At 71.9% G+C, this 115343-nt stretch carries 102 protein-coding genes and 7 tRNA genes (2 of these 109 cut by a window edge); 23 read left to right on the top strand and 86 right to left on the bottom strand.

The window, feature by feature from the left end; genetic code table 11:
• Window positions 1-1116, bottom strand: the 5' portion of a protein-coding gene (locus tag OHT52_RS27040; RefSeq protein WP_328722782.1) for a GuaB1 family IMP dehydrogenase-related protein. It extends 351 nt beyond the left edge of the window; the window shows 1116 of its 1467 coding nt (coding positions 1-1116); its start codon is at window positions 1114-1116; its stop codon lies off the left edge, out of view.
• A 331-nt stretch (window positions 1117-1447) separates the two neighbouring features.
• On the opposite strand from OHT52_RS27040, the gene OHT52_RS27035 reads away from it, so the two are divergent.
• Complete coding sequence (locus tag OHT52_RS27035; protein WP_328722781.1) at window positions 1448-2491, top strand: terpene synthase family protein; 1044 nt, start codon at window positions 1448-1450, stop codon at window positions 2489-2491.
• A gap of 80 nt (window positions 2492-2571) precedes the next feature.
• Here OHT52_RS27035 and OHT52_RS27030 read toward each other — a convergent pair whose 3' ends face one another.
• From OHT52_RS27030 to OHT52_RS27010, 5 genes are all read right to left on the bottom strand, one after another.
• On the bottom strand, window positions 2572-3567 hold the full coding sequence (locus OHT52_RS27030; RefSeq protein ID WP_328723912.1) for a sugar-binding transcriptional regulator: 996 nt from the start codon (window positions 3565-3567) through the stop codon (window positions 2572-2574).
• A gap of 132 nt (window positions 3568-3699) precedes the next feature.
• Window positions 3700-4383, bottom strand: coding sequence for a ribulose-phosphate 3-epimerase (gene rpe / locus OHT52_RS27025; RefSeq protein WP_328722780.1), 684 nt, complete (start codon window positions 4381-4383; stop codon window positions 3700-3702).
• A 185-nt stretch (window positions 4384-4568) separates the two neighbouring features.
• The gene (locus OHT52_RS27020; protein ID WP_328722779.1) at window positions 4569-6002 is read right to left on the bottom strand and encodes an RsmB/NOP family class I SAM-dependent RNA methyltransferase; all 1434 of its coding nucleotides are present in this window, start codon (window positions 6000-6002) and stop codon (window positions 4569-4571) included.
• Window positions 6003-6335: 333 nt separating this feature from the next.
• On the bottom strand, window positions 6336-7268 hold the full coding sequence (gene fmt, locus OHT52_RS27015; RefSeq protein ID WP_328722778.1) for a methionyl-tRNA formyltransferase: 933 nt from the start codon (window positions 7266-7268) through the stop codon (window positions 6336-6338).
• A gap of 73 nt (window positions 7269-7341) precedes the next feature.
• Window positions 7342-8640, bottom strand: coding sequence for an IS4 family transposase (locus OHT52_RS27010; RefSeq protein ID WP_328723911.1), 1299 nt, complete (start codon window positions 8638-8640; stop codon window positions 7342-7344).
• 646 nt (window positions 8641-9286) lie between these two features.
• Here OHT52_RS27010 and OHT52_RS27005 point away from each other — a divergent pair.
• The gene (locus OHT52_RS27005; protein ID WP_328722777.1) at window positions 9287-9838 is read left to right on the top strand and encodes a hypothetical protein; all 552 of its coding nucleotides are present in this window, start codon (window positions 9287-9289) and stop codon (window positions 9836-9838) included.
• A gap of 113 nt (window positions 9839-9951) precedes the next feature.
• Here the strand turns inward: OHT52_RS27005 and OHT52_RS27000 are convergent, their stop codons facing one another.
• From OHT52_RS27000 to pyrR, 14 genes are all read right to left on the bottom strand, one after another.
• Window positions 9952-12096 carry a primosomal protein N' gene (locus OHT52_RS27000; RefSeq protein WP_328722776.1) on the bottom strand — a complete coding sequence of 715 codons (2145 nt, stop codon included), beginning with the start codon at window positions 12094-12096 and terminating at the stop codon, window positions 9952-9954.
• 132 nt (window positions 12097-12228) lie between these two features.
• Window positions 12229-13449, bottom strand: coding sequence for a methionine adenosyltransferase (gene metK, locus OHT52_RS26995; RefSeq protein WP_327174679.1), 1221 nt, complete (start codon window positions 13447-13449; stop codon window positions 12229-12231).
• A 239-nt stretch (window positions 13450-13688) separates the two neighbouring features.
• Window positions 13689-14894, bottom strand: coding sequence for a bifunctional phosphopantothenoylcysteine decarboxylase/phosphopantothenate--cysteine ligase CoaBC (gene coaBC / locus OHT52_RS26990; protein ID WP_328722775.1), 1206 nt, complete (start codon window positions 14892-14894; stop codon window positions 13689-13691).
• 156 nt (window positions 14895-15050) lie between these two features.
• Window positions 15051-15323: a DNA-directed RNA polymerase subunit omega gene (gene rpoZ / locus OHT52_RS26985; RefSeq protein ID WP_003970369.1), complete on the bottom strand. Its 273-nt coding sequence runs from the start codon at window positions 15321-15323 to the stop codon at window positions 15051-15053.
• A 123-nt stretch (window positions 15324-15446) separates the two neighbouring features.
• A complete protein-coding gene (gene gmk / locus OHT52_RS26980) occupies window positions 15447-16064 on the bottom strand; it encodes a guanylate kinase (RefSeq protein ID WP_328722774.1) in 618 nt (205 codons plus the stop codon).
• A 38-nt stretch (window positions 16065-16102) separates the two neighbouring features.
• The gene (locus OHT52_RS26975) at window positions 16103-16426 is read right to left on the bottom strand and encodes an integration host factor (RefSeq protein ID WP_266702292.1); all 324 of its coding nucleotides are present in this window, start codon (window positions 16424-16426) and stop codon (window positions 16103-16105) included.
• Between the two features lie 249 nt (window positions 16427-16675).
• Window positions 16676-17521, bottom strand: coding sequence for an orotidine-5'-phosphate decarboxylase (gene pyrF, locus OHT52_RS26970; protein ID WP_328722773.1), 846 nt, complete (start codon window positions 17519-17521; stop codon window positions 16676-16678).
• The gene (locus OHT52_RS26965) at window positions 17518-18627 is read right to left on the bottom strand and encodes a quinone-dependent dihydroorotate dehydrogenase (RefSeq protein ID WP_328722772.1); all 1110 of its coding nucleotides are present in this window, start codon (window positions 18625-18627) and stop codon (window positions 17518-17520) included. The genes pyrF and OHT52_RS26965 overlap by 4 nt, the downstream gene beginning before the upstream one ends.
• 105 nt (window positions 18628-18732) lie before the next feature.
• Window positions 18733-22041 carry a carbamoyl-phosphate synthase large subunit gene (gene carB, locus OHT52_RS26960; protein WP_328722771.1) on the bottom strand — a complete coding sequence of 1103 codons (3309 nt, stop codon included), beginning with the start codon at window positions 22039-22041 and terminating at the stop codon, window positions 18733-18735.
• A complete protein-coding gene (gene carA, locus OHT52_RS26955) occupies window positions 22034-23176 on the bottom strand; it encodes a glutamine-hydrolyzing carbamoyl-phosphate synthase small subunit (protein ID WP_328722770.1) in 1143 nt (380 codons plus the stop codon). The genes carB and carA overlap by 8 nt, the downstream gene beginning before the upstream one ends.
• Window positions 23173-23751, bottom strand: a complete 579-nt coding sequence (locus OHT52_RS26950) for a PH-like domain-containing protein (RefSeq protein ID WP_328722769.1) — start codon at window positions 23749-23751, stop codon at window positions 23173-23175. The genes carA and OHT52_RS26950 overlap by 4 nt, the downstream gene beginning before the upstream one ends.
• Window positions 23748-25034, bottom strand: a complete 1287-nt coding sequence (locus OHT52_RS26945) for a dihydroorotase (RefSeq protein WP_328722768.1) — start codon at window positions 25032-25034, stop codon at window positions 23748-23750. Before OHT52_RS26945 ends, OHT52_RS26950 begins: the two co-directional genes overlap by 4 nt.
• Window positions 25035-25036: 2 nt before the next feature.
• On the bottom strand, window positions 25037-26014 hold the full coding sequence (locus OHT52_RS26940) for an aspartate carbamoyltransferase catalytic subunit (RefSeq protein WP_328722767.1): 978 nt from the start codon (window positions 26012-26014) through the stop codon (window positions 25037-25039).
• Window positions 26015-26124: 110 nt separating this feature from the next.
• A complete protein-coding gene (gene pyrR / locus OHT52_RS26935) occupies window positions 26125-26709 on the bottom strand; it encodes a bifunctional pyr operon transcriptional regulator/uracil phosphoribosyltransferase PyrR (protein ID WP_328722766.1) in 585 nt (194 codons plus the stop codon).
• Window positions 26710-26932: 223 nt separating this feature from the next.
• On the opposite strand from pyrR, the gene bldD reads away from it, so the two are divergent.
• Entirely contained in the window at window positions 26933-27433 is a 501-nt protein-coding gene (gene bldD / locus OHT52_RS26930; RefSeq protein ID WP_328722765.1) for a transcriptional regulator BldD, read from the top strand.
• A gap of 225 nt (window positions 27434-27658) precedes the next feature.
• Here bldD and nusB read toward each other — a convergent pair whose 3' ends face one another.
• The 13 genes from nusB to OHT52_RS26865 all read right to left on the bottom strand — a co-directional run bounded on the left by nusB (window position 27659) and on the right by OHT52_RS26865 (window position 41362).
• On the bottom strand, window positions 27659-28090 hold the full coding sequence (gene nusB, locus OHT52_RS26925) for a transcription antitermination factor NusB (RefSeq protein ID WP_266702312.1): 432 nt from the start codon (window positions 28088-28090) through the stop codon (window positions 27659-27661).
• A 2-nt stretch (window positions 28091-28092) separates the two neighbouring features.
• Window positions 28093-28659, bottom strand: coding sequence for an elongation factor P (gene efp / locus OHT52_RS26920; protein ID WP_275495204.1), 567 nt, complete (start codon window positions 28657-28659; stop codon window positions 28093-28095).
• 49 nt (window positions 28660-28708) lie between these two features.
• A complete protein-coding gene (locus OHT52_RS26915; RefSeq protein WP_328722764.1) occupies window positions 28709-29815 on the bottom strand; it encodes a M24 family metallopeptidase in 1107 nt (368 codons plus the stop codon).
• Window positions 29816-29900: 85 nt separating this feature from the next.
• Entirely contained in the window at window positions 29901-30746 is an 846-nt protein-coding gene (locus OHT52_RS26910) for a Pro-rich N-terminal domain-containing protein (protein WP_328722763.1), read from the bottom strand.
• Between the two features lie 166 nt (window positions 30747-30912).
• Window positions 30913-31353, bottom strand: a complete 441-nt coding sequence (aroQ, locus tag OHT52_RS26905; protein WP_328722762.1) for a type II 3-dehydroquinate dehydratase — start codon at window positions 31351-31353, stop codon at window positions 30913-30915.
• Complete coding sequence (gene aroB, locus OHT52_RS26900; protein WP_328722761.1) at window positions 31350-32987, bottom strand: 3-dehydroquinate synthase; 1638 nt, start codon at window positions 32985-32987, stop codon at window positions 31350-31352. Before aroB ends, aroQ begins: the two co-directional genes overlap by 4 nt.
• Window positions 32984-34168 (bottom strand): chorismate synthase, encoded by a 1185-nt coding sequence (gene aroC, locus OHT52_RS26895; protein ID WP_328722760.1) that lies wholly within the window; start codon window positions 34166-34168, stop codon window positions 32984-32986. Before aroC ends, aroB begins: the two co-directional genes overlap by 4 nt.
• A gap of 410 nt (window positions 34169-34578) precedes the next feature.
• Complete coding sequence (locus tag OHT52_RS26890) at window positions 34579-35415, bottom strand: shikimate dehydrogenase (protein WP_328722759.1); 837 nt, start codon at window positions 35413-35415, stop codon at window positions 34579-34581.
• Window positions 35402-37300 carry an endolytic transglycosylase MltG gene (gene mltG, locus OHT52_RS26885; protein ID WP_328722758.1) on the bottom strand — a complete coding sequence of 633 codons (1899 nt, stop codon included), beginning with the start codon at window positions 37298-37300 and terminating at the stop codon, window positions 35402-35404. Before mltG ends, OHT52_RS26890 begins: the two co-directional genes overlap by 14 nt.
• A gap of 100 nt (window positions 37301-37400) precedes the next feature.
• Complete coding sequence (gene ruvX / locus OHT52_RS26880) at window positions 37401-37886, bottom strand: Holliday junction resolvase RuvX (RefSeq protein WP_328722757.1); 486 nt, start codon at window positions 37884-37886, stop codon at window positions 37401-37403.
• Entirely contained in the window at window positions 37883-40552 is a 2670-nt protein-coding gene (alaS, locus tag OHT52_RS26875; RefSeq protein ID WP_328722756.1) for an alanine--tRNA ligase, read from the bottom strand. Before alaS ends, ruvX begins: the two co-directional genes overlap by 4 nt.
• Complete coding sequence (locus OHT52_RS26870; RefSeq protein ID WP_328722755.1) at window positions 40552-40908, bottom strand: DUF6167 family protein; 357 nt, start codon at window positions 40906-40908, stop codon at window positions 40552-40554. The genes alaS and OHT52_RS26870 overlap by 1 nt, the downstream gene beginning before the upstream one ends.
• A 7-nt stretch (window positions 40909-40915) precedes the next feature.
• Window positions 40916-41362, bottom strand: a complete 447-nt coding sequence (locus tag OHT52_RS26865; RefSeq protein ID WP_328723910.1) for a DUF948 domain-containing protein — start codon at window positions 41360-41362, stop codon at window positions 40916-40918.
• 231 nt (window positions 41363-41593) lie between these two features.
• Here OHT52_RS26865 and OHT52_RS26860 point away from each other — a divergent pair, with 231 nt between their 5' ends.
• Window positions 41594-43810 carry an ATP-binding protein gene (locus tag OHT52_RS26860; protein WP_328722754.1) on the top strand — a complete coding sequence of 739 codons (2217 nt, stop codon included), beginning with the start codon at window positions 41594-41596 and terminating at the stop codon, window positions 43808-43810.
• A 19-nt stretch (window positions 43811-43829) separates the two neighbouring features.
• Here OHT52_RS26860 and rpsD read toward each other — a convergent pair whose 3' ends face one another.
• From rpsD to OHT52_RS26835, 5 genes are all read right to left on the bottom strand, one after another.
• The gene (rpsD, locus tag OHT52_RS26855; RefSeq protein WP_018524225.1) at window positions 43830-44444 is read right to left on the bottom strand and encodes a 30S ribosomal protein S4; all 615 of its coding nucleotides are present in this window, start codon (window positions 44442-44444) and stop codon (window positions 43830-43832) included.
• Window positions 44445-44755: 311 nt separating this feature from the next.
• Entirely contained in the window at window positions 44756-46132 is a 1377-nt protein-coding gene (locus OHT52_RS26850; RefSeq protein ID WP_328722753.1) for a replication-associated recombination protein A, read from the bottom strand.
• 106 nt (window positions 46133-46238) lie between these two features.
• Window positions 46239-46874, bottom strand: a complete 636-nt coding sequence (locus OHT52_RS26845; protein WP_328722752.1) for a vitamin K epoxide reductase family protein — start codon at window positions 46872-46874, stop codon at window positions 46239-46241.
• A gap of 335 nt (window positions 46875-47209) precedes the next feature.
• Window positions 47210-48472 (bottom strand): histidine--tRNA ligase, encoded by a 1263-nt coding sequence (gene hisS, locus OHT52_RS26840; protein ID WP_328722751.1) that lies wholly within the window; start codon window positions 48470-48472, stop codon window positions 47210-47212.
• Window positions 48473-48488: 16 nt separating this feature from the next.
• Entirely contained in the window at window positions 48489-49175 is a 687-nt protein-coding gene (locus tag OHT52_RS26835) for an MBL fold metallo-hydrolase (RefSeq protein WP_328722750.1), read from the bottom strand.
• A gap of 150 nt (window positions 49176-49325) precedes the next feature.
• On the opposite strand from OHT52_RS26835, the gene OHT52_RS26830 reads away from it, so the two are divergent.
• Both OHT52_RS26830 and OHT52_RS26825 read left to right on the top strand, forming a co-directional pair.
• Window positions 49326-50123, top strand: coding sequence for a peptidylprolyl isomerase (locus OHT52_RS26830; protein ID WP_328722749.1), 798 nt, complete (start codon window positions 49326-49328; stop codon window positions 50121-50123).
• Window positions 50124-50381: 258 nt separating this feature from the next.
• Window positions 50382-51611: a DUF349 domain-containing protein gene (locus OHT52_RS26825; protein ID WP_328722748.1), complete on the top strand. Its 1230-nt coding sequence runs from the start codon at window positions 50382-50384 to the stop codon at window positions 51609-51611.
• Window positions 51612-51689: 78 nt separating this feature from the next.
• Here the strand turns inward: OHT52_RS26825 and OHT52_RS26820 are convergent, their stop codons facing one another.
• The 15 genes from OHT52_RS26820 to pgsA all read right to left on the bottom strand — a co-directional run bounded on the left by OHT52_RS26820 (window position 51690) and on the right by pgsA (window position 67101).
• On the bottom strand, window positions 51690-54227 hold the full coding sequence (locus tag OHT52_RS26820) for a RelA/SpoT family protein (protein WP_328722747.1): 2538 nt from the start codon (window positions 54225-54227) through the stop codon (window positions 51690-51692).
• Window positions 54228-54385: 158 nt separating this feature from the next.
• Window positions 54386-54934 (bottom strand): adenine phosphoribosyltransferase, encoded by a 549-nt coding sequence (locus tag OHT52_RS26815; protein ID WP_328722746.1) that lies wholly within the window; start codon window positions 54932-54934, stop codon window positions 54386-54388.
• On the bottom strand, window positions 54931-56037 hold the full coding sequence (gene secF / locus OHT52_RS26810) for a protein translocase subunit SecF (RefSeq protein WP_328722745.1): 1107 nt from the start codon (window positions 56035-56037) through the stop codon (window positions 54931-54933). The genes OHT52_RS26815 and secF overlap by 4 nt, the downstream gene beginning before the upstream one ends.
• A gap of 1 nt (window position 56038) precedes the next feature.
• Window positions 56039-57856, bottom strand: a complete 1818-nt coding sequence (gene secD / locus OHT52_RS26805; protein WP_328722744.1) for a protein translocase subunit SecD — start codon at window positions 57854-57856, stop codon at window positions 56039-56041.
• 148 nt (window positions 57857-58004) lie between these two features.
• On the bottom strand, window positions 58005-58475 hold the full coding sequence (yajC, locus tag OHT52_RS26800; RefSeq protein WP_328722743.1) for a preprotein translocase subunit YajC: 471 nt from the start codon (window positions 58473-58475) through the stop codon (window positions 58005-58007).
• 166 nt (window positions 58476-58641) lie between these two features.
• Entirely contained in the window at window positions 58642-59736 is a 1095-nt protein-coding gene (ruvB, locus tag OHT52_RS26795) for a Holliday junction branch migration DNA helicase RuvB (protein WP_328722742.1), read from the bottom strand.
• Window positions 59737-59768: 32 nt separating this feature from the next.
• Complete coding sequence (gene ruvA, locus OHT52_RS26790; RefSeq protein WP_328722741.1) at window positions 59769-60395, bottom strand: Holliday junction branch migration protein RuvA; 627 nt, start codon at window positions 60393-60395, stop codon at window positions 59769-59771.
• A complete protein-coding gene (ruvC, locus tag OHT52_RS26785; protein WP_328722740.1) occupies window positions 60392-60925 on the bottom strand; it encodes a crossover junction endodeoxyribonuclease RuvC in 534 nt (177 codons plus the stop codon). Before ruvC ends, ruvA begins: the two co-directional genes overlap by 4 nt.
• Before the next feature lie 130 nt (window positions 60926-61055).
• Window positions 61056-61811, bottom strand: coding sequence for a YebC/PmpR family DNA-binding transcriptional regulator (locus OHT52_RS26780; RefSeq protein WP_266702367.1), 756 nt, complete (start codon window positions 61809-61811; stop codon window positions 61056-61058).
• Window positions 61812-61871: 60 nt separating this feature from the next.
• Window positions 61872-62474: a pyridoxal 5'-phosphate synthase glutaminase subunit PdxT gene (gene pdxT, locus OHT52_RS26775; RefSeq protein ID WP_328722739.1), complete on the bottom strand. Its 603-nt coding sequence runs from the start codon at window positions 62472-62474 to the stop codon at window positions 61872-61874.
• Between the two features lie 6 nt (window positions 62475-62480).
• Complete coding sequence (gene pdxS, locus OHT52_RS26770) at window positions 62481-63410, bottom strand: pyridoxal 5'-phosphate synthase lyase subunit PdxS (protein ID WP_328722738.1); 930 nt, start codon at window positions 63408-63410, stop codon at window positions 62481-62483.
• A gap of 197 nt (window positions 63411-63607) precedes the next feature.
• On the bottom strand, window positions 63608-64153 hold the full coding sequence (locus tag OHT52_RS26765) for a hypothetical protein (RefSeq protein WP_266702373.1): 546 nt from the start codon (window positions 64151-64153) through the stop codon (window positions 63608-63610).
• Window positions 64154-64256: 103 nt separating this feature from the next.
• The gene (locus OHT52_RS26760) at window positions 64257-65480 is read right to left on the bottom strand and encodes a glycosyltransferase family 4 protein (RefSeq protein ID WP_328722737.1); all 1224 of its coding nucleotides are present in this window, start codon (window positions 65478-65480) and stop codon (window positions 64257-64259) included.
• Window positions 65477-66415, bottom strand: a complete 939-nt coding sequence (locus OHT52_RS26755; RefSeq protein WP_328722736.1) for a phosphatidylinositol mannoside acyltransferase — start codon at window positions 66413-66415, stop codon at window positions 65477-65479. The genes OHT52_RS26760 and OHT52_RS26755 overlap by 4 nt, the downstream gene beginning before the upstream one ends.
• Window positions 66412-67101 carry a phosphatidylinositol phosphate synthase gene (gene pgsA / locus OHT52_RS26750; protein ID WP_328723909.1) on the bottom strand — a complete coding sequence of 230 codons (690 nt, stop codon included), beginning with the start codon at window positions 67099-67101 and terminating at the stop codon, window positions 66412-66414. Before pgsA ends, OHT52_RS26755 begins: the two co-directional genes overlap by 4 nt.
• Window positions 67102-67386: 285 nt before the next feature.
• On the opposite strand from pgsA, the gene OHT52_RS26745 reads away from it, so the two are divergent.
• Window positions 67387-69057, top strand: coding sequence for a hypothetical protein (locus OHT52_RS26745; protein ID WP_328722735.1), 1671 nt, complete (start codon window positions 67387-67389; stop codon window positions 69055-69057).
• Between the two features lie 64 nt (window positions 69058-69121).
• Here OHT52_RS26745 and OHT52_RS26740 read toward each other — a convergent pair whose 3' ends face one another.
• Window positions 69122-69682, bottom strand: a complete 561-nt coding sequence (locus tag OHT52_RS26740; RefSeq protein ID WP_328722734.1) for an HIT family protein — start codon at window positions 69680-69682, stop codon at window positions 69122-69124.
• Between the two features lie 67 nt (window positions 69683-69749).
• Here OHT52_RS26740 and OHT52_RS26735 point away from each other — a divergent pair, with 67 nt between their 5' ends.
• Window positions 69750-70448 carry a potassium channel family protein gene (locus tag OHT52_RS26735; RefSeq protein ID WP_328722733.1) on the top strand — a complete coding sequence of 233 codons (699 nt, stop codon included), beginning with the start codon at window positions 69750-69752 and terminating at the stop codon, window positions 70446-70448.
• A gap of 36 nt (window positions 70449-70484) precedes the next feature.
• Here OHT52_RS26735 and thrS read toward each other — a convergent pair whose 3' ends face one another.
• The 3 genes from thrS to OHT52_RS26720 form a co-directional block, all read right to left on the bottom strand.
• Complete coding sequence (thrS, locus tag OHT52_RS26730) at window positions 70485-72461, bottom strand: threonine--tRNA ligase (protein ID WP_328722732.1); 1977 nt, start codon at window positions 72459-72461, stop codon at window positions 70485-70487.
• Between the two features lie 144 nt (window positions 72462-72605).
• Window positions 72606-73913 carry a hypothetical protein gene (locus tag OHT52_RS26725; protein WP_328722731.1) on the bottom strand — a complete coding sequence of 436 codons (1308 nt, stop codon included), beginning with the start codon at window positions 73911-73913 and terminating at the stop codon, window positions 72606-72608.
• Window positions 73913-74509: a DUF4365 domain-containing protein gene (locus OHT52_RS26720; RefSeq protein ID WP_328722730.1), complete on the bottom strand. Its 597-nt coding sequence runs from the start codon at window positions 74507-74509 to the stop codon at window positions 73913-73915. Before OHT52_RS26720 ends, OHT52_RS26725 begins: the two co-directional genes overlap by 1 nt.
• Before the next feature lie 214 nt (window positions 74510-74723).
• Between OHT52_RS26720 and OHT52_RS26715 the strand changes: the two genes are divergently transcribed.
• Window positions 74724-75455, top strand: coding sequence for a 3'-5' exonuclease (locus OHT52_RS26715; RefSeq protein WP_328722729.1), 732 nt, complete (start codon window positions 74724-74726; stop codon window positions 75453-75455).
• Between the two features lie 102 nt (window positions 75456-75557).
• Here the strand turns inward: OHT52_RS26715 and OHT52_RS26710 are convergent.
• Both OHT52_RS26710 and OHT52_RS26705 read right to left on the bottom strand, forming a co-directional pair.
• A tRNA-Val gene (locus OHT52_RS26710) sits at window positions 75558-75629 on the bottom strand.
• Window positions 75630-75668: 39 nt separating this feature from the next.
• Window positions 75669-76115, bottom strand: a complete 447-nt coding sequence (locus OHT52_RS26705; RefSeq protein WP_328722728.1) for an SRPBCC family protein — start codon at window positions 76113-76115, stop codon at window positions 75669-75671.
• Between the two features lie 106 nt (window positions 76116-76221).
• Here OHT52_RS26705 and OHT52_RS26700 point away from each other — a divergent pair, with 106 nt between their 5' ends.
• Window positions 76222-78708: an SCO7613 C-terminal domain-containing membrane protein gene (locus OHT52_RS26700; protein WP_328722727.1), complete on the top strand. Its 2487-nt coding sequence runs from the start codon at window positions 76222-76224 to the stop codon at window positions 78706-78708.
• A 68-nt stretch (window positions 78709-78776) separates the two neighbouring features.
• On the opposite strand, the gene OHT52_RS26695 is transcribed toward OHT52_RS26700, so the two are convergent.
• The 7 genes from OHT52_RS26695 to OHT52_RS26665 all read right to left on the bottom strand — a co-directional run bounded on the left by OHT52_RS26695 (window position 78777) and on the right by OHT52_RS26665 (window position 86283).
• Window positions 78777-81527: an exo-rhamnogalacturonan lyase family protein gene (locus tag OHT52_RS26695; protein ID WP_328722726.1), complete on the bottom strand. Its 2751-nt coding sequence runs from the start codon at window positions 81525-81527 to the stop codon at window positions 78777-78779.
• 114 nt (window positions 81528-81641) lie between these two features.
• Window positions 81642-82256, bottom strand: coding sequence for a hypothetical protein (locus tag OHT52_RS26690; protein WP_328722725.1), 615 nt, complete (start codon window positions 82254-82256; stop codon window positions 81642-81644).
• A gap of 7 nt (window positions 82257-82263) precedes the next feature.
• Entirely contained in the window at window positions 82264-83124 is an 861-nt protein-coding gene (locus OHT52_RS26685; protein WP_328722724.1) for a carbohydrate ABC transporter permease, read from the bottom strand.
• Window positions 83121-84092: a carbohydrate ABC transporter permease gene (locus OHT52_RS26680; protein ID WP_328722723.1), complete on the bottom strand. Its 972-nt coding sequence runs from the start codon at window positions 84090-84092 to the stop codon at window positions 83121-83123. The genes OHT52_RS26685 and OHT52_RS26680 overlap by 4 nt, the downstream gene beginning before the upstream one ends.
• Before the next feature lie 11 nt (window positions 84093-84103).
• Window positions 84104-85372 carry an ABC transporter substrate-binding protein gene (locus tag OHT52_RS26675; protein WP_328722722.1) on the bottom strand — a complete coding sequence of 423 codons (1269 nt, stop codon included), beginning with the start codon at window positions 85370-85372 and terminating at the stop codon, window positions 84104-84106.
• Between the two features lie 329 nt (window positions 85373-85701).
• A tRNA-Val gene (locus OHT52_RS26670) sits at window positions 85702-85773 on the bottom strand.
• 54 nt (window positions 85774-85827) lie between these two features.
• The gene (locus OHT52_RS26665) at window positions 85828-86283 is read right to left on the bottom strand and encodes a TIGR02611 family protein (RefSeq protein WP_328722721.1); all 456 of its coding nucleotides are present in this window, start codon (window positions 86281-86283) and stop codon (window positions 85828-85830) included.
• Window positions 86284-86473: 190 nt separating this feature from the next.
• On the opposite strand from OHT52_RS26665, the gene OHT52_RS26660 reads away from it, so the two are divergent.
• Both OHT52_RS26660 and OHT52_RS26655 read left to right on the top strand, forming a co-directional pair.
• Entirely contained in the window at window positions 86474-86887 is a 414-nt protein-coding gene (locus tag OHT52_RS26660) for an SsgA family sporulation/cell division regulator (RefSeq protein ID WP_003959770.1), read from the top strand.
• A 391-nt stretch (window positions 86888-87278) separates the two neighbouring features.
• A complete protein-coding gene (locus OHT52_RS26655) occupies window positions 87279-87851 on the top strand; it encodes a CGNR zinc finger domain-containing protein (protein WP_328722720.1) in 573 nt (190 codons plus the stop codon).
• 162 nt (window positions 87852-88013) lie between these two features.
• Here OHT52_RS26655 and OHT52_RS26650 read toward each other — a convergent pair whose 3' ends face one another.
• From OHT52_RS26650 to OHT52_RS26640, 3 genes are all read right to left on the bottom strand, one after another.
• Complete coding sequence (locus tag OHT52_RS26650) at window positions 88014-88169, bottom strand: hypothetical protein (RefSeq protein WP_266702407.1); 156 nt, start codon at window positions 88167-88169, stop codon at window positions 88014-88016.
• Between the two features lie 162 nt (window positions 88170-88331).
• Window positions 88332-89351 (bottom strand): LacI family DNA-binding transcriptional regulator, encoded by a 1020-nt coding sequence (locus tag OHT52_RS26645; protein ID WP_328722719.1) that lies wholly within the window; start codon window positions 89349-89351, stop codon window positions 88332-88334.
• A gap of 309 nt (window positions 89352-89660) precedes the next feature.
• On the bottom strand, window positions 89661-90119 hold the full coding sequence (locus OHT52_RS26640; protein ID WP_328722718.1) for a hypothetical protein: 459 nt from the start codon (window positions 90117-90119) through the stop codon (window positions 89661-89663).
• A 221-nt stretch (window positions 90120-90340) separates the two neighbouring features.
• Between OHT52_RS26640 and OHT52_RS26635 the strand changes: the two genes are divergently transcribed.
• Window positions 90341-90856, top strand: a complete 516-nt coding sequence (locus OHT52_RS26635; RefSeq protein ID WP_328722717.1) for a DsbA family protein — start codon at window positions 90341-90343, stop codon at window positions 90854-90856.
• A 95-nt stretch (window positions 90857-90951) separates the two neighbouring features.
• Here OHT52_RS26635 and OHT52_RS26630 read toward each other — a convergent pair whose 3' ends face one another.
• Window positions 90952-91794, bottom strand: a complete 843-nt coding sequence (locus OHT52_RS26630; protein WP_328722716.1) for a GNAT family N-acetyltransferase — start codon at window positions 91792-91794, stop codon at window positions 90952-90954.
• A gap of 73 nt (window positions 91795-91867) precedes the next feature.
• Window positions 91868-92890, bottom strand: a complete 1023-nt coding sequence (locus OHT52_RS26625) for a chorismate-binding protein (protein ID WP_328723908.1) — start codon at window positions 92888-92890, stop codon at window positions 91868-91870.
• Window positions 92891-93054: 164 nt separating this feature from the next.
• Between OHT52_RS26625 and OHT52_RS26620 the strand changes: the two genes are divergently transcribed.
• The 5 genes from OHT52_RS26620 to OHT52_RS26600 all read left to right on the top strand — a co-directional run bounded on the left by OHT52_RS26620 (window position 93055) and on the right by OHT52_RS26600 (window position 93504).
• A tRNA-Gly gene (locus OHT52_RS26620) sits at window positions 93055-93127 on the top strand.
• Between the two features lie 39 nt (window positions 93128-93166).
• Window positions 93167-93240, top strand: a tRNA-Cys gene (locus OHT52_RS26615).
• Between the two features lies 1 nt (window position 93241).
• Window positions 93242-93313, top strand: a tRNA-Val gene (locus OHT52_RS26610).
• Window positions 93314-93334: 21 nt separating this feature from the next.
• Window positions 93335-93406 (top strand) — tRNA-Val (locus OHT52_RS26605).
• Between the two features lie 23 nt (window positions 93407-93429).
• Window positions 93430-93504: transfer RNA gene (locus OHT52_RS26600), tRNA-Val, on the top strand.
• Window positions 93505-93625: 121 nt separating this feature from the next.
• Here OHT52_RS26600 and OHT52_RS26595 read toward each other — a convergent pair.
• The 3 genes from OHT52_RS26595 to OHT52_RS26585 form a co-directional block, all read right to left on the bottom strand.
• On the bottom strand, window positions 93626-93913 hold the full coding sequence (locus tag OHT52_RS26595; protein WP_328722715.1) for a TFIIB-type zinc ribbon-containing protein: 288 nt from the start codon (window positions 93911-93913) through the stop codon (window positions 93626-93628).
• 66 nt (window positions 93914-93979) lie between these two features.
• On the bottom strand, window positions 93980-94942 hold the full coding sequence (locus OHT52_RS26590; RefSeq protein ID WP_328722714.1) for a phosphotransferase enzyme family protein: 963 nt from the start codon (window positions 94940-94942) through the stop codon (window positions 93980-93982).
• Window positions 94943-95228: 286 nt separating this feature from the next.
• The gene (locus OHT52_RS26585; RefSeq protein WP_328722713.1) at window positions 95229-95435 is read right to left on the bottom strand and encodes a hypothetical protein; all 207 of its coding nucleotides are present in this window, start codon (window positions 95433-95435) and stop codon (window positions 95229-95231) included.
• A 607-nt stretch (window positions 95436-96042) separates the two neighbouring features.
• On the opposite strand from OHT52_RS26585, the gene OHT52_RS26580 reads away from it, so the two are divergent.
• A complete protein-coding gene (locus OHT52_RS26580) occupies window positions 96043-97440 on the top strand; it encodes a serine/threonine-protein kinase (protein WP_328722712.1) in 1398 nt (465 codons plus the stop codon).
• Here OHT52_RS26580 and OHT52_RS26575 read toward each other — a convergent pair.
• The 8 genes from OHT52_RS26575 to OHT52_RS26540 all read right to left on the bottom strand — a co-directional run bounded on the left by OHT52_RS26575 (window position 97431) and on the right by OHT52_RS26540 (window position 108732).
• On the bottom strand, window positions 97431-98243 hold the full coding sequence (locus OHT52_RS26575; RefSeq protein WP_328722711.1) for a TrmH family RNA methyltransferase: 813 nt from the start codon (window positions 98241-98243) through the stop codon (window positions 97431-97433). The genes OHT52_RS26580 and OHT52_RS26575 overlap by 10 nt on opposite strands.
• 133 nt (window positions 98244-98376) lie before the next feature.
• Window positions 98377-99630 (bottom strand): uroporphyrinogen-III C-methyltransferase, encoded by a 1254-nt coding sequence (gene cobA / locus OHT52_RS26570; protein ID WP_328722710.1) that lies wholly within the window; start codon window positions 99628-99630, stop codon window positions 98377-98379.
• Window positions 99631-99916: 286 nt separating this feature from the next.
• On the bottom strand, window positions 99917-103333 hold the full coding sequence (cobT, locus tag OHT52_RS26565; RefSeq protein ID WP_328722709.1) for a nicotinate-nucleotide--dimethylbenzimidazole phosphoribosyltransferase: 3417 nt from the start codon (window positions 103331-103333) through the stop codon (window positions 99917-99919).
• A gap of 335 nt (window positions 103334-103668) precedes the next feature.
• Window positions 103669-104940 (bottom strand): precorrin-6y C5,15-methyltransferase (decarboxylating) subunit CbiE, encoded by a 1272-nt coding sequence (gene cbiE, locus OHT52_RS26560; protein ID WP_328722708.1) that lies wholly within the window; start codon window positions 104938-104940, stop codon window positions 103669-103671.
• Between the two features lie 135 nt (window positions 104941-105075).
• Complete coding sequence (locus tag OHT52_RS26555) at window positions 105076-105714, bottom strand: GNAT family N-acetyltransferase (RefSeq protein ID WP_328722707.1); 639 nt, start codon at window positions 105712-105714, stop codon at window positions 105076-105078.
• 136 nt (window positions 105715-105850) lie between these two features.
• Window positions 105851-106714: a MetQ/NlpA family ABC transporter substrate-binding protein gene (locus tag OHT52_RS26550; RefSeq protein ID WP_328722706.1), complete on the bottom strand. Its 864-nt coding sequence runs from the start codon at window positions 106712-106714 to the stop codon at window positions 105851-105853.
• A gap of 288 nt (window positions 106715-107002) precedes the next feature.
• Window positions 107003-107671, bottom strand: a complete 669-nt coding sequence (locus tag OHT52_RS26545) for a methionine ABC transporter permease (protein ID WP_328722704.1) — start codon at window positions 107669-107671, stop codon at window positions 107003-107005.
• A complete protein-coding gene (locus tag OHT52_RS26540) occupies window positions 107668-108732 on the bottom strand; it encodes a methionine ABC transporter ATP-binding protein (RefSeq protein ID WP_328722703.1) in 1065 nt (354 codons plus the stop codon). The genes OHT52_RS26545 and OHT52_RS26540 overlap by 4 nt, the downstream gene beginning before the upstream one ends.
• Before the next feature lie 618 nt (window positions 108733-109350).
• Between OHT52_RS26540 and OHT52_RS26535 the strand changes: the two genes are divergently transcribed.
• Window positions 109351-109710, top strand: a complete 360-nt coding sequence (locus tag OHT52_RS26535) for a hypothetical protein (RefSeq protein ID WP_328722702.1) — start codon at window positions 109351-109353, stop codon at window positions 109708-109710.
• Window position 109711: 1 nt separating this feature from the next.
• Window positions 109712-110161, top strand: coding sequence for a hypothetical protein (locus OHT52_RS26530; RefSeq protein WP_328722701.1), 450 nt, complete (start codon window positions 109712-109714; stop codon window positions 110159-110161).
• A 131-nt stretch (window positions 110162-110292) separates the two neighbouring features.
• On the opposite strand, the gene OHT52_RS26525 is transcribed toward OHT52_RS26530, so the two are convergent.
• The 3 genes from OHT52_RS26525 to OHT52_RS26515 form a co-directional block, all read right to left on the bottom strand.
• Window positions 110293-110799 (bottom strand): GNAT family N-acetyltransferase, encoded by a 507-nt coding sequence (locus tag OHT52_RS26525; protein ID WP_328722700.1) that lies wholly within the window; start codon window positions 110797-110799, stop codon window positions 110293-110295.
• Between the two features lie 37 nt (window positions 110800-110836).
• Complete coding sequence (locus OHT52_RS26520; RefSeq protein WP_328723907.1) at window positions 110837-111346, bottom strand: sigma-70 family RNA polymerase sigma factor; 510 nt, start codon at window positions 111344-111346, stop codon at window positions 110837-110839.
• 210 nt (window positions 111347-111556) lie between these two features.
• The gene (locus OHT52_RS26515) at window positions 111557-112735 is read right to left on the bottom strand and encodes a glycerophosphodiester phosphodiesterase (RefSeq protein ID WP_328722699.1); all 1179 of its coding nucleotides are present in this window, start codon (window positions 112733-112735) and stop codon (window positions 111557-111559) included.
• Between the two features lie 240 nt (window positions 112736-112975).
• Between OHT52_RS26515 and OHT52_RS26510 the strand changes: the two genes are divergently transcribed.
• The gene (locus OHT52_RS26510; RefSeq protein WP_328722698.1) at window positions 112976-113647 is read left to right on the top strand and encodes a lysophospholipid acyltransferase family protein; all 672 of its coding nucleotides are present in this window, start codon (window positions 112976-112978) and stop codon (window positions 113645-113647) included.
• 127 nt (window positions 113648-113774) lie between these two features.
• Window positions 113775-114515, top strand: a complete 741-nt coding sequence (locus tag OHT52_RS26505; RefSeq protein WP_328722697.1) for a class I SAM-dependent DNA methyltransferase — start codon at window positions 113775-113777, stop codon at window positions 114513-114515.
• Window positions 114516-114530: 15 nt separating this feature from the next.
• Here OHT52_RS26505 and OHT52_RS26500 read toward each other — a convergent pair whose 3' ends face one another.
• A protein-coding gene (locus OHT52_RS26500; RefSeq protein WP_328722696.1) for an MFS transporter crosses the window boundary here: on the bottom strand, window positions 114531-115343 show its 3' portion. Its footprint extends 729 nt past the window's final position; the window shows 813 of its 1542 coding nt (coding positions 730-1542); its start codon lies beyond the right edge, outside the window; its stop codon occupies window positions 114531-114533.

The following is a 115343-nucleotide window of genomic DNA, read 5'->3' as shown; positions in this document are numbered from 1 at the left end:
ACCGGCGAACCAGGAGCCGATCATCACGTTGGACGCACCGGCCGCGAGGGCCATGGCCACGTCGCGCGGGTGGCGGACGCCGCCGTCCGCCCAGACGTGCTTGCCGTACTTCTTCGCCTCGGCGGCGCACTCCAGGACCGCGGAGAACTGCGGCCGGCCCACTCCGGTCATCATCCGGGTGGTGCACATGGCACCGGGGCCGACACCGACCTTGATGATGTCGGCGCCCGCCTCGATGAGGTCGCGCACGCCTTCGGCGGCGACGATGTTGCCCGCGACGATCGGGACCTTCGGGTCGAGGGCACGGACCGCGCGGACCGCGCTGATCATCGATTCCTGGTGGCCGTGGGCGGTGTCCACCACGAGGGTGTCCACGCCGGCGTCCAGGAGCTGCTTGGCCTTGCCCGCGACGTCTCCGTTGATGCCGACGGCGGCGGCGACACGCAGCCGGCCCTCGGCGTCGGTGGCGGGGGTGTACAGGGTGGCGCGGAGAGCGGCCTTGCGCGTGAGGATGCCGACCAGCCGCCCCTGAGCGTCGACGGCGGGAGCGAGCTTGCGGTGGGCCGTGTCGAGCCGGTTGAAGGCCTCGCGGGGGTCGATGTCCGCGTCCAGCACGACCAGATCCCTGGACATGACCTCGGAGAGCTGCGTGAAGCGGTCCACACCGGTCAGGTCGTGGTCGGTGACGACGCCGACCGGCTTCCCGTCCTCGTCCACCACGACACCCGCGCCGTGCGCGCGCTTGGGCAGCAGCGAGAGGGCGTCCGCGACGGTCTGGCCGGGAGCCAGCACGATCGGGGTGTCGAGGACGAGGTGGCGCGTCTTGACCCAGGAGACGACCTCGGTGACGACCTCGATCGGGATGTCCTGCGGGATGACGACGAGACCGCCGCGACGGGCGACGGTTTCGGCCATCCGCCGACCGGCGATGGCGGTCATGTTGGCGACCACCAGCGGGATGGTCGTCCCCGTGCCGTCGGGCGCGGAAAGATCCACTCCTTGGCGCGATCCGACCGCCGAACGCCCCGGAACCATGAAGACGTCGTCGTACGTGAGGTCGTACGGGACGGACGGGGTGTCTGAGTAACGGCCGGTGCCAGGTTCGAGAAAACGCATGACACCCATGGTTCCACGGGAATCGCCGCAGGTCGTCCCGGAAAAGGCACAGCAATGGCCACCATCGCTCGTAGGTTCCTACAGGAGCGCACGGCGGCGGACCGCCGGACCACATCCCGACCGGCGGAACCTACCCCGATCCGATGGCGCGTACACACCACCTCCAGACAATCGAACAAGATTCGAATGCGTGGCGGTCTTCCTTGCTGGACCAGGTGACAAGCAGTCAGGTAGTTTCACCATCCGCAGGTCTTGGAGGCACCCCGGGGCACCGATGGAACGTCCCCGGCCGCCCGTCACGCGAATGACCGGAGAGGACCCGGATCCGCCCGTGGAAAGTGAACTGCCGGACATTTACTGCCCGTTCCCTCAGCGCACGAATCCGCACGTCGGGCACACCCGAGAGCACCTCGACAGCTGGACGCGCAGCACCGGGCTGGTGCACCGCGAGTCCGCGCGCGAGCGGTTCGAACAAGCCGACTTCGCGGCGTTCGTCGGCATGGTCCACCCCACGGCGGATCCCGGTCAGCTGGACCTGGTGGCCGACTGGTTCGTCTGGCTGTTCCTCGTCGACGACCAGCTCGACGACGGCCATCTCGGCCGCGACCCCGAGCGGGTGCGGCACGTCGTCGCCCGGATGCGTGCCGTGGTGGACGGCACCGCCCCGGACCCGGAGCCCGGCGAGGACCTGCCCAGAGCCGTCGTGGCTCTGACCGATCTGTGGGAACGCACGGTTCCGGACGTGCCTCCGCACTGGCGGACCCGGTTCGCCTTCCACCTGGTGGCCTACCTCACCACGGCCACGACCTGGGAGGCGGGGAACCGCGCGGACGGCGTCGTCCCGTCCGAGGAGACCTACATCGCCAAGCGCCGTCACACCGGCGCGATACACGTCTGCATGGACCTCATAGAGATCGTCGCCGGGATCGAGGCCCCCGCGTCGATCCACAACGACCCCCGGTTCATCACCGCGCTCGAAGCCGCGTGCAACGTGGTGTGCTGGGCGAACGACGTCTACTCCTACGAGAAGGAGCAGGTCCTCGGCGAGATCCACAACCTCGTCCACCTGGTCCGCCACCACCGCGGGCTCGGCGAACAGGAGGCGCTGGACCTGGTCGCGGAGCGGATAGCCACGGAGACGGAGCGGTTCCTGACCGCGGAGGACGAACTCCTGGAGCTGTACCCCCAGCTCTCCGGCCTGCTGGTGCCCTATCTGGACGGCATGCGCAGCTGGATGCGCGGCAACCTCGACTGGTCCATGCGGACGCCCCGGTACAACCCCGCCGACGTCAGCCAGTACGAGGAGCCCGGGCAGTACCTGGAGGAAGCGGTGCTCGGCATCGCGGCCGACCGAGCCGGCCACGCGCGGGGCTGAGAGCCCCGTCCGGAACGGCGAAGAGGCCGGCACCCCGTCGCGGGGTGCCGGCCTCTTCGCTTCTCGGGTACGGAGATCCGTCAGTGGCCGTCCGGGTCGGCCCGCTCCAGGGCCGGCCTGATTCCGGCGGCCGACTCGGTCAGCAGGTAGTCGGCGGCGGCGGTGTCCGTCACCAGGCTGGTCACCAGGCCGGAGCGGAGCACCGCTCCGATCGCCGCGGCCTTGCGCTGGCCGCCCGCGATGGCCACGACCTCGGGGATGCGGCGGAGCCGGTCGGCCTCCACGGTGATGCAGCGCTCGCCGAGATCCCGGCCGACCCGGCGCCCGTCGGCGTCGAAGAGGTGGGCGGACATCTCGGCCGCCACGCCGAGGGAGGCGTAGTGGGCGCGCTCTTCGTCCGACAGCATGTCGTGGACGGTGGAGATGCCCGGCTCCCAGGAGCCGATGGAGACCGCCGCGACGGTGACCTTGTCGAAGTAGTCGAAGGCGCGCGCGATCCCCGTCTGATTGCGGAGCGCGGCGGCGGTGGCCGGGTCCGGGAGCAGCATCGGGGCGTAGATGGGGTGTGCCTCGCCGCCGGAGACCTGGGCGGCCCTGCGGACCGCTTCCACCGATCCGCGCTCGGCCGTGCCCGCGTCGTACACGCCGGTCAGCTGGACCACCGTGCACGGCGGGAGCTGGTCGAGCGCCGCCGCCATGTGGATGGTGGACCGTCCCCACGCCAGTCCGAGGACATCGCCCTCGGTCACCAGTTCGCCGAGCAGATCGGCCGCGACCTCGCCCAGGTTCTCCGGGTCGGGGGCGTCGTCCTGCTCGTCCGCCGGGGACTCCACGACGACCGCGTGGCGCAGCCCGTACCGGGACCGCAGCGCGTCGGAGCGCTCCGCGTCCAGCTCGGCCGGCACCCGGATCTCGATGCGCACGAGATCACGTTCGAGGGCCGTCTCCAGGACCCGGGCCACCTTGAAGCGGCTGACGCCGAACTCCTCGGCGATCTGGATCTTGGACTTCCCCTCCAGATAGAACCGCCGAGCCATGGCCGCCGCCTGCACGAGCTCCGCGGGGCCCATCCGCATGGCTGACCGACCCGCCGAGATGCCAGACACCGCGATCTCCTCACTGCTGTTCACACGCCCGTTACGCCGTTCATCCTGTCAGATCCGGCGAACTTGATCGGCCTCGTCGGGCCGCGTTCATCTGCCCTTGGCTCAGTGGCCGCATGCCCAGGGCGCGGCGGCCGTCGCCGCCTGTGCCTTGGCCCGCAGCGCGCGCACCGCCTCGGCCGGGTCCGACGCCCCGTACACCGCCGAACCCGCGACGAACACGTCGGCGCCCGCCTCGGCACAGCGCTCGATGGTCTCCGCGGAGACCCCGCCGTCGATCTGCAGCCACAGGTCGAGGCCGTGCTGGGAGATCAGGTCCCGGGTACGGCGGATCTTCGGCAGCATGATGTCGAGGAACGCCTGCCCGCCGAAGCCCGGCTCCACGGTCATGATCAGCAGCATGTCGAGCTCGGGGAGCAGGTCCTCGTACGGCTCGATGGGCGTCGCCGGCTTGAGCGCCATCGACGCCCGGGCGCCCTTGGCGCGGATCTCCCGTGCGAGCCGGACCGGGGCCGCCGCCGCCTCCACGTGGAAGGTGACGGAGCCGGCGCCGACCTCGACGTACTGCGGCGCCCAGCGGTCCGGGTCCTCGATCATGAGGTGGCAGTCGAGCGGGGTGTCGGTGGCCCGGCTCAGCGACTCCACGATGGGCACACCGAGAGTCAGGTTGGGCACGAAGTGGTTGTCCATCACGTCGACGTGGAGCCAGTCGGCACCCTGCACCGCCTTCGCCTCATCGGCGAGACGGGCGAAGTCGGCGGAGAGAATGCTGGGGTTGATCTGGGCCATGCCCCAAGCCTGCCATGCTCCGGACCGCTTCCCCGCCACAGGGAGCCCCAAAGCCTCACGGGGTGGTCACGGTTCGGGCAACGCACGCCGTACGTGCTCCCGTACGCCGGGAGGAAGGGGCTCGGACGGATCGCGTCCGGCCGCGGACGCGCCCCGCCGCCCGGGACGCGTCCGCGGCCGGACGGTCAGCCCGTGCGCCGCAGCAGCGCGAGGTACATCGCGTCGGTGCCGTGCAGGTGGGGCCAGAGCTGGACGTCGGGGCCGTCGCCCAGGGCGGGGACACCCGGCATCAGGGGGCGGGCGTCCACCCACTCGGCTTCGACCGGGTCGCCGCCACGCCCCTTCAGGACGTCCTCCACCACGGTCCGGGTCTCGGCGAGGTGGGGCGAGCAGGTCGCGTAGCCGACGACCCCGCCGACCCGTACCGCCTTGAGTGCCTCGCGCAGCAGTCCGCGCTGGAGCGGGGCGAAACCCTCCAGGTCCTCGGGGCGGCGACGCCAGCGCGCTTCGGGGCGGCGGCGCAGCGCACCCAGACCGGAGCACGGCACGTCCATCAGGATGCGGTCGAAGCTGCCGGGCAGCCACGGCGGGCGGGTGCCGTCGGCGGTGATCACCTGGTACGGGCCCGGGTTGCCGGCCAGTGCCCGCTCCACGAGCCGCGCACGGTGCGGCTGCTTCTCGGCGGCGAGCAGAGCGGCGCCCCGCCCGGCGGCGAGCGCGGCCAGCAGGGCGGCCTTTCCGCCGGGACCGGCGCAGCCGTCGAGCCAGCGGGTGTCGTCGCCCTCCAGCGGGGCGTTGGCGAGGGCGGCGGCGACGAGCTGGCTGCCCTCGTCCTGCACACCGGCGCTGCCGTCCCGTACGGCGGCCAGCGCGCCGGGCTCGCCGCCCTCGGCCATGCGTACGGCATAGGGCGACCAGCGGCCGGGGAGCGACTGCTCCTCCCCCAGGGCGTCCGCGAGTTCAGCGGTGGTGGACCGGCCGGGGCGGGCGACCAGGGTGACCTCGGGGCGCTCGTTGTCGGCTTCGAGGAGGTCCTCGATCCCGGCCCGGCCGCCGCCGAGGGAGTCCCACAGGGCGGATACCACCCAGCGCGGATGCGAATGGACCACGGCGAGGTGGGCTTCGGCGTCCTCGTCGAAGGGCGGCGCGACCTGGTCGAGCCAGGCGTCCAGGTCCTTCGCGGTGACCTTGCGCAGCACCGCGTTGACGAACTTGGCCCGCCCCTCCCCCAGCACCACGCGCGCCAGCTCGACGCTGGCGGAGACGGCGGCATGGGTGGGGATGCGGGTGCCCAGCAGCTGGTGCACGCCCATGTTGAGTACGTCGAGCACCGGCGGGTCGACCTCGCGCAGCGGCCGGTCGATGCAGGCCGCGACGATCGCGTCGTACGTGCCCTGCCGGCGCAGCGTCCCGTAGACCAGCTCCGTCGCCAGCGCCGCGTCGCGGCTGTCGAAGTCACCCTTGGCGCGGGCCTTCTTCAGCAGCGGGGGAAGCACGAGGTTGGCGTAGGCGTCGCGCTCGTCGACCGCCCGCAGTGCCTCGAAGGCCAGGAACCGCACCGGGTCCTTCTTCGGGCGGCGGTGGGGCTGGGCGGGACGGCGACGCGGCTGGTCGTTCACGTGAAAGGTGCTCCGCTGATGGTGAGGGGGCGAACCCACCCAGCCTACGTCGCCGCCGCGCGGGCCGCGGAACCAGTGCCGGGCGCGGACGCCGGTGCCGCACCCGGCAAGCTCCGCTCCGTCCCGGCGCTGGAGTCCGAGTCGCGGCGCTGGAGTCCGAGTCGCGGCCCTAAGGGCTGTCCCGCAATTCGTGGTGGATCAGTGCGCGGCGTCAGATGCGGTGCATCGCAAGGCGGAGGGGCGTCCGCATACTGGATGTATGTGGACGTTCCGACAACGCGGCGAGGTGCCGTAGCTGTCGTCGCGCACCCGCCAGGAATTGCGGGACAGCCCTTAGAGTCCGAGCAGCTCGCCGGGGGCGAGGCGGACACCGCGCGCCCAGTCGGCGGCCTGCATGGGCTTCTTGCCCTGCGGCTGCACCCAGAGCAGCTCGACGGCGTGCGAGCCGGTGCCCACGTACACGTTCTTCTTGGTGGCCGAGATCTCGCCCGGGGCCAGGTCGTGGCGGTCGATCACGGGAGTGGCCTGGACGAGCTTGAGCCGCTCGCCGCGGAAGAGCGTCCAGGCGCCGGGGGCGGGGGTGCAGCCGCGCACGATCCGGTCGACCCGCAGGGCGGGCGCCGACCACCGCACCTGGGCGTCCTCGACGGTGATCTTCGGGGCGAGGGTGACTCCGTCGGCCGGCTGGGGGACGGCGTGCAGGGTGCCGTCCTCGATGCCGTCCATCGTCGCGGCGAGCAGCCCCGACCCGGCGAAGGCGAGCCGGGTCAGCAGGTCACCGCTGGTGTCGGTGGGACGGACCTCCTCGGTCAGGACTCCGTAGACGGGCCCGGAGTCGAGCCCCTCCTCGATCAGGAAGGTCGAGGCTCCGGTGACCTCGTCCCCCGCCATCACGGAGTGCTGCACGGGGGCGGCGCCGCGCCAGGCGGGAAGCAGCGAGAAGTGCAGGTTGACCCAGCCCCGGGCGGGGATCTCCAGAGCCGCCTTCGGCAGCAGCGCGCCGTAGGCGACGACCGGGCAGCAGTCCGGGGCGATCTCCCGGAGCCGCGCCAGGAAGCCCTCGTCGCGCGGCCGGACCGGCTTGAGGACCTCGATCCCGGCCTCCTCGGCGCGCTCGGCGACCGGGCTGGCGACCAGCCGCCGCCCCCGGCCCGCCGGTGCGTCGGGACGCGTGACGACGGCGGCCACCTCGTGGCGGCCGGAGGCGATGAGTGCGTCCAGGGCGGGGACTGCGACCTCGGGGGTGCCTGCGAAGACGAGCTTCATGGGTGGCTGACTGCCTCTCGGGCGGGCGTACGGTGACGAGCGACGCACCAGTCTAAAGCGCAAGGCCGTGAAGTTAAGACGTGGGCGTTGGCGTCAAGATCTTGATGTTGAGGGTGGCTGTGTGGGTGTGCCGGTCGACTCTGAGGCTTTTGTATGCGTATCGGGATAGGGGTCGTTTCACCGCTCGGGGGCTGACGCGGAGGCGGCGGGCGGGCATGAGCTGGTCCAGGACGGCTCGGCCGATCGTTCCGACGAGGTCGATCGCGGTGTCGGCGATGATGCCTGCGGCTCGGACGATCTGATCGCGGGCGCATCGTAGTGCGACGCTGAAACTTCCCCGGTCGGGGTCGGCTCCGGGTGTGGTCCCGGTGGCGTCGGCGATCGCGATCCGCAGGGCCTGGTAGGCGCTCAGGAGGGCGTAGACCTCCTGGGAGATGCCTGCACAGGTCTGGGAGCGCAGGACTCGTCGGCCCAGCATCGACTTCTTGATCGCGAAGTAGGCAGACTCCACTTCCCATCGCTCGTGATAGAGGCTGACCAGGTCGGATGCCGGGTATCGGTGGTGGTCGAGGAGGCTGGTGGCCATTCGGTAGAGGCCGGTCGTGCGGCCCTGGCTGGTGATGATGGTGATCTCGCATTCGATGATGCGGACTTCGAGGCCGCCGAAGCGGGAGAGGTGGGAGCCGTCCTCGAAACGCTCCAGGACCGGAGGTCTGCGGGCGGCCGAGATACGGGCCAGGAAGGCGGCCTCGGTGCCGGCGACGGCGGTCAGGAACGGATTGCCGGAGAAGCCCCGGTCGAGAAGGACGATCATTCCCGCGTGCAGGGAACGGGTCAGTCGTGTGCCGTAGACGGTTTCGCCGCTGGTGCGGGGGCCGAAGGCGGCGTCCAGGACCGCGCGGGTGCCGCAGGCCACCAGCGCGGTCAGGCAGATCTGCGGGTAGCCGGAGGTCCCGTACTGGTTGGTGATCCCGCCCAGACGGGCCCGGTGCAGCGGGCTGTCGGGGACGTCGAGGCAGGTACCGTCGATCGCGACGGTCAGCAGGCCCTTGAAATGGGCGCCGGCGGTACGGATCGCCGTGGCCGGCCCGCGCAACAGGTCGAACAGGGCCTGCATGGGACGCGCCCCCAGGCGTGTCCGGGCGTGCCAGAGCGCCGTGCCGGTCACGTTCGCGACCGGTATCGCCTCCAGTGAGGCAGTGAGCTTGCGCCAGACCGCCAGGTAGCCGCAGTCGTCGAAAAGGGCCGCGGCCAGCAGCAGGTAGACCACCACCCGGGCAGGGATCTTCCGCAGCCGCTGCTGGACCGCACCTGTTTCGGCAAGGGCCGCGTCGACCATCTCGAACGGGACGATCCGGGTGAGTTCCCCCAGATGCCCGGGAGCGAACAGGCCCTTGGCTACCGTGATTTCACTCGTGATGACACACTGATCGGACAGCGGAGCCTCCGGTGCTGTGAACGGCTGTCTTGGTCGACTGCCAGTTCTACCGGGGCTCCGCTTCTCACGTCCCGGATCGCACCAGATCAACCCACACGCCAACCCGTCCCCCGAGCCGTAACTTCACGGCCTTGGTCTAAAGCGTGTCGCGAAAGTAGCGCCGTCCGCCCGGAGGGCGGGTCCGGCGGCGCCTGGCACGCATGAGCGTGCCGCGCCGGCCGTGGACGCCCTCCGGGGAGCGGTCTCCGGTACGTGCGGCCGCGAGGCGGACCGAGGTCCTCCCTGCCCCGCCGCGGTGTTCGGAGAGCCCCTAGCTAGCCCTGGCAGCTCCGCCGCGCGTGCCGCCGGGAACACCGGTGCGCCCGCCGCGCCAGGCGCCGCCGCCGCCCCGGCCTGAAGGGACATCGGTGCGGCGCCGACCAGGGGGCGCACACGCGGCGTACGCCCGGCGCACATGCGGAAACGGCCGGAGAGCGTGACCACAAGGGCGGTCGGGCGTTGGTCAAAGGAGATTGACCGAAGCGAGTCGCCGCGCTGCGGCGGCCCGATCCCTTTCAACGCCGGTTCGAGAGGCTTCTTCATGGCCGACCACGCAACGCACGACGCCCAAGCGCGGGCCAGTCTGCATCTCCTGGTGCGGGACATCGAGCGGGTCAGGCGGCAGGTGGACGCGCTGCGCACCCTCACCGCGCAGCTGGGCAACGTCTACCGTCCGCGCCGCTCGGGCCCCTCCGCGGGCTTCGTGGTCTACGGGCGGGCCCCCGCCCCCACGGTCCGTCTGGCCCAGGAGCTGCGGGACAGCGTCGAGACGCTCGTCACCGCGGCGGTCGACTTCGACCGTTCGCTGGGCTTCTCCTGGGACGCGGTGGGTTCGGCCCTGGGCGTCACCAAGCAGGCGGTCCACCGCCGTTACGGCGCGCGCCGTAACGCGTCGCAGCCCGCCGGGGAGGGCACCGAGGCCGCCGCCGGGCGTTCCGGACCCGCCACCACCGAACCGGGACCCCCGCACGGCACGGGTACGCCGATGCCGTCGGTGCCCGCGGCCCGGTCGATGCCTCCGCAGCCCGCGCCGGGCGCTCCGCTCCGCGGGGACGTGCGGCCGGGCGCCTTCCCCGGCCCGCGCAACGGCTGAGGCCACGGCTGACGCGACGGCTGAGGCACCACGGGCCACCGCTCGCGGGCCGGCCGGCCACCGACGGGCCTGTCGGCCATCGGACCCCGTGATCCGCCCGGGAGCATCCGGCGTCAGCCGATGTCGGGCGGATCGATCCTGATGTGTACGGGCTCCGCTCCGCCCTTGGCCGTCCGCGCGGCCTGAGCCGTCTTCAGCGCGGCGGCGAGCGCGGCACCGCGCCCGGGGACCACCCGGATCAGCAGCCGCTCCCAGGTCTCGCCCTGCGGCGCGTCCCCGGTCCGGCGCGGTCGCCCCGGTCCGGCCGAGGGCACTGGTACGGGCCCCAGGATCTCCGCCTCCGGCGGCAGGCTCGCGCTCTGGAGGAACGCGGTGAGCGCCCCGGGCGAGCCCGTCACCGAGGCCATCCGGGATACGGGCGGGAAGCCGAGCTCGGCACGCTCGGCCAGCTCCCGGCGGGCGAACCCGGCGGGGTCCCACCGCACCAGGGCCTGGACGGGGCCGAGCGTCGGTTCGGCGACGACGACCACCGCGCCGCCCTCCTCCTGGCCCCGGACCAGCGAGGCGGCGGCGATCCAGCGCCGCAGCGCCTCCTCGCCCGCCCGGAGGTCGGGCCGGCCGAGCATGGCCCAGCCGTCGAGCAGCAGGGCCGCCGCGTATCCGCCCTCGGCGACGGGTTCGGCGCCGGGGGTGCTCACCACGAGGGCGGGCTCGCCCGGCACCACGTCCAGGACGTGGTCGCGGCCCGAGGTGCGGACCGGCACCTTGGGGAAGGCGCGGCCGAGCTCGTCCGCCGTCCGCCGTGCCCCGACGATCCGCGCACGCAGCCGGGTGGCTCCGCACTCGGCGCAGTGCCAGGCGTGTTCGGGCCGCCCGCACCAGGCGCAGTCGAGTTCCCGCTGGTCCTGGGCCTGGAGCGGTCCGGCACAGTGCCGGCAGCGGGCCGGGGTGCGGCAGCGGTCGCAGGCGAGCCGGGGGGCGTATCCCCGGCGCGGGACCTGTACCAGAACCGGGCCGTCGCGCAGCCCGTCGCGCGCGGTCTGCCAGGCCAGGCTGGGCAGCCGGGCGGTACGCGCGGCGCTGTCCCGGGCCAGCTGCTCGTCGCCGATCGTGCGGATCAGGGGGGCGGCGCGCCGTACGTGGTCGCGGGGGGCGGTCAGCGGCAGGGCCCAGCCGGTCTCGACCAGCTGGGCGGCCTCCACCGTGCAGCCGGTGGCGCCGAGGAGGAACCCGCACCGCCCGTGGGCGGCCCGGAGCTCCAGTACCTCCCGGACGTGGGGGAAGGGGGCGTTGTCGTCACTGTGGCTGGAGTCCCCGTCGTCCCAGACCACCACGAGCCCCAGGTCCGCGACGGGCGCGAACATCGCCGCCCGGGTCCCGACCACCGCCCGCACCGAGCCGCGCCGGACGGCGAGCCACTGGCGGTACCGCTTCTCCGGACCGGACTCCGCGGTGAGCAGGGCGTGCAGGCCGGGGCCGAGCAGAGCGGTCAGAGCCGCGTCGACCCGCCCGGCCGCCCGGCCGTCCGGGACCACGACGAGGGCGCCGCGTCCCGAGGCGAGGGTGGCCGCGACGGCGCGGGCGATCTCGTGCGGCCAGTGCGGGCCGGGCAGGGCGGTCCACACGGCCCGGGGTGCGCCGCCCTCGGCGAGCGCGCGCAGGAAGCCGGCCCCCTGGGCGTACCGCTCCCAGGTGCCGGGCGCGGGGGGCGGGGGCGGGGGCAGCGGCCGGGGGGAGGGACTGCTCTCGGCGCGGCTGTTGCGCGGTGGCACCGCCAGCTGGAGCACGTCGGCGAGGCTGCCGGCGTACCGGTCGGCGACCGCGCGCGCGAGGCCCAGCAGCTCGGGCCCGAGGACCGGCTCCGGCGAGACGACGTAGGCGAGCGCGGCCAGGGTGCCCTGGTAGTCGGACTCGGCCCGCCGCTCGATCAGAAAGCCGTCGATCAGCCCGCCGCCCTCGCGCCGGCCGCCCCGGACCTGGCGTCCGCCGGCGCCGAAGCGGACCCGCACCCGGACGCCGGGCTGCGCCTCGGCGTCGAGCTCCTCGGGCACCGCGTAGTCGAAGTACTGGTCGAGGTGGAGCACGCCCTTGTTCACCAGGACCCGGGCGACGGGCAGTTCGGCGGCGAGCGGCGCTCCGCGCCAGGTACGCGGTTTGGCGCGCGGCACCTTCGCCCGGCGCACGGTCTCCCGGATGAGCGCAAGCTGCTCCGGCATGCCGTCCCCGGGCTCGTCCGCCCGCTCGTCCTCGCTGCTCACAGCCACATTCCTACCAGAGAGGACCGACAGCGCACGGTGCGCGGGGAAAGGCCGGGGCCCGGACACCGTCATGGTGTCCGGGCCCCGGCCCTCGTCACGTGTGCGGGTCCGCCGCCGGCGGACCGGCCGTGGTCAGAGACCGGCGGCCGCGCGCAGCGCGTCGACCCGGTCGGTGCGCTCCCAGGTGAAGTCGGGGAGCTCACGGCCGAAGTGGCCGTACGCCGCCGTCTGGGCGTAGATCGGGCGGAGCAGGTCCAGGTCGCGGATGATCGCGGCCGGACGGAGGTCGAAGACCTCGCCGATGGCGTGCTCGATCTTGTCGGTGTCGACCGCGGCGGTGCCGAAGGTCTCGACGAACAGACCGACCGGCTCGGCCTTGCCGATCGCGTAGGCGACCTGGACCTCGCAGCGGGCGGCGAGGCCGGCCGCGACGACGTTCTTGGCCACCCAGCGCATGGCGTACGCGGCCGAACGGTCCACCTTCGACGGGTCCTTGCCCGAGAAGGCGCCGCCGCCGTGGCGGGCCATGCCGCCGTAGGTGTCGATGATGATCTTGCGACCGGTGAGGCCGGCGTCGCCCATCGGGCCACCGATCTCGAAACGGCCGGTCGGGTTGACCAGGAGGCGGTAGCCCTCGGTGTCGAGCTTGATGCCGTCCTCGATGAGCTGCGCCAGGACGTGCTCCACGACGAACTCGCGGATGTCGGGGGCGAGCAGCGAGTCGAGGTCGATGTCCGAGGCGTGCTGCGAGGACACCACGACCGTGTCGAGGCGCACGGCCTTGTCGCCGTCGTACTCGATGGTGACCTGCGTCTTGCCGTCGGGGCGCAGGTAGGGGATGGTGCCGTTCTTGCGGACGTCGGAGAGCCGGCGGGAGAGCCGGTGCGCCACGTAGATCGGGAGCGGCATCAGCTCGGGCGTCTCGTCGCAGGCGTAACCGAACATCAGGCCCTGGTCGCCGGCGCCCTGCTTGTCGAGCTCGTCGTCCTCGACGGCCGCCGCACCCAGCACCCGCTTCTCGTAAGCGGTGTCGACACCCTGGGCGATGTCCGGCGACTGCGCTCCGATGGACACCGAGACGCCGCAGGAGGCGCCGTCGAAGCCCTTCTTGGAGGAGTCGTAGCCGATCTCCAGGATCTTGTTGCGCACGAGGTTGGGGATGTCGGCGTAGGCCTTGGTCGTGACCTCACCCGCGACATGCACCAGACCAGTGGTGATCAAGGTCTCGACGGCGACGCGCGAGGTGGGGTCCTCGCGCAGGAGCGCGTCGAGAATCGTGTCGCTGATCTGGTCAGCGATCTTGTCGGGGTGACCCTCGGTGACGGATTCCGAGGTGAAGAGGCGGCGGGACACATCGCTCCCTGGGGTTGCAGCGGCTGCTGGCTGATCATGGGTGGAACGACCGGGAGCTGCGCCCGGCACGTTCCGCGACCAGTTTATCGGTCGCTTCCGGCGGTTGGACCACACGTCTCGCCCCTTGGGAGCGCTGTGACGTGCGGCACTGGCGAATTCGGGGGTCCGGCCCGCCCGCGGAAGCACTGTGGAGACCTATTTTCTCCCGAGTCGCCCACGCGGGTGCGGCGGGGGTGAATCTACCCCGGGAAGCGGGCGGCTACCAGGCCCCACAAGGTGTCGGCGAGGCCCTCCTTGGGCCCGTACGGCACGGCCGTCTCGCCGCCGTCCGCGGCCAGGACCACCGCTTCGTTCTCCTCGGAGCCGAAGGTCTTGCGCTCCCCCACCTCGTTCACGACGAGAAGGTCACACCCCTTGCGGCGGAGCTTCTCGCGCCCGTTGGCGAGTACGTCGTCGGTCTCCGCGGCGAAGCCCACGACCACCTGACCGGGTGCGGCCCGTTCGGTGGAGAGCTCGGCGAGGATGTCCGGATTACGTACGAGTTCAATGACCGGATCCGCCCGGTCGTCGCGCTTCTTGATCTTGCCGGTGGCGTACGCGGCGGGCCGGAAGTCGGCGACGGCGGCGGCCATCACCACCGCGTCCGCGCCGGCCGCCGCCTTCAGCACGGCCTCCCGCAGCTGGATCGCGGTTCCCACGTGGACCACGTCGGCGCCGGCCGGGTCCGGCAGTCCGGTGTTCGCCTCGATCAGGGTGACCCGGGCACCCCGGGCGACGGCCGTGCGCGCGAGTGCGTACCCCTGCTTGCCGGAGGACCGGTTGCCCAGGTAGCGGACCGGGTCGAGCGGCTCGCGGGTGCCTCCGGCGCTGATCACGACGTGACGGCCCGCGAGGTCGGGTGCCGTGACGCCCCGGGACAGCACCCGGCGGCAGACCTCGAAGATCTCGGCGGGGTCGGGGAGCCGTCCCTTGCCGGTGTCGACCCCGGTGAGCCGGCCGACGGCCGGCTCGATGACCACGGCGCCCCGGCGGCGCAGAGTGGCGACGTTCTCCTGGGTGGCCGGGTGCTCCCACATCTCGGTGTGCATGGCGGGCGCGAACACGACCGGACAGCGGGCCGTGAGCAGGGTGTTGGTGAGCAGGTCGTCGGCGAGCCCGTGGGCGGCCTTCGCGAGCATGTCGGCGGTGGCCGGGGCGACCACGACGAGGTCGGCTGCCTGCCCGGTGCGCACGTGGGGTACCTCGTGGACGTCGTTCCAGACCTCGGTGGAGACCGGATGCCCGGAGAGCGCGGACCAGGTGGCGGCGCCGACGAAGTGCAGTGAGGCCGCGGTGGGCACCACGGTCACGTCGTGCCCGGACTCGGTCAGCCGGCGCAGCAGTTCGCACGCCTTGTACGCGGCGATGCCTCCGCTGACCCCCAGAACGACCTTCGGCTTCTCCACTGCGTCTCCCCGCACTCGGCTCGGTGTCCTTCCATGCTGCCCCACCCCCGCCGCCCGTCGTCCGGCGGCCCCGGACACACCCCGGGCCCGGCGGATGATCCGCCGGGCCCGGGGTGAAGGTGCGTTCTTCCCGCCCGCGGCGGGAGATGAGGCTGCTTACTGCGCGGGGCCCTCGATGGCCTCGGAGGTCAGCAGGCCGGCGTTGATCTCGCGGAGCGCGATCGACAGCGGCTTCTCGTGGACGTGGGTGTCGACGAGCGGACCGACGTACTCGAGGAGGCCTTCACCGAGCTGCGAGTAGTACGCGTTGATCTGGCGCGCGCGCTTGGCGGCGTAGATCACGAGGCTGTACTTCGAGTCGGTGGCCTCGAGGAGCTCATCAATCGGCGGGTTGATGATGCCCTCGGGCGTGGTGATGGAAGAGGACACTCTCTGCCTTCCGAAGGGGGTGTAGATCAAAGAGATCTTTGATGCTGCGGCTGCCGGCCGGCGGTGATCCGTGGGGTGCGGCTGACACTCGGCGTCGGCCGTGAGGCCGTTCGCGTCGGTTCGTCAGTCGCTCGTGGCACGGTGGTCGGAAGCCTGAAGCATCAAGGCTAGCAGCTCGCGTGCCACGTCCTCGACGGAGGTGTTGACGAGAGTGGTGTCGAACTCGGCCTCGGCGGCCAGTTCGACCTTGGCGGCGGCGAGCCTGCGCTCGATCACCTCGGGCGGTTCGGTGCCCCGGCCGGTGAGCCGGCGGACCAGCTCGTCCCAGCTCGGCGGGGCCAGGAAGACGAGCCGCGCGTCGGACATCGACTCGCGGACCAGCCGGGCGCCCTGGAGGTCGATCTCCAGCAGCACCGGCTCGCCGTTCTCCAGCCGGTCGAGGACGGCCCTGCGGGGGGTGCCGTAGCGGTTGCCCGCGAACTCCGCCCATTCGAGCAGCTCGCCGTTGGCGATCAGCTTGTCGAACTCCTGGTCGTCCACGAAGAAGTAGTGGACGCCGTTGCTCTCACCGGGGCGGGGCTTGCGGGTCGTCGCCGACACCGAGAGCCATACCTCGGGGTGGACCTTGCGCATATGCGCGACGACCGTGCTCTTGCCGACCCCTGAGGGGCCGGAGAGCACGGTCAGCCGCGGACGTACGTCCGGGGGTACGGGGGACGTCCCCCGGGATGTTGCAGCCATGCAGCGATTATCCAGGTTCTCAGGGGTGCCTGAGAACGTCAGGCGGCTGAGCCGCCGAACTCTCGCTCCAAGGATGCGATCTGGTTGGAGCCGAGACCCCGGACTCTGCGGCTCTCGGAGATCCCGAGACGCTCCATGATCTGCTTGGCGCGGACCTTGCCCACGCCCGGCAGGGACTCAAGGAGTGCGGAGACCTTCATCTTGCCGATGACGTCGTTCTCCCGACCCTGCTTGATGACCTCGTGGAGCGAGGCGCCGGAGTGCTTGAGTCGATTCTTTACCTCGGCCCGCTCCCGGCGAGCCGCGGCGGCCTTTTCGAGCGCGGCTGCGCGCTGTTCAGGGGTAAGGGGCGGAAGAGCCACGCCTACGTCACCTCGGATGTCGATCTGTCGGATACGGACCGGTGAGGACCCTTTCGCCCCACACCTGGCGAGCCACGAACAACAACCTGTGCTCGTTGGCTCTCGACGGAGACTAGCGGCCAACCGCTCCGGAGTCAGCGAGAACGAACGAAAAGTCCTGGTCAGCCTTGGCCGACCAGGACATTTACCGCATAAAGCCCGGTATTTTGCTCAGGAATTCGTCAACGCGCTGTTATGTGTCGCATTCAACTATCCGTGAACGGCCGTACGGACCTCGTCGGCGAAGCGTGTCGCGGCCTCGCGCAGACCCGCGACGTCCGGACCGTGACGCAGAACACCCCGGCTCACGCTCGGCACCACATTGCCCACCGATTCGCCGAACACGGCCGGCAGATCGGCCGGGGTGGCGCCCTGGGCACCGATCCCGGGAGCGAGCAGCGGACCGTTGATCGCCAGATTCACCCCGGCGTCCCCGAGCGTCGCGCCGACCACCGCGCCGACCGAACCCAGCGGCTCGGCTCCGGCGTTCTCGGCGGCCATGTGGTCGAGCATCAGCTGGGCGAGCGAGCGGCCGTCGGCCGCGGTCGAGCGCTGCACCTCGGCGCCCTCCGGGTTGGAGGTGAGCGCCAGCACGAAGACGCCCGCGCCGGAGACCGCGGCGGCGTCGAGCGCCGGGCGCAGCGAGCCGAAGCCGAGGTACGGCGAGACGGTGACCGCGTCCGAGAACAGCGGCGAGTCCTTGTCCAGGTAGGTGGCCGCGTAGGCGCCCATGGTGGAGCCGATGTCGCCGCGCTTGGCGTCCATCAGCACGAGCGCGCCGGCCGAGCGGGCCTCGGCGACGGCGGTCTCCAGAACGGCGACGCCGCGCGAGCCGAAGCGCTCGAAGAACGCGGACTGCGGCTTGAGGACGGCGACCCGGTCGGCGAGCGCCTCGACGACCGTACGGGTGAAGCGCTCCAGGCCCGCGATGTCGTCGGACAGGCCCCATGAGGCGAGCAGCGAGGCGTGCGGGTCGATGCCGACGCAGAGCGGTCCGCGGGTGTCCATGGCGTGGCGCAGCCGGGCGCCGAACGGTTCGGGGGTCTGGGGGGTCACTGTGCGGCCTTCCGGGTGGCGGCGCCGACGGCTTCGGCGAGGGTGGCGTACGGGGATGCGGCAAGCCGGGCGGCGAGCCCCTTGTGGATCGCGCGGGCGTAGAACGGGCCCTCGTAGATGAAGGCGCTGTAGCCCTGGACGAGCGTGGCACCGGCCAGGATGCGCTGCCAGGCGTCCTCGGCGTTCTCGATGCCGCCGACGCCCACCAGGGTGATCCGGTCGCCCACGCGCGCGTAGAGCCTCGTGAGGACCTCCAGGGAGCGTGCCTTGAGCGGGGCGCCGGAGAGCCCGCCGGTCTCCCCGGTGAGGGAAGCGGGCGAGCGCAGGCCGAGGCCTTCGCGGGCGATGGTGGTGTTGGTGGCGATGATGCCGTCGAGGCCGAGCTCCACGGCGAGGTCGGCGACGGCGTCGACGTCCTCGTCCGCGAGGTCGGGGGCGATCTTGACCAGCAGCGGGACGCGGCGCTCGGTCGCGGTGCGGTCGGCGGCCTCGCGCACGGCGGTCAGCAGCGGGCGCAGCGCCTCGGTGGCCTGGAGGTTGCGCAGGCCGGGGGTGTTGGGCGAGGAGACGTTGACCACGAGGTAGTCGGCGTGCGCGGCGAGGCGCTCGGTGGACTTCACGTAGTCGGCGGCGGCGTCGGCCTCCTCCACCACCTTGGTCTTGCCGATGTTGACGCCGACGGTGGTGCGGAAGACGGGCTCGCGGGCGCCGAGGCGGGCGGCGACGGCCGCGGAGCCCTCGTTGTTGAAGCCCATGCGGTTGATCAGGGCACGGTCGGCGACGAGGCGGAAGAGCCGCTTCTTGGGGTTGCCGGGCTGCGGCTCTCCGGTCACGGTGCCGATCTCGACGTGGTCGAAGCCGAGCATCGCCATGCCGTCGATCGCGACGGCGTTCTTGTCGAAGCCTGCGGCGAGACCGAAGGGGCCGTGCATCCGCAGGCCGAACGCCTCGGTGCGCAGGCTCTCGTACCGGGGTGCCAGGACGGCCGCCACGTACGTCCGCAGGACGGGGGTGCGGGCGGCGAGACGGATCCACCGGAAGGCCAGGTAGTGGGCCTGCTCGGGGTCCATCCGCTTGAAGACCAGCTGGAAGAAGAACTTGTACATCGAAGGTGTCCTCACGAAGAGGGGGACACCGCAGACCGGTGTCCCCCTTGCCTGACCGGCCCGGGACCGCGTGGTCCCGGGCCGGCCCGATTGCCGGTGCCGCGACTAGTCGCGGGCCGCCGTCAGGTGCTCGGCGTGCTCCTGGAGGGACCGTACGCCGACGTCCCCGTGCTTGAGCGCGTCGATGCCCTGGACCGCGGCGGCGAGCGCCTGGACGGTCGTGAGGCACGGCACCGAGCGGGCCACCGCGGCGGTCCGGATCTCGTAGCCGTCGAGCCGGCCGCCGGTGCCGTACGGCGTGTTGACGATGAGGTCGACCTGGCCGTCGTGGATGAGCTGGACGATGGTCTTCTCGCCGTTCGGGCCTTCGCCCTCGGACTGCTTGCGCACGACGGTGGCGTTGATGCCGTTGCGCTTGAGGACCTCGGCGGTGCCGGAGGTCGCCATCAGCTCGAAGCCGTGGGCGACGAGTTCCCGGGCGGGGAAGATCATCGAGCGCTTGTCGCGGTTGGCCACCGAGATGAACGCGCGGCCCTCGACGGGCAGCGGGCCGTAGGCGCCGGCCTGGGACTTGGCGTAGGCCGTCCCGAAGGCCGAGTCGATGCCCATGACCTCACCCGTCGAACGCATCTCCGGACCGAGGACGGTGTCCACGCCGCGGCCGTGGATGTCGCGGAAGCGCGACCACGGCATGACGGCCTCCTTGACGGAGATCGGCGCGTCGAGCGGCAGGGTGCCGCCGTCGCCGTGGGCCGGCAGCAGGCCCTCGGCGCGCAGCTCGGCGATGGTGGCGCCGAGTGAGATCCGGGCGGCGGCCTTGGCGAGCGGGACGGCGGTCGCCTTCGAGGTGAAGGGGACGGTCCGGGAGGCGCGGGGGTTGGCCTCCAGGACGTAGAGGATGTCCCCGGAGAGCGCGAACTGGATGTTGATCAGTCCGCGGACGCCGACGCCCTTGGCGATGCCCTCGGTGGAGACCCGCAGGCGCTTGATGTCGTGGCCGCCGAGGGTGATCGGGGGCAGCGCGCAGGCGGAGTCGCCGGAGTGGATGCCGGCCTCCTCGATGTGCTCCATGACGCCGCCGAGGTAGAGCTCGGTGCCGTCGTAGAGCGCGTCGACGTCGATCTCGATCGCGTCGTCGAGGAAGCGGTCGACCAGGACCGGCCGGGTGGGGCTGATCTCGGTGGACTCGGCGATGTACGAGGACAGGCGGGTCTCGTCGTAGACGATCTCCATGCCGCGTCCGCCGAGGACGTACGACGGGCGGACGAGGACCGGGTAGCCGATCTCGTCGGCGATGGCCTTGGCCTCGTCGAAGGTGGTGGCGGTGCCGTGCTTGGGCGCGGGGAGACCGGCCTCGGCGAGCACCCGGCCGAAGGCGCCGCGGTCCTCGGCGGCGTGGATCGCCTCGGGGGACGTGCCGACGACGGGCACGCCGTTGTCCTTGAGCGCCTGCGACAGGCCCAGCGGGGTCTGTCCGCCGAGCTGGACGATGACGCCCGCGACGGGACCGGCCAGCGTCTCCGCGTGGACGATCTCCAGGACGTCCTCCAGGGTGAGCGGCTCGAAGTAGAGCCGGTCGGAGGTGTCGTAGTCGGTGGAGACGGTCTCCGGGTTGCAGTTGACCATCACGGTCTCGTAGCCCGCGTCGCTGAGCGCGAAGGAGGCGTGGACGCAGGAGTAGTCGAACTCGATGCCCTGGCCGATGCGGTTGGGACCCGAGCCGAGGATGATCACCGCCGGCTTGGTGCGGGGCGCGACCTCGCTCTCCTCGTCGTACGAGGAGTAGAAGTACGGCGTCTTCGCGGCGAACTCGGCGGCGCAGGTGTCGACCGTCTTGTAGACCGGACGGATGCCGAGCGCGTGGCGGACCTCACGGACGACGTCCTCGCCCAGACCGCGGATCTCGGCGATCTGCGCGTCGGAGAAGCCGTGGCGCTTGGCCTCGGCGATCACGCCGGCGTCGAGGCGCTCGGCCGAGGCCAGCTCGTCGGCGATCTCCTTGATCAGGAAGAGCTGGTCCACGAACCACGGGTCGATCTTCGTCGCGTCGAAGACCTCCTCGGGGGTGGCGCCGGCCCGGATCGCCTGCATGACGGTGTTGATGCGGCCGTCGGTGGGGCGGACCGCGTCGGCGAGCAGGGCGGTCTTGTCGCCGGGCTCTCCGGTGAAGGAGAACTGCGAGCCCTTCTTCTCCAGCGAGCGGAGCGCCTTCTGCAGCGCCTCGGCGAAGTTGCGGCCGATCGCCATGGCCTCGCCCACCGACTTCATGGTGGTGGTGAGGGTGGAGTCGGCGGAGGGGAACTTCTCGAAGGCGAAGCGCGGGGCCTTGACCACGACGTAGTCGAGCGAGGGCTCGAAGGACGCCGGGGTCTTCTCCGTGATGTCGTTCGGGATCTCGTCCAGCGTGTAGCCGATGGCCAGCTTGGCGGCGATCTTGGCGATCGGGAAGCCGGTGGCCTTGGAGGCCAGCGCCGAGGACCGGGAGACGCGCGGGTTCATCTCGATGACGATGATCCGGCCGTCGGTGGGGTCGATGGCGAACTGGATGTTGCAGCCGCCGGTGTCGACGCCGACCTCGCGGATGATCGCGATGCCGAGGTCGCGCAGCCGCTGGTACTCGCGGTCGGTGAGCGTCATCGACGGGGCGACGGTGATGGAGTCGCCGGTGTGGACGCCCATCGGGTCGAAGTTCTCGATGGAGCAGACGACCACGACGTTGTCGTTCCTGTCGCGCATCAGCTCCAGCTCGTACTCCTTCCAGCCGAGGATGGACTCCTCCAGGAGCACCTCGGTGGTCGGCGAGAGGGTGAGGCCCTGTCCGGCGATGCGGCGCAGCTCCTCCTCGTCGTGGGCGAAGCCGGAGCCGGCGCCGCCCATGGTGAAGGAGGGGCGGACGACCACGGGGTAGCCGCCGAGGGTGTCGACCCCCTGGATGACGTCGTCCATCGAGTGGCAGATGACCGAGCGGGCGGACTCGCCGTGGCCGATCTTCTCGCGGACGGCTTCGACGACGCCCTTGAAGAGGTCGCGGTCCTCGCCCTTGTTGATCGCCTCGACGTTGGCGCCGATCAGCTCGACGCCGTACTTCTCCAGCACGCCGTTGTCGTGCATGGAGATGGCGGTGTTGAGCGCGGTCTGGCCGCCCAGCGTCGGCAGGAGGGCGTCGGGGCGCTCCTTGGCGATGATCTTCTCGACGAACTCGGGGGTGATCGGCTCGACGTAGGTGGCGTCGGCGATCTCCGGGTCGGTCATGATCGTGGCCGGGTTGGAGTTGACCAGGATGACGCGCAGGCCCTCGGCCTTGAGCACGCGGCACGCCTGGGTACCGGAGTAGTCGAACTCGGCGGCCTGGCCGATGACGATCGGGCCGGAGCCGATGACCAGGACGGACTGGATATCGGAGCGCTTAGGCACGCTGGCCCTCCATCAGGGTGACGAAACGGTCGAAGAGGTACGCGGCGTCGTGCGGGCCGGCGGCTGCTTCGGGGTGGTACTGGACACTGAACGCGGGCTGGTCGAGGAGGTGGAGCCCTTCGACGACCTGGTCGTTCAGGCAGACGTGGGAGACCTCGGCGCGGCCGAACTCGGTGTCCGAGATCTTGTCCAGGGGCGCGTCGACGGCGAAGCCGTGGTTGTGCGCGGTGACCTCGACCTTGCCGGTCGTGCGGTCCTGGACGGGCTGGTTGATGCCCCGGTGGCCGTACTTCAGCTTGTACGTGCCGAAGCCGAGGGCGCGGCCGAGGATCTGGTTGCCGAAGCAGATGCCGAAGAGCGGCGTCTTGCGCTCCAGCACGGCGCGCATCAGCGCGACCGGGCCGTCGGCGGTGGCGGGGTCACCGGGCCCGTTGGAGAAGAACACCCCGTCGGGGGCGACGGCGTAGACGTCCTCGACGGTCGCGGTCGCGGGGAGCACGTGCACCTCGATGCCACGCTCGGCCATCCGGCGCGGGGTCATGCCCTTGATGCCGAGGTCGATCGCGGCGACGGTGAACTTCTTCTCGCCGATCGCCGCGACGGTGTAGGCCTCCTTGGTGGCGACCTCCTCGTACAGGCTGGCGCCCTTCATCTGCGGCTGGGCCCGGACGCGGGCGAGGAGCTCGGCGTCGGGGGCGAGTACCTCGCCGGAGAAGACGCCGGAGCGCATCGCGCCGCGCTCGCGCAGGTGGCGGGTGAGCGCGCGGGTGTCGATGCCGCTGATGCCGACGACGCCCTGCTTGCTCAGCTCCTCGTCCAGGGAGCGGCGCGAGCGCCAGTTGGACGGGATGCGGGCGGGGTCGCGGACGACGTAGCCCGAGACCCAGATGCGGGCGGACTCGTCGTCCTCGTCGTTCCAGCCGGTGTTGCCGATCTGCGGCGCGGTGGCGACGACGATCTGGCGGTCGTAGGAGGGGTCGGTCAGCGTCTCCTGGTAGCCGGTCATGCCGGTGGAGAAAACGGCCTCGCCGAAGGTCTCCCCCACGGCCCCGTAGGCGCGGCCGCGGAAGATGCGGCCGTCCTCCAGGACGAGTACGGCGGGAGCTTGTGCGGCTCCCCGGGTGGAGATCGTCATCGTGCGGTGCCTTCCGTAGTGCTGGTGAGAGGGGTGAGGGTGTCGATCCAGGTCTGGTGCTCGTCCGCCCGGTCGGAGCGGAACCCGGAGTCGATCAGCTTGTCGCCGTGGGCCCAGGTGATGACCAGCAGGCCGCCCTCGGGGAGGACCTTGCCCGCGATGGCCCGTTCGTGCCGGGCCTCGCGCAGCGCCTCGGCCGGTACGAAGAACCCGGTCGCTCCGGGACGTACGACGTCCAGGCCCTGGTCCGTGAGGATGAGCTCGACCCGGCTGCGGGTGCCGAGGCCGTGGGCGACGATGCGGTCGAGCCACTGCCCCGCGGTGGTCGAGCCGTGGTACCGGCCGGTGAGCGTCAGGATCGGGGGCTCGTCCCCGAATCCCGCGGGGGTGGCGGGGAGCTCCGGCAGGTCGGACTGGAGGCTGCCGCGCCATTTCCATCCCTGGCGCATCAGCCAGTAGACGAAGGCGACGAAGACCAGTATTGCGACGACCCAGCTGATCCGGGCGGACCAGTCGGTCACGTCGGCCGACTTCTGCTCGGCGGCCAACTGGTACAGGGGGATCAGATTTGTCACGTGAGCTTCCCGTCGACGACCGTGGCACGGCCCCGCAGGAAGGTGTGGGTGACCCGTCCCGGCAGCTCGCGGCCCTCGTAGGGGGTGTTGCGGCTGCGGGACGCGAAGCCCGCGGGGTCCACGACACCACGGTATGCCGGATCGACCAGCACGAGGTTGGCGGGCTCACCGGCCGAGACGGGCCTGCCGTGTCCGTCGAGGCGTCCGATCGCCGCCGGGCGGAAGGACATGCGGTCGGCGACGCCCGCCCAGTCGAGCAGACCGGTCTCGACCATCGTCTGCTGGACGACGGAGAGCGCGGTCTCCAGGCCCACCATGCCCATCGCCGCCGCGGCCCACTCGCAGTCCTTGTCCTCGTGCGGGTGCGGGGCGTGGTCGGTGGCGACGCAGTCGATCGTGCCGTCGGCGAGGGCCTCGCGCAGGGCCATGACGTCGGCCTCGGTGCGCAGCGGCGGGTTCACCTTGTAGACGGGGTTGTACGAGCGCACCAGCTCGTCGGTGAGGAGCAGGTGGTGCGGGGTGACCTCGGCGGTGACCTTCCAGCCCTTGGACTTGGCCCAGCGGACGATCTCGACCGAGCCGGCGGTCGACAGGTGGCAGATGTGCACCCGGGAGTCGACGTGGGCGGCGAGCAGCACGTCGCGCGCGATGATCGACTCCTCGGCGACGGCGGGCCAGCCGCCGAGGCCCAGCTCGGAGGAGACGATGCCCTCGTTCATCTGGGCGCCCTCGGTGAGGCGGGGCTCCTGGGCGTGCTGGGCGACGACTCCGTCGAAGGCCTTCACGTACTCCAGGGCGCGGCGCATGATCACGGCGTCGTCCACGCACTTGCCGTCGTCGGAGAAGACCCTCACTCCGGCGGCCGAGTCGTGCATGGCGCCGAGTTCGGCGAGCTGCTTGCCCTCCAGGCCGACGGTGACGGCGCCGATCGGCTGGACGTCGCAGTAGCCGGACTCCTTGCCGAGCCGCCAGACCTGCTCGACCACGCCGGCGGTGTCGGCGACGGGGAAGGTGTTGGCCATGGCGTGCACGGCGGTGAAGCCGCCGACGGCCGCGGCCTTGGTGCCGGTCAGGACGGTCTCGGAGTCCTCGCGGCCGGGCTCGCGCAGGTGGGTGTGGAGGTCGACCAGGCCGGGCAGCAGGATCCGGCCCGCCGCCTCGACGACGGTGGCGTCCGCCGCCTCGATGCCGGTGCCGGTCTCGGCGATGGTCTCGCCGTCGATCAGGACGTCCTGGACGTCGCCACCGAGAATCTGCGCGCCACGGATAAGGATCTTGCTCATGGTTACTTGTTCCCCTCGGGACGGGCGGTGGTGGCGGGTTCGGAGCCGCCGAGCAGCAGGTAGAGCACGGCCATCCGGACGGAGACGCCGTTGGCGACCTGTTCGACGGCGGTGCAGCGGTCGGAGTCGGCGACCTCGGCCGTGATCTCCATACCGCGGTTCATCGGGCCGGGGTGCATGACGATGCTGTGCTCGGGCATCTTCGCCATGCGGTCCCCGTCGAGGCCGTAGCGGCGGGAGTACTCGCGCTCGGTGGGGAAGTACGCGGCGTTCATCCGCTCACGCTGCACACGCAGCATCATCACCGCGTCGGACTTCGGGAGCACCTCGTCCAGGCCGTAGCTGACGTCGCAGGGCCACTGTTCCACGCCGACCGGCAGCAGGGTGGGCGGGGCCACCAGGGTGACGTGGGCGCCGAGCGTGGTCAGCAGGTGGACGTTGGAGCGGGCCACCCGGCTGTGCAGGACGTCACCGACGATGGTGATCCGGCGGCCTTCGAGGTCGCGGCCGAGTCCCTGGCCGGCGCCGACCAGCCTGCGGCGCATGGTGAAGGCGTCCAGCAGGGCCTGGGTGGGGTGCTCGTGGGTGCCGTCGCCGGCGTTGACCACCGCGCCGTCGATCCAGCCGGAGGTGGCGAGCCGGTACGGGGCGCCCGAGGCGTGGTGCCGGATGACGACCGCGTCGGCACCCATCGCCTCCAGGGTCAGGGCGGTGTCCTTGAGGGATTCGCCCTTGGACACGGACGAGCCCTTCGCCGAGAAGTTGATGACGTCGGCGGAGAGGCGCTTGGCGGCGGCCTCGAAGGAGATGCGGGTCCGCGTCGAGTCCTCGAAGAAGAGGTTGACGACGGTACGGCCGCGCAGGGTGGGAAGCTTCTTGATCGGCCGGTCGGCGACCCGGGCCATCTCTTCGGCGGTGTCGAGGATGAGGACGGCGTCGTCGTGGGTGAGGTCGGCGGCCGAGATGAGGTGGTGCTTCATCTGGGTGTTCTCCGGGGTGCTGGAGTTTCGGGCGTGCGGGCGTGCTGCGGCGTCCGTACGGGACCGGTGACGGGTCGCACGGAGGTGCCGTTCGGGTAGCGGTGGCGGCGCTAGCGCCCGGCCGCCGGGGCGGTCCGCCGCGCTCCGAGCAGCACGGCGTCGCGGCCGTCCTCCTCGGCGAGCTGGACCGTGACCGTCTCCCGGTGCGACGTCGGGAGGTTCTTGCCGACGTAGTCGGCGCGGATCGGGAGTTCGCGGTGGCCGCGGTCCACCAGGACCGCGAGCTGTACGGCGCGGGGGCGGCCGATGTCGCCGAGGGCGTCGAGGGCGGCCCGGATCGTACGGCCGGAGAAGAGCACGTCGTCCACGAGGATCACGAGGCGTTCGTCGACGCCGTCGCCGGGGATGTCGGTGTGTCCCAGGGCGCGCGCGGGACGCATCCGGAGGTCGTCGCGGTGCATCGTGATGTCGAGCGATCCGACCGGCATCGCGCGGCCGGTGATCTCTTCGAGCTTCCCGGCCAGCCTGCGGGCCAGGTGGACACCGCGGGTGGGGATTCCGAGGAGTACCACGTCGTCGGCACCCTTGGCGCGTTCGACGACCTCGTGGGCGATCCTGGTCAGGGCCCGGGCGATGTCGGGGGCTTCCAGAACGGGCCGTGCCGCGTTGCCGGTGCCTTCGTGCTGTGCGTCCATTGAGAAACGGACCTCCTTCTCCGCCTCACGGGACGGAACTTAAAGGACGTCGAAAATTACGTGTTCCACGGTACCAGGGCCCCTCCGGCGCCCTGGTACCGGCCCCGGGAGGAGCCGCCCGGGACCTCCCGGCTTGACGCATCCAAGTAACGCTGCGTAACCTCACAGTGAGTCACCAGCCACGCGGCGGCGCCGCATCATGTTCGAGCGTCCGGGGAGCCTTATGTCCAGCGAATACGCAAAACAGCTCGGGGCCAAGCTCCGCGCCATCCGCACCCAGCAGGGCCTCTCCCTCCACGGCGTGGAGGAGAAGTCGCAGGGCCGTTGGAAGGCCGTCGTCGTCGGCTCGTACGAGCGCGGCGACCGTGCGGTGACCGTCCAGCGTCTCGCGGAGCTCGCCGACTTCTACGGCGTGCCCGTCCAGGAGCTGCTGCCGGGTACGACCCCCGGCGGCGCGGCCGAGCCGCCGCCGAAGCTCGTCCTGGACCTGGAGCGCCTCGCCCACGTCCCGCCGGAGAAGGCCGGACCGCTGCAGCGTTACGCCGCGACGATCCAGAGCCAGCGCGGCGACTACAACGGCAAGGTCCTCTCGATCCGCCAGGACGACCTGCGCACCCTCGCGGTGATCTACGACCAGTCGCCTTCCGTGCTGACGGAGCAACTGATCAACTGGGGCGTGCTGGACGCGGACGCGCGCCGGGCCGTCTCCCACGAAGAGGGCTGAGACCCCGACGCGGGGCCCTGGGCCGCGCGTCTCACGCACACCTGTCGCCGGGCCGGCGGGAGGACCCGAGAGGGTCTCCCGCCGGCCCGGCGTCGTGTGTCCGGACGCACTCGCGCCCTCTCGCGAGCCCTCAGGGGCGCACGGGAGACGGCCTCCGGGCATGCCGAAGGCCCGCGGCCGGAATGACCGCGGGCCTTCGTCGGCTGAACGCCCGGCGCCTCGGAGCTACTGCTCGCGGCGCAGGTTCGGCTTGAGGTCCTTGAAACGGGCCAGCATGCCGTTCACGAACGACGGGGAGTCGTCCGTGGAGAACTCCTTGGCGAGCTGGACCGCCTCGTCGATGACGACGGCGTCCGGCGTCTCGTCCATCCAGATCAGCTCGTACGCGCCGAGCCGGAGGATGCTGCGGTCGACGACCGGCATACGGTCGATCTCCCAGTCCACGGCGTAGGTCACGATGAGGTCGTCGATGCGGTCCGCGTAGCGCGCGTACCCCTCCACGAGCTCCATCGTGAATTCGCCGACCGGGGGCTGACGGTCGTCGGTCCGCGAGTGCCGGACCCAGTCCGCGAGGACCGTCTGCACGGACTCACCGCGCTGGTCGGCCTCGAAGAGGATCTGGAAGGCGCGCTTGCGGGCCTTGTTCCGGGCAGCCACGGTTAGCTGTTCACCCGGCCGAGGTAGTCGCCCGTACGGGTGTCGACCTTGATCTTCTCGCCGGTGCTGATGAAGAGCGGCACGCCGATCTCGTAACCGGTCTCCAGCGTGGCGGGCTTGGTGCCGCCGGTGGAGCGGTCGCCCTGGACGCCCGGGTCGGTGTGCTGGATGGTCAGCTCGACGGCGGCGGGCAGCTCCACGTAGAGCACCTCGCCCTCGTGCTGCGCGACCGAGGCGGTGAAGCCCTCGATGAGGAAGTTGGCGGTGTCGCCGACGGACTTGCGGTCGACCATCAGCTGGTCGTACGTGCTCATGTCCATGAAGACGAAGTACTCGCCGTCCATGTACGAGAACTGCATGTCACGGCGGTCGATGGTGGCCGTTTCGACCTTCACGCCGGCGTTGAACGTCTTGTCGACGACCTTGCCGGAGAGCACGTTCTTGAGCTTGGTGCGCACGAAGGCCGGGCCCTTGCCGGGCTTGACGTGCTGGAACTCGACGACGGACCAGAGCTGGCCTCCGTCGAGCTTGAGCACCAGGCCGTTCTTGAGGTCGTTCGTGGAAGCCACGGTTGCGGAATCTCCTGGACTGAAAGCAGTGGACGGCCAAGAACGCGCGCTAGAGCGCGAGCAGCTCCTTGGTCGTAATGGTGAGTAGCTCGGGTCCGCCGTCCGCCTCGGGGCGCACGACGAGCGTGTCATCGATCCGGACACCGCCCCGGCCCGGGAGGTGGACCCCCGGTCCGACGGTGACCGGCACGCAAGCGTCCAGTTTACCCATGGCTGTCGGTGCCAACTGCGGGTCCTCGTCGATTTCGAGTCCGACCCCGTGCCCGGTGCGCGGCATGAGCGCCTCGCCGTGCCCCGCGGAGTCCAGCGGATGACGAGCCGCGTGGTCCACCTCACGGTAGGTGGCGTCCGGCAGCAGAGCCTCCCGGCCACCGCGCTGAGCGGCGAAAACGAGGTCGTACAGCTCGATCTGCCAGTCCGCCGGGGCAGTGCCGATGACGAAGGTGCGGGCGATCTCGCAGCGGTATCCGCGGTAGCTCGCGCCGAGGCAGACGCTGAGGAAATCGCCTTCCTCGACCCTGCGGTCGGTGGGCCGGTGACGTCCCTGGCCGGAGTTGGGCCCGGTGGCCACGGAGGTCGCGAAGGCGGGCCCCTCGGCACCGTGGTCGACCAGCCGGCGTTCCAGCTCCAGGGAGAGATGGCGTTCGGTGCGGCCGACGAGGATCGATTCGAGGAGCTCGCCCAGCGCCTGGTCGGTGATCTCCGCCGCGATGCGCAGGCAGGCGATCTCCTCCTCGTCCTTCACCACCCGCAACTGCTCCACGGTGGTCCCGAGGTCCCCGAGGCGGAGCCGGGGGGCAGCGGTGGTCATGGCCCGGTGGCGGGCCACCGTGAGATCGTGCTCCTCCACCGCCAGGCGCTCCGTGCCGTGCGTGGCGGCCAGGCTCGCGGCGGCGACCGCCGCGTCCCCGCGCCCACCGCCCAGCACCGACACCCGCAGCGACTCGTCCGTGCGCCCGTGCGCCGGATCGCCGCCCGGGGCGCGGGGGCAGAGCAGGACGTCCTCTCCGGCGCCGAGCAGCAGGACGGCGCCGGGGGGCGCCCCGCCGGCGAGATAACGGACGTTGGCGGGGCGGGAGACCAGGGCGGCGGCCGATCCGGCGGCGGCGCACCGGTCGCGGACCAGCCCGCGGCGGACGGCGTACACCTCTGACATGCCCCGAGCGTACGAGCGCATCCGCCGCCCCGCCCGTCAGCGCTGTCCGACCGGGGGCGGCCGGGACTGCGCGGGCAGGGGCCTGCTACCAGGAGGGCGGGCTGGCCAGTGCGCGGGCGAGGACGTCGTCCAGGACCCGGGCCGTGGTCTCGACGTCGTACGTCGAGTTGTCGATGATCGGCAGTCCGGAGCCGTACCACCCGGCCATCCGGCCGTGGATGCGGGCGACCTCCTCGTCGGAGAGGCGGCGGTTGCCGCTCCGGGCGGCGTTGCGCTCCAGGACGATCTCCAGGCCGGGCAGGAGGACCACGGGGAGCAGGCCGGGCCCGACGTGGCGCTTCCAGCCGCCGAGGCCGATGACGGGCCGGTCGGGGAAGACGGCGTCGTCGAGGATGCAGGAGATGCCGTTGGCGAGGAAGTTGCGGGCGGCGAAGCCGCAGGTGCGGCGGGCCAGCCGGTACTGGGCCTCGGACTGGTCGTTCCAGCCGGCCTGCGGGTCGGCGAACCCGGACCGTACCCACTCGCGTACGTCGTCCAGCGAGACGTGCGCGGTGGGCACCCGGCGGCGGGCGGCCCACAGCTTGGCGACGGTGGTCTTGCCCGCGCCCGCCGGGCCGATCAGGAGGACGGCGAGGGTCGCGGTTCCGGTGCCGGGTTCGACGGGCTGCGCGGGCACCGGCACGAGGCCTCCCGGCGGCAGCCGGAAGTGGCCGGTGACTTCGCGGGAGGGCGGTGCGGGTTGCTGGTCGGGGCCGGGCGCGGCCCATCCCTGAGCCGGATGGGCCGGGGGCGTCCGAGGGCCCGGGGGTGCCGGGGGTATCGGGGGCGGCGGCACGGGGCCGCCCGGCTGCGGGGCGTGGTGCGGGCCGCCGACGGGGCCGTGTCCGGGCCGGTGGGGAGGCGGCAACGGAGCCCCCACTGCGTGCTGCATCCGGTGCCACTCCGTCTCGTGCGGTCAACTGGCGCTGGTCGGACGGCTACCGTACCGCCCCGGGCCTTCACCGGGTGAACGGCCCGGGGCGGTACCCGCCCGGCGAGAGGACCGGACGCGGGCCGGGTGCCCGGAGACGGGCACCCGGCCGGACGGTGACGCCGGGTCAGTCCGTCAGCACCTCGGCCAGCGCGCGCAGCGCCAGCCGGTAGGAGCCGATACCGAATCCGGCGACGGTCCCGGTGGCGATCGGCGCGACCACGGAGGTGTGCCGGAACTCCTCGCGCGCGTACGGGTTGGAGATGTGCACCTCGATGAGGGGTGCGGTGCGCTGCGAGGCCGCGTCCCTCATCCCGTACGAGTAGTGGGTGAACGCACCGGGGTTGATGACCACCGGGACCGAACCGTCCGCGGCCTCGTGGAGCCAGCGGATCATCTGGCCCTCGTCGTTGGTCTCGCGGACCTCGACGTCGAAGCCGAGTTCCTTGCCGAGCGACTGGCAGGTCTCGACGAGTCCGGCGTACGAGGTGGCCCCGTAGACGTCGGGTTCGCGGGAGCCCAGGCGGCCGAGGTTCGGGCCGTTCAGCACGAGCACTCTGCGGGTCACGCGGAGACCTCTCCGTAGGCGGCGAGCAGGACGGCCGGGTCCGGGCCCTCCAGGACGGTGGGCTTGCCGAGCGCGTCGAGGACGATGAAGCGCAGCAGGTCGCCGCGGGACTTCTTGTCGAGCTTCATGTTCTCCAGCAGGCGCGGCCACTGGTCGCCGCGGTAGGTGAGCGGGAGACCGACCGACGCGAGGACGGTGCGGTGCCGGTCGGCGGTGGCGTCGTCGAGCCGGCCGGCGAGCCGGCCCAGCTCGGCGGCGAAGACCAGGCCGATCGAGACGGCCGCGCCGTGACGCCACTTGTAGCGCTCGTTCTTCTCGATCGCGTGGCCGAGGGTGTGGCCGTAGTTGAGGATCTCGCGGAGTCCGGACTCCTTGAGGTCGCTGGAGACGACCTCGGCCTTGACCCGGATGGAGCGCTCGATCAGCTCGGCGGTGTGCGGTCCGGCGGGCGTACGGGCACCCTCGGGGTCGGACTCGACGAGGTCGAGGATCACCGGGTCGGCGATGAAGCCGGCCTTGATGATCTCGGCCATCCCGGAGACGTAGTCGTGCACCGGGAGCGAGTCCAGGGCGGCCAGGTCGCAGAGCACCCCGGCCGGCGGGTGGAAGGCGCCGACGAGGTTCTTGCCCTCGGCGGTGTTGATGCCCGTCTTGCCACCGACGGCCGCGTCGACCATGCCGAGGACCGTGGTGGGGACCGCGATCCAGCGCACCCCGCGCAGCCAGCTCGCCGCGACGAACCCCGCGACGTCGGTGGTGGCTCCGCCCCCGACACCGACGATGACGTCGCTGCGGGTGAAACCGGTCTGGCCGAGCGCCTTCCAGCAGTAGGCCGCGACCTCGACGGTCTTGGCCTCCTCGGCGTTCGGCAGCTGGATCGCGATGGCCTCGTACCCCTGGGAGGCGAGGTCCTCGCGGACCGCCTCGCCGGTCTCGGCGAGTGCCTCGGGGTGCAGCACCGCGACGCGCTTGGCGCGGTCGCCGATGAGCCTCGGCAGTTCGCCGAGGAGCTGCCGGCCGACCAGCACTTCGTAGGGGGCGCTGCCCTCGGTGCCGGCGACCTGGATACGGGTGGGGGCCTGCTCGGTCATTGCTGTCTTCTCCCGGCCGGGCGTGGTGTCGCGTTCCGGCAGTTCCAGTGCGTCGACGATCTCGCGGGCGATCTCGTCGGGGGTGCGGTCGTCGGTGGCGACGGTCACCCGCGCCACCTCTTCGTACAGGTGACGGCGGATTTCCATCATCTCGCGCCACTGGCGGCGCGGGTTGACGGCCAGCAGCGGCCGGGCGGTGCCCAGGCCGACCCGCTTGACCGCCTCTTCCACGTCCATGGAGAGGTAGACGACGGCGTGCCCCGCGAGCAGTGCGCGGGTGCCCTCGTCGAGCACCGCGCCACCGCCGAGCGCGAGCACGCCGGTGTGCCCGGCGACGGCCTCGCGCACGGCGTGGCGCTCCAGTTCGCGGAAGCGCTCCTCGCCCTCGTCGAAGAAGATCTCCGAGATGGGCTTGCCCGCGGTCGCCACCACGTCGGCGTCGGTGTCGCGGTACGGGGCTCCGAGCCGCTCGGCGAGCAGCTCACCGATCGTGGACTTGCCGACCCCCATGGGGCCGACGAGGACGACCAACGGCGCGCTCATCGGATCCGCAGGTTGTCGAGGTACCCCCGCACGTTCCGCCGCGTCTCCTCGACGCTGTCCCCGCCGAACTTCTCCGCGACGGCGTCGGCGAGCACCAGGGCGACCATGGCCTCGGCGACGATCCCGGCGGCCGGTACGGCGCAGACGTCGGAGCGCTGGTGGTGGGCCTTGGCGGGCTCGCCGGTCACCACGTCCACGGTGGCGAGTGCGCGCGGCACGGTGGCGATCGGCTTCATCGCGGCGCGGACCCGCAGCAGTTCACCGGTGGTCAGACCACCCTCGGTACCGCCGGCCCGGCCGGAGGCGCGCTTGATGCCGTCCTCGGTGACCAGGATCTCGTCGTGGGCCTTGGATCCGGGCACCCGGGCCAGGTCGAAGCCGTCGCCGACCTCCACGCCCTTGATCGCCTGGATGCCCATGAGGGCGGAGGCGAGCCGGGCGTCGAGGCGACGGTCCCAGTGCACGTGCGAGCCGAGTCCGACCGGCACGCCGTAGGCCAGCACCTCGACGACTCCGCCGAGGGTGTCGCCGTCCTTGTGGGCCTGGTCGATCTCGGCGACCATCGCCTTCGACGCGTCCTGGTCGAGGCATCGGACCGGGTCGGCGTCGAGCGCGGGCACGTCGGCCGGGGTCGGCAGCACGCCGTACGGCGCCTTGGCGGCGGCCAGTTCGACGACGTGGCTGACGATCTCGATGCCCGCGGTCTCCTTGAGGTAGGAGCGGGCGACGGCGCCGAGCGCCACGCGGGCGGCGGTCTCCCGGGCGCTGGCGCGCTCCAGGATCGGCCGGGCCTCGTCGAATCCGTACTTCTGCATGCCCGCAAGGTCGGCGTGGCCGGGCCGGGGGCGCGTCAGCGGGGCGTTGCGGGCCAGCGCGGCCAGCTCCTCCTCGGGGACCGGGTCGGCGGACATGACCTGGTCCCACTTGGGCCACTCGGTGTTGCCGACCATGACGGCGACCGGGGACCCCATGGTGAGGCCGTGGCGTACGCCGCCGAGGAAGGTGACTTCGTCCTGCTCGAACTTCATCCGGGCACCGCGCCCGTAACCGAGCCGCCTCCGGGCGAGGGCGTCGGCCACCATCTCCGTGGTGACGGGGACGCCGGCGGGAAGACCCTCCAGCGTCGCCACGAGTGCGGGGCCGTGCGACTCCCCCGCGGTCAGCCAGCGCAACCTGCTCAACGGTGCTCCTCATGCTCGCGCGCTCAAACTGCGACGGCACGGCCGGGTGCGCGGCCCTGGCCCGCCGCCCCCGATCCTCCCACGACCTGAGGGCCGGGCCGGCCCCGGTCCAGCAGACGGACGTTCCGTGCGGGTCCGGACGGCTTTCACAGCGACCGCACGGTCGCCGAGGACCGGGACGCCCGGCGGGGCATGTTGCTCGCCGATCAGCAACCGGCCGACCCGCCGGAGCGGGGGCCGTAGTGCGCAGAGTGGTTCGTGGCGCACGCCGTCCGGATCGACCTGGCCGCACCGAAGGAGGCGGAGTGGCGAGGAGTCGCGGACGAATGAGGACCGTCCCGTCGTCGGCGCCGTACGCCGGCCCCCGCGAGGTCGTGCTCCGGTGATCCCGCGGCCGGGCGCGGCGCCCTTCAGCGTGCCGCGAGCGCTGCCTCTCCCGCCGCTCTCATCGCGGCCAGCGGCGCCGGCGAGCGGCCCGTCATCTGCTCGACCTGGAGGACCGCCTGGTGGACCAGCAGGTCGACGCCGCCGACCACGGCCCCGCCCCGGTCCGCCCACGCGGTGGCCAGCGCGGTGGGCCAGGGCTCGTACAGCACGTCGAAGAGGGTGCCGGGGACCCCGGGGACGGCCGCGGCGAGGGCGTCCGTGGTGCCGGCCGGAGTGGTGGCGACGACGAGCGGGGCGGCGAAGGCCTCGGCGGCGTCGGCCCAGTCGGCGACAAAGACGTCGACGCCGAGGCGCTCGCCCCAGCCCCGCATCTCGTCGGCCCGGGCACGGCTGCGCACATAGGTGGTGACCGGTCCCGCGCAGATCTGGGAGAGCGCGGCGAGCGCGGAGGAGGCGGTCGCGCCCGCGCCGAGGACGGCGGCCGACTCCACCTTGTCGACGCCTCGCTCGCGCAGTGCCGCGACCATCCCGGGGATGTCGGTGTTGTCCCCGACCCGCCGGCCGTCCTTCGTGAACACGACCGTGTTGACGGCTTCGACGGAGGCCGCGGTGTCGCTGATCCCGTCGAGCAGCGGGATGACCGCCCGCTTGAGCGGCATGGTCAGCGACAGCCCGGCCCAGGTCGCGTCCAGGCCGGCGAAGAAGCCGGGGAGTCCCGCCTCGTCCACGTCGAAGCGGTCGTACGACCAGTGGTCGAGGCCGAGTTCGGCGTACGCGGCCCGGTGCAGGACCGGGGAGAGCGAGTGCGCGATCGGGGAGCCGAGGACCGCGGCGCGGCGGGGTCCCTCACTGAAGGCCATGGAGTTCCTTGAACTTCTCGTTGAGCGCTTCGTGCTCCTCCACCGTCTTGGTGAAGTCGGTCTTCTTTCCGTCGAGCGAGATGAAGAACATCCATCCGTCGGCGGTCGGGTGGAGGGTCGCGCTGATCGCCTCGTCCCCCGGGTTGCTGATCGGACCCGGCGGCAGGCCCGTGTGGTAGTAGGTGTTGTAGAGGTCCGGGTTGGTACGGATCTCGCTCGACCTGATCGTGATCTTGCTCTGGTTCTTCAGGTAGTTGAACGCAGAGTCGAATTCGAGCTTGCGGTTGGTGATCGTGTTGTCCGGCTGCAAGCGGTTGTAGACCACTTCGGCCATCTTGCGGAAGTCGTCGTGGGAGATGCCCTCCGCCTGGACGAGGCTGGCCACGGTCAGCACCTGCCAGGGGCCGTCCAGGTCGTACTTCTTGGCGGCGCCCGCGAGGTCGAGCTTGTCGTACTCCTCGTTGGCGCGGTCGACCATCCGCTTCAGCGCGTCCTCGGGCTTGGATCCCTTGGCCACCGGATAGGCCGCGGGGAAGAGGAAGCCCTCCAGCGGGTCCTTGAGATCAGGGTGGTTCGTCGCCCAGTCCGGCAGACCGAGGTCGGCGATCTTCTCCCGCGCGACCTTCTTGGTGGTGCCCTCGTCCACACCGATCCGCTGGTCGATCATTTCGTAGATCTTGGCGTTCCGCGTGCCCTCCGGGATCACCAGGGCGTTCTGGCTCTTCGGGTCGAGCATCATCTTGACCGCGTTGGCCGCCGACATCTCCTTGTTGAGGAGGTAGACGCCCGCCTGGATCGAGTTGCCCTTGGGGTTGGAGTTCTGCGCGGAGACGAAGGCGTCGACGGACTTGATGACGCCTTGCTTCTTCAGCTTGTTGGCGATGTCGTAGCCGAGCGCGTTCTTGGGGATCTCGACCTCGACCTGCGGGCCGGTGCCCATCCCCTCGTAGTCCTCGGGGGCGCCGAACTGCTGCTTCCAGTAGCTGTACCCGAAGTAGGACACACCGCCGAGGCCGCCGACGAGGACCAGCGACACGACGAGGCAGGCGCAGCCGTTGCGGCTCTTCTTCTTGCCCTTGGGCCGGCCGCCGCGCCGGCCGGAGCGCGGGTCGTCGTCGTACTCGGAGTCCGCGCCGTCGTCCGGGTCGGAGTCCCGGTCCGTCTCGTCGGAGGGGTTCTTGCCGCGTCCGCCGCGGCTCCGGCGCTCCTCCGGTGTGTCGGAGCCGGTGAAGAAGGGGTGCGTCTCCTCCACCGGCTCGTCCGGGTCCCAGTCCGTCTGCGACGGGGGCTGGGCCTCGGGTTCCGGCGCGGTGCGGCGGCCGGGCGGCTGCGGCGGCGGGAAGGCCTCCGCGGTGGCGTACTGGTCACCGGGGGCGCCGTAGTTCTCCGCCGGGTAGCCGTACGGGTCGTGGGGCTGGGCGCCGTACGGCATGGCGGGCTGCTGACCGGTGTCCCAGCCCTGGTCGTAGCCGGGCTGCTGCCCGTACTGCTGCTGTCCGTAGGGCTGCTGCTGCTCGTACTGCTGCTGCTCGTAGCCGCCCTGGGGCTGCTGGTACTGCTGCTGGTGCTGTTGTTGCTGCTGCTGGTGCTGCTGGTGTTGCTGCTGATGTCCGTAGGGGTCCTGGGGATTGCCGTAACCCTGCTGCGGGTAGGACTGCTGCTGGGCATACGGGTCCTGGGCGTTGCCGTAGCCCTGCTGGTGCTGGGCGTACGGGTCCTGCGGGTAGGGCTGCTGCTGATGCTGCGGGGCGTAGGGATCCTGCGGATGGCCACCGTAGGAATTCGGGTCCTGCGACGCTTCCTGGGCGGCCCAGCCTTGGTCCCCCTGAAGGGGATCCTCGGGATGCCACGGTTCGGGGCCTGCGCCCCGGCCATACTCAGTCATCGATCCCCTAGAGCCGCGAGACGCGCGTTGCCGTCTCTTCGCTTCGCCGTGCGGGCTGTTCGAACACCGCAGCATCGCGCGGAACGTTACCGTATCGCGATCACAGCACCACTTCGACGCCCTCGCCAGGTGCACGCCCTGACGCCCGTTCGGACTCCAGCGCGTTCTGCAGGATCACCACGGCGGCGGCCTGGTCGATGACGGACCGCCCCTTCTTGGACCGGACGCCCGAGGCGCGCAGCCCCTGGGTCGCCGTCACCGTGCTCATCCGCTCGTCCACCAGCCGCACCGGCAGCGGGTGCACCGCACGGGCGAACACCTGGGCGAAGGCGCGGATCTTCGCGGCGGCGGGACCCTCACCGCCGCCCAGGGACCGGGGGAGGCCGATGACGACCTCGATCGGCTCGTACTCCTCGACGATCTGGCCGAGCCGCCGGTGGGCGGCCGGGACGTCACGTCCCGGCACGGTCTCCACCGGCGTCGCCAGGATGCCGTCGGGGTCGCACGAGGCGACCCCGATCCGGGCGTCCCCGACGTCGATCGCGAGCCTGCGTCCGCGACGCATCGGGGCACTCTCCTCGGTCATGCGGTCTCGGTGACCAGGCGCTCGACCGCGGCGACGGCGTCACCGATGGCGTCGGGGTTCTGGCCGCCGCCCTGGGCGACGTCCGGCTTGCCGCCGCCACCGCCACCGAGGGTCTTGGCAGCCGTGCGCACCAGGTCGCCGGCCTTGAGACCGCGCTCGCGGGCGGCCTCGTTGGTGGCGATGACCGTCAGCGGGCGTCCGTTGGCCGTGGTGAAGAGGGCCACCACGGCGGCCCGGCCGCCCTGGATGCGACCGCGCACGTCGAGCACCAGACGGCGCAGGTCGTCGGCGGAGGTGCCGTCCGGCACCTGACCGGTGACCAGGGCCACACCGCGTACGTCCTTGGCGGACTCGACCAGCCCGGCGGCGGCCTGGAGGACCTTCTCCGCGCGGAACTTCTCGATCTCCTTCTCGGCGTCCTTCAACTTGCCGAGCATGGCGGAGATCTTCTCCGGCAGCTCCTCGGAACGGCCCTTGACCAGCTCCTGGAGCTGGGCGACGACCGTGTGCTCCTTGGCGAGGAAGTTGTACGCGTCCACGCCCACCAGGGCCTCGATGCGACGCACGCCGGACCCGATGGAGGACTCGCCGAGCAGCTTCACCAGGCCCAGCTGGGAGGTGTTGTGGACGTGGGTGCCGCCGCACAGCTCCTTGGAGAAGTCGCCGATGGTGACGACCCGGACCCGCTCGCCGTACTTCTCGCCGAACTCGGCGATGGCACCCTGCTTCTTGGCCTCGTCGATGGACATGACCTCGGCCTGGACGTCGAGTTCCCGGGAGAGGACCTCGTTGATCTTCTGCTCGACGTCGGTGAGGACCGTGCCGGGAACGGCGGCGGGCGAACCGAAGTCGAAGCGGAAGCGGCCCGGGGAGTTCTCCGAACCGGCCTGGGCGGCCGTCGGGCCGAGCGCGTCGCGCAGCGCCTGGTGGGTGAGGTGGGTGGCGGAGTGGGCGCGGGCGATGGCCCGGCGGCGGGTGATGTCGATGGTGGCGTACGCGGAGGAGCCCACGGTCACCTCGCCGACCTGGACGACGCCCTTGTGCACGCTGACACCGGGGACCGGCTTCTGGACGTCGCGGACCTCCACGACGGCACCGCTGTCGAGGCGGATGCGGCCGGTGTCGGCGAGCTGACCGCCGCCCTCGGCGTAGAACGGGGTGCGGTCCAGGACGACCTCCACCTCGTCGCCTTCGGTCGCGGCGGGCGAGGGCACGCCGTTGACGAGGAGGCCGACGACGGTGGACTCGCCCGTGGTGGTGGTGTAGCCGGTGAACTCCGTGGCGCCGGCGGTGTCGGCCACCTCGCGGTAGGCGGAGAGGTCGGCGTGGCCGGTCTTCTTGGCGCGGGCGTCGGCCTTGGCCTTGTCGCGCTGCTCCTGCATGAGGCGGCGGAAGCCGTCCTCGTCGACGGCCAGGCCCTGCTCGGCGGCCATCTCCAGGGTCAGGTCGATCGGGAAGCCCCAGGTGTCGTGGAGCAGGAACGCCTTGTCGCCGGCGAGGACCCGGCCGCCGGCGGCCTTGGTCTCGGTGACGGCGGTCTCCAGGATGTTGGTGCCGCCCTTGAGGGCCTTCAGGAAGGCGGTCTCCTCGGCGAGCGCGACCGTCTCGATGCGCTTGCGGTCCGTCAGGAGCTCCGGGTACTGCTGCCCCATCGTGTCGATGACGACGTCGATGAGCTTCTGCACCACGGCGCCCGAGGCACCCATGAGGCGCATGTTGCGGATGGCGCGGCGCATGATGCGGCGCAACACGTAGCCGCGGCCCTCGTTGCCCGGGGTGACGCCGTCGCCGATGAGCATGACGGAGGTGCGCATGTGGTCGGCGACCACGCGCATGGAGACGTCCGTGGTGTGCGCGGCACCGTAGCGGACGCCGGTGAGCTCGGTGGCCCTGTCCATGACGACGCGCAGGGTGTCGGTCTCGTACATGTTCTGCACGCCCTGCAGGATCATCGCGAGGCGTTCGAGGCCGAGACCGGTGTCGATGTTCTTGGACGGCAGGTCTCCCAGGATCGGGAAGTCCTCCTTGCCGTCGCCGGCGCCGCGCTCGTACTGCATGAAGACCAGGTTCCAGATCTCCACGTAGCGCTCGTCGTTGACGGCCGGGCCGCCCTCGACACCGAACTCGGGGCCGCGGTCGTAGTTGATCTCGGAGCAGGGTCCGCAGGGTCCGGGGACGCCCATGGACCAGAAGTTGTCCTTCTTGCCGAGGCGCTGGATGCGCTCGGAGGGCACGCCGATCACGTCGCGCCAGATCGTCTCCGCCTCGTCGTCGTCGAGGTAGACGGTGATCCAGAGCTTCTCCGGCTCCAGGCCGAAGCCGCCGTCCGCCAGGGAGCCGGTGAGCAGCTCCCAGGCGTGCTTGATGGCGCCTTCCTTGAAGTAGTCGCCGAAGGAGAAGTTGCCGCACATCTGGAAGAACGTGCCGTGGCGGGTGGTCTTGCCGACCTCTTCGATGTCCGGGGTACGGACACACTTCTGCACGCTGGTGGCGCGGGGGGCGGGCGGCTTGGCCTCACCGAGGAAGTACGGCTTGAAGGGCACCATGCCCGCGTTGACCAGCAGCAGAGTCGGGTCGTCCGCGATGAGCGACGCCGAGGGGACGACGGTGTGACCGCGCTCCTCGAAGAAGCTCAGCCAGCGACGGCGAATTTCGGCCGACTCCATCAGTGGTCCTCATTCCGGTTGTTCGAGTTGTAGGGGAGGGTGCGGTACAGGGGGGCCTCGTCCGCGCGGTGCTCGGGTCCGGCCGCTTCGACGGCCCGGTGGCGCCGTACGGGGAGCTCCGGGTCGACCGGTGCGTCCAGGCCCAGCGCTCCGCCGAGTTCGGCCTCGCGCCGGACCATGCCCTCACGCACGTCGAGGGCGAAGTCCTTGAGCCGGTGACCGGTCTCGATCGCCTTGTCCGCGGCCTGCGCCGCGAGGCTCTCGGGGCTGAGCCGCTTGATCTTGCGGTTCACCTTGGTGGTGGCCCACACGCCGGCGGCCGCGCCGGCGGTGAACCAGAAGGTTCGGCGGAACATCGCTGGTTCAGTCCTTCTGTCCGCGGGAGCTGCGCCCGCTCCGCTTCTTGCGGGCGGACGGCACGGTTCGTCCGACGACCACCGTACGGCGGGGGGCCCGGCTTTCCCGCGCGGGCTCCGGTGCGCTCCTGCGGCCGAGGGCCTGACGGACGCCGTAGCCGAAGGCCGCGACCTTCACCAGGGGGCCGCCGAAGGTCGACGCGACGGTGGTGGAGAGGGCGGAGGCGTTGGAGGTGACCTCCTGGACGTCCGACGCGATGGCGTCGACCTTGTCCAGCTGGGTCTGCGCGGAGCGCACGGTCGCGGAGGCGTCGGCGAGCAGCGGTACCGCCTGCTCGGTCACGTCCGCCACGAGCTTGGTGGTCGCCCTGAGCGTCTGGGCCAGCCTCACCAGCACCACGGCGAGGAACGAGACCAGGATCGCCCAGAAGACGGCCACCAGGATCCCGGCCACCTCTCCACCGGACACTGTGCACCGCTCCCTGCTTGTCGCTCGCCCCAGGGGGGCCTGTCACCGTCCGGACCGGCCGCGGCGCCCGGGCACGAGCCCGCCGCCCCGCCAGTCGTCGTATCGACGAGCCTATCGCGCCGGGCGTCACGCCCTGTACCGCATTACCCCGTGGCCGGGGCAGGTCGTCGGAGAAGTTTGTACGCAGCGCTTCCGGGTCAGTACTCTGCGTGTTTCATGCGACGCCTTCCGGGCAGGTCCCCCGAACCCGACGATCAGGGCTCCGGGCACGCCCCTTGCCGCAGCGGGCTGCCCGCGGAGCTGAACACCTTCGTCGGACGCCACGACGATCTCGCCGCTCTCGAAGTGCTGCTGGAGGAGAACCGGCTGGTCACCGTCGTCGGTGTGGCCGGTGTCGGGAAGACCCGCTGCGCGGTGCGCCTCGCCTCGCTTCTGGAGAAACGGTACTGCCATGGGGTCGGGGTCGCCGACCTCGCCGGCCTCGGCGATCCCGACCTGCTGGTGCACGCGGTGGTCGACGCGCTGGGGCTGACCGACCACACCCGCAGACCGCCCAGGACGATCCTGCTGGAGCATCTCGCCGACCGTGAGGTGCTGCTGGTGCTCGACGGGTACGAACAGCATGTCGAGGCATGCGCGGACCTGGTCCAGGAGCTGCTGCGCCGGGCGCCGCGGCTGCGGGTCCTGGCGGCGGGCCGGCTCCCCTTGTGGGTGGACGGCGAGCGGCTCCACCCGCTCGCGCCGATGGGCGACGAGGACGCCCTGGAGCTGTTCGCCGCCCGGGCGGGGGCGGTACGGCCCGGCTTCGCGCTCACCGGCGCGGTCCGGGAGACCGTCCGGGAGCTGTGCCGGCGCCTCGACGGGATTCCGCTCGCCCTGGAGCTCGCCGCCGGACGGATGCGCGCGCTCGCGCCGGAACAGATCCTCCAGCGACTGGACGACCGGTTCGGGCTCCTGACGGGTGGCAACCGGAGCGCCCCGCCACGCCACCAGACGCTGCGGACGGCGATCGGCTGGAGCCATGAACTGTGCGCGCCCGCGGAGCGGCTGCTCTGGGCGCGGCTCTCGGTCTTCGCCGGACAGTTCGACCTGGAGGCCGCGGAGTACATCTGCGGCGGTCCGGACCTGCCGGCCGACACCGTGCTGGACGTGCTGGACGCGCTCCTCGCCCAGTCCGTGGTACTGCGCGAGGACTCCCCCGCGGGCACCCGCTACCGGCTGCTGGACACGATCCGCGAGTACGGGTCCCAGTGGCTGTCGGCCACCGGGGACGCGGAGCGCCTGCGGCGGCGGCACCGGGACTGGTTCCTGGGGCTCGCCACCTGGTGCGAGTTGGACTGGTTCTCCCCCCGGCAGGAGGTGGTGGCGGTCCGTGTCGAGTGCGAACTCCCCAATCTCCGCAGGGCGATGGAGTGCTCGATGGAGTCTTCGGACGAGGTCCACCTCGCGCAGTACCTGGCGGGAACCCTCTGGTACTTCTGGGTCGGCTGCGGGCGGCTGGCCGAAGGCCGGTACTGGCTGGAGCACGTGCTCGACGAGGAGACCACCCACGATCCGTCGCGGCTGAAGGCGCAGTGGGTGCTCGGGTACGTGGCGGTGCTCCAGGGAGACGCCGTCGGCGCGATCTCCGCGCTCCAGGAATGCCGGGAGGGGGCGGAGCAGTCCGGGGACGACGCGGCGGCCGCGTACGCGGTGCACCGGACGGGCTGTCTGGCCCTCGTCACCGACGACGTGGTGCGCGCGGAGGAGTTGCTGCGGGACGCGCTCGCACGCTACCGGGAGGTGGGCGAGCTCAACAGCAACGTGCTGATGGCCCAGGTGGAACTGGGCATGTCGCGGGTGTTCCAGGGAGACCTGGAGGGCGCCGCGGCGAACTGCCGCGAGGTCGAGGAGATCTGCGACGACCACGGGGAGCGCTGGGTCCGGGCGTACGCGCTGTACGTCCTGGCCTTCGTGGCGCTGCGGCAGGACCGCACCGGGCCCTGCCGCCGGATGCTCCTGGAGGCCCTGGCCACCGGCCACCGCTTCCACGATCCGCTGGGCGGCGTGCTCTGTTTGGAGTTGCTGGCGCTGCTGACCGTCGTGGAGGGCGACGCGACGGAGGCCGCCGTGCTCCAGGGGGCCGCTTCGGCGATCTGGCCGTCCGTGGGGGTGCCGGTCTTCGGCTCGGTCCACTACGGCGCCCCGCGGGCGGAGTGCGCCGAGCGGGCGCGCGCGGAGCTGGGGGAGGCCGCCTACGGGGCCGCCCTGCGGGCCGGGACCCTGCTGGACCTCGACACCGTGGTCCGGCGTGCGCTCGCCGACGGGAACCCGGGCCACGCGGACGGTTCCCCTCCGCCGGAGGGCCACTTCTCGGCGGGTCTCCCGACGCCGGGGGGAACGCGAAGGCCCGCCGCCTCCCGGATGACCGAGAGGGGCGGGCCCGAGCTCTGATGCGAGCGCTGCGCCTGGATCAGCGGGCGTAGTACTCGACGACGAGCTGCTCGTCGCAGATGACCGGGATTTCCTTGCGGTTCGGGTCCCGGTCCAGGCGGAAGGCCAGGGCCTTCAGGTTCACCTGGAGGTAGCGCGGGGTCTCACCGTCGGTGTCGTAACCACCCTCGCGGGCCACCTGGAAGGGGACCTTGGAGCGGCTGCGCTCGCGGACCTGGACGACGTCGTCGGGGCGCACGCGGAACGACGGCTTGTCGACCTTGCCACCGTTGACCTCGATGTGGCCGTGGACGACCATCTGACGGGCCTGGTAGATGGTGCGGGCGATGCCCGAACGCAGGACCAGGGCGTCGAGGCGGCGCTCCAGCTCGACGACCAGCGCCTCGCCGGTCTTGCCTTCGGCCTTCTTGGCGCGGTCGTAGGCACGCGCCATCTGGCGCTCGCTGATGTCGTACTGCGCACGCAGGCGCTGCTTCTCCAGCAGACGGACCTTGTAGTCCGAGTTCTGCTTGCGGCCACGGCCGTGCTCGCCCGGCGGGTACGGACGCGCTTCGAAGTACTTGACAGCCTTGGGCGTCAGAGCGATGCCGAGGGCACGCGACTTCTTGACCTTGGGACGCGACTGGTTAGGCACGTTCTCCAGACCTCCGTTGTAGGGGTTTACCTCAGTGGGGAGATCGCGTGTCTCACCCTGGGAACACCACACACATCACGGACGTCACGAAGCAGCGACGGCACGCACGAAGGGTGCCGTAAGCGACGGAAGGCCGATCTGATCGTGGTCAGCCGCGTCCCAGCGGGCTTGAAGATCGTCGGGATGCCGTCAGCAACCCGAACGCACACGAACTCGTCTACAGACTACCTGCTCCGCGGAGCTCCTCGTACCGGGGGCGGGTGTGACCCCTGTCCGCGGGCGGCCTCGCGCGCGCGAGGGACCCCCGCGCGTCAGCGCTCGCGCGCCCCGGCGTCGCCGTCCGTGCGGCCGAGGCGCTCGCGGACCCGGTCCGCCACGTCGGCGTACCGGGCCTCGGCGCCGTACCGGGTGGGGGTGTAGTACCGGCGCCCCCGGACCGCCTCGGGGGCGTACTCCTGGGCGGCGATGCCGCCGGGGACGTCGTGCGGGTAGACGTATCCCTGGGCGTGCCCCAGCTTGGCGGCGCCCGCGTAGTGGCCGTCGCGCAGATGCGCCGGGACCGGGCCGGCCAGGCCCTTGCGGACGTCTTCACGGGCGGCCGTGATCGCCAGGGTCGCCGCGTTCGACTTGGGGGCGAGGGCCAGGGCGATGGTGGCGTGGCTGAGGGTGAGGGCCGCTTCGGGGAAGCCGATCAGGGCGACGGCCTGGGCGGCGGCGACCGCCGTCGGCAGGGCGGTCGGGTCGGCGAGACCGATGTCCTCGCTGGCCGAGATCATCAGCCGGCGGGCGATGAACCGGGGGTCCTCCCCCGCCTCGATCATGCGCGCCAGATAGTGCAGCGCCGCGTCCACGTCCGAGCCCCGGATCGACTTGATCAGAGCGCTCGCCACGTCGTAGTGCTGGTCGCCGTCCCGGTCGTACCGCACGGCGGCCCGGTCGACCGTCTCCTCGACGGTCGAGAGGGTGATCTCCGCCTCGTGCTTCGCCAGGGCGGCCCCGGCGGCGGCCTCCAGCGCGGTGAGCGCGCGGCGGGCGTCACCCCCCGCGATGCGCAGCAGATGGTCCTCCGCGTCCTCGGGAAGCGTCACCGCACCGCCGAGACCACGTTCGTCGGTGAGAGAACGGCGCAGCAGGGCGCGCACGTCGTCCTCGGTGAGGGATTCCAGGGTGAGCAGCAGGGAGCGCGACAGCAGCGGCGAGATGATGGAGAAATGGGGGTTCTCGGTGGTCGCCGCGATCAGCGTGACCCAGCGGTTCTCGACGGCGGGGAGCAGGGAGTCCTGCTGGGCCTTGGAGAAGCGGTGGATCTCGTCGAGGAAGAGGACGGTCTCCTTGCCGAAGCCGCCGGACGCCCGGCGGGCACCGTCGATGACGGCCCGGACCTCCTTGACGCCGGCGGTGATCGCCGAGAGTTCGACGAACCGCTTGTTGGTGGCCTTGCTGACCACGTACGCGAGGGTGGTCTTGCCGGTGCCGGGAGGGCCCCAGAGGATCACCGAGGACGGGCCGGCCGGACCGCCACCGGCCTCGCCGACGAGCCGGCGGAGCGGGGAGCCCTGCTTCAGCAGGTGCTGCTGGCCGAGGACCTCGTCCAGGACCCGGGGGCGCATCCGGACAGCGAGGGGGCTGCTGGACGGGTCCTTCTCCTGGCGTTCTTCGGCGGCTGCGGTAAAAAGATCGGGCTCCACGTCAGGAAGCCTAAGCGACCGCACCGACAGGGCGGCGGGACCGGTGGCCCGGAGCACTCTCCCCCGGGCCACCCATGCCCCCGCGCGCAGCCCGTGCGGGCGCCGGTCAGCTGGTCCAGAAGTCCCACCAGCGGGTCAGGATCAGCATGCCGATGATGCCGATCCAGAGCACGGGGAGCGCCCAGTGGAACTCGGTGAGGGCGCTGCGCAGCCAGGACGGCGCGGGCAGGATGCGGTGCTTCACGTTGTGGATGGTGACGTAGCAGAACATGAAGATCGTGGCGACCCAGGCCAGGCAGCACCAGAGGCAGAGCGAGTTGATGTTGTACAGCGACTGGTACTGGAGCCAGGTGCAGAAGCCGACGCCGAAGAGCATGCCCGCGTTGAGGCCGAGCCAGTACCAGGAGCGGAACCGGGCTCCGGCGAGCAGGGCCATGCCGATGCCGATCACGATCGGGTAGGCGACGAGCCCCATCATCGGGTTCGGGAACCCGAAGGCGGCGGCCTGCTCGCTCTTCATGACGTTGCCGCAGGCCACCACCGGGTTCAGGCTGCAGCCGGGGGTGAAGCTGGGGTCTTCCAGGAGCTTGAACTTGTCGATGGTGATGACCCAGGCGGCCAGCAGTCCGGCCGCTCCCGTGATCACCAGCAGCAGCGCGAGAGCACGCCCGCTGCCGATGGTGCGTGTACCGCCGTCCCCGGCCTGCGTCGAGGAGTGGTGATCTACCGCTGCAGTCGTCATATCGCCGTTCCATCGCTGAGTGTCCGACCGGGCACGGTCATTCTGCCGTACCACCGTTCGGGTCTTCCGTTCGATACGCATAAGGACGTGCGACGGCCGGGCGCCCTTTCCCGTGGTTAAGGGCGGGGTTCGCGGCTCTGGCGTGGCGGAACGTGTCCACGGGGGCGGATCGGAACGTCACCCCCCTCCCCGAATACGCGGACCGGTATCGCCCTGGGGGATGACGGGCGAGGCGGGACGTTGACCTTTGGCGGCGTCGGGGCGTGGACACGCCGAAGGGCGGCACGGTCCGGCCGTGCCGCCCTTCGCGCACCCGCGGGGTTCCGCCGCCTCGCTCAGGCGAGGCGCGCGCGCACCGCTTCGGCGATCTTGTCCAGCGGCACCGCCGTCTGCTCGCCCGACTCCATGTCCTTGAGCTGGACCGCGCCCTCGGCGAGGTCGCGTTCACCGGCGACGATCGTGTACCGCGCCCCCGAGCGGTTGGCGCTCTTCATCGCGCCCTTGAGGCCGCGGCCGCCGAAAGCGAAGTCGGCGGCGATCCCGTCCTTGCGCAGGGCGGTCACCACGCCGAAGAGCACCCTGCGGGCCTCCTCGCCGAGCGGCACCGCGTACACGCTGGTGACCGCGGGGATGTCCAGCTCGATGCCTTCGGCCTCCAGCGCCAGCACCGTGCGGTCCACGCCCAGCGCCCAGCCGACGGACGGCAGCGCGGGGCCGCCGATCATCTCGGAGAGGCCGTCGTACCGGCCGCCGCCGCCCACGGCCGACTGCGAGCCGAGACCGTCGTGGACGAACTCGAAGGTGGTGCGGGTGTAGTAGTCGAGGCCGCGGACGAGCTTCTCGTCGTCCTCGTACAGGACCCCGGCGGCGGTCAGCAGGCCGCGCACCTCCTCGTGGTACGCCTTGCAGGCGTCGCAGAGGTGGTCGCCGAGCTTCGGGGCTCCGACGAGCTGCTTCTGCACCTCGGGCCGCTTGTCGTCGAGCACCCGCAGCGGGTTGATCTCGATGCGGCGGCGGGTCTCCTCGTCCAGGTCGAGATCGCGCAGGAAGTCCTGGAGCGCCTCACGGAAGACGGGACGGCACTCCTTGTCGCCGAGCGAGTTCAGCAGGATGCGGAACCCTGTCAGCCCCAGAGAGCGGTACGCCTGGTCGGCCAGGATGATCAACTCGGCGTCGAGCACCGGGTCCTCGGCGCCGATGGCCTCGGCCCCGACCTGCGAGAAGTGGCGGTAGCGGCCCTTCTGCGGACGTTCGTAGCGGTAGTACGACCCGGAGTACCAGAGCTTGACCGGCAGGTTCCCGGCCTTGTGGAGGTTGGCCTCCAGCGCGGCGCGCAGCACGGAGGCGGTGCCCTCGGGGCGCAGCGCGAGCTCGTCGCCGCCCTTGGTGGTGAGGGTGTACATCTCCTTGGTGACGATGTCGGTGGACTCACCGACGCCGCGGGCGAAGAGGTTGACGTCCTCGAAGCCCGGGGTCTCGACGTAGCCGTAGCCGGAGCTGCGCAGCGGGGCGGAGATGGCCTCTCGGACCGCCAGGAACTTCGCGGAGTCCGGCGGGATGAGGTCGTAGGTGCCCTTGGGGGCCTGGAAAGTACTCACAGGAAGAGGTCTCTCGTCACATTCCTCGGCGCGGCGCGTCCAGCCCGTTCAGGAACGGGTTGGCGGCGCGCTCGCGGCCGATGGTGGTCTGGGGGCCGTGGCCGGACAGCACCACGGTCGAGTCGTCGAGCGGCAGGCACACGCGGGCCAGCGACTCGAGCAGCTCGGCGTGGTCGCCGCCGGGCAGGTCGGTGCGTCCGACGGAGCCGGCGAAGAGCAGGTCGCCCGAGAAGAGGACCGGCGGTACGTCGCCGGCCTCGGGCATCCTGAACGTCACCGACCCCTTCGTATGGCCGGGTGCGTGCGCGACGCCGAACTCCAGCCCGGCCAGCTCCAGACGCGCGCCGTCGGTGAGTTCCTTCACGTCGTCCGGCTCGCCGATGGTGAGCTCGCCCATGAGCGGCATCCCGATGGAGCGGCCGAGGGCCTTCTCCGGGTCGCTCATCATGTAGCGGTCCCGGGGGTGGATCCAGGCGGGCACGTCGTGGGAGCCGCAGAGCGGGACGACCGAGGCGACGTGGTCGATGTGTCCGTGGGTGAGCACGACCGCGACGGGCTTGAGCCGATGCTTCCTGAGCGCGTCCTCGACTCCCTGGGTGGCCTGGTGGCCGGGGTCGATGATCACGCACTCCTCACCGGCGGCGGGGGCGACCAGGTAGCAGTTGGTCCCCCAGGCCCCGGCGGGGAACCCGGCAATGAGCACGATCGTCCTTCGTTCAGTACGGCGGGAAAGGGGCCGCGACAGCCTGCGCGGCAGACCAGAGCCTACCGGCGCTCCTCATTCCACAGCTAACCCATATACGGTACGGGCAGCCCAGGCCCCACCCATACGAACGTACAAGGAGACCATCCGGTGGTCAGCAGCGATCAGCGGCGGCGGCAGCTCGCCCGGGAGAAGTACGAGCGGCAGCAGCAGCGGCGGGAGGAAGCGCGCCGGCGCACCCGGCGGCTCACCGCGATAATCTCCTCCGCGGTTGCCGTGGTCGCCGTCATAGGCGTGGTCACCTACGTGACCGTCGGGAACGACGACGACAGCGGCAAGAAGTCCGAGGCCGCGGCGAGCTCGTCCCCGTCCGCCGACGCGTCGCCCTCCGCGAGCGAGAGCGCGGAGCCCGAGCCCGCGGTCACGATCGACAAGACGGCGAAGTACGCGATGTCCGTGAAGACGAGCCAGGGCGACCTGAAGTTCACCATGGACGCGTCGAAGACCCCGCACACGACGAACTCGTTCAAGTACCTCGCCGACAAGGGGTTCTTCGACGGTACGAAGTGCCACCGCCTGGTGACGGAAGGCATATTCGTCCTTCAGTGCGGTGACCCCAACGGCGACGGCACCGGCGGTCCCGGCTACACCATCCCGGACGAGAACCTCACCGCCCTCGGCAAGGCGGGCGCCGACGGCACGGTGACGTTCCCAGCGGGCACGGTCGCCATGGCCAACACCGGCCAGGAACACACCGGCGGCAGCCAGTACTTCCTCGTGTACAAGGACTCCAAGCTGCCCCCGACGTACACCCCGTTCGGCACGATGGACGCGGCCTCGCTGAAGGCGGTGCAGGCGATCGGCGCGGCCGGCGTCGACGGCGGCGCCACCGACGGTGCGCCGAAGAAGGCAGTGGACGTGTCGAAGGTGACCGTCGAGAAGCAGTGAGCCACCCCGCTCCACGGAGCCCCGGCGGCCGGTCGCCCCGGCCGCCGGGGCTCCGTGTTGTCGAAAATGCCCGGTACGAACGCCCGAACCGGCCTGGACCGGCCCGGACCGGAGAAATCCAGCCGTGCTGAGTGCGGACAGCCGGGCCGCCGGTCGCCTAGATTGGCGGGGTGCAGGGCGGGCGCTGCCCGCCCCAGGAAACTGTGGACGATGCCCGGGGGGCCCACCCCCTCGCAGGCATCAGGTGGAGGAGGCGCTGTGAGCAGCGACCCGTGGGGCCGTGTCGACGAGACGGGCACCGTGTACGTGCGTACTGCCGAGGGCGAGCAGGTCGTCGGATCGTGGCAGGCCGGTACGCCCGAGGAGGCGCTGGCTTATTTCGAGCGCAAGTACGAGGGCTTGGTGGTCGAGATCGGCCTCCTCGAAAAGCGGGTGAAGACCACCGATCTCTCGTCCAAGGACGCGACGGCGGCGATCGACCACCTGCGGACGCAGGTCGACGAGCACCATGCGGTGGGCGACCTCGAAGCACTGCGCACCCGGCTGGACGCGCTCGTCGCGACGGTCGACTCGCGGCGCGAGGAGCGCAAGGTCCAGAAGGCGAAGCAGACCGACGAGGCCAAGCAGGCCAAGGAGAAGCTGGTCGCCGAGGCCGAGGAGCTGGCGCAGAGCGAGCAGTGGCGCTCCGCCGGTGAGCGGCTGCGGGCTCTCGTCGACATCTGGAAGGGCCTGCCGAGGCTCGACCGCAAGTCGGACGACGAGCTGTGGCACCGCTTCTCGCACGCCCGGTCCGCGTTCTCCAAGCGACGCAAGGCCCACTTCGCCTCGCTGGACGCCCAGCGCGAGGAGGCCCGCAAGGTCAAGGAGAAGCTGGTCGCCGAGGCCGAGTCGCTCTCCGGGTCGAAGGACTGGGGCGACACCGCGGCCCGGTACCGCGACCTGATGACGGAGTGGAAGGCTGCGGGCCGCGCCCAGCGCGAGGCCGAGGACGAGCTGTGGAACCGTTTCCGCGGCGCGCAGGACGTCTTCTTCGCCGCCCGGGGCGAGACCTTCGCCGAGCGGGACGCGGAACAGGGCGAGAACCTCAAGCTCAAGGAGGAGCTCGCCACCGAGGCCGAGAAGCTGGTGCCGGTGCGGGACCTCAAGGCGGCGCGCGCCGCCTTCCGGTCCATCAACGAGCGGTGGGAGGCCATCGGCCACGTGCCGCGCGACGCCCGGCCGAAGGTGGAGGGCCGGGTGCACGCCGTGGAGCGTGCGCTCCAGGAGGCCGAGGAGTCGGAGTGGCGCCGGACCAACCCGGAGGCGCGTGCGCGTGCCGCGGGGCTGACCGGCCAGCTCCAGGCCGCCGTGGACAAGCTGCGCGGCCAGATCGACACCGCCCGTGCCTCGGGCAACAACGCCCGTGCCGACAAGCTCTCCCGCGAGCTCGAAGGCCGCCAGGCGCTGCTCGACCAGGCGCTGAAGGGCCTGGAGGAGTTCGGCGGCTGACGGCCCGGTAGGCAACAGGAAGGGGCTCCCGTACGCGTCTCGCGTACGGGAGCCCCTTCCTGTTGCGCGCTCGGGCGTCTACGGCCGCCGGGCCGAGGTGACGCGGTAGACGTCGTAGACGCCCTCCACGCCGCGTACGGCCTTCAGGACGTGACCCAGGTGCTTGGGGTCGCCCATCTCGAAGGTGAACCGGGAGGTGGCCACCCGGTCGCGGGAGGTCTGCACGGCCGCCGACAGGATGTTGACGTGCTGGTCGGACAGGACGCGGGTGACGTCCGAGAGGAGCCGCGAGCGGTCCAGCGCCTCGACCTGGATGGCGACCAGGAAGACGGAGGACTGGGTCGCCGCCCACTCGACTTCGAGGATGCGCTCCGGCTGCTGCGACAACGACTCGACGTTCACGCAGTCCGCGCGGTGCACCGAGACACCGCTGCCCCGGGTGACGAACCCGATGATGGGGTCGCCGGGTACGGGGGTGCAACAGCGGGCCAGCTTGACCCAGACGTCGTCGACGCCCTTGACGACGACCCCGGGATCGTTGTTCGCCCGTCGCTTGCTGCGGCCGCGCGAGGGCGGCGCGCTCTCGGCGAGGTCCTCGTTCGCGGCGTCCTCGCCACCGAGGGCCTGCACCAGCTTCTGCACGACACCGGCGGCGGTGACATGGCCCTCGCCGATCGCCGCGTACAACGACGAGATGTCGGGGTAACGCATCTCGTGCGCCAGGGTGACCAGGGAGTCGCCGGTCAGGATGCGCTGGATCGGCAGGTTCTGCTTGCGCATCGCGCGGGCGATCGAGTCCTTGCCCTGCTCGATGGCCTCGTCGCGGCGCTCCTTGGAGAACCAGGCACGGATCTTGTTCCTGGCCCGGGGCGACTTGACGAAGCCGAGCCAGTCGCGCGAAGGCCCGGCACCGGCCGCCTTGGAGGTGAAGATCTCCACCAGATCGCCGTTGTCGAGCGTCGATTCGAGCGGTACGAGCCGCCCGTTGACGCGCGCTCCTATCGTGCGGTAGCCGACCTCGGTGTGGACGGCGAAGGCGAAGTCGACCGGTGTCGCACCGGCCGGCAGCGCTATCACGTCGCCCTTGGGCGTGAAGACGAAGACCTCGTTGCGAGAGAGGTCGAAGCGCAGCGACTCCAGGAACTCGCTCGGGTCCTCGGTCTCCTTCTGCCAGTCGAGGAGCTGGCGCAGCCACGCCATGTCGTTGACGGTGTCCTGGCTCCGCCCGCCGCTGGTGCTCTTGGGCACGTCGGTGCGGACCTTGGACGCCCCGGCGACAGCCTCCTGCTTGTACTTCCAGTGCGCGGCGATGCCGTACTCGGCACGGCGGTGCATGTCGAACGTACGGATCTGGAGTTCGACGGGCTTGCCGCTGGGACCGATGACCGTGGTGTGCAGGGACTGGTACATGTTGAACTTGGGCATCGCGATGTAGTCCTTGAACCGGCCGGGGACCGGGTTCCATCGCGCGTGCACGGTGCCGAGCGCCGCGTAGCAGTCGCGGACGGTGTCCACGAGGACACGGATGCCCACCAGGTCGTAGATCTCGGCGAAGTCGCGGCCTCGCACGATCATCTTCTGGTACACGCTGTAGTAGTGCTTCGGCCGCCCGGTGACGGTGGCCTTGATGCGCGCGGCCCGCAGGTCGGACTGGACCTCGTCGGTCACTATCGCGAGGTACTCGTCGCGCTTGGGCGCGCGCTCGGCGACGAGCCGGACGATCTCGTCGTACATCTTGGGGTAGAGGATCGCGAAGGCGAGGTCCTCCAGCTCCCACTTGATGGTGTTCATGCCCAGGCGGTGGGCGAGCGGAGCGTAGATCTCCAGCGTCTCGCGGGCCTTCTTCTCCTGCTTCTCCCGCTTGAGGTACCGCATGGTGCGCATGTTGTGCAGCCGGTCGGCGAGCTTGATGACGAGGACGCGGGGGTCCTTGGCCATCGCGACGACCATCTTGCGGACGGTCTCGGCCTGGGCGGCCTCGCCGAACTTCACCTTGTCCAGCTTGGTCACGCCGTCGACGAGCAGCGCGACCTGGTCGCCGAAGTCACGGCGCAGGGTGTCCAGGCCGTACTCGGTGTCCTCGACGGTGTCGTGCAGCAGGCCCGCCATCAGGGTGGCCGGATCCATGCCCAGCTCGGCGAGGATCGTGGTGACCGCGAGCGGGTGCGTGATGTAGGGGTCGCCGCTCTTGCGCTTCTGCCCCCGGTGCCAGCGCTCGGCTACCTGGTAGGCCCGCTCGATCTGCCGGAGCGTGGCCGTCTCGATCTTGGGGTCGTTCTGGCGCACGGTGCGCAGCAGCGGTTCCAAGACCGGGTTGTACGGGCTGGAACGCTGTACGCCCAGTCGGGCGAGGCGGGCACGCACCCGGTTGGAGGAGCCGCCGGTACGGGCGGTCTGGCCCGCCGGCGTGGCCGGCTTCACGGGCCTGGCCGGATTCTTCGAGGCGGGCGGCGCCGGAAGGGCGGGAGCGGGCGATTTCCCGGGCCCGGTGGCGTCCGGCGCGGCGGGCGGCGTCCCGGAGCCCTCGGGGGTCCCGCCCGCGGGAGAGGGCGTGGCGGACCCCGCCGCGGGCTTCTCCGGCTGCGGCGCTCCGGCTGCGTTGGCCTCGTCTGGCAAGGGCACTCCTCGTGCGTATCCGGACTACCCGGAAGGCCATGGTATCGAGCCACCGACGGCTCCTCGTCCGGGGACCGTGGAAGCTCGCACAACGCGCGTGGGCACCCGGTTGTTCCCCGGATGCCCACGCGTGCTCGTACCAACCGCTCGGACGGTGATCAGACGGTGATCAGTGCCTCCAGCGGGGCCCCTTGGAGGGCGGGCTCCAGACGGCCGCGGCCGTCGAGGAAGCCGAGCTCCATGAGGACCGCGACGCCCGCGACCTTGGCGCCGGCCCGCCGGATGAGTTCCAGCGAGGCTTCGGCGGTGCCGCCGGTGGCGAGGACGTCGTCGATGACCATGATCCGGTCGTCGGCGGTGATGTCCTCGGCGTGCACCTCGATCTCGGCGGTGCCGTACTCGAGGTCGTAGGCCTGGCGGAGCGTCGCTCCGGGCAGCTTTCCGGCCTTGCGCACGGGGATGAAGCCCAGTCCGGCCCGGACGGCGACGGGCGCGGCGAGGATGAAGCCGCGCGCCTCCAGTCCGACGACCCGGGTGGCACCGTGCTCGACGCACAGCTCCGCGAGGACGTCGGTCAGCGCCGAGAAGGCGACCGGGTCCGCAAGGAGCGGGGTGATGTCTTTGAAGAGGACACCCGGCTTGGGGTAGTCGGGTACGTCGCGGATGCGGCTGAGCAGCAGCTCCCGGACGGATTCGGTGCTGGTCATCGACGCTTCCCCTGACCGCGACCGGTGCTGCCACCGGGCTCGCGACGCTGGCCGATCACCGAGGAGCCGGCTGCGGCGCCCGCGTACCCGGCGTCCTGCTGCTCGTCGTCCTCCTCGGACTCGCCCTTGGCCGCGGCCGAGGCGCGCTTGGCGAGAATCCGCTTGGTGAGGGCCTTCATCTGCGGCTCGCGCTCCTTGAGATCGGAGACGAGCGGCGTGGCGATGAAGATCGAGGAGTACGCACCGGCCGCGAGGCCGACGAAGAGCGACAGCGAGATGTCGTTCAGCATGCCGGCGCCGAGGACGCCGCCACCGATGAAGAGCAGACCGGCGACGGGGAGGAGCGCGACCACGGTGGTGTTGATGGAACGCACCAGCGTGCCGTTGATCGACTTGTTGGCGATCTCGCTGTACGTGTACCGGGTCTGCTTGGTGATCCCCTTCTGGCCCTCCTTGAGGGAGTCGAAGACGACGACCGTGTCGTAGAGGGAGTAACCGAGGATGGTGAGCAGACCGATCACGGTGCCCGGGGTGACCTCGAAGCCGACCAGGGCGTAGACACCGACCGTGATGGTGATGTCGTGGATCAGCGCCACGAGGGCGGCGACGGCCATCCGCCACTCGAAGGCGATGGCCAGGTAGACCACCACGAGGACCATGAAGATCCCGAGGCCGGTCCACGCCTTGTTGGCGATCTGCTCGCCCCAGCTCGGGCCGACCAGATCGGCGTTGATCTTCGAGGCGGGGACGCCGAGGTCCTTCGAGAGCTGGGTCTTGATGCCGTCGGCCTTGGCGGTGTCGACCTCGGTGATCTGGATGCGCAGACCGCCGTTGCCGAGCTCCTGCACGATCGCCTCGTGGCCGGAGGCAGCCACGGCCGCTTCCTGGGCCTGCGAGGTGGAGATCTTGGCCTTGGTGTCGGTCGTGAAGACCGCGCCGCCCTTGAACTCGATGCCCATGTTCAGGCCGCCGACCGCCAGGCCGAGGATGGCCGTGATGGTGATCAGGATCGAGACGCCGTACCAGATCTTGCGCTTACCGATGAAGTCGTAGCCGAGCTCGCCTCGGTAGAGCCGGGCGCCGATGTTGCCGAGTCGCGACATCTCACGCCTCCTTCGGGTCGGTGGAGGAGTTGACGCGGCGCGAGCGGCGCAGCGGCGGCTTGGCGCCGAGCCGCTTCGGGTCCAGCCCGGACCAGGGGTGGCCGCTGGAGAAGAACTTCGTCCGGCCCATCAGTGTCATGACCGGCTTGGTGAAGAAGAACACCACGACGACGTCGAGCACGGTGGTCAGGCCGAGCGTGAACGCGAAGCCCTGGACCTTGCCGACGGTGACCACGAAGAGCACGGCGGCGGCGAGGAACGACACGAAGTCGGAGACCAGGATGGTGCGCCGGGCACGCGGCCAGGCACGCTCGATGGCCGGCCGGAGGGTGCGGCCCTCGCGGATCTCGTCTCTCACTCGTTCGAAGTACACGATGAACGAGTCGGCGGTGATACCGATGGCCACGATGGCACCGCAGACCGCCGGCAGGTTCAGCGCGAAGCCGATGGCCGGGCCGAGCAGGGCCATGATCGTGTACGTGAGGACGCCGGAGGCCAGGAGGCTCAGCAGGGCGATGCTCGCCAGGCCGCGGTAGTACGCCACCAGGTAGATGACGACCAGCGCGAGACCGATGGCACCGGCGATCAGGCCGGCCTGGAGCTGCTCTCCACCGAGGGCGGCGGTCACCGTGGTGACGCTCGCCTCCTTGAAGGTCAGCGGCAGGGCACCGTAGGACAGGATGTTGCCGAGGTCCTGGGCCGACTGCTGGGTGAAGTTGCCCGAGATCTGGGCGTTGGCGCTCAGCGCGCTGGCGACCGAGGGCGCGGAGACCACTTCGCCGTCGAGGACGATGGCGAACTGGTTCATCGGCGAGGTCTGCTGCGCCAGCGTCGACGTGATCTTGTTGAACTTCTTCGCGCCCTTGGAGTTGAACTCCATCGTCACGATCCACTCACCGGTGGACTGGTCGATGGCGCCCTGGGCGTTGTCCACGTCGCTGCCGGAGACCTCGGCCGGGCCGAGGACGTACTTCTCGTAGCTGCCCGGGGTGTTGGAGCCGCAGGCGACGATGGTGTCGGTGGCCTTGGCGTCCTGGCCGGCCTCGGCGCGCTGCTTCGGGTCGGAGCAGTCGAGCGCGGCGAACTCGGCCTGGAGCTTGGCGGTGGCCGGGTCGACGGAGGCGCTCGGCGAGGCGTCGGCCGCGGCGGCGTCGTCCGTGGCGGCGGTGTCACCGGTCGCGGAGGCCGTGGCGCTCGGGGTGGGGTCGTCCTTGGTCAGCGCCGAGGTGACGGCGCGGCCCTGGGTGGTGGCGCTCGCCGAGGGCGTGGCCGAGGAGTCGGCCTTGTCGCCGTCCGTGGCCGTCTCGCCGTCGGTGGCCTTCGCGGAGGCGGAAGCCGACGCGGAGGGGGTCGCCGAGGCGCTGCCGGAGGGAGTGGCGGTGGCCGAAGGGGTGGCGTCGGAGCCACTGGCCTCGACGGTCAGAACGGGCCGGAAGTAGAGCTGGGCGGTCGTACCGACCTGCTCACGGGCCTGCTCGGAGTTGGTCCCCTTCGGGATGTTCACGATGATGTTGCTGGAGCCCTGGGTCTGAACCTCGGCCTCGGACACACCGAGACCGTTGACACGGCGCTCGATGATGTTGACCGCCGTGTTCATGTTGGTCTCGTTGATCGCGTCCGGCTTGCCGGGCTGGCTCTTGGCCTGGAGCGTGATCGACGTACCACCGGCCAGGTCGATGCCCAGTCTCGGAGTGGTGTGGCCGGACAGGAACATCCCGCCAGCGAGCGCGACCATGACGATCAGGATGAGAGCCAGGGAACGCCCCGGCTTCCCCTGACCGCCACCGGCCGGCCCTCGGCCCTTCTTCGGTGCTGCCACCTTTTCGTTTCTCCCTGTCCAACCGCTCCGCGCCGGGTACGCGCCCGAGCGGCCACGAAGTGTTGTGGGGACCCGCCCCCGCAGAAGACCGAACGGTCCGGGAAGACCGCTCGCCGGTTGGGCGTGCGGTGTCCCCGGTGTCGTACGACTACTTCGCGCCGGTGTCGCCGTCGTTCTTGGCGTCCTTGGCCTCGACGTCCTTCGCCGGGGTCTCCTCGGCGTCGGCGTCTGCTGCCGTGAACTTCTTGTCCAGGTCGATCTTCTCGTCACCGGCGGCGTGGCCGTCGGTCAGCGAGGAGGCGTCGTCCGGGACGACCGGGGAGTCGGGCTCCTCGGTGTCGCCGTGGACGATGCGGTTGTACTCCGCGTCGTCCAGGACGGCACCGATGGCGTTCTTCGCGTAGACCGCGTGGACGCCGGGAGCGACCTCCAGGAGGACGGTGTCCTCCTGGATCTCCTTGACCGTGGCGTACATGCCACCGATCGTGCGGACGCCGGTCCCCGGCTGCATCTCGTTGCGCATCTGGGACGCGGCCTCCTGCTTCTTCTTTTGGGACCGGGTCATCATGAACATGACGCCGAAGATCAGGATCACGGGGAGAAGAAGTTGGAGACTCACAGGACGCATTTCCTTCGCACGACCGCGCTGAAACAGCGGCCTGTATCTACGGGGGTGGGTACACCGACCTTTAAGGGCGGCATCGGCGGAGTCTAAGCGAGTCCGCATCGATGGAACAACGCCCAGCATGGCACCCCGGTTCCGCAAATGGTCAAGCTGTGACGCATCACGCCCCGAACAGGCCTGCTTGTCCCTTTACGCCGTGCTGCGGCGGAACCAGTCCCAGATGGGCCCAGGCGGCCGGTGTGGCCACCCTTCCGCGCGGAGTCCTCGCGAGCAGTCCCTCGCGTACGAGGAAGGGCTCGGCGACCTCCTCCACCGTCTCCCTCTCCTCCCCCACCGCGACGGCGAGGGTCGAGAGGCCGACCGGACCGCCGCCGAAGAGCTTCAGCAGGGCACCGAGGACGGCCCGGTCGAGCCGGTCGAGCCCGCGGGCGTCGACCTCGTACACCTTGAGGGCCGCGGCGGCGATCTCCCGGTCGATCACACCGTCCGCCTTGACCTGGGCGTAGTCGCGGACCCGGCGCAGCAGGCGGTTGGCGATGCGGGGGGTGCCCCGGGAGCGGCCGGCGATCTCGGCGGCGCCCGCCGTGTCGATGGCCACGTCGAGGAGTCCGGCGGAGCGGTGGACGACACGCTCCAGCTCGGCGGGGGCGTAGAACTCCATGTGGCCGGTGAAGCCGAAACGGTCCCTCAGCGGGGGTGGCAGCAGGCCGGCCCGGGTGGTCGCGCCGACCAGGGTGAAGGGCGGGAGCTCCAGGGGGATGGCGGTGGCGCCGGGGCCCTTGCCGACGATGACGTCGACGCGGAAGTCCTCCATCGCCATGTAGAGCATCTCCTCGGCGGGCCGGGACATGCGGTGGATCTCGTCCAGGAAGAGGACCTCGCCCTCCTGTAGGGAGGAGAGGATCGCGGCGAGGTCGCCCGCGTGCTGGATGGCGGGCCCGGAGGTGATCCGGATGGGCGCGTTCATCTCCGCGGCGATGATCATCGAAAGAGTGGTCTTGCCGAGGCCGGGGGCCCCCGAGAGAAGCACGTGGTCGGCGGTGGCGCCCCGGGCGCGTGCGGCCTTGAGGACGAGGTCGAGCTGTTCGCGGACCTTCTCCTGGCCCACGAACTCGTCGAGGTCCTTGGGCCGCAGCGCGGCTTCGACCGCGGTGTCCTCGCCGTCCGCGTCGCCGGTGACCAGCCGGTCGTCGTACGCCGCCGCCGCGTCGGCAGCCCGCTCGTCGGTGTCGGGTCCGGTCTCGTCCCAGTTCATCGGGTCAGTCCTGCCTCGGGGTTCGGCGCCGGTCAGCGGGTGCGGTTGAGGGTCTGGAGGGCGGCGCGCAACAGCTGCGGCACGGGGGGCCGGACACCCTCCGCGAGGGCCGCCTCGGCCTGGGGGGCGACGGCGGACACCGCTTCCTCGGCCTCTCTGGCGGCGTAACCGAGGCCGATCAGCGCTGCCTGGAGCTGCTCGCGCCAGTCGGGGGCCGCGGCGGCTCCGGGCGTCTGCCGGCCGATGTGGGCGCCCAGCGGGGCTCCGAGCCGGTCCTTGAGCTCCAGCAGGAGTTTCTGGGCGCCCTTCTTGCCGATGCCGGAGACGGCCATCAGGGCCTTCTCGTCTCCGGTGGAGACGGCCTGGCGCAGCGCGTCCGGGCTGTGGGTGGCGAGCATGGCCTGGGCGAGCCGGGGGCCGACGCCGCTGGCGGTCTGGAGCAGCTCGAAGACCTGGCGTTCGTCGTCGTCGGCGAAGCCGTAGAGCGTGAGGGAGTCCTCGCGCACGACGAGGGAGGTGGCGAGTCTGGCCTGCCGGCCGACCCGGAGATCGGCGAGGGTGCGCGGCGCGCACTGGACGGCCATGCCGATGCCGCCGACCTCGATGACGGCCGTGGCCGGGGAGAGGGCGGCCACCGGGCCGGAGAGGAAGGCGATCATGCGGTGCGGCCTTTCAGCGTGCGATGGGCGGCGACGGCCTGCTGGAGCCGGTTCTGCGCGGGGGCCCGCCAGATGTGGCAGATCGCGAGCGCGAGGGCGTCGGCGGCGTCGGCGGGCTTGGGCGGGGCGTCGAGCCGGAGCAGCCGGGTGACCATGGCACCGACCTGCGCCTTGTCGGCGCGCCCCGATCCGGTCACGGCCGCCTTCACCTCGCTGGGAGTGTGCAGGGCGACCGGGATGCCACGTCGGGCGGCGCAGAGCATGGCGACCGCGCTGGCCTGGGCGGTGCCCATGACCGTACGGACGTTGTGCTGGCTGAACACGCGCTCCACGGCGACGAATCCGGGACGGTGTTCGTCGAGCCACTGCTCGATGCCGCGCTCGATGGCGACCAGGCGGTCGCCGAGCTCGGCCTCGGGCGGGGTACGCACCACACCGACCCCGATCATGGTCAGCGGGCGGCCCGCGACGCCCTCGACGACGCCGACACCGCACCGGGTCAGCCCCGGGTCCACGCCGAGTACGCGCACGGAGCGCCCCCTGTCCTCACCGCTCGGTCAACTGTTCTGGCAGGTTAGCGGGCGACTCCGACAACGCGACGGGCCGACGGGGGTGTGTCCCCGTCGGCCCGTGCCGCGTACAGCCGCCAGATCGCCGGGATCAGGCGGCGTCGAGCTTCTCCATGACCTCGTCCGAGACGTCGAAGTTGGCGAAGACGTTCTGCACGTCGTCGCTGTCCTCCAGCGCGTCGATGAGCTTGAAGATCTTGCGTGCGCCCTCTTCGTCGAGCTCGACCTGCATGGTGGGCAGGAAGTTGGCGTCGGCGGAGTCGTAGTCGATGCCCGCCTCCTGGAGCGCGGTGCGGACCGCGACCATGTCGGTGGCCTCGCTGACGACCTCGAAGGTGTCGCCGAGGTCGTTGACCTCCTCGGCGCCCGCGTCGAGCACGGCGCCCAGCACGTCGTCCTCGGTCAGCTCGCCCTTGGGCAGGTTGATGACGCCCTTGCGGTTGAACAGGTACGAGACGGAGCCCGGGTCGGCCATCGAGCCGCCGTTGCGGGTCATCGCCACGCGCACGTCGGAGGCGGCGCGGTTGCGGTTGTCGGTGAGGCACTCGATGAGCACCGCGACACCGTTGGGGCCGTAGCCCTCGTACATGATCGTCTCGTAGTCGGCGCCGCCCGCTTCGAGACCGCCGCCGCGCTTGACCGCGGAGTCGATGTTCTTGTTCGGGACGGAGCTCTTCTTCGCCTTCTGGATGGCGTCGACGAGCGTCGGGTTGCCGTCGGGGTCCACGCCGCCGGAGCGGGCCGCGACCTCGATGTTCTTGATCAGCTTCGCGAAGAGCTTGCCGCGCTTGGCGTCAACCACGGCCTTCTTGTGCTTCGTCGTAGCCCATTTAGAGTGGCCGGACATCTGCCTTCTCCTTCGCGTCACCAAAATCGATCCGAACCCGAGAGATCCTACCGGGATCGTTCAGAGCACCGCGCGCACCATCTCGACGAAGAAGGCGTGGACACGGTGGTCGCCGGTCAGTTCCGGGTGGAAAGAGGTCGCCAGGGCGTTTTTCTGGCGCACGGCGACCATATGACCGCGATGTTCGGCGAGAACTTCCACCGAGGCGCCCACCGATTCCACCCAGGGGGCCCGGATGAATACGCCTTCCACCGGTCCTTCCGTGTCTTCCTCGATACCCCGTACGGTGACGGATGCCTCGAAGGACTCGTTCTGGCGGCCGAAGGCGTTGCGGCGCACGATCATGTCGATCCCGCCGACGGTCTCCTGGCCCGAGCGGGGATCCAGGATCTTGTCGGCGAGCATGATCATGCCCGCGCAGGTGCCGTAGACCGGCATGCCCGCCCGCACCCGCTCGCGCAGCGGCTCCATCATGCCGAAGAGCACGGCGAGTTTGGACATGGTGGTGGATTCGCCGCCGGGGATGACGAGACCGTCGACCCCGGCGAGCTCCTCGGGGCGCCGGACCGGCCTGGCCAGGGCGTCCGCCGAGGCCAGGGCGATCAGGTGTTCGCGTACGTCGCCCTGGAGGGCCAGTACCCCGATCACGGGAGTATCGGTCATCGGGGGTTACCAGCCGCGGTTGGCGTAGCGCTCGGTCTCGGGCAGCGTGTCGCAGTTGATGCCGACCATGGCCTCGCCGAGGTTCCGGGAGGCGTCCGCGATGACCTTCGGGTCGTCGTAGAAGGTGGTGGCCTTCACGATGGCGGCGGCACGCTTGGCCGGGTCGCCCGACTTGAAGATGCCGGAGCCGACGAAGACGCCCTCGGCGCCGAGCTGGCGCATGAGCGCGGCGTCGGCGGGGGTGGCGACGCCGCCGGCGGAGAAGAGCACCACGGGGAGCTTGCCCAGCTCGGCGACCTCCTTGACCAGCTCGTACGGGGCGCGCAGCTCCTTGGCGGCGGCGTACAGCTCGTTGTTGTCGCAGCCGCGCAGCCGGGCGATCTCGTGTTTGATCTGGCGCAGGTGGCGGACGGCCTCCACGACGTTGCCGGTGCCGGCCTCGCCCTTGGAGCGGATCATCGCAGCGCCCTCGGCGATGCGGCGCAGGGCCTCGCCCAGGTTGGTGGCGCCGCAGACGAACGGGGTGGTGAAGGCGAACTTGTCGCTGTGGTTGACCTCGTCGGCCGGGGTGAGGACCTCGGACTCGTCGATGTAGTCGACGCCGAGGGACTGCAGGACCTGGGCCTCCACGAAGTGCCCGATGCGGGACTTGGCCATGACGGGGATCGAGACGGCCCCGATGATCTCCTCGATCATGTTGGGGTCGGACATCCGGGCCACGCCGCCGTCCTTGCGGATGTCGGCCGGCACCCGCTCCAGGGCCATCACGGCCACCGCGCCCGCGTCCTCGGCGATCTTCGCCTGCTCGGCGTCGACGACGTCCATGATCACGCCGCCCTTGAGCTGTTCGGCCATGCCGCGCTTGACGCGGGCGGTGCCGGTGGCGGAAGAACCGTCGGACACGGCGGACTGCGGGGTGCTGGGAAGCGTGGACACGGGACCTCACTCGGTGAAAAGGGCTGGTTTCCTGCACCGCCGAGCAAACGCCCCCGGACCAGTCCACAGCAAGGGCCAATGGGAAGGCGGTGGATCGTTTTGGCCCCTGCCCGCGGCCCTGCGTCCCCCACCCGCCCGGGGCGGTGGTGCCCCCTGGCGCCGTGGCCCCGGCCGCGCCGGGCCAGGCCCTGCCGGTCTCAGGTGCCCGGGCGGTCGGCGAGCGCGGCCGGCGGGGTGTCGTCCATCTCGAAGGCGAGCGGGAAGGGGGCGTGTCCCGCCAGCCGGAACCAGCGCACCGTGCGGTGGGTGCGCAGGGCCCGCGCGGCGCGCACCGCGTCGTTGTGGAACCGTCTGGCCATCGGCACCCGGCGAACGGCGGCGGCGAGTTCGTCCGCCGCCTCCTCGCCGCCGCGGGCCTCCCGTACGGCTTCCACCTGGGCGCTCTCGCCGAATACCGCGCGCAGAGCGGTGCTCAGCTCGCTCTCCGCGACCTCGCGGTGGTCCTCCTCGGCCTGGCGGGAGGCGTGCGCGGCCTCGTAGAGGACGAGGGAGGCGGCGGGGTCCAGCAGGCCGGAGGTGGCCAGTTCCTGGGTGACCGAGGCGCGGCGCAGCAACTGCGCGTCCAGGGCGGCCCGGGCGGCGTCGATCCGCGCGTGGAGCCGGTCCAGGCGTCCGGCGGTCCAGCTGAGGTACAGGCCGATCGCGACGAGCGCGACGACGGTCCAGATCAAGGTTGCGGTCACGGGCGCAAAGGCTACCGCCGCCCGGCGACCACCCCGACCGGCCGGCAGCGGTCCGGGGCCGGGCGCTCCCGGACCGCTGCCGGACCGGGCCGGGCCCCGGTGGTCAGTCCCCGGCCGGCCCGAACGGCTGGGAGGCGTCGCGGTCCCTGGGCTGTGCCGCCTCCCGGTCCCGGACCAGCCCGAAGCGGGCCCGCAGGCCGGTGGCGCGCTCGTCGGCCGCCACCGAGGCGGCGCCGTCCGCCACCGTCTCGTACACCGCGAGGATGTCGGCGCCGACGGTCGACCAGTCGAAGCGCCGTACGTGCGCGCTCCCCCGCTCGCTGAGCCCCGCCCGGCGCTCGGGATCGCCCAGCAGCCGGATCGCCGCGGCTGCCAGCGCCTCCGCGTCCTCATTGGCGAAGAGGTCGCCGGCGGCGCCGTGGTCCAGTACCTGGGCGAACGCGTCGAGGTCGCTGGCGAGCACCGCGGCACCCGCCGACAGCGCCTCCACGAGGATGATCCCGAAGCTCTCGCCACCGGTGTTCGGGGCGACGTACACGTCGACGCTGGCCAGCAGCCGGGCCTTGTCCTCGTCACTGACCATGCCGAGGAACTCGACGCGGGAGCGCAGCTCCTCGGGGAGTGAGGCGACGGCCTCCTCCTCGTCGCCCCGGCCGGCCACCAGCAGCCGTGTGTCGGGGCGGGCGGCGAGGATCGCCGGGAGCGCCTTCATGAGGACCGGCAGGCCCTTGCGCGGCTCGTCGATGCGGCCGACGAAGCCGAGGGTGGAGCCCTGCCACTCGGGCTTCGGCTCCACGTCGGCGAAGAAACCGACGTCGACGCCGTTGGGGATGACCACGGCGTCGCCGCCGAGGTGTTCGACCAGGGTCCGGCGGGCGTACTCGCTCACCGCGATGCGGGCGCTGATCTTCTCCAGCGCGGGCTGGAGGATCGGGTACGCGGCGATCATCGCGCGGGAACGCGGGTTCGAGGTGTGGAAGGTCGCGACGATCGGCCCCTGCGCCGCCCAGCAGGCGAGCAGGCCCAGCGAGGGCGAGGCCGGCTCGTGGATGTGGATGACGTCGAAGGTGCCGTCGTGCAGCCAGCGGCGCACCCGGGCCGCCGAGAGGAAGCCGAAGTTGAGACGGGCCACCGAGCCGTTGTACGGAACCGGTACGGCCCGGCCCGCCGAGACGACGAACGGCGGCAGCGGGGTGTCGTCGTCGGCCGGGGCGAGTACGGAGACCTCGTGGCCGAGCCGGATCAGGTGGTCGGCGAGGTCCCTGATGTGGAACTGGACACCACCGGGGACGTCCCAGGAGTACGGGCAGACGATGCCGATCTTCACGGAGTCTTCCTCCCGGCCGAACCGCCCGCGGGATCGAGGTCGTCGAGCCAGAGCCGTTGCAGCATGTGCCAGTCCTCCGGGTGGGCGGCGATGCCTTCCGCGAAGGCGTCGGCGAGGGCCTGGGTCATGGCGGCGGTCCGCTCGGCTCTCGTGCCCTCCTCGGGCACCGCGACGGGCGGGTGGACCCGCGCCCGCATGACGGGTGTGTCGTCGAAGCCGAGGGTGACGGGGAGCAGCAGCGCCCCGGTCTGCAGGGCGAGCAGCGCCGGGCCCGCGGGCATCCGGGCGCGGGCGCCGAAGAAGTCGACCTCCACCCCGGAGGCGGACAGGTCGCGGTCGGCGACCAGGCAGACCAGACCGCCCGCGCGCAGCCGGCGGGCCAGAGTGCCGAAAGCGGCGCCGCCGCTGTGCGGCAGCACCTCCATGCCGAGGCTCTCGCGGTAGGCGACGAAGCGGTCGTAGAGGGTCTCGGGCTTGAGGCGTTCGGCGACCGTGGTGAAGGGGACCTTGAGGTCGGTGGTGACCCAGGCTCCGGCCAGGTCCCAGTTGCCGAGGTGCGGCAGGGCGAGGACGACTCCGCGTCCGGCGTCCAGGCCCTCGGTGAGGAAGTGGGCGTCGGTGACGTCGATGCGTTCCTTGATCTGCTCCGGGCTCCAGGCGGGCAGCCGGAACGACTCCATCCAGTAGCGCATGTACGAGCGCATGCCGGCCCGGGAGAGCTCGGCGAGCCGGGCCTCGGAGGCGTCGGGCACGACGCGGGCGAGGTTCGACTCCAGCCGCAGCACGCTCTTGCCCCGCCGCTTCCACACCTGGTCGGCGAGGGTGCGGAAGAGGGCGCGGGCGAACGGTTCGGGCAGCTTCTTCACCGCGCCCCAGCCGAGCCCGTAGAGCCCGTCGGTCAGCCGGTCCCTGAGGTCGGTGCCTGGCTTGGTCACCGGCCGCCCTCGGTCCCCCGACCCGCCGGGCCCGCTTCAGCGGCTGCCGCGGCGACCGCGTCGGCCTCGGCGGACTCCCGGCGCACGGTGACCACACGCTGGACGAGGGTCACCAGGCTGCCCGCGGCGACGATCCACAGCGCGATCGGCAGCAGGATCTGGATACCGGGGACGCCGAAGCCGTGCAGTCCCGCGAGGCCGGCGGCGACCAGCGAGATCACCAGGCGCTCGGCGCGCTCCACCAGGCCGTTGACGGCGACGGGCAGGCCGATCGACTCGCCGCGTGCCTTGGTGTACGAGACGACCTGGCCGCTGGCGAGGCAGAAGATCGCCACGGCGCAGAGGATGTTGTCGTCGCCGTTGCCCGCGTACCAGAGGGCGAAGCCGCCGAAGATGGCGCCGTCGGCGACCCGGTCGAGCGTCGAGTCGAGGAACGCGCCCCAGCGGCTGGAGATCCCGGCCTGCCGTGCCATGTTCCCGTCGACGAGGTCCGAGAACACGAAGACGGTGATGACGATGGTGCCCCAGAAGAACTCCCCCATGGGGAAGAAGACGAGCGCACCGGCCATCACTCCGGCCGTGCCGATCAGGGTGACCGCGTCGGGGCTTACCCCGAGTCGGAGCAGCAGAGCGGCGAACGGCGTGAGGACACGCGTGAAAAACGCACGCGCGTACTTGTTCAGCATGGCCTTCCCTGAGGGGTCGGTGGGCCGTGCGACCCCTTCGGCCACCGGCTGGCCCATCGTAGTCACCACGCGGCCGGTCCACCGGACGGGCACCCGTCCCGCTGTTTCTGCGCGTCGCGGGGGCGCTCGGACGGCGCGTTGTCGCAATCACTGTCGGCAGCGCTCCGGTGACGGGCGGTGGGGGCGTTCGGGCGCTACGCTGTGGGCGCAGCTCAGAAGGTATGCCGCGTACGGTAGTTGGGCACACCCGCAGGAGCAGACCATGCGGCGAGTGGGGGCGAACAAGTGGCCAGCGACGGATTCGACTTTTCTCCCGGGGCGCAGATCCCGATCCAGGGTGCGAGCGCCGGGGCGGTGGCGACGAACGCCCTGGCCTCGGCGGCGTACCGGGACAGCCCGGTGGAGGAGATCCTCAAAGCGGACAACGAGTGGCACAAGTCCTCGGTGTCGGAGGGTTCCTCGAAGTTCTTCAAGGCCAACTACTTCAAGCCCAATCTGGGTGAGGCCTTCTCGCGCGCGGTGCAGGAGCGCACGCTGGGCGGGGCGCGCGGCGCGCTGATCCAGTCCTTCGGGATGGACCCGCAGACGGTCGTGGAGCACTGCCTTTCGGCGTCCCGGCTGCGCAAGGAGCGCGACACCCGGCTGACGCTGGTGACGCTGGTGTGCGGGGTGCTGTTCCTGCCCGGTCTGCTGCTGTGGATCATCGCTTTCCGGCTGCGGGACGCCCTCGACAAGTCCAAGGACACCGCGTTCAAGGCGCTGGGCACGGTGGTGCTGGTCATCATCGGCGGCCTGGCGGTGGTGGCGCTGATCGCGCTGCCGGTCGGCGGCCTGCTGGGGCTCTACCTGCGCGGGGCCATCGTCGCCCCGGTGGTCGGCTGGCTGATCGCCAAGCGGATCGCGGAGACCTCCGCGAAGGACATGCGGGTCCGCTGGGAGGGCTTGCTCTCGGGCGGCGGGGTCAGCGCGAAGATCCCGGACGCGGTGCCGAAGAACCCGAACGAGACCGCCCGCGAGGCGCTGCGGCAGTCACTGGAGAAGCTCGCGGCGGAGCAGCGGTCGAACTCGGTGTTCTACGCGGGCCCCAAGGGCATTCTCGGCATGGGTACCCGCTGGGGCAGCTGGCAGTTGGCGGAGGAGTTGGTCTCGGCCGATCCCTCCAAGGAGTTCCACCAGTTCCGCAGCTGGGACGTGATCCGGGCGATCCACGACCAGTTGCAGATGCTGGAGCGCGGGCCGCTGAACACCGGTGGTTTCCCGAAGCCTTCGGTGAAGCACTGGATCGTCTCCCCGGTGGGCGAGAACGCGGACTCGGTCTCCCGCCCTGCCGGTGAGGACGTGGCGACCTTCCAGGTCAAGCCGCACGAGATACAGCGCATCTGCAACCACCAGCAGTTCGGCAGCGGTGCCCGGCACTACCTGGGTGTGCAGTTCACGCTCTGGGACGGCCAGTTGGTGCTGACGATGATGATCACGGTGACGGTGCTGCACGAGACGCTGCGCATCGAGGTCACCGGGCACGCGCTGGGTCCGGTCCACTCGCTCTTCTTCTCCAAGCCCGCCGCGAAGACGAAGACGGTCAACAAGACCGTCCGCTTCTGGGAGACCCGCAAGATCAATCTGCCCCTGGTGGAACCGGAGGAGGTGGTCCGCCTCGCGCTGCGCGCCCCGCTGACCTGGTATCCGCCGCTGTTGGACTACCTCGGCGGCAAGATCTCGTTGCCGGAGCCGTTCGGGATGCGGCACGCCTGGGCCTCGCAGCCGTGGAACCACCGCTTCATGGCGGACGACGCGCTGCGCGCCGCCGCTCCGGTGCTGCGGGTGGTCCATTCGGCGGCGCTGCGGGTGCTGAAGGAGAACGGCGTGGACACGGAGCGCTTCAGCAGTCGCTCGATGTCGCTGAGCGGCGCGGTCCAGGACGCGGCGCCGAAGAAGGCCGACTCCTACGACGCCTGAGCCCTGGGCGTACGGAGAGGAGGGGCGCCCGACCGGGGCGCCCCTCCTCTCCGTACGCGGTGCGTCAGGCGGCCGGCCAGGCGTCGGCCAGCATCGCGCGGGTGTCGCCGAGGAGTTGCGGGAGCACCTTGGTGTGGCCCACCACGGGCATGAAGTTGGTGTCGCCGCCCCAGCGCGGGACGAGGTGCTGGTGCAGGTGCGCGGCGATGCCGGCGCCCGCGACGGCTCCCTGGTTCATGCCGATGTTGAAGCCGTGCGCTCCGGAGGCCGTCCGGAGCGCGGCCATGGCCTTCTTGGTGAAGTCGGCGAGTTCGAGCGTCTCCGGGCCGTCCAGCTCGGTGTAGTCGGCGACGTGCCGGTAGGGCACGACCATGAGGTGGCCGCCGGTGTACGGGTAGAGGTTGAGCACGGCGTAGACGTGTGTGCCGCGTGCGACGACGAGCCCGTCCACGTCCGATTTGGACGGGATGGTACAGAACGGACAGCCGTCGTCGGCGCCGGGACCGCTCGGCTTGTTCTCACCCTGGATGTAGGCCATCCGGTGGGGGGTCCACAGGCGCTGGAACGCGTCGGGCGTCCCCACTCCGATCTGCTGCTCGGGCTCACTCGTCATGCCGTTCAGCATATGGCGTCACCCCTGGCGTGCGTGTCGCCGGGGCCCGGACCCGGGCGGCGGCGGGATGCTTGCGGCCATGAGCGACCGCCACGATCCCCCGAGCGACCGCCACGCCCCCGCCGCCCCGCCGACCAGGCTCGGACGGTGGGAGAACAACACGGAGGTGCCCCTCGCGGTCGCCTCGCTGGTCTTCCTCGCGGGGTACGCGATCCACGTGCTGGCCGGCCGGGACCGCGCCCCCTGGCCGGACGTGGGGCTGGGCCTGGTGTACGGGACGTGGGCGCTCTTCGTCGTGGACTACGCCGTCCGCCTGCGGCTCAGCGGTCAGGGCCACCGCTTCGTGCGGACGCACTGGCTGGACACCGTGGTGCTGGTGATGCCGCTGCTGCGGCCGTTGCGGGTGGTGAAGGTGTACACGGCGGTCCAGCAGCGCCGCCCCGCACCCAGGCTGAGCCTGTACGCCCGGGTGATGTCGTACGCCGGGCTCGCCGCGGTCCTGCTCGGCCTGTCCGCCGCGCTCACCGTCTACCACGTGGAGCACACCGCGCCGGGTGCCGACATCCGTACCTTCGGCGACGCGGTCTGGTGGGCGTGCGCGACCCTGACGACGGTGGGGTACGGGGACGCGGTGCCGGTCACCCCGGAGGGCAGGATCGTCGCGACGGGGCTGATGGTCTGCGGGCTGGCACTGCTGGGTGCGGTGACGGGCTCCTTCTCGTCGTGGCTGCTCCAGGTGTTCCGGCGGGAGGACGAGGAACGGCCCCCGGCGGGCTGACGCCGCGCCGGGGGCCGTACTCGTGCCGTGCCGGGATCAGACCTGGACGCGGTCCTCGACGGCCTTGGCGATCTTGGCGATGGCCTCGTCGACCGGGATGCCGTTCTCCTGCGAACCGTCGCGGTAGCGGAAGGAGACGGCGCCGTTGGCCATGTCCTCGTCGCCCGCGATGATCATGAAGGGGACCTTGGCCTTCTGCTGGTTGCGGATCTTCTTCTGCATCCGGTCCGAGGAGGCGTCCACGTCGACCCGCAGCCCCTGCTTGCGCGCCGTGGCGGCGAACTCCTGGAGGTACGGGATGTGGGCGTCGCCGATCGGGATGCCGACCGCCTGGACGGGCGCGAGCCAGACCGGGAAGGCGCCCGCGTAGTGCTCCAGGAGCACCGCGAAGAAGCGCTCGATGGAACCGAACAGGGCGCGGTGGATCATGACCGGGCGCTGCTTGGTGCCCTCCGGGCCGGTGTACTCCAGCTCGAAGCGCTCCGGCAGGTTGAAGTCGAGCTGCACGGTCGACATCTGCCAGGTGCGGCCGATGGCGTCCTTGCACTGCACGGAGATCTTAGGGCCGTAGAAGGCGGCGCCGCCCGGGTCCGGGACGAGCGGGAGGCCCTGCTTCTCGGCGACCTGGCGCAGCGTCTCGGTGGCCTCTTCCCAGATCTCGTCGGAGCCGACGAACTTCTCCGGGTCCTTGGTGGAGAGCTCCAGGTAGAAGTCGTTCAGGCCGTAGTCGCGGAGCAGGTTCAGCACGAAGGTGAGCGTGCGGTCCAGCTCCTCCGCCATCTGCTCCTTGGTGCAGTAGATGTGCGCGTCGTCCTGGGTGAATCCGCGCGAGCGGGTCAGGCCGTGCACCACGCCGGACTTCTCGTAACGGTAGACCGTGCCGAACTCGAAGAGGCGCAGCGGGAGTTCACGGTAGGAACGGCCGCGTGCGTCGAAGATCAGGTTGTGCATCGGGCAGTTCATCGGCTTGAGGTAGTAGTCCACCCCGTCGTCGAGCTGCATGGGGGGGTACATGCCGTCGGCGTACCAGTCCAGGTGGCCGGACTTCTCGAAGAGCTTGCCCTTGGTGGCGTGCGGGCTGTAGACGAACTCGTAGCCCTCCTCCTCGTGGCGGCGCCGCGAGTAGTCCTCCATGGCCCGGCGGATGACGCCGCCCTTGGGGTGGAAGACGGCGAGGCCGGGGCCGATCTCGTCGGGGAAGGAGAAGAGGTCGAGCTCGTTGCCGAGCTTGCGGTGGTCGCGCTTGGCGGCCTCCTCCAGGAACTCCAGGTGCGCCTTGAGCTCTTCCTTGGTGGGCCACGCGGTGCCGTAGATGCGCTGGAGCATCGGGTTCTTCTCGCTGCCGCGCCAGTACGCGGCGGCGTTGCGCATCAGCTTGAAGGCCGGGATGAACCGGGTGGTCGGCAGGTGCGGACCGCGGCAGAGGTCCTTCCAGCACAGGTCGCCGGTCTTGGCGTCCAGGTTGTCGTAGATGGTCAGCTCGCCGCCGCCCACCTCGACGTCGGCGCCGTCGTCGGACGAGGCCGAGCCCTTGATGCCGATGAGCTCCAGCTTGTACGGCTCGGCGGCCAGCTCCTCGCGGGCCGCCTCGTCGGTGACGACACGGCGGGAGAACCGCTGGCCACGCTTCTGGATCTCCTGCATCTTCTTCTCGATGGCCTTGAGATCCTCGGGCGTGAACGGCTTCTCGACGTCGAAGTCGTAGTAGAAGCCGTCCTTGACCGGCGGGCCGATGCCGAGCTTGGCCTCGGGGAAGAGCTCCTGGACGGCCTGGGCCATCACGTGCGCGGTGGAGTGGCGCAGGATGTTGAGGCCGTCCTCGGAGGAGATCTCCACGGGCTGGACGGTCGCACCGTCCGTGAGGACGTGCGCGAGGTCGCGCAGCTCGCCGTCGACGCGGGCGGCCACGACCGAGCGCTGACCGGGGAAGAGCTCGGCGGCCGTCGTGCCCGTCGTCACCACGTGCTCTTCCCGCTCGGAATCGCGATGGATGATCACACGGACGTCTGACACCGGTCTCTCCTGACTCAGGGGGCGCACCGCATTGCTTGCGCGTGCACCAAGGATCGTACCGAGCCGGGCAGCCTAATTCACATTGCGTTCTTCACGGGTGACCGGCGAGGGCCCCGCGCTCCGCGGCTGCGGCCGGTCCGCAAGCTACTCCTCGTCGCCCGCGCACGCCTCTTCGAACCAGTCCAGGTTCTCCTGGAGCGCCTTCATCAGCCGGTCGCGCTCCGCCTCGTCGACCTGGACGGGAGCGACCTGGGTGGCGCCGGTGAGCCGCCGGAAACCGCCCCGGCTCTCCAGCAGGCCCTCCACCCGGAGCGGCAGTCCGACGAGATGGGCGTGGCCGGCGATGCGGTACGCCTCCTCGTCCAGCTCGACCCGTACGTGCGCGACCTCGGCGCCCGCGAGGACGCGCAACCGTACGCTTCCGGGGCCGCGCGGCCCCGAGCGGCGCATCCGCACGACGGCGCCGGTGATCCGGACCGGGACGGACGGCTCCTCCCGGCGGTAGCGGGTGCCGGCCAGCCGGAGCGCGGGGAGATCGCCGGGGGAGAAGTCGACGGGTTCGGGGCGGTCCGGGCAGTTGCCGGGCGCGCCGCACGAGGGCGCCCAGTCGACGGTGATCCTGGCGCCCTCCGAGCCCCGGACCAGGGCGACCAGGGCCTCGGTCAGTTCGCGGCTGACACCGGCGGGGACCGCGGCGTCGAAGGCCTCCATACCGCCGGTGGCGCGCTGGTAGTCGACGGCCTCGCGAGCGGCGTGCAGCGCCCGGTAGAGCCGGCCGACGACGGCGCGGCCGGAGGCGACCGGGAGGAAGGCGGTGAGCCGGCGTCCGCCCGGGGCCGGGCCGATCAACACGTCGTCCAGCGCCGCCCGGGCCCGTCTGCGGTGGCGGGCGCCGTGATGGCCCGCGGGGCCGCGTACGGCGAGGGAGCCGGCCAGCAGGACGCGCAGGGCCGCCGAGCGCAGCGCCTCCGCCTCGCCCCAGCCCACCGCGCCGGCGGCCCCGGCGGCGGCCGCGGTCTCCTCGGGGACCTCGCGCCACCAGCGGACCTCGTCGCTGGGCACGGCGAGGGCGACGAGGACGTCCCGTGCGGAGGGTTCCGCGCTGCGGGCGAGGGCCGCGAGCGCCTCCGCGAGCAGGTCCTCGGTGTCGGAGAAGGCCGCGGTGGCGGGCACCAGCAGGCTGGCGGGCCCGCCGGCCGGTCCGGGCGGGGTCCACCGGGTGTAGCGCCCGGCGGCCCCTCCGCGCAGGCACCACCCGTGGCGGGCGAGGAGCGCGCCGAGGACTGCGGGGTCCACGGCCGCGGGGTCCGGCAGGGCGTCGGACGCGCCCCGGTCCGGGGCCGTCCGCCTCGCCCGTGCCGCTCGCGGGTCCGGCTCCGGGACCTCGGCCGGATGGGCCCGGGTGTCCGGCTCCGCTCCCCCGCCGACGGGTTCGTCCATCGACCGGTGCATCAGGGTCTCCCTCCCGCCCCGACCCGGGCCATGATCTCGCAGAGCGCCCGGTCGTCGAAGATCCGGGAGGTCGGGATGCGCACGGTTGTCCTGAGCCGGCCGGTCACCGGGTGGCCGGCCAGGTTGATCCAGTAGCAGCAGTGCCGCAGGTCGAGCCGGTCGTGTCCGGCCCGCAGCCAGTCGTCCTGGGCGCGCGGCACGATCATCACGACCAGGATCCGGTGCACGGACACGGGTGTCCGGGCGAGTTTCACGAGGTGGGCGTTGTCGAGGGTGAAGGGGAACGTCCCGCCCCGGGGGTGCGGCGGGAGCTGGTAGGTGGACTTGAGCTGCACCTTGACGGTCACTTCGTCGTCGACGGTGTGGGCCGGTGCGCCGTGGCTGAGGTGCCAGTCGACGCCGTTGTCGGGAAACGGCTGGGAGAGGGAACAGCCGGCCGCGGCCGCCACGGCGTGGAGATACCCCACCTGGAGGGTCTCCATGCAGGCGGTGGTGGCGAGGGTGCCCCGCAGGGGCGCGGTCCGCCGGGCCGGCAGACCTTCTCCGCGGTCCGCGGCGCGTGCGGTGCTCCCCGGGTCGGGCTGCGCGAGCGCCATGGCTCCGTAACGCCTTCCGGGCTGTGCGGTTCTCGGGTCGTTGACGTGGATCGACGGGCGCACGGCTGCTGTCCGGTCAACTCCCGCGCCTGTCAGAAGTGTTGTCACCGAAGGAGACGGCCCGCAAACGGCGTATCAGGCAAACAGCGCGGGTATCACCGATATCGGGCAGGGGAATCACGCCATCTGCCGTGCGGGTGCGAGGAGTTCGGGGATGATGCACTGGTTCGAGGGGCCGCTGGCCGCGTTCGACACGGAGACGACGGGGGTCGACGTCGAGGAGGACCGGATCGTCTCGGCCGCCCTGGTCGTCCAGGACACCGCCGGCGGGCGGGCCCGGGTGACCCGCTGGCTGATCAATCCGGGGATTCCGGTGCCGCCGGAGGCGACGGGAATCCATGGCCTCACCGACGACCACCTCCAGCGCAACGGCCGGTGGCCCGCTCCGGTGGTGGAGGAGATAGCACGGTCGCTCGCGGAGCAGTGCGCGACCGGCCGCCCGCTGGTCGTCATGAACGCGCCCTTCGACCTGACCCTGCTGGACCGCGAGTTGAAGCGGCACCGGGCGTCCTCGCTCGCGGGTTACCTGGAGCACGTACCCCTGTGCGTGATCGACCCCCGGGTGCTCGACAAGCACCTGGACCGCTACCGCAAGGGCCGCCGTACCCTGACCGACCTCTGCGAGCTGTACGGGGTGGTGCTGGACGGTGCCCACGACGCGGCGGCGGACGCGGCCGCCTCGATGGAGCTGGTACGCGCCGTGGGCAGGCGGTTCACCGCGCGGCTGGAGCGGCTGAGCCCGTCGGAGCTGCACACGCTCCAGGTGGCCTGGCACGCGGCGCAGGCCCGTGGGCTGGAGGCCTGGTTCGCCCGGAGCGGCACTCCCGAGCCGGTCGATCCCGCGTGGCCGCTGCGTCCGCGCCCGGAGGTGGCCGCCGCCGCGTGAACGGTACGGCGCGCGGACCAGGGTAGGCCCGCGCCCCACGACGCGGCCTCGGACGCACGAAAGCCGGTCCGTCAAGGGTGCTGACGGACCGGCTTTCCCCGGTGGGCGATACTGGGTTCGAACCAGTGACCTCTTCGGTGTGAACGAAGCGCTCTCCCACTGAGCTAATCGCCCGGGAACGGGTTGAACACTACAGGGCCGGGCGGGCTTCGTTCAAATGGCGCCGAGCCGGGCGATGAGCCCGCGCCGTGCGGCGCGCATCATCAGAGCGTGGTTCGCCCGGAAGACCGGCCGGGCGACCGGCGCCAGCAGCCGCATCAGCCGCTTGCGGACCTCGACTTCCTGCTCGTACCGCACGTGGCTGCCGTCGCCCCTCCCGGTGACGGTCCAGCGGGCCCAGCCCTCCAGATCGCCGGTCATGGACACTTCGAGGGCCCCGGCCGCCGGATCGCGGCGCGCCCGGTGCACGGAGACGACCAGGTCGTACGGCAGGACGGAACGGAAGCGCGCCCGTCCCGTGGTCGCGTCCACCTGGACCACCTCGCGGACCTGCGGCCACCAGAGCGGGTACTCCTCGCCCTTCTCCAGCACCGCGAGGACGGCGGCGGGCGGCGCGGAGAGGTTCCACGAGCTCGTGAACCGGTAGTGGTTCGGATTCATGGGGCCAGTCTGCTCGCTCCGGGGGCCGGTCACCCCAGGTACTCACTCCGAGAAGTGAGTACCTGAACACATGTACGCGCCCGCCCCCGGACCCGACACTCCGGACATGGAACATGTCCCGCCGCCCGACAGGGAATTGGCGCTCCTCGACTCCGAACTGGCCCGTCTGGACGCCCGCCGGGCGCAGTTGCTCCACCGCCGCGCCTGGCTGGTGGAGGTCCTGCGCGCCCAGGCCCGCACCGGTTTCGCGCGCGCGGACACCGCCTTCGCTCCCCCGCCGCCGGCGTTCGGCCCGCACGTCCCGCCCCGGGCGCCGTCCGGACACGGCGCGCAGAACGTCCTCCTCGCCCTCGGCGGGCTGCTTCTCGCGGTCGCCGCCATCGCCTTCACGCTGTTCAGCTGGGGCGCGATGGGCATCGGCGGCCGTTCGGCGGTGCTGGCCACCGTGACGGCGGCCGCCCTCGCCGTCCCCCTCGTGCTGCGGCGGCGCGGACTGCGGGCCACGGCCGAGGCACTGGGCGCCTTCGGACTCGTCCTGACCCTCCTCGACGCCTACGCCCTCCACGCGGTGGCTCTCCCCGGCACCGACGGCACGGCCTTCGCCGCCGTGGCCTCGGCCGCCCTGGCCACGCTCTGGGCGGTCTACGGCCTGACGCCCGGCCGGCCGGTCCTGCCGCTCCCGGCGGCGGTGGTGGCGGGGCAGCTGCCGTTGGTCCTCGCCTGTTCGGCCACCGGCGCCCCGGCCCTCACCTTCGGCTGGGCGCTGCTGGTCACGGCGGTGCTGGACGGGGTGGTCTCGGTCCGGGCGGCCCGGTCGGGCCGGACCGGGGTGCGGATCACCGCCCTGGTCTGCCTGGCGGCAACCGGCTCGGGCGCGCTGCTGGCGGCCCTGGCGCTCTCGTTGGCGGCCGGCGGCCCGGCCGGAGCGCTCGCCCCGGGGGCGCTGCTGGTGGTCGCGGGGGCCGCCGCGCTGCTCGCCGCACGGTGGGCGCCGGCCGGGCTCGCGACGGCCTGCGGACTCGTCGGCGGGCTCGCCGGGGTGGCGGGCGCCGGCGGGGTGGTGCGGTCCGCGCTGCCGCAGGAGTGGGCCGTGGTGGCGTACCTGCTCGCGGGGATCGCGCTCCTGACGGTGGTGCGGATCCTGTCGGTCCGCACGGCGGCCGGACGAGGGGTGGCCGCGTCGGTGGCGGTCGTGGTCGCGGGGTCGCTGCTCTGGGCGGCGCCCTGGGTGGCCGTGGCCCTGGCCGCTCCGCTGTCGGCGGGTACGCGGGTGTGGCAGGGCGCTCCGGAGGGCTTGCGGGCCGCGCTCGGCGGGCCGGCCGACTGGCCGTGGACGCTGGCCGCGCCGGTGGTCCTGGCGGTGGTGGCCGCGCTGGGAGCGGCGGCCCGCCGGTGGGCGGTGGAGCTCGCCGGGGGCGGGGACACGGAGGGCCCGGCCGGTGCGCGGGCGGCGGGGGTCTGGTGGCGCGGCGTGGCCCCGGTGGCCGTGCCTGCGCTGACGGGCGGCGCGCTGCTGGTCACGGCGGCGGTCGCGGACGTCCCGTACGCGGCCGGAGCGGTCCTGGAGACCCTGCTGGTCGCCGGTGCGCTGGAGCTGCGGGTGCGCTCCTCGCGGCGATCGGCCCGGTCGGCCGCCGGTTCCGCCGCGCTGGGCTGCGCGCTGGCGGGGGCGGTGAGCGTGACAGCGCTGTCGCTGGCTTCCCAGGTGGCGACGTACGCCGTGGTCGCGGCGCTCACCGTGCTGTTCGCCGCGACGGCGATCAGGCTGCCGGACCGCCCGGCGCGCTCGGTGGCCGCCTCCGCCGCCGTCCTGGGCGGGATCGGGCTGACCGTCGCGGCGGTCGGGTCACTGGGACTCTCCGCCCCGCGCGGGGCGCCGTTGCTGCTGGTCGGCCCGGCGGTCACGGTGCTGCTCGGCGGGGTGCTCCGGCGCCGTCCGGTGGCGGTGCCGGTGGAGCTGACCGGGGCCTTCGGCGCGCTGGTGGCGGTGGGCCTGGCGGTCACGGATCCCGCGTCGCTCGCCCTGGTGCTGGGGCTGTCCGGGGTGCTGGCGGCCGGTGCGGCGGTGCGGCCGGAGCGCCGGAAGGCGGCGGGCGCGCTCGCGCCGGCGCTGTTCGTGCTGGCGACCTGGGTACGGCTGGCGGCCTCGGAGGTGACCGCCCCCGAGGCGTACACCCTGCCGATGACGGTGCCGGCCCTGGTGGTCGGGGTGCTGCGGCGGCGCCGCGACCCCGCGGCCTCCTCCTGGACGGCGTACGGGCCGGGGCTCGCGGTCACGCTGGTGCCGAGCCTGGTGGCGGCCTGGGGAGACCCGGGGTGGACGCGTCCGCTGCTGCTGGGGCTCGCGGCCCTCGCGGTCACGCTGGCCGGGGCCCGGGGGCGGCTGCGGGCTCCGCTGTTCCTCGGCGGCTCGGTGCTGGCCCTGCTCGGCCTGCACGAACTCGCCCCGTACGTGGTGCAGGTGGTGGGGGCCCTGCCGAGGTGGCTGGTGCCTGCGGGGGCCGGGGCGCTCCTGCTCGCGGTGGGTGCGACGTACGAGAAGCGGCTGCGGGACGCCCGGCGGGTACGGGAGGCGCTGGGCCGGATGAGGTGAGAATCCCCGGTCCCGCCCTGCCCGCCCCGGCCACGGGAGGGGCAGGGCGGGCGGGGCAAAGCGGGCGGTCAGCCGGGCAGGCGGTCGCCGACGAGGGCCAGGTTCTCGATGGCGGCGAGCCCGTAGAGGGCGGTGTCGTTGGTGGACACCCAGGCGGCCTCGGTGCCCGCGACGGTGGCGAGGGGCCCGCTCACCTCCTCGGTCTTCCAGGGCGCGGACTCCTTGTATCCGTCGCCCCGCAGGAACTTCTCCCAGGCGCGGGCGGCGAACTTCGCGTCGCCGGTCCGCACGGCGGCGTAGGCGTCCATGCGGGAGTGGCCCTGGAAGAGGCTGATGCTGCCGAAGTCGGAGCCGTAACGGGCGGCCTGCTCCGCCTTGGTGGCGTTGAAGTACCGGCAGTAGTCGAGGTACGCCTCCTCGAACGCCGGCATGTCGACCAGCGCGATGAGTTCGGCGCAGAGTTCGCCCAGCCCGAAGACGCCCGACAGGTGGGAGACGCTCACGACCGGCTGCGCGGCGATCGCGAACCGGCCGGTGTCGAGGTCGTAGAGTCCGCTGCCCTGGACGAAGCCGTTGGGCTGGGCGGCGATCGTCTCCATGGTGCCGAGGACCCGGTCCTTGGCCTTCGCCGCCTGCGGGCCGCCGCGCTCCCACTCGGTGAGCCAGGCGGAGACGAGCCCGCTCCAGTCGGTGCCGAAGCCGATGGAGAGCGCGTGCCGGTCGGGGGTGTACACGTCGGTGCGGACCTTGCGCTGCGGATCGAGCACGAGGAAGGTCTCGTCGGAGTCGACGTTGGCGCGCATCAGGTCGCCGACCCGCTCGTCGGCGGTGAGGAAGTAGTAGAAGCGCCGGTAGGTGGTGTTGGCGATGCGCTGCTGCTTGGCGCTGTCCGCGTAGTGCTGGATGCCGTGGCGGGTGCCGAGCCCGGCCCACTGGCCGAGGTGGTAGACGTCGACCTCGCCGGTGTGGCGGGTCATCGTCTCGGCGAAGCGGAAGATGTCGGCGCGGCCGGAGCGCAGATAGGCGTACCAGAGCCAGAGGTCGGTGGAGAGTTCGGAGTTGTCCCAGGCGTAGCCGCCGACGTCGTACCGCCACTGGTGCCGGGAAGGGTCGTACGTGTGCATGACGTCGCCGTAGTCCCAGAAGCCGTACCAGCGCCGCATCTCGACCTGGTCCCGGTAGTACGAGAAGAGGAAGTCGAGGTGGTCCTCGATGCCTGCCTTCGCCGGGGTGGAGCGGTCCGGCTCGGCGAAGAGCCCGCCGAAGACGCCCGCGCCGATGAGCTGGGAGGGCGGGGCGACCAGTTGGGGGAGGGTGCGGACGGCCGCGGCCTGCCGGGCCAGCGTCTCGGCGCCGGGGGTGGAGTCGTGCACCCAGAAGAGGAGTTCGCTGGTGCGGGCGATGCCGTACGGGGTGCCGAAGCCGCTCTCGTAGTCCTCGTAGGTGATCTCCAGCCCGTCCAGTTGCTCGGTGTACGTGTCCATGCCGAGGCCGTCGTGATAGAAGCGCAGGTCCATGGGCTGTGCCTCGGGCGACCAGAGCCAGACGGTCACCTCCGCCTCGTCCGTGTCGGCGCCCCTGATGTCGAGCTGGGCGGGGAACTTCTCCCAGAAGTCCCGCAGCCCGAAGGCGAGTCCGCCGCTCGCGCCGCCCACGTAACCGAAGCCGGAGGCACGGCGTCCGCCGCCGGCCGCGATCCAGCCGTGCCCCTTCGCGGTGCGCTTGCGCACGGTGAACCCGTCCGCCGAGAGCTGGCCGAGGGTGTAGTCGCCCCAGGTGGGGATCAGGTGGAGGCGGCTGGTGACCCGCTGGTCCCAGGTGGCGGGGTCGGGGAGGCGTACCCCCTCGAACTGGGCGGCCCGGACGGCGGCTCCGGGGTCGCGGCGCAGTCCGGTGATGCCCTTGACGGCCTCGCGGAGCATGCCGGTGCCCTCGCCGCCGAGCCGGACGTGGCGGTCGTAGGCCTCGTCGCGCATAGGGACGGTGAAGCGGATGCCGAGGCCCCGGACGAAGTCGCCACTGGCCTTTCCGGGTTCCTGCGTGCCGTCGAAGGTGATGGTGTGGACCATGCGGAACGACTCGGCGCCCGCGTGGAAGTAGAACCGGACGGAGAAAGGCATCCAGGAGCGCGAGCCGCGCCGGTGCTTGCCGTCGACGCGGACGACGGCGCGCAGCGGGCCCGCCTGTTCGACCTCGGCCGCGGCGACGGCGCTCTCGAAGCGTTCGTACGTCTCCCTGCCCTGGTCGCCGTCCTCGATCTCGCCCTGGCGGATCAGGACCAGCCTGCCGTCCTTGGCGATCTCGGTGCCGCCGCGCACCAGTGACTTCACCAGCGAGGAGCCGGTCTTCCCGATCTTCGCCGTGACGACGCCGGTCGAGACGGTGATGACGCCACCGGAACTGCTGACGGTGACCCTCGCCCCGGGGTCGGTGGGCTCTCCGGCGGAGAGGGCGAACCTCCTGGCGCCGGCCGCCTCCGGTCCGACGGCGTGGGCGCTCCACTTGAGGGAGCCGTCCGGCCAGGTGGCGGTGGTCCAGCTCTGCACGGGGACACCCTTGCCCTCCGCGGTGGCGAGCGCGAACTTCTGGTCGGCCGGGTACCGCCCCTTCGGCCAGGGCACCCCGAACGTCGTGCCGGGGGCCGCGCCGAGCCCGCCCTCCTCCAGCCAGCCGATCTCGACCGGCTCCCCGCCCTCCCCGGCGGCGGGCGTGGCCGCTTCGGCCCGTGGCGCGCCGGTGAGCACGGCCGAGGGCAGTGAGGTGGCGGCACCGACGACGGCTGCGGCCTTGAGCATGGTGCGACGGGGGATCGGGGACATCACGACTCCAGTTCTCGTGGGGGGACTCGGTTCGTGTGCGCTTGTGCCGGTGCAAAACGGGCAGGGCGGATCGCCCCGGGGCACGCGCCGCGCCCCGGGGGTGTGGACGGGGGATCAGCGGCGGCGGTCGGTGACGACCGCCGCGGCGGCGAGTGCGCCCAGGGCGGGTACGGCTAGCGGGGGCAGCTGCCAGGCGGTGAGGGCGACGGCGGCGAACCCGCCCACGAGGAGCAGGGAGCCGGCGGGGTCGGTCGCGGTACGGCGGACCGCCGCGCGCAGGAGTGGGACCCAGCGCGCGCCGGGCCGCCAGGCAGCGGCAGTGCGCAGCACCGCGACGGCCAGGGCGAGGGCGCAAAGGGCGCTCACCGCCGCGAGGAGGCGACCGCCGGGCAGCAGCCCCGACCGGGCGATCCGCAGGTCGAGGGCGAGCAGGACGAGGGCCGCCCCCGTCAGCGGGGAGACCAGCGGCCCGGTACGTACCGCCTCCCGCAGATCGCCGGTGAACTCCCTGAGTCCGCCGCGCCTGTCCTCGGTCTGCCGCCGCAGGTGGGCGCAGCCCGCCGCGAAGGCGGGCACGAGGGTGACCAGGGGCAGTGCGGCGAGGGCGATCCAGACCCCGGTGAGCAGGCATTCGGCGAAGAGCGCGAAGCGGGCGAGCCGCTCGGTGCGGCGGCGCACGGCTGCGGGGCGGGTGCGCGCGCGGACGCGGGTGGTGGCGGGTGCGCTCATGGCCCGGTCAGCCCTTCAGCCCGGAGGTGGCCGCGCCTTCGACCAGGTACCGCTGGAAGGCGAGGAAGAAGGCGAGTACGGGCAGCAGGGCGAGGACCGACATGGCGACCATTCCGCCGTAGTCCGCCGCGCTGTCCTGGTCGATGAACATCTTCAGCCCCATGGAGACGGGGTACTTGTCCGGCTCGTTGAGGTAGAGGAGCGGGCCCAGGAAGTCGTTCCAGGACCAGATGAAGGTGAAGATCGAGCTGGTGATGAGGGCGGGCCGGCAGAGCGGCAGCATGATGTGCCAGTAGATCCGGGGGTGCCCGCAGCCGTCGAGTCTGGCCGCCTCGTCGAGTTCGCGGGGCAGGTTCCGCATGAACTGCATCATCAGGAAGACGAAGAACGCGTCGGTCGCCAGGTACTTCCCCAGCAGCAACGGCACGTAGGTGTTGATGAGTTCCATCTTCTGGAAGAGCACGTACTGCGGAATGATCAGTACGTGGTACGGCAGCAGGAGGGTGCCGATCATCAGCGAGAAGAGCAGGTTGCGGCCCCGGAAGTCGATGCGGGCGAAGGCGTAGGCGGCGAGCGAGCAGGAGAACAGCACTCCGGCCACCGAACCGAAGGCCAGTACCAGCGAGTTGACGAAGAAGGTCGACACGGGGATGTCGGCGATGCCGTCCATCAGTTTCCGGTAGTGCTCGAACACCGGCTGGGTGGGGAAGAGTTCGAGTCCGCCGACGATGTCCTCGTTGGGTTTCAGCGAGCTGCCGAGCACCCAGAACAGCGGGTAGAGCACGAGCGCGAGGACCACCAGCGCGCCGACGTGCCAGAGCACCGAGCGCGCCGAGCGGCGCCGCGCCGGGTGGATGAGCGCGCTCATCGGACGTCCTCCTCGTAGTGGACCCAGCGCCGCTGGGACCAGAACAGCACGGCCGTGACCAGGCCGACCGAGACGAGCAGCATCCAGGCCATGGCGGAGGCGTAGCCCATCCGGAGATTGGTCCAGCCCTGTTCGTACAGGTAGCAGGTGTAGACGAGTCCGGCGTCGGCCGGACCGCACTTGCTGTTGGTGACGACGTACGCCGAGGCGAAGATCTGGAAGGAGTGGATGGTCTCCAGCAGCAGGTTGAAGAAGAGCACCGGGGAGATCATCGGCAGGGTGATGGAACAGAACCGCCGCCAGGCGCTCGCTCCGTCCATCTGCGCCGCCTCGTACAGCTCGCGCGGCACCTGCTGGAGACCGGCCAGGAAGATGACCATGGGGGCGCCGAACTGCCACACGGTGAGCGCCACCAGGGCGTAGATCACCATGTCCGGGTCGCCGATCCAGCCACCGAGGTGCACGCCGAAGACCTGGAGCGAACGGTCCACGACGGCGTCGTCGGAGAAGAGCGCGCGCCACACGATGGCGACGGAGACGCTCGCGCCGACGAGCGAGGGCGCGTAGAACGCGGCCCGGTAGAAGCCCTGGCCGCGCCGCTCCTTGTTGAGCAGCAGGGCGACCGCGAGCGCCGCCGCCAGTTTCAGCGGGGTGCCCACCAGGACGTAGGAGGTGGTGACCTCGACCGACTTGCGCCAGCGGGGGTCCGAGAACATCTCGGTGAAGTTCTCGAACCCGACGAAACGGGGGCTGTCGAAGAGGTTGTAGTCGGTGAACGCCAGATAGAGCGAGGCGAGCATGGGGCCCGCGGTCAGCAGCAGGAAGCCGACGATCCACGGGGACATGAACAGGTAGCCGGCGAGGTTCTCCCCGCGGGCCCGCCGCCGCGCGGGGGCGGCGGGGGCCTTGCGGGGCGCGGAGCCCCCGTCGGGCGGTGACGGCGCGGGGGCGGTTCGGATGTCGGTCATCGCCGTTCCCCTCAGGAGCCGAGCGCGGTCTTCGCCTCGGAGAAGAACTGCTTCGTACCGTCGTCCACCGAGGTCGTGCCGAGGAACACGTCGGCGCCGATGCGCAGGAAGGCGGCTTCGACGATGTCGGCGCCCGCCGGATGCGGGGTGATCGGCTCGACGTTGTCGGCGATCTGCTTCTCGTACGCGGCGATCTGCGCGGAGACACCGGTGGGCTCGTAGGCGTCGAACTGCTCCTCGGTGGCGAGGACGCCCCGGTCGTAGCCCATGATCTTGCCGACCTCGGGGTCGTGGACCATGAAGTCGATGAAGGTGGCCACCTCCTTGGGGTGCTTGGTGCGGGCGGAGCCACTGAGCATCAGCGAGGAGATGTACTGCCCGGTGCGCTTGCCGTCGGTCGTGGGCACGGGCGCGATGGCCAGCGGGGTCTTGGTCTCGGAGGTGTAGCGGACCAGGAAGTTGTCCCAGGTGAACTCGCCGGCGGAGAGGTCCTTCGACAGCCCCGAGGTGGGCTTGGCCTGCTCGATCTTCTTCGGATCGGTCAGGACGCCGGCCTTCGTACGGGCGTAGTTCTTGTTCCACCAGTCCCTGAGGTCGGACTCGGTGAAGCCGAGCTTCGCGTCCTCGGTGAAGAACGCCTTGTCGTGCTGACGCAGGACCAGGTCGTAGAGGTACATGATCCCGCCGCCGCCGCTGTCCCCGGGCAGACCGCCCTTGCTGATCTTCTCGGTGGCCGCCTCGTACTCGTCCCAGGTCCATCCCTCGGCGGGGGTGACCCCTATCTTCTTGTACTCGGCGGGGTTGTAGATCAGGGCGAAGGTGTTGCCGCCGACCGGGACACCGACGAGCTTCCCGTCGATCTCACCGGCCTTCTCCAGCCCGGCCCGGAAGTGCTCCATACTGAGGTTCCCGGCCTCGACCTGCGCATGGAGGTCGAGCAGCACCCGCTTGTCGTCGTACTTGCGGAGGAATGCCACGGAGTTCTGGAAGACGTCGGGGGCGTTGCCGGCGGAGGCCTGCGTATTGAACTTCTTCCAGAAGTTCTCGTAGTCCTGGAAGTCGGTCTTCACCTCGATGTCCGGGTACTTCTTCTCGAACAGGGCGATCGTCTTGTTGATCAGGGTGGCCCGCTCCTGACCGCCCCACCAGGAGTAGCGGATCTCCACCTTGCCGCCGGCCCCCGCTCCGCCGTCGCCCCCGCAGCCGGTGGCGAGAAGCCCCAGCGCCACCACGGACACGCCTGCCTCACGCAGTCCCCGGGCACTTCGCCAAGACGTCATGACACACCCCATCCCGGACAGGCCGCACCCCTGCCTCGGTAGATTGAATCGTTCAAGAAAGCGCTTGCCGACAAATTATGGAGTGAACACGACAACGTCAACGGTTGTGACAGGATCAGTCGAAGCGCTTCACCGGCGGGTGGCGGAACACCCGGACGGGCCGGACTCCCCGGGAAGCGGACAGGGGTGGGGCACGGAACCGGAGGCCGCACGGGGGGCGGATCCCCGAAGCACCACGACGACGGCAGGAACCACGCGGCCGGGGCGGTGAGGCGCCACGACGCGGAAGGCCCGAGAGACCTTGCGGTCTCTCGGGCCTTCCGTCCGGGTGGGCGATACTGGGTTCGAACCAGTGACCTCTTCGGTGTGAACGAAGCGCTCTCCCACTGAGCTAATCGCCCGGGCGCACCGCAAACATTACCGCATGTCAGCGGTGCTCCTGGACCACCCCGCCCTCACTCGCTGACGTTCCACGGCAGGCTGAGGCCGAACCGCCAGAGGTAGACCGCCCCCAGTACCGCGACGATCACCAGGCCGGCCGCGGTCAGGAGGATGTTGCGGCGGCGCACCTTGGGATCGAGCGCCTTCTGCGCCGCCTCGGTGACCTTCCGCCGGGTCCAGCGGAGCACGAGCTGCGCCCAGACGAACTCGGTCGCCCAGATCGCCATGCCTCCGAAGATCACGAACCACCCGGGTCCGGGCAGTACCAGCATCGCGACTCCCGCCGCCACGACGGCGAGGCCCACGGCGAAGACGCCCACCTGCCAGCTCACGTGGAGAGGCTTCGACGCCTTGATGAACGCCGGGGCCCGTGACCCCAGCTCACGCTCCGGACCCGCCCCGTCCCCCGTCACGGAATCCGGCTCCGCGACCCGCGCGACCCCGCCCCGCTCGTCACTCTGCGCATTCATGGAGCTCAACCTACCCGACCGCTCTCCGTCACTGGAATGGGTGCATGACGGAAAGTTACACACCGCTGTACGAGGGACCCAAAGAATCACAAAACGGTCAGAGGGGTTTACAACGCCACCGTAGGTGGCATGTCGATTTCGCCGACGTGCGAATCCCCGAGCGCACACTGAGCGAAAGGCCCTGGCGCTTATGAACACCACGGTCAGCTGCGAGCTGCACCTGCGCCTCGTTGTGTCGAGCGAGTCCTCACTGCCTGTACCCGCGGGCCTGCGGTATGACACGGCCGATCCCTATGCCGTGCACGCCACCTTCCACACCGGAGCGGAGGAGACGGTCGAGTGGGTTTTCGCCCGTGACCTCCTTGCCGAGGGGCTGCACCGGCCCACCGGCACCGGAGACGTCCGCGTCTGGCCATCTCGTAGTCACGGCCAAGGCGTCGTCTGCATCGCACTGAGCTCTCCGGAGGGAGAGGCCCTGCTCGAAGCCCCGGCGCGGGCCCTGGAGTCGTTCCTGAAGAGGACCGACGCCGCGGTTCCGCCGGGCACCGAGCATCGTCACTTCGACCTCGACACCGAGCTCTCACACATCCTGGCCGAGAGCTGAGCCAGGCAACGAACTGCGGGGCGCCGTCCGACTCGGGGAGACGGCGTCGCGCGGACAACCTCATAGGGCGGACACCGGCGCCGTCACCGCGGAACCCACCGCGGTGGCGGCGCCGGTGCGTCTGCCCGCCGCGGACGGCGCGCCGGCGGGTGTCCGCGTACGGATCACGGCCCCGGGTCCCCTCCCCGGCGCGCCGGCTCCGGGCTCCGGGCTCCGGGCTTCCGGGCTTCCGGGCTTCCGGGCTTCCGGGCTTCCGGGCTTCCGGGCTTCCGGGCTTCCGGGGGCGGTGTCGGCCACCGCGGCGGTCCCGGCCCCTGTGCGGGCGGTGCGAGCCAGTAGAGTCTGCCCGCATCTGCGGGCGCGGCGCCCGCCGGAGGCCAGGGAGCCAAGCGTGCTGATCCCACACGACACCCGCATCGCCCTCGACACGGTGGTCGATCTGGTGAACACCGCCCCGGAGAGCGGGGCGCCCGACGGCGGCCCCTCGGACAAGATCGCCGGGACGACGGAGCTCCACACCTTCGCGGCGCACCATCGCGTCAGCGGAGTCGACCGGCTCGGCGAGAAGGACCTGCGGGCGGTGTGGGACGTACGCGCGAAGTTCGCGGCGGTCTTCGCGGCCACGGACGCCCGGGGCGCGGCCGATCTCGTCAACCAGCTGGTCGCCGCCGCGGGCACCACTCCGCAGCTGACCGACCACGACGGGTACGACTGGCACATCCACTACTTCGCGCCGGGTGCCTCGATCGCCGACCACCTGGCGGCCGACTGCGGCATGGCGCTGGCGTTCATCGTGGTCACGGGTGAGCAGGAACGGCTGCGCCGCTGCGAGGCCCCGGACTGCGGCCGGGCGTTCGTCGACCTCTCGCGCAACCGCTCGCGCCGCTACTGCTCCAGCCGCACCTGCGGCAACCGCCTCCATGTCGCCGCGTACCGGGCCCGGCGCAAGGAAGCGACCGGCTGAGCGGGCCCGCGGGCGTGGCCCGTCGCCGGTCCGGGTGCCGGCGCCGGACGCGGCGGGCGGTCCGCTCCCGGCGCTCCGGCCCGCCGGGAGCGGACATACCAGGGGCAGGGGTGCGCGCACCCCCGGCCCACCGGGCGTCGCGGTCCGTGGGGCGTCACCGGTTCACAGCAGGAAGAGATCGTGCAGTGCGGCCATGAGGATCAGGCCGCCGACCACCGTGAGGAAGATCATCAGCGGCGGCTGGGAGAGAGCGAAGAGGCAGCCACGCGGCTCTTCGGCGGTCTGTGCGGGGGCTTCGCCCCGGGATGTGTCCAACATTTCGTAGCGATCATGACCCAGCCGGGGCCACCGTGGTGATCAACCCAGCTTTTGGGGCCGGGAGTTCACCTCGAAGAAGCGCAAAAATCGCTCACGAAGACGACTTTCCGCCGGGTGTTCGCCGGGCCCGTGCGTCGGAAGCGGCGTCGAGTGCGGGCCGGGTCAGCGATGGGCGGCGCTGGAGGCGCGGACGACGAGTTCGGGCTGGAGGAGTACGTTCCGGTGCTCGTGGGTGCCGGAGTCGTCGTCCGCTTCCTCCAGCAGCAGCTCCGCCGCGAGCTGTCCCATCCGGACGGCGGGCTGCCGTACGGAGGTGAGCGGGACGGCCGCCGCCGCGGCGAACTCGATGTCGTCGTACCCGACGATGGCGACGTCCTCCGGCACGCGCACCCCGGCCGCGTAGAGCGCTTGCAGGAGCCCGAGGGCGAGCAGGTCGTTGGCGCAGAAGACGGCGGTGGGACGGGGCACCAGACCGAGCAGCCGGGCGCCGGCATCGCGGCCGGCCGCGACGTCGAGCCGGTCGGAGGAGATTTCGACGAGCGCCTCGGGGGGCAGACCCGCCCCGGCGAGGGCCGCGAGGGCCCCCACCCGGCGGTCGCGGATCTGGTGGAGATCACCGAGACCGCTGACGTACGCGACGCTCCGGTGGCCGGCCCGGAGGAGGTGGCCCACGGCCAGCGCCCCGCCGCGTACGTCGTCCACGGAGACGGAACAGGAGTCCGGGCCGGACGCCACCCGGTCGACCAGGACGAACGGAATCCGGTGGCGGCCGAACGACTCCAGATTGCGTCCGCTCGCGTCCGCCGGAGTCACCAGGACGCCGCAGACCCGCTGTTCGGCGAAGAGGCCGAGGTATTCGGCCTCTTCGGCCGGGTTCTGGTCGCTGTTGCAGACCATGACCCCGAGGCCGGCCTTCCGTGCGGCACGCTCGGCGCCCCGGGCCACGTCCACGAAGAACGGGTTGCCCATGTCGAGGACGAGCAGCGCCATGATGCGGCTGCGGCCCGCCCTGAGCTGGCGGGCGGACTCGCTCCGTACGTAACCCAGCTCCTCGATGGCGGCGACGACGCGGGCGCGCGTCTCCGGGAGCACCGCGTCGGGCCGGTTGATGACGTTGGAGACCGTGCCCACCGAGACCCCGGCCAGCCGGGCCACATCCTTGATCCCTGCCACACGCGCCACTTGTCCTGCCCCACTGATGCCCACTGCTGCCCCTCGGCCGCCGTACCCGGTCGGCGGATTCTCCCCATCGTACGGAGCGCCTCCGCCGGTCCGGGAGCCGGGCGGACTCATGAAATGATTCAATCCGCTGCGGACGCCCGCTCCCCGGCATCGGGCCGTTACGGCCTCCCACCCTCGTGGCACCGGGCCGCACGCCGCTCTCCCCACGCAGGCTGAATCAATTCAGCCCGACGCGGACGCCGGGCGCGGGGCCGACGGGCGGCCGGGCGCGGGGCCGACGGGCGGCCGGGCGCGGGGCCGTGGACGGGCTCAGAGACCGTGCTTCTTCAGGATGGCCTCGATGTCGCTGAAGTCGTCCCCCGGCTCCGCCTTCCCCGTCTCGCCGGGCTTCGCCCCGGGACGGGCGCCGGGGCGTTGTCCGGTGGCAGCCGGACGGGGCGCGGAGGCGGCCGGGGCGATCCTGTCGTTCTCCCCGCCCCTGCGCGCGGCCTTGCGCTCCTCGCGGGTCAGCCCGCGGCGGCGCTCCACCGCCCGGGTGGTGACGAAGAGCAGCCAGGCGGCGCCGAGCAGCACGAAGCCGACCCACACGCTCGGCTCGAACGCGATCCCCGCCACCCATTCCACGACGCCCGTCAGGACGAGACCGATCGGGACGAGCGAGTACGCGGCGATCCGGGCCGCCGCGAGGAACCTCTTGCGGTACGCCGTCACCGCGGCGATGCCCAGGCCCGCCGCCGAAGCCGCGGAACACATGGTCTCGGCAATCATCGAAGCCTCCAGCAGCAGGAACGGACGTCCCTTCCATCGTGCACCGCCCGCCGCGGACCGGGCCATGGCGTCGGCCGATCGTCAGGGACTTTTCGGGGTCCGACTCCTCCTGAGGCCTGAGGGGTGTCCCGCAACTCCTTGTGGGACGGTCCTTCGAGGAGGGGCCGGTCCCGGCAGGTCGCCGATTGGGTGGTCTCCCCGCCTGCTGGAAGACTGGCCGCATGAGCGATTCCACCCCCGCAAGCCCCGTCGTCGTCGATCTCTGGTGCGAGCTCGAATGCCCCGACTGCCACCGCGCCCTCACCGATGTGCACGCCCTGCGCGCCCGGTACGGCGACCGCGTCGAAATCCGGCTGCGGCATTTCCCGCTGGAGAAGCACAAGCACGCGTACGCGGCGGCCCAGGCCGCCGAGGAGGCCGCGGCCCAGGGCAAGGACTGGCCGTACATCGAGGCGGTACTGGGGCGGACCGCCGAGCTCTCCCGTGCGGGCGAACCGTTGCTGCTGGAGATCGCCGGTGAACTCGGCCTGGACGCCGAGGAGTTCGACACCGCCCTGATCGACGGCCGGCATCTGCTGATCGTCGACGCCGACCAGGCCGAGGGGAAGGCGATCGGGGTGACCGGCACCCCGACCTACGTCGTCGGCGACGAGCGTCTGGACGGCGGGAAGAGCCAGGACGGGCTGCGCGAGCGGATCGAGTCCCTCGTCGACCGGCTGCTCACGGCCCGGGGCTGACCGGCCCGGACAGGCTCCCGGGCGGCGAGGTCGGGACGCCGGGAGCCGCCGTGCAGCCCGGCGGCTCCCGGCCCGCACGGCCGGGCCCGGAGCGCCTACAGCGCCTTCACCAGGTTGTACGAGGTGGGCTCGTACCCCAGCGACTCGTAGAGCCTGCGGGCCGGCGTGTTCGACGTGAAGACGTGCAGCCCGATCCGGTCGAAGCCCGCGCTCCGCGCCATGTCGTCGGCGAGTCCCATGAGGGCGCGGCCGTACCCCCGCCCCCGGAACTCCGGGTCCACCTCGACGTAGAAGACGTGCCCGACGGACCCGCCGGGCCCGGTGGGGCGGCCGGAGACCCAGACGTGGCCCGCGGGCCGGCCGTCCTCCTCACGTTCCAGGACGTCGATGTACGCGCCCGGAGTGGCCAGGCCCAGCGGGAGGAGCCGCGCGTGGTCGGTCTCCGACTTGTGGCGGGCCTGCTCCTCGGGGACGCCCCGCTCGGTCCACTCCCGTGCGTACTCCTCGTGGCGGGTGGCCAGCCACGGTACGAACTCCGCGGGCCGCATCGGGCGCCCTGCCAGACCGGGCGGGAGCGTGGCGGCCGTCACGGCGGTCGCCTTCTCCATGTTCCGGCTGCGTTCGGTGTAGCCGAGCACGGCGGCGAGCCCCAGCGCCGCTTCGTTCCCCGCCGGGATCTCGGCGCGCACCTCCACGCACCCCCAGTCCCGCAGCACCTCCTCGGCGGCGAGCGAGGCGATGATCGCCCGCCCCCGGCGGCGGCGGTGCTCCTCGACGCGGAGACCTTCGAGGACGCCGGTGGCCGGGCCGAAGGCCGGGTCCGTGGAGAGGGTCACGGTACCGACGGGCCGCCCGTTGTCGCACACGTCGTACGTACGGCTCCGCGCGCCGTCGGCGCTCTGCTGGGTCGGCCCGGTCGGCCGCAGGGTCGTGGTCACCGGACCCGTTCTACCGGCCCGGGGGCCTCCCGGTCACCCCGTCGGCAGAAGGCACCCGGCCCGCGGCGGGTCTTCAGCAGGAGGGGAGGGCTCCGGACGCCACGGCCAGCAGCCGGGAAGCCTTCAGCTCGGTCTCGTCCCACTCCCGCGCGGGGTCGGAGCCCCAGGTGATGCCCGCCCCGGTGCCGAAGCGCACGCACGGCACGGGGCCGGTGCGGTCGATCCAGAAGGTGCGTATGCCGACCGCCAGCTCCGCCGTCGACCGGTCGGCGTCGACCCAGCCGACCGCGCCGCAGTAGGGACCACGGGGCGCGGTCTCCAGTTCCCCGATGATCCGCAGCGCGCTGGACTTGGGAGCCCCGCTCACCGAACCGGGCGGGAAGGCGGCGCCGAACAGCTCGGGCCAGCCCGCCCCGTCGCCGAGCTCCCCGCGCACGGTGGAGACGAGATGGACCAGGCCGGGGTGTTTCTCCACCACGCAGAGATCGGGGACGCGCACCGTGCCGGTGGCGCAGACACGGCCCAGATCGTTGCGGACCAGGTCGACGATCATCACGTTCTCCGCGTGGTCCTTCTCCAGCAGGTCCGCCTCGGTGCGCCCGGTCCCCTTGATGGGCCCGGACTCGACGGTCCGCCCGTCGCGCGAGAGGAACAGCTCCGGGGACGCCGTCGCGATCTCGATCCCGTGGCCGGGAAGCCGGAGCGTGCCGGCGTAGGGGGCGGGGTTCCCGCGCGCGAGGAGGGCCGTCAGCGCGTCCACGTCGGCGCGGTCGGGATCGGGCAGCGGAGCGGAGAGGACCCTGCAGAGGTTCGCCTGGTAGACCCCGCCGGTCGCGATGTGCGCGCGGATGCGGCGTACGGCGTCCTGGTAGGTCTCGCGGTCCATCGAGGAGGTCCACTCCCCCGGGCCGGGGCCGCGCCAGGCTCCGGGGACGGGCGGGGGCACCGGTTCCTCGCGTACGGAGGAGAAGCGCGCGCACACGACACGCCCCTCGAAGTCCGCGGAGACGGCCCAGAAGCCGGCGGAGTCGAGGGCCGCCGGATCGCTGGTCACGTCCCGGAGACCGAAGGCTACGAGGCCGCCGAAGCGGGCCATGGGGGCAATGTCGGACACGCGGTCGAGTGTAGGTCGCGGCCTCCTCGGACCGGGGTGGTGCGAGGGGGCCGCAGCACGCTGCGCAAACGCGTTTTTGTGCTGGCCCAGGAATCCGCTAGAGTTCAACACGTCGCCGGGACGCGCAAGCGGAACGGGAAAGACAAGCGGACGTAGCTCAGTTGGTAGAGCGCAACCTTGCCAAGGTTGAGGTCGCCAGTTCGAACCTGGTCGTCCGCTCGCAGGAAAAAGGGGGATCTTCCCGGAACCCCCGATTCTGGTGGAGTGGCCGAGAGGCGAGGCAACGGCCTGCAAAGCCGTCTACACGGGTTCAAATCCCGTCTCCACCTCCAAGGACGATTAGCTCAGCGGGAGAGCGCTTCCCTGACACGGAAGAGGTCACTGGTTCAATCCCAGTATCGTCCACTGATCCGCAAGGATCTTCCCGCGCGATTAGCTCAGCGGGAGAGCGCTTCCCTGACACGGAAGAGGTCACTGGTTCAATCCCAGTATCGCGCACGCAGTACACGCAGGTTCACCCTGCGCGATTAGCTCAGCGGGAGAGCGCTTCCCTGACACGGAAGAGGTCACTGGTTCAATCCCAGTATCGCGCACCACGGAAAACCCCGGTCGTCTCCACGACCGGGGTTTTCGCTTTGCCCGGGTCGCGTCCCGGGTCGCTTCGGGAGGTCCGGAGGTGCCGCCCGGCGTGCGTGACCGGCGGGCGGCTGTGCCGGCTCAGGAGGAGAAGAGCATCCGGCCGAAGCTCTTCTGGCGGTGGTGGTGGTCGTAGTGGCCGCCGCCGTGGTGCTGCGGGGCGCCCCACGCGGGGCCGGCGGCGGGATAGGCCTGCGGGGCCGGCGGCGCGGGCGGCGCCTGCTGTGTCCACTGCGACTCCAGCCGCGTCAGGGCCTCCAGCTCACCGAAGTCCAGGAATATCCCCCGGCAGCCGCTGCACTGCTCGATCTGGACACCATTGCGGTTGTACGTGTGCATCTGCGCGTGGCACTTCGGACACTGCATCATCGGCTCGGCTCCTCGCCGTTCGGTGGTCCGCCACCGGAATTCCTGCCCGATGACGGTCGGTTCACCCTACGACGTGCGGCCGGCCGCCAACTCGGGCGGGAGCGAGGCGATACGGGCGCACGCGTCGGTCATCATCCGCTCGACCTCGTCGGGCTCCCGGCCCTGCTCCGCCGCTTTGGCGAGGGCGAGGGCGGCGGTCTGCACCGTGAGGGCCCGGGCGGGCACGTCGAGTTCGGGCCACGGGTCGCCCGCAGGCGGGACGGCCGGACCACCCACCGCCCGGTAGGCGTCCAGGAACCGCGTCCAGACCGTCCCGGGCAGCAGACCGGCGGCGTACCAGGCGGCGGGCCTGGCGAGGTCCCAGGCGGGATCGCCCGTCCCCGCGTCGTCGATGTCGATCAGCAGCCAGGAGCCGTGCGGGGCCGGGTGGCGGACAAGTTGGCCGAGGTGGAGGTCGCCGTGGCAGAGGAATCCCGCACGGCCCGCCGGAACCGGCGCCTCGGCGCGGGCCCATGCCGGCAGCGCCGCCCAGGCGGTGAGGACCGCGTCGCGGGCCGGGTCGGCGGAGCGGGCCGCCCGCATCCGGGCGACGGCGAGCGCCACCTTGGCGGGCCCCCGCATCGGCGGGAGCGGCGCCGGGGGCGCGGTGCGGTGGAGGCGGCCGAGGAGGCCGGCGGCCTCCTCCCAGGGAGCCGCCTCGTGGTCCCCGGGGTCGACGGGGTCTCCGTACGGCCAGAGGGTGACGGGGCGTCCGTCCGCGCGCGGGAGCGGGTGCGGTGCGGGGAGCGGCGGCAGCAGTACGCCGCGGAGCGCCGGCGCGGCGGCGAGGGCGAGGCGGGCGGCGAAGTCCGGGCCGCCGGTACCGGGTGCGTGGGCCTTCGCGACGACTCCGCCGCTGCGGACGACGGTTCCGTCCGGCCGGTCGGCGAGCACCGTGGGCGGCGGGCAGGGACACGGAGCGCCGGACGCCGGGTGGGCGGCGGCATGGGCCAGCCCGCCCAGTGTGCGTACGACCTCGGCGCTGCTCACGGGTCCCCCGGCGAGAGTGGTGGCAAAGCCCCAGGTTAGCGGGGCGGGCTCCGCGGTCCGGAGAGCGCGTGGGTCCCCCTGACCCGCTCTTCGGACCTGCGGCGGTCCGTCGTCCGCGCGGGTCCCCGACGCGCGGTCCGCACGCCGCGGCGGTCCCGGAGAGCGCGTTGTCCGGCCGGCTCCCCAGCCGGCCGGACAAACGCTGCCGTCCGCCGTACCCCCGTCCCCACGGGGCTGTTGGGCGGATGTCCGGTCCGGACCGCTCTTCCGAACCGGGAGGCGCCAGTCAGCGCCCCATCATCGCGCCCACGGACGACGCCTGTGCGACCACTGATTCCCAGCCGCCGAAGACGACCACCAGCAGTGCCGCCAGGGGAAGGACCATGGCCACCGCCACGAGGGGGTGACGGGTACCGGACGGACGCCCGCCGAACGCTTCGTACGCCTTGCGTCCCTGCGCGCGGAGCGTGCTCCGCGTGGCCGTGTCCGGCATGGTTCCTCTCCTGACCGAGGTGAACGTCGGCGGCCGGTCCCGGCTGGGAGGGTTCCGCCCTCGTTCGTTTTCCAGCGTAGGGAGAGCGGGCCGGACGGGCGTCATGCCCGCGTACCGATCGACGGGCCTCCAGGAGGATGAGCCGTGGACGGCCGGAGTACTCCCCTGGGTGGAGACGGGGTGTACACGGGTGGAGACGGGCCGGAGCCGCCCGGGCGGGGAAACCTTCCGGCCGCGGGCGGTGTCCGTTCCGGGAACACGGCACGACGGGTGACATCACTCACGCCGCCTCCTTCGGGCACCCGGCTCCCACGACGGTGAGGAAGCGGGGCGGCGGGGCTCACGGGACGCGGTCCGGGCGGCCCGGGGGACGGTGGCCGGGCCGCCCGGATCGGCGGCGGGGCACCAATCCCCGCACACCGACGCCCCTTTGGACCCGGCCGGGGAGGGAATCGCCCGGATCGGCCTACTGCTGACCGTTCTTCACGCGTCCCGTGCGGCACGGACAATCGAATCCCCGGTGAAGGCGCGGCCTCTGAGCGCGCCGGGCGCCGGGTACGTAAGCTGTGCCTCGTCAGGCGGACCAGGCAGCGGGGATGGGCAGACGATGGCGATGATGCGGCTCCGGCGCGAGGACCCGCGTCTCGTCGGCTCGTTCCGGCTGCACCGGCGGCTCGGGGCCGGCGGGATGGGTGTCGTCTATCTGGGTTCGGACCGGCGGGGACAGCGGGTCGCCCTGAAGGTGATCCGGCCCGATCTGGCGGAGGATCAGGAGTTCCGGTCCCGGTTCGCGCGCGAGGTATCCGCCGCGCGGCGCATCCGCGGCGGCTGTACCGCCCGGCTGGTGGCCGCGGACCTGGACGCCGAACGGCCCTGGTTCGCCACGCAGTACGTACCGGGCCCCTCGCTGCACGACAAGGTCGCCGAGGAGGGGCCGCTGTCCGCCTCGGAAGTGGCCTCGATCGGGGCCGCGCTCTCGGAGGGCCTGGTCGCGGTCCACGAGGCCGGGGTGGTGCACCGGGACCTCAAGCCGTCGAACATCCTCCTCTCCCCCAAGGGCCCGCGGATCATCGACTTCGGCATCGCCTGGGCGACCGGGGCGAGCACCCTCACCCATGTCGGTACGGCGGTCGGCTCCCCCGGGTTCCTCGCACCGGAACAGGTGCGAGGGGCGGCGGTGACGCCCGCGACGGACGTCTTCTCGCTGGGCGCCACCCTCGCGTACGCGGCGACGGCGGACTCCCCCTTCGGGCACGGCAGTTCCGAGGTGATGCTGTACCGGGTGGTGCACGAGGAGCCGCACCTCTCCGAGGTCCACGACGCACTCGCTCCGCTGGTGCGGGCGTGTCTGGCGAAGGACCCGGAGGAGCGGCCCAGCACCCTGCAGCTGTCGATGCGGCTCAAGGAGATCGCGGCGCGCGAGGCGCAGGGGCTGCACGAGAGCCGTCCGCCCGTCCAGCGTTCGGCGCACGAGGCCGACCGGCCCACCGGCCGACTCGACGGCCCGTACACCGAGCAGCAGACACGCAGGCACGAGGGACCGTCGACCGGGCGTTCGCCGCAGGGCCGTCGTCCCGCGCCGGCCCCGGCGGGTCCGGGGACGTCCGGGAGCACGTCCTCGGCTTCGGTGTCCGCTTCCCGACCGGGTCCGGGGGCGTCCCGTCCGGGTGCCGTACGTCCGCCCCGGACGGGACGCGGCGCGGTCCGCCCGGGCAAGCGGCCCGGCCCCGCCAACGGCACGAACGGCACCAACGGCAGGCCGGGCACCCGTCCCGGGGCCAGGCCGACCGGGACCGGGCGGCGTCCGGCGAACCCACGGTTGCTGCGGCAGCGCCTGTTCGTCTTCGTGGTGGTGACGCTGCTGGTGGCGCTCGGTATCGCGGCCGCGCAGGGCTGCCAGGGACCGGCGCGCGGCCTCGGCGGGCCGGCCTCGCAGTTTTCGCCGGACGGACGGCCGGGGCACGCTCCCCCGGCCGGCACGCCACGGGGTGCCGGTCAGGCCTGACGCGGCCGGGTCGCGTAGAACGCGACGGCGGAGGCCGCTGCCACGTTGAGCGAGTCGACTCCGGCGTCCATCGGGATGCGGACGTGGTCGTCGACCGCGGCGAGCGTCTTCGGGGCGAGGCCCGCCCCTTCCGTACCGAAGACGAGGGCGAGCCGTTCGTCCTCGCGCGCGGCGAGCTCGTCCAGGGTGACCGCCCGTTCGCTGAGGCAGAGCGCGGCGACCGTGAAACCCGCCGCGTGCAGCACCCCGACGCCCTCGGGCCAGGACTCCAGGCGGGTCCACGGCACCTGGAAGACGCCGCCCATGGAGACCTTCACCGCCCGCCGGTAGAAGGGGTCGGCGCAGCGCGGGGTGAGCAGGACGGTGTCGACGCCGAGGGCCGCCGCGTTGCGGAAGGCGGCCCCGATGTTGGCGTGGTCGACGATGTCCTCGAAGACGGCGACCCGGCGGGCACCGGCCAGCAGACCGGCCGCGTCGGGCAGCGGTTCGCGCCGCATCGAGGCGAGGGCACCGCGGTGGACGTGGTACCCGGTGACCCGCTCGGCGAGCTCGGGGGTGACCACGTACACCGGGGACTCGGCCGCCTCGATGACGTCGCCCATCACCTCGGTCCACTTGGGGGTGAGGAGCATGGAGCGCATCGCGTACCCGGCGTGCCCGGCGCGGCGGATCACCTTCTCGCCCTCGGCGATGAAGAGGCCCTCCTCGGGTTCGCGTCTGCGGCGCAGTTCGACGTCGGTGAGGCCCGTGTAGTCGTGCAGGCGCGGGTCGTCGGGGTCCTCGACGGTGATGATCTCTGCCACAGGAGTGCTGCCTTGTCCGGGGTGGGGGCGACGGCCGGGGCCGCCGGTCTTACGCGATGGCGTCGGGGCCGCCGGTCTTACGCGGTGGCGTCGGGGCCGCCGGTCTTACGCGGTGGCGTCGGGGCCGCCGGTCTTACGCGGTGGGGGTCGCGGTGGCGTCGGGGCCGACGGCGACGACCTCGCCGATGACGATGACGGCCGGCGGACGTACGTCCTCGGCCACGGCCCGCTCGCCGACGGTGGCGAGGGTCGCGTCGACGCGTCGCTGCGCCGCGGTGGTGCCCTCCTGGACGAGGGCGACCGGGGTGGCGGGGTCCTTGCCGTGGGCGACGAGGGCCTTCGCGATGGCCCCGATCTTGTCGACGGCCATCAGGAGGACGAGGGTGCCGCGCAGTCGGGCCAGGGCCTCCCAGTCGACCAGCGAGCGGGGGTCCTCGGGGGCGACGTGGCCGCTGACGACGGTGAACTCGTGGGCGACGCCCCGGTGGGTGACGGGGATTCCGGCGGCACCGGGCACGGAGATGGAGCTGGAGATGCCGGGGACGACGGTGCAGGGGATGCCCTCGGCGGCCAGCGCCTGGGCCTCCTCCATGCCTCGGCCGAAGACGAACGGGTCGCCGCCCTTGAGGCGGACGACGGCCTTGCCCGCCTTCGCGTGTTCTATGAGGGCCCGGTTGATGGCCTCCTGGGCCATGAAGCGGCCGTAGGGGATCTTCGCGGCGTCGATGACCTCGACGTGCGGGGGCAGCTCGTCCAGCAGGTCGCGGGGGCCGAGCCGGTCGGCGATGACGACGTCGGCCGCGGCGAGCAGCCGGCGGCCCCGCACGGTGATCAGGTCGGGGTCGCCGGGGCCGCCGCCGACGAGCCAGACGCCCGGGGTGTGGGTGCGGTGGTGCGGGGCGGCGAGGGTGCCGTCGCGGAGTCCTTCGACGATGGCATCGCGCACGGCGGCGGAGTGGCGGGGGTCGCGGCCCCGGGAGGTGGTGGTGAGCACGGCGACCGTGACGTTCTCGCTGCGGCCGGTGGCGGGGGTCCAGGCGGTGGCCGCCTCCGCGTCGTCGCTGCGGACGCACCAGGTCCGGGTGCGCTCGGCCTCGGCGGAGGCGGCGGCGTTGGCCTCGGGGTCGCTGCTGGCGACGAGCGCGTACCAGGTGTCGGCGAGGTCGCCGTCCGTGTACCGGCGGCGTTCCCAGCGGATCTCCCCGGCGTCGGCCATCGCCTCCACGGAGGGGGTGGCGGAGGGCGAGACGAGGGTGATGTCGGCCCCGGTCGCGATGAGCGCGGGGAGGCGGCGCTGCGCGACCTGGCCGCCGCCGACGACGACGACGCGGCGCCCGCTCAGGCGCAGTCCGACGGGGTACGCGGGGTGATCGACGTGCTCGGCCATGGCGGTGCTGGCTCCTCGGCAGGGAACGGTGCGTACGGCGCGGTGCGGCGCCGCACGGGGAGTCCGTCCGGTCCGGCGTACGGGACGCGGCGGCGGTCGGGACTGCCGCTGCGGCTCTGGAGCGGCTGTGACGTGCGGGTTCGGCAGGTGGGGCGGGGACCACCTTACGGGGTGGGGCCGCCGGAGGGCAGGGCCGTACCCGGGGACGGCCCCGGGTACGGGGACGTGTTTCAGAAAGGGGCGCGGTCCGCCGGGAGGGCGGAAGGCGGGACCTTCGGAACACGCCCTACTTCTCCGTGACGCCCGCCGAGTCGAACGTCGCGACCTCGTGCATGGCGCGCGCGGCGCTCTGCACGATCGGGAGCGCGAGCAGGGCGCCCGTGCCCTCTCCGAGCCGCAGGTCGAGGTCGATCAGCGGACGCAGGCCCAGCTTGTTGAGCGCGGCCACGTGGCCGGGCTCCGCGCTGCGGTGACCCGCGATGCAGGCGGCCAGCGCCTCGGGGGCGATGGCACGGGCGACCAGGGCGGCGGCACCGGCGCTCACGCCGTCCAGGATGACCGGGGTGCGCAGCGAGGCGCCGCCCAGGAGGTAGCCGGCCATGGCCGCGTGCTCCAGGCCGCCGACGGCCGCGAGCACGCCGATCGGGTCGGACGGGTCGGGCTGGTGCAGTTCCAGGGCGCGGCGCACCACGTCGACCTTGCGGGCGTGCATCTCGTCGTTGATGCCGGTGCCCCGCCCGGTGACCTCGGAGGGGTCGGCCCCGGTGTAGACGCAGATGAGGGCGGCCGACGCCGTGGTGTTGGCGATGCCCATCTCGCCGATGAGCAGACCCTTGTTACCGGCGGCGACGAGGTCGCGGGCGGTCTCGATGCCGACCTCGATCGCGGCGAGGACGTCCTCGCGGCTCATCGCGGGACCGGTGGTGAAGTCCGCCGTGCCGGGCCGCACCTTGCGGGGCAACAGGCCGGGGGTGGCGGGGAGTTCGGTGGCGACACCGACGTCCACGACGCAGACCTCGGCACCGACCTGGCTCGCGAAGGCGTTGCAGACGGCGCCGCCGGCCAGGAAGTTGGCCACCATCTGGCCGGTGACCTCCTGGGGCCAGGAGGTCACCCCCTGGGCGTGCACGCCGTGGTCACCGGCGAAGATCGCGACGGCCGCGGGCTCCGGGATCGGCGGCGGGCAGGTCCGGGAGAGTCCGGCGAGCTGCGCGGAGATGATCTCCAGCATGCCGAGCGCGCCGGCGGGCGTGGTCATCCGCTTCTGTCGCTCCCACGCCTCTCCGAGCGCCTTGGCGTCCAGCGGGCGGATGTTGGCGATGGTCTCCTGGAGCAGGTCGTGCGGCTCCTCGCCGGGCAGCGCCCGGCGGCCGTACGTCTCCTCGTGGACCACCCAGGAGAGCGGGCGGCGCTTGGACCAGCCCGCCTGCATCAGTTCGGGCTCATCGGGGAACTCGTCGACGTACCCGACACAGAGGTACGCGACGATTTCGAGGTGCTCGGGCAGACCGAGGGCGCGGACCATCTCGCGCTCGTCGAAGAAGCTGACCCAGCCGACGCCGAGTCCCTCGGCACGGGCGGCGAGCCAGAGGTTCTCCACGGCGAGTGCGGAGGAGTACGGGGCCATCTGCGGCTGGGTGTGACGGCCCAGGGTGTGGCGTCCGCCGCGGGTGGGGTCGGCGGTGACGACGATGTTCACGGGGGTATCGAGGATGGCCTCGATCTTCATCTCCCGGAACTGCTTGGCCCGGCCCTTGGGAAGCGACTTCGCGTAGGCGTCGCGCTGACGCTGGGCGAGCTCGTGCATGGAACGCCGGGTCTCCGCCGAGCGGATGACGACGAAGTCCCAGGGCTGCGAGTGGCCGACGCTGGGCGCGGTGTGCGCGGCCTCCAGCACGCGGAGCAGGACCTCGTGCGGGATGGGGTCGCTGCGGAAGCCGTTGCGGATGTCACGGCGCTCGCGCATGACGCGCAGCACGGCCTCGCGCTCGGCGTCGTCGTAGCCGGGGGCCGGGTCGGTCGCCGGCTCCTCGGGGGCGGCGGCGTACTCGGTCTCCGGCTCCTCGGCGGCGGCGTACTCGGTCTCCGGCTCCTCGGCGGCGGGCGCTTCGGCGGCCTCGGCGGGGGCGGTCAGGACGGCGTCCGCCGCGGGTCCGGCCGGTGCTGCCGGTTCGGCCGGTACGGCCTCGAAGACCGGGGTTTCGGGAGCCTCGGCGGGGTGGAGCTGTTCCTGTCGCACGTTCTGGTGTTCCGGTTCCGTGTACTGCGGCCCGCCGTCCTGTCCGGCGACGGGGGGCTCGACGGCCCAGGGCGCTCCGGCGGCCTGCGGCGCGGCGAACTCCTGGGCGCTGTCGGCCACTGCGGGGGGCTCCGGGAGAACGGCGGCAAGGGCGGCGTCGAAGGCGACGGGCTCGGCCCGGAGCGGCTCGGCATCCTGGATCGGCTCGGCGGCCGGCTCCGCGGCGGCGGGCTCGGCGACGGTCTGCTCGGCGGGCGCCCGGTACTCCTGCGGCTGGTGGTCCCGGACCTGCTCGGGCAGCCCGAGCGCGGCGAACCCGGTGTCGGGCACCGAGCCCTGTGCGGGGAAGTACGGCTCCTGGGCGCCCTCGGGCGCGAAGACCGGCGCGGGGGCCTCGGGGACGACCGTTTCTGCCGGGCCGGCCACCGGAACCACCGCCGGGGCTTCCGCCGCGATCTCCGCGGGCGCCTCGGCGAGGGCGTCGACCGGCGCGGGCTCCCGGGCGGAGGCGGCCGTCTCGAAGCCCGGTACCGCCTCGGGCGCGGGCTCGAATTCCGGTGCGGACCCCGGGAGCGCCTGGGCCGGTACGAAGTCCGCGGGGACGGTCCCCGTCGGCTCCGCGGCGACGGGAACGGTCCCGGTGTACGGGGCCTCCACGGGCGCGGCTTCGGCGGGCTCGGGCAGGGGGGCCTCCTCCGCCGGGTCCGCGTCCGCGACGGGCCGCCCGTCCGCGGCGGGGACCGGCTCGGGCGCACCCCACGGGGCGGCCCCCTGGAGCGGGATCTCGCCCAGCTGCGGGCCCGGGAGAGCGAACGCCTGCGCGGCGGGATCCTCGGCGGGCGCGGGAACCTCGGCGGGCGCCGGGACTTCGGCCTGTACGGGCGCTTCCGCCCGCACCGGGGCTTCGGCCCGCACGGCCTCGGCGGGCGCGGGAACCTCGGCGGGTGCCGGGTACTCGGGCGCCACGGGGGCCGGGGGCACCGTACGCGCCGGAGCCGGAGGCTGCGGGGACCCGGCCGGGCCGCGGTCGGCCAGCGAGCGCACGACTCCGCTCTGCCCGCCGTAGGAGGGACCGTCGACCGAGGGGCCGCGGTGCAGCGGACGGCGGGACGGCGCGGAGGCCATCGCGTGCGCGGCGACGGGTGCGGGCGCCTGGGTCCGCACCGCGCCGAGGTCGTAGGCCCCCGAATCGTGGCCCGCGGGCCCCTGGGCCACGGGCTCCTGGGACGGGTGCGTGCTCTGCTGCGGGAACTGCTGATAGGCGTCCGCGGCGGGAGCCGGGACGACCTGCGGATCGCTCCACGAGCCCTGGGCGGCGGGCATCAACAGCACGTCGTCTTCGTAGGGCGCCTGCTCGGAGGGATCGAGGTAGGTGTAGGCATCCGGGGCGAGGACGCCCGGCTGCTCCACCATGCCTGCGTTCTCCGGCTGTCCCTCGCCCGGGATCTGGCCGGTGTCAGTCATGCGTACCCCTCGCCCATCGTCAGTGCTCCTTCGGCCCATCGCCCGGGACGCCCGCGTCACGGCACGCCGGTGCTCGCCAACTAGAACGAGCGGGCTCGCCGCGCGGCACGAAACGCCCGCGGACCTCTACATATTCTCGCGGCCGTTCGCCACGGCGACAGGTTTGTCGCGCCGCGGTTCGCTGTGGACTGCGCCACTTCACGCCGTCCCGGTTGTGCCGTACCACAGGGAGAAACAAAATGGCTCCCTTTTCCGGACATTGACGCACGAAGCGACGAACGACCGGGTTCGGTACAACAATCCGCCAGCCTACCTTCCGCGCTGTAGCGACCTGGTCACGGGGCAAGGTCCGAACGCACCGCGCAGAGCAGGAACGCGACGGACCGTTCGCGTTCCTCCCAGGCCGAGGTGTCCAGGTCCACGGACTGGAGGAGCACGCATTCCACCGTGTAACCGCCGCCGGAGAGCGCGGTGACGAGGGCTTCCGCCTGGTCCCGGGTGGACGCGTGGGTGACGATCCGCTCGGGGCGCCGGTCGGCGACGGCGAGGGCCACCCGAACGCCGCCGCCCCCGATGCGTACGACATCGGGTTCGGGAAGTCGTTCGAGCACGTGGGGGGCGAGGCCCTGGACGACCTGGACGGCCACGCCGAAGGAGCGGGCCGCGGCGGTCGCCCGGGCGCAGGCGGCCGGGTCCCGGTCGACGGCGATGACGGCCGCGCCGAAGCGGGCCGCTTCGACGGCCAGCGCACCGGTGCCCGAACCGATGTCCCAGACCAGGTCGCCCGTACGCGGGCCGAGCCGGGCCAGTTGGGCGGCGCGCATCCCGGCGGACTCGCCCTCGGCGCTCTGCTCCGGTCGCGCCCGGTCGTCTCCGGCGTGGTCGCGCCCGGCGGCCCCGCTCGCGGCCCGGCGGTGTGCGTCCTCGGGCAGCCCCCAGCCCCGTACGCCGTCGGGGCGGGCGGGATCACGGCCGCCGATCCAGCCGGCGGCGGCCGTGGTGGGGCCGCTGCCGACGACGATGACGACGTTCGGGTCGCGCCAGGCGTGGTCGGCGGCCTTGTCGGAGGTGAGGACGGTGACGCGCTCGCGGGCGGTGCCGAGTTCCTCGCAGATCACGAAGGTGCGGTGGACGCCGTCGAGCAGCAGGGCCAGTTCGGCCGGGCCGGCGCCGGGCGAGGTGAGGACGGCGACCTTGTGGTGGGCCCGGCAGACGTTGACGGCCCGTCGCAGGGTCTTCGGGTGGGCGACGACGACCTGGGCGTCGTCCCAGGGCATCCCCGCACGGGCGAAGGCGGTGGCGACGGAGGAGACCGCGGGCACGACCTCGACCTCCAGGCCGTGTTCGGGCGCGCGCAGGGTGCGTACGACTCCGAAGAAGCCGGGGTCGCCGTCCGCGAGGACGACGGCGCTCCCCCGGTGTCCGGCGATGCGCCGGGCGGCGAGGTCCACGCTGCCGAGGCGGATGCGTTCGGCGCCCCGCGGTACTTCGGCGAGCGCGAGGTGGTGCGCGGCGCCGGCGACGAGCGTGGCGGCGGAGAGTGCTGCGGTGGCCGCTCTGGTCAGCGGTGAGCCGTCCCAGCCGATCACCGTGACGCGGTCGGCCATCGTCGTCCGTCTCCTGGAGATGTGGGGGGCGTGAGCGGGTGTCCTCCGCCGGGGGTGCCCGCGCGAAGGAGCCGGGTAGAGGTTATCGGGTCGCTCCCGGGGCCGGACCGCAGGGGAGGCGGGCGGCGGTCCCCGTCAGTTCCAGTCGTCGTAGGTGCCGTAGCCGCCCGCGTCCGCGAGCTGCTCGGCGACGCCGTCGAGGTCCTCCGGCAGGAGTCCCCAGACGATCAGGTCGGTGCGGAAGTCGGCCCAGCCGCCGTCCTCCGTCTGCGTCCGCGCTATCCGGGCGTTGCGCAGGACGCCCTCGCTGATGCAGCCGAGTTTCTGCGCGACCTGCTGGGAGGCGGTGTTGTCGGCCTGGGTGCGCAACTCGATCCGCTCGAAGGCCTGGTCGCGGAAGAGCCACTCGGCGAGCGCCAGTACGGACTCGGTGGCGTATCCCTCGCCGCGCGCCCAGTGGGCGGTGACGTAGACGACTTCGGTGGAGCGGGTGCGCCAGTCGGTGTTGAGCAGCCGTACGGAGCCCACGAGTCGCTGGGTGAGGAACTCGTGGACGGCGAAGACGATGCCGTGGCCCTGGGTGCGCTCGCCCGGGGCGATCCGCCGGATCCAGCGTTCGGCGTCGATCCGGGTGTACGGCTGCGGGCCGTCCGTCCAGGCGGTGACGGCCTCGTCGTTCATCATGTCGGTCAGCGCCGGGAGGTCCGACATGTCGTAGGGGCGCAGCACCAGTCGGTCCGTGCTGATCGAGATCGACGGAAAGGTGGTAGTCATGCGCAGCTCCATGCCGAAGACCGGTAAAGGCACAGCATGCAGTATCGGGCGCGCGCCGCGCATGGGCGGGTCCGCGCGGCGGAGCCCCGCACCTCCTCGGCGGGAGGTGCGGGGCTCCGTGGGCGTGCGGGGTGGGTCAGGAAGAGACCGGGGTACCGAAGGCGGGGATGACCGAGCCCTTGTAGGTGTCCTCGATGAACTTCTTGACCTCGTCGCTGTTGAGGAGCTTGGCGAGCTTCTCGACGCGGGGGTCCTTCTCGCCGCCCTTCTTGACGACCAGGATGTTGGCGTAGGGGTTGCCCTCCGCCTTCTCGATGGCGAGCGCGTCCTTCGACGGCGTGAGCTTGGCCTCGATCGCGTAGTTGCCGTTGATGACGGCGGCGTCGACGTCGTCCAGGGCGCGGGGCACGGTGGCGGCCTCCAGCTCCTTGAACTTCAGGCCCTTGGCGTCGGTGATGTCGCTCAGCTTGGCGTCGGTGCCGACACCGGACTTGAGCGTGATCAGGCCCTCGTCGGCGAGGAGCAGGAGCGCGCGGCCCTCGTTGGTGGTGTCGTTGGGCACCGCGATCGTCTGGCCGGCCTTGATGTCGCCGACCGCCCCGACCTTCTTGGAGTAGAGGCCGAGCGGCTCCAGGTGGACGTTGACGACCGGCACGAGGTGGGTGCCGTTCTTCTTGTTGAAGTCGTCCAGGTAGGGCTTGTGCTGGAAGAAGTTGGCGTCGATCTGGCCGTTCTCGGTGGCGGTGTTCGGCAGGACGTAGTCCGTGAACTCCTTGACCTCCAGCTTGAGGCCGGCCTTCGCGGCGAGGTTCTTCTTCACGAAGTCGAGGATGTCGGCGTGCGGCGTCGGGGACGCGCCCACGACGAGCGCCTTGGAGGTGTCGGCGCTCGCGCCGGTGCCGCCGGCGGACGGGTCGGAGTCCGTGCCGCAGGCGCTCAGGCCGAGGGCGAGGGCGGCGGTGGCGGCGGCTGCCGCGGAGAGCTTGATGGTCTTGCGCACGAAAAGTGCCTCTTTCAGGTGGGTGATGTGGGCCGTCCCGTCATCCGCGGTGGTTCGGTGCGCGGCGTCGGACGCGGTGCGTCGCAAGGCCGAGGAGTGTCCGGACACTGGGTGTGTCCGGATGTTGCGACAACGCGGCGAGGTGCCGTAGCTGTCGTCGCGCACCCGCCGGGGGTTACGGGGCAGCCCTCTTGCCCGGACAAGGAGTGCGGGCTTACCGCCGTGCTCGTACGGACGGTGCCGGTACGCGCGGGACGGAGGTCTGTGGGTCGGCGCCGGGAAGGCGCGTCAGGCGGTGCGGCCCCGGCGGGCCAGCAGGCGTCCGGCGAGGTCACCGACGAGCTGCACGACGGTCACGATGACGATGAGCAGCACGACGGTGACGATCATGAACTGGTTGTCGAAGCGCTGGAATCCGTAGGTGACGGCCTTGGAGCCGAGTCCCTCGCCGCCCACGGCGCCGGCCATCGCGGAGTAGCCGATGAGCACGATCACCGTGGTGGTGATGCCGGAGATCAGGGAGGGCAGGGCCTGCGGGAGCAGGACCTTGCGGACGATGGTGGGGATGGAGCCGCCCATCGACTGGACCGCCTCGACGAGTCCGTGGTCGACCTCGCGGACGGCGGTCTCCACCAGGCGCGCGAAGAAGGGGATGGCGCCGACGGCCAGCGGGACGATCATCGCGGTCGGGCCGATGAAGGTGCCGACCACCCAGGTCGTGAAGGGGATCAGCGCGATCAGCAGGATGATGAAGGGCAGCGAGCGGCCGATGTTGACGACCACGCCGACGATCCTGTTCACCACGGTGTTCTGGAGCAGCCCGCCCTTGTCGGTGAGGACCAGCAGCACTCCGAGCGGCAGGCCGACGGCGACGGTGACGACCGCGGACCACAGGACCATGTAGAGGGTGTCGACGGTGCCCTGGGTCAGCAGGGGCTGCATTTCGGACCAGGTCACTTCGCGGCCTCCTTGGTGAGCGGGGCGGTGGTCTGCGCGGGGATCACGGTGGCGGCGGCCTCGTCCACGACGTCCACCCGCAGCCCCTGCTCGCGCAGGAAGCCGATGGGCACGACGTTCTCCTCGAAGCGGCCGGGCAGCTCGATGCGCATCCGGCCGATCTGCTTGCCGCCCACGGTGTCCATGGCCGCGCCGAGGATCGAGATGTCGATGTCGTAGGTACGGGAGAGCTGGGAGATCACCGGACGGCCGGTGGACTCACCGTGGAAGGTGACGTCGACCACCGTGCGGCCGGGGGCCGGGGCGCCGCCGCCGACGGGGAAGAGTTCGTGGGCCAGTTCGGAGCCGGGGGTGGCGAGGAGTTCGCCGAGTGTGCCGGACTCGACGACGCGGCCCCGGCGCATCAGCGCGGCGGAGTCGCAGATCGTCTTGACGACGTCCATCTCGTGGGTGATGAGCAGCACGGTCAGGCCGAGCTGCTGGTTGAGGTCGCGCAGCAGCTGGAGGATGGACCGGGTGGTCTCGGGGTCCAGGGCCGAGGTCGCCTCGTCCGAGAGCAGCACCTTCGGGTCGCCGGCCAGGGCGCGGGCGATGCCGACGCGCTGCTTCTGGCCCCCGGAGAGCTGCCCGGGGTACGCCTTCGCCTTGTCGCCGAGGCCGACCAGGTCGAGCAGTTCGAGTGCCTTGCGGGAGCGGTCGCGGCCGGGCACGCCGAGGATCTCCAGCGGGAGTTCCACGTTGCCCTGGACGGTGCGCGAGGCCAGCAGGTTGAAGTGCTGGAAGACCATGCCGATGCGGCTGCGCGCCTCGCGCAGTTCCTTGCCCGCCCGGCGGCCCCGGCCGGCGAGGGCGGTGAGGTCCTGGCCCGCGACGGTCACGGTGCCGGAGGTGGGCCGCTCCAGGAGGTTCACGCAGCGGATGAGGGAGGACTTGCCGGCGCCGCTCTGGCCGATGACGCCGAAGACCTCGCCCTCCTCGACGTGCAGGTCGACTCCGTCGAGTGCGGTGACCTCACGGTCGCGCGACTGGTAGACCTTCGTGAGGCCCGAAGTGGTGATCACAGGGTTTCCGTCACTGTCGAGTGCTCGCGGCGTGGTGGTGCGCCGGGCACGGGGCATTCGTCCGAGGGAGACTCACCGGCCCTCGTCGGCCGGGATCTCGGCACGGCCGCGGCACGGGAGTGCCGGTCGAGGCCGGAGCGTTCCTGCCGGGGGGACCGGGAGGCAACGGCGTCGGCGCGGTCTCGCTTCGGGGCGCGAGACGCTGGCGTGGACCCTCAGATGGCGCACATTCGACACATGCGACGAGCACCGGGCGTACTGATCGCCTCGGTCGCAAGGGTGCGGCTGCTCGTCGTGGTCATGCCCCAAGTAAAACAGACGTGAGGGAGAGCGGAACCGGCGCGTCCGGATGGCGGACGCCCCGACGCGGACCGCCGCCTCTGCCGCCCCCTCCTCACGCACCCCTTCCGACCTGCACAGACGTGGCCGTTCAGCGGTTCGTACCGGCCGGGGACCGCGCCGCCGTCCGGCCGGGGCACCTGTGGCGGACGCCACGGCCACCCCCTCGCGGACCCCGTGTCCGCCGTCGCCGGAGGGCCGGTCCACCGCTTCCGAGCAGGACCAGCGGGAGGCGGGGCCGGACGCGGGCACGGGGCGCGGCCGTAATACCCTCGGCTCATGCTCGACGCCCTGACGGTCACGCTCGCCGTGGCCGCGCTCGCCCTCGCCGCCTGGTGCGGATTCGCCGCCTACCGGGACCAGCCGACCAAGGACTGGCACTTCATCGGTATGGCGGTCGTCACACTGCTGGCGCTCGCCCAGCTGGTGGTGGGCATCGTGCAGCTGACGCGCGGTGAGCGCCCGGAGCAGGGCATGACGATCTTCATCTGCTATCTCATCGGCTGCTTCGCGGCCGTGCCCGCGGCCGGCTTCCTGTCACTGACCGAGCGGACCCGCTGGGGTTCGGCGACGGTGGCCGCCGGGGCGGTGGTGCTGGCCGTGCTGGAAGTGCGGCTCTACGACATCTGGGGAAACTGACGTGACCGACACCGATCGCACCGGGACCCCGGCGCCGTCCGGAGCGGCTCAGCCGAAGCCGTCGTTCGACTTGGGGACCGGCCCCGGCCGCGTACTCGTCTGGTTCTACGGGGTGTTCACCGTCGCCGCCGCCTCGCGGGCGATCGTCCAGATCGTCCTGGACTTCGGCAAGGCGCCGCTGGCGTACGTACTGTCGGCCGTCGCCGCCCTGGTGTACGGGTTCATCACGTACTCCCTGGTGCGCGGCGGGGAGAAGGCCCGCCGGGCCGCTCTGGTGTGCTGCGCCGCCGAGCTGACGGGCGTTCTGATCGTGGGCACCTGGACGATGGTGGAGCCCTCCGCCTTCGCGGACGCCACCGTCTGGTCGGACTTCGGCATGGGATACGTCTTCATTCCGGTGATCCTCCCGGTCACCGGACTGCTCTGGCTGCGCCGGGCGAAGCAGGCCTGAGGCGCGACCCGTTCCCGCCCCCGGGCCACGCGGCGAGCGGGGCGGTCCCGCGGCGACGTGCGGTGAGCACGCGGTCCCGCCCGCGCGTTCCGTGCGGGCGGGACTTCGCGTTCCTGCCGGGCGGGGAGCCGTTACGCGCTCGCCAGGTACTCCTGGGCCGCCGGGGCTTCCTTCTCCAGCAGGATCAGGCGTACTCCGTCCTCACCTGTCTCGGCGCCGACCTGCGCGTATCCGGCACGACGGTAGAGGCGCAGGTTGCCCTCGCTGCGGTGTCCGGTGTGCAGCCGGAAGCGGGTGGCGGCACGCTCGGCCGCGAGTCCCGTCTCCGCCGCGCGCAGCAGCCGGGCGCCGAGGCCGTGGCCCTGGAGCCGGGGGTGGACGCAGAGTTTGCCGATCCGGCCGGTGCCGTCCTCCGCGGTGAACCCCCGCACCGCGCCGACGACCTCGTCGCCGAGCCGGGCCACGAAGAGCAGGTCGGTGGCGAGTTCGTCCCGGACGGACTCCAGGGTCTGGACGAGCGGGTCGATCCGGTAGTTCCCGTAGAGCTCCGCCTCGCTCTGGAAACAGAGGTACTGGAGCCTGAAGAGCTGCTCGGCGTCGTCCTGGTCCGCCGCCGAGATGATCACGCTCATGCCCATGTGTGCATGCCTCCCGCTCACCTGATAAGCCAGTTGTTCACCGCACCATTCCCCGCGTTCCGGGAGCGGCAACCTCCGCCGCGAGCATTCTGCGGAGACATCCCAGACATCTGGAGCGAATCGGCCCCAAACTCCCCTGTGACATACCCAACTCCTCCGCGATCTCGCGGTAGGTGCGGTCGCCCGGGTCGAGCAGGGCGTTCAGCAGTCCGGCGCAGCGACCGGGCAGCCGGGCGACGGCCGCGCGCAGCGCCCGGCGTTCGTCGGCACCGAGAGCGGCGCGCTCGGGACAGCTGCCGGGGCCCGCGGCGGGTCCGTCGTCGGCATGCGGGTGTTCGCGCAGAACGGCGCGGCGGGAGCGGCGGACCTCGGCGCGTACGGTCTCGCGCACCCAGCGGGCCGGGTCGGGTGACGGAGCGCCGGAGGCGAGGCGCTCCAGCAGCCGCAGCCAGACGGTCTGTTCGAGGTCGGCCGGGTCCGTGCCGGCCGCCGGGGCCTCGGCCGTCACCTCGGCGCGGACCAGCGGGTGCAGGGCCGTCAGCACCACGACGGTGGACGTGGTGGGAGCGGCCGGAGCGCGGGGAACGGCGTCCGGCGCGCGGTCGGCGAGGGTCGTTGCACGGTCGACGGGGATCACGCCCGCTCAACGCGTCCCGCGCGCGGGCGGTTGCCGTACGCGGGAAGTGCCACCCGACCGGGGCACGACGGGTCCGGCGCTGACGCGGACCGGCCCTGCCCCGGTGGGTGGACGGAGCCGTCAGGCGCGGCGCGCGTCGGCCGCCGCGAGCCGGGCGGTGTCTGCGTTGTCGGAGAAGATGCCGTCGATGCCCGTGGCGAAGTACGCGCGGAAGGCGCCGAAGGCGTCCCCGTACGCGTTGGGGTCGGTGCCCCGGCGGAACTCGGTGGGCAGGAAGGTGTTCTCGTTGCGCATCGTGTACGGGTGGAGGACCAGCCCCCGCGCGTGCGCGTCCCGGACCAGGGTGGTCGGAGCGGCGAGGCGACCGTCGGAATCTCTCGGGATCACCAGGTCGAGGGTGGGGCCGATGCCCTGGGCGAAGGAGGCGATCCACTTCAGGCCGGCCGGGGTGACGAGGTCGGCGACGGTGCGCGGGTCGCCCGCCGCGGTGAAGTCCCAGGGGCGCGAGGACGCGCCGGCGAGCAGCACGATGCGCGGGGTGGAGACCAGGGTGGAGAGCCGCCGCACGGAGTCGGGCTCGAAGGACTGGAGGATGAGGGCCGCGTCCGCGCGGTCGCGTCCATAACGGCGGAGCAGCTTGGCGAGCGGCTCTTCCAGGCCGAGTCCGAGCCCCCGGAAGTACGAGGGGTGCTTGGTCTCGGTGTAGAGCCAGACCGGCTTGCCGCGCTTGCGGCCCTCGGCGTCGGCCCAGCGCAGGACCTCCTCGAAGGTGGGGATCTCCCAGCGGCCGTCGTAGAGGGTGTTCTTCTGACGGGTGCCCGGGATGCGCTCGACGGCCCGCAGGGTCTTCAGTTCGGCGAGGGTGAAGTCCTCGGTGAACCAGCCGGTCAGCTGGACCCCGTCGACCGTCTTGGTGGTCCTGCGGCCGGCGAACTCGGGGTGGGAGGCGACGTCGGTGGTGCCGGTGATGTCGTTCTCGTGGCGGCAGACGAGGTGGCCGTCCTTGGTCGGGACGAGGTCCTGCTCGACGATGTCCGCGCCGAGGTCCAGGGCGAGCTGGTAGGAGCCCAGGGTGTGCTCGGGCCGGTAGCCGCTGGCTCCCCGGTGGCCGACGACGGTGGGGACGGGCAGGTCGCGCAGGCGACGCCCGGCGCCACTCCCCTTGGCCTCGCGGTCGTCGTGGCCCCGGTCGTCGGCCGCGGCGGTGCCGGCGGCCGAGAGGCCGAGAGTGGTCGTTCCGAGCACCGCGGCTCCGAGCAGGGCCCGGCGGCCGGGGCTCTTGCGCGTACGCTCTGTCATGGACGCTCCTCGCGTGTGATGTTCGGCGACGACACCGGCTTCGGCGCGGCCCCGAGCGTAGGCAGGGGGGCCGTCCTCCAGGGGTCGGGCGGGCCAACACACCGCTAACACAAGTCAACACCGCGTATCCGTCGCGTGAACCCGATGTGCGGTCGGCGGGTCGCCGCGAGTATCGTCCTCACCTGCACAGACCATCGCGTCACCGCCCCGGCCGGCCCGGCCACGACACCGGAGGAACCGTTGTCCCGACTCACGGTCATCAAGGCAGTGCTCGGCCCGATCCTGCGCCTGATGTTCCGCCCTCGGATCGAGGGCGCCGAGAACATCCCCGGAGACGGTCCGGTGATCCTCGCGGGCAACCACCTCACCTTCATCGACTCGCTGATCATGCCGATCTGCTGCGACCGGCCGGTGTACTACATCGGCAAGGACGAGTACGTCACCGGCAAGGGCGTCAAGGGCCGCATGATGGCCTGGTTCTTCACCGGCAGCGGCATGATCCCGGTGGACCGCGACGGCGGACGGGGCGGGGTCGCCGCACTCATGACGGGCCGCAGGGTGCTGGACGAGGGCGGCGCCTTCGCCATCTACCCGGAGGGCACGCGCTCCCCCGACGGCCGGCTCTACCGGGGTCGTACGGGCATCGCCCGCCTCACCCTGATGACGGGCGCGCCGGTGGTCCCGTTCGCGATGATCGGCACCGACAAGCTGCAGCCGGGCGGCGCCGGGATTCCCCGTCCGGGCAAGGTCACGGTCCGCTTCGGCGAGCCGATGGAGTTCTCCCGGTACGAGGGCATGGACCGCGACCGCTACGTGCTGCGCGCGGTGACGGACTCGGTGATGTCCGAGGTCATGCGTCTCTCCGGCCAGGAGTACGTGGACATGTACGCGACGAAGGCCAAGGCCGCCTGAAACGCCGTCCGGCCCGCCGCCCCCGAGAGGTCCTCTCCCCGGGCCGGCGGGCCCTTCGCGTGTCCGGACGCGCGCGAACACCGTAATTCGCGGGCGCTACGGGCGGCCGGACGGTACGGTCCCGGGCGTGACCGACAAGGAAGACTTCTTCCAAGAGCGGATCGCGGCGACGTACGACGATCCCTCGGACGGCATGTTCGCGGCGGATCTGGTGGGGACGACCGCGGACTTCCTGGCGGAGCTCGCGGGCGGCGGCCGGGCACTCGAACTCGGCATCGGGACCGGGCGGATCGCGCTGCCGCTGGCGCGGCGCGGGGTGCCGGTGCACGGCATCGACCTGTCCCGGGCGATGGTGGAGCGGCTGCGCGCCAAACCGGGCGGCGAGGCGGTCGGGGTGACGATCGGGGACTTCACCGGGACGAGGGTGGACGGCACCTTCGCCCTCGCCTACCTGGTCTTCAACACGATCATGAACCTGACGACCCAGGCGGACCAGGTCGCCTGTTTCCGCAACGTCGCGGACCATCTCGCGCCGGGCGGCACCTTCGTGATCGAGGTGATGGTCCCGGAACTGCGCAAACTGCCCGCCGGGCAGCGGATCGTGCCTTTCCACACGAGTGCGACGCGCTGGGCGTACGACGACTACGACGTCGCCACCCAGTCGGTGAGTTCGAACTACGTGGACCTCGCCGACGGCCGGGGCGAGTACCGCTCGATCCCGTTCCGCTACGTGTGGCCCGCCGAGCTCGACCTGATGGCTCAGCTCGCGGGGATGCGGCTGCGGGAGCGCTTCGAGGACTGGGACCGGAGCCCGTTCGGCAACGAGAGCGGACGGCACGTCTCGGTGTGGGAGAAGCCCGCGGGCTGACGGCCGGCCAGGGGTTCACCCGTGTCCGGCGCCCTCCTCCAGCCGCTGCCCGCGCAGCAGGGACCAGGCGGCGACCGCCGTCGCCACCAGCACGACGGCGCCGGTCCCGGCGGCGGCCCGCAGCCCGTCGGTGAACGCGTCCTGCGCGGCGGCGATCAGCTGACCGGCCTCGGCGGCGGGCAGTGTCCGGGCCGCCTCCACGGCTCCGCCGAGCGACTCGTGGGCGGCGGCCGTGGTGCCCGGCGGAACCCCCGCCGGGGTGGGAAATCCCTGGTAGACGCTGGTCACGATGGAGCCGAGCAGAGCGATGCCGAGGGCGGCGCCGAGTTCGTACGCGGTCTCGGAGACTCCGGAGGCGGCGCCGGCCTGCTCCTTGGGAACGCTGGAGAGGATCACGTCCGCGGTCACGGTGAAGGAGAATCCCGCGCCGACGCCGAGGACGAGCAGGATCGCGCCCAGCGGCGGATACGCGGTGTCCTGGCCGATCAGGGTCACCGCGGCCAGTGCCAGGCCCACGGCGGCGAGCCCGCCGGAGACGACGGCCCGCACCGAGAACCGGCGGGCCGCCCTGCCCGCCAGCAGACCCGCCACCACCGATCCCACGGCGGCGGGCAACTCCGCGAGGCCGGCCTCCAGCGGGCTGCGGCCCTGGACCAGCTGGAGGAACTGGGAGAGGAAGAAGACGAGTCCGGACAGGCCGAGGATGGTGAGCAGATCGGCGAGGACGGCCCCCGAGAATCCACGGTGGTGGAAGAGATGGACGTCGATCAGGGGGGCCGTCAGGAGCAGTTGCCTGCGGACGAACCACACCAGCGCGGCGGCGCCGAT

The sequence above is a fragment of the Streptomyces sp. NBC_00247 genome (assembly GCF_036188265.1).
Classification (GTDB): Bacteria; Actinomycetota; Actinomycetes; order Streptomycetales; family Streptomycetaceae; genus Streptomyces.
The sequence above is the reverse complement of the archived record's forward strand: the minus strand, read 5'-3'. Positions and strand labels throughout refer to the sequence as shown.

Coding starts and splice junctions, on each gene's coding strand:
- OHT52_RS27030 (WP_328723912.1), bottom strand. CDS start 3,567: ATGCGGATGGGCCCCGCGGAGCTCGTGCAGGCGGCGGCCATGGCTCGG.
- rpe (WP_328722780.1), bottom strand. CDS start 4,383: ATGGCCCAGATCAACCCCAGCATTCTCTCCGCCGACTTCGCCCGTCTC.
- fmt (WP_328722778.1), bottom strand. CDS start 7,268: ATGAAGCTCGTCTTCGCAGGCACCCCCGAGGTCGCAGTCCCCGCCCTG.
- OHT52_RS27005 (WP_328722777.1), top strand. CDS start 9,287: ATGGCCGACCACGCAACGCACGACGCCCAAGCGCGGGCCAGTCTGCAT.
- gmk (WP_328722774.1), bottom strand. CDS start 16,064: ATGGCTGCAACATCCCGGGGGACGTCCCCCGTACCCCCGGACGTACGT.
- OHT52_RS26965 (WP_328722772.1), bottom strand. CDS start 18,627: ATGTACAAGTTCTTCTTCCAGCTGGTCTTCAAGCGGATGGACCCCGAG.
- carA (WP_328722770.1), bottom strand. CDS start 23,176: ATGACGATCTCCACCCGGGGAGCCGCACAAGCTCCCGCCGTACTCGTC.
- OHT52_RS26945 (WP_328722768.1), bottom strand. CDS start 25,034: ATGAGCAAGATCCTTATCCGTGGCGCGCAGATTCTCGGTGGCGACGTC.
- OHT52_RS26940 (WP_328722767.1), bottom strand. CDS start 26,014: ATGAAGCACCACCTCATCTCGGCCGCCGACCTCACCCACGACGACGCC.
- pyrR (WP_328722766.1), bottom strand. CDS start 26,709: ATGGACGCACAGCACGAAGGCACCGGCAACGCGGCACGGCCCGTTCTG.
- bldD (WP_328722765.1), top strand. CDS start 26,933: ATGTCCAGCGAATACGCAAAACAGCTCGGGGCCAAGCTCCGCGCCATC.
- OHT52_RS26915 (WP_328722764.1), bottom strand. CDS start 29,815: ATGTCAGAGGTGTACGCCGTCCGCCGCGGGCTGGTCCGCGACCGGTGC.
- OHT52_RS26910 (WP_328722763.1), bottom strand. CDS start 30,746: ATGCAGCACGCAGTGGGGGCTCCGTTGCCGCCTCCCCACCGGCCCGGA.
- aroB (WP_328722761.1), bottom strand. CDS start 32,987: ATGAGCGCGCCGTTGGTCGTCCTCGTCGGCCCCATGGGGGTCGGCAAG.
- OHT52_RS26890 (WP_328722759.1), bottom strand. CDS start 35,415: ATGGCCTTCAGTGAGGGACCCCGCCGCGCCGCGGTCCTCGGCTCCCCG.
- mltG (WP_328722758.1), bottom strand. CDS start 37,300: ATGACTGAGTATGGCCGGGGCGCAGGCCCCGAACCGTGGCATCCCGAG.
- ruvX (WP_328722757.1), bottom strand. CDS start 37,886: ATGACCGAGGAGAGTGCCCCGATGCGTCGCGGACGCAGGCTCGCGATC.
- alaS (WP_328722756.1), bottom strand. CDS start 40,552: ATGGAGTCGGCCGAAATTCGCCGTCGCTGGCTGAGCTTCTTCGAGGAG.
- OHT52_RS26870 (WP_328722755.1), bottom strand. CDS start 40,908: ATGTTCCGCCGAACCTTCTGGTTCACCGCCGGCGCGGCCGCCGGCGTG.
- OHT52_RS26860 (WP_328722754.1), top strand. CDS start 41,594: ATGCGACGCCTTCCGGGCAGGTCCCCCGAACCCGACGATCAGGGCTCC.
- OHT52_RS26845 (WP_328722752.1), bottom strand. CDS start 46,874: ATGACGACTGCAGCGGTAGATCACCACTCCTCGACGCAGGCCGGGGAC.
- OHT52_RS26815 (WP_328722746.1), bottom strand. CDS start 54,934: ATGACCAGCACCGAATCCGTCCGGGAGCTGCTGCTCAGCCGCATCCGC.
- secF (WP_328722745.1), bottom strand. CDS start 56,037: ATGTCGCGACTCGGCAACATCGGCGCCCGGCTCTACCGAGGCGAGCTC.
- ruvB (WP_328722742.1), bottom strand. CDS start 59,736: ATGAACTGGGACGAGACCGGACCCGACACCGACGAGCGGGCTGCCGAC.
- ruvA (WP_328722741.1), bottom strand. CDS start 60,395: ATGATCGCCTTCCTCTCCGGCCCGGTGGCCGCCCTCTCCCCGGCCACG.
- OHT52_RS26780 (WP_266702367.1), bottom strand. CDS start 61,811: ATGTCCGGCCACTCTAAATGGGCTACGACGAAGCACAAGAAGGCCGTG.
- pdxT (WP_328722739.1), bottom strand. CDS start 62,474: ATGACCGATACTCCCGTGATCGGGGTACTGGCCCTCCAGGGCGACGTA.
- pgsA (WP_328723909.1), bottom strand. CDS start 67,101: ATGCTGAACAAGTACGCGCGTGCGTTTTTCACGCGTGTCCTCACGCCG.
- OHT52_RS26740 (WP_328722734.1), bottom strand. CDS start 69,682: ATGCTGAACGGCATGACGAGTGAGCCCGAGCAGCAGATCGGAGTGGGG.
- OHT52_RS26735 (WP_328722733.1), top strand. CDS start 69,750: ATGAGCGACCGCCACGATCCCCCGAGCGACCGCCACGCCCCCGCCGCC.
- OHT52_RS26725 (WP_328722731.1), bottom strand. CDS start 73,913: ATGCACCGGTCGATGGACGAACCCGTCGGCGGGGGAGCGGAGCCGGAC.
- OHT52_RS26720 (WP_328722730.1), bottom strand. CDS start 74,509: ATGGCGCTCGCGCAGCCCGACCCGGGGAGCACCGCACGCGCCGCGGAC.
- OHT52_RS26715 (WP_328722729.1), top strand. CDS start 74,724: ATGATGCACTGGTTCGAGGGGCCGCTGGCCGCGTTCGACACGGAGACG.
- OHT52_RS26705 (WP_328722728.1), bottom strand. CDS start 76,115: ATGAATCCGAACCACTACCGGTTCACGAGCTCGTGGAACCTCTCCGCG.
- OHT52_RS26700 (WP_328722727.1), top strand. CDS start 76,222: ATGGAACATGTCCCGCCGCCCGACAGGGAATTGGCGCTCCTCGACTCC.
- OHT52_RS26695 (WP_328722726.1), bottom strand. CDS start 81,527: ATGTCCCCGATCCCCCGTCGCACCATGCTCAAGGCCGCAGCCGTCGTC.
- OHT52_RS26690 (WP_328722725.1), bottom strand. CDS start 82,256: ATGAGCGCACCCGCCACCACCCGCGTCCGCGCGCGCACCCGCCCCGCA.
- OHT52_RS26685 (WP_328722724.1), bottom strand. CDS start 83,124: ATGAGCGCGCTCATCCACCCGGCGCGGCGCCGCTCGGCGCGCTCGGTG.
- OHT52_RS26680 (WP_328722723.1), bottom strand. CDS start 84,092: ATGACCGACATCCGAACCGCCCCCGCGCCGTCACCGCCCGACGGGGGC.
- OHT52_RS26675 (WP_328722722.1), bottom strand. CDS start 85,372: ATGACGTCTTGGCGAAGTGCCCGGGGACTGCGTGAGGCAGGCGTGTCC.
- OHT52_RS26665 (WP_328722721.1), bottom strand. CDS start 86,283: ATGAATGCGCAGAGTGACGAGCGGGGCGGGGTCGCGCGGGTCGCGGAG.
- OHT52_RS26660 (WP_003959770.1), top strand. CDS start 86,474: ATGAACACCACGGTCAGCTGCGAGCTGCACCTGCGCCTCGTTGTGTCG.
- OHT52_RS26650 (WP_266702407.1), bottom strand. CDS start 88,169: ATGTTGGACACATCCCGGGGCGAAGCCCCCGCACAGACCGCCGAAGAG.
- OHT52_RS26640 (WP_328722718.1), bottom strand. CDS start 90,119: ATGATTGCCGAGACCATGTGTTCCGCGGCTTCGGCGGCGGGCCTGGGC.
- OHT52_RS26635 (WP_328722717.1), top strand. CDS start 90,341: ATGAGCGATTCCACCCCCGCAAGCCCCGTCGTCGTCGATCTCTGGTGC.
- OHT52_RS26625 (WP_328723908.1), bottom strand. CDS start 92,890: ATGGCCCGCTTCGGCGGCCTCGTAGCCTTCGGTCTCCGGGACGTGACC.
- OHT52_RS26595 (WP_328722715.1), bottom strand. CDS start 93,913: ATGATGCAGTGTCCGAAGTGCCACGCGCAGATGCACACGTACAACCGC.
- OHT52_RS26585 (WP_328722713.1), bottom strand. CDS start 95,435: ATGCCGGACACGGCCACGCGGAGCACGCTCCGCGCGCAGGGACGCAAG.
- OHT52_RS26580 (WP_328722712.1), top strand. CDS start 96,043: ATGGCGATGATGCGGCTCCGGCGCGAGGACCCGCGTCTCGTCGGCTCG.
- cobA (WP_328722710.1), bottom strand. CDS start 99,630: ATGGCCGAGCACGTCGATCACCCCGCGTACCCCGTCGGACTGCGCCTG.
- cobT (WP_328722709.1), bottom strand. CDS start 103,333: ATGACTGACACCGGCCAGATCCCGGGCGAGGGACAGCCGGAGAACGCA.
- cbiE (WP_328722708.1), bottom strand. CDS start 104,940: ATGGCCGACCGCGTCACGGTGATCGGCTGGGACGGCTCACCGCTGACC.
- OHT52_RS26555 (WP_328722707.1), bottom strand. CDS start 105,714: ATGACTACCACCTTTCCGTCGATCTCGATCAGCACGGACCGACTGGTG.
- OHT52_RS26535 (WP_328722702.1), top strand. CDS start 109,351: ATGCTCGACGCCCTGACGGTCACGCTCGCCGTGGCCGCGCTCGCCCTC.
- OHT52_RS26525 (WP_328722700.1), bottom strand. CDS start 110,799: ATGGGCATGAGCGTGATCATCTCGGCGGCGGACCAGGACGACGCCGAG.
- OHT52_RS26515 (WP_328722699.1), bottom strand. CDS start 112,735: ATGACAGAGCGTACGCGCAAGAGCCCCGGCCGCCGGGCCCTGCTCGGA.